Raw genomic sequence first — 114,518 nt, 5'->3', positions numbered from 1 at the left:
GACAATCTCAACCACTTCATCACCTCGCCGAAGAAGTTCGTGAAGGGCACGGCGATGGGCTTCGCCGGCCTGCCGAAGGATGAGGACCGCGCCAACGTCATCGCCTATCTGCGCACGCTGTCGGACAATCCGAAGCCACTGCCGGCCCCCGGCGCCTCGGCCGAGAACGCGCCCGCCAAGCCGGCCGAAGGTGCAGCCCCTGCCAAGCCGGCAGAAGGCGCCGCTCCGGCCGCTCCGGCCGCACCCGCAAAATAACAAAACTGTAATGACATCATCCTTGAAAAAGCCGGGTTCAGCCCGGCTTTTTTCATGGTCGATTGGCGCCGGAAGCGCTCTAAGGCGTTGAATTCCTTGACCCGGAGTTTTCGACCTCATCCGAGATCAGCCAGTTAGGGACCGATCACTACACCGCTCAAATTCCTGTTTTGTTCTTCTGTGTAATGATGTATGTTGACTCTCGAACTCGGAAGACACCTGAACGGAGCCAGAGCGAAGCCCTTAAACGGCCAATCGCGAGGGCCAACCTCAGTCGGACAAGTTTGAAGAGCAATCCGGCCCGACCCCGTTAGCGTCGTTCGGTTGAGTGGTCCGCAACCACTCCCCGCCATCAAACGCGGGTGAGGAAGAGAGATACACCGCATCAAGGCGGTTGAAGTAAGCACCGCATCAGAAAGCGGAAGGAATTTCACTGCAGATCGATCTGCGTCCCGGTTTAATAGCTGGTGCGCGCCCGGCTCTCATATGGAGCCACCCATGGACGTCATTGTCCTATACGGGAAGGGGATCAGAATTCGGGTCAGTGCCCGGTTCGTCCTTACGGTCGTCACTCTCTTGATGGCCTCGCTGTAACGTCGAAGGCCGCTCTAAAAAGCGGCCTTCTTCGCGTTTGCAGGAGGCCCGTAGGCGTGTGCGAGCTCGCGGCCAGAGTATCGGGTCCGGATACCCATTCTGCACACGCCATGACGATAATCCGGGACGAAATGTGACCTTGATTCTGGCACTACCGTGGGTGACGAACCGTCGCCTCTGAAATGATGGCTTCGATATTCTTTCGTTGAAATGATTCCTCATACGGGATGGTTGAGATGACAATCCGACCGCTGTTTCCCAGATATAAGTCGTCCAGATTTGCCTTTGTGATCTCGCCTGCCGACCTCCTGTCGAAATGCGAAATCAGGCCATCAAAGTAAAAGCGGAAAAATGGCACACTGTGCTCTGGATGTTCACTGCCCGCGTCCGGAATTAATTTCTCGCCGGGGAAGGGCGTCTGGTTGTGAATGAGCCCCAGGGTCGAAAGCTGGGTTAGGGAGATCGGATAGAATTCGAGCGGCGTGGGATCGCCCGTGACAATCATCTTCCGCAACTGCTCCAGATGATCAGGTGGTAGGGATATTTCCTTGAACTCTCGCCGGTCGGATGCGCCAGCGCGCCAAAGCAGGCTGAGAAAGAATAAACGGAGCAGAAGCCAATCGGTGTCATGTAAGGGCCGAACTCCCCACTGAGTTCCTGGGATTAGATCGAAGCCGCTGAGCTTCGTCATTGGCCCCCACCCGCTCCATACCAACTTGTGGAGCCGCAGCTTCTTAATTGCCCAATCATCGAGCTTTCCAAGTATGTCCTCGCCCGATTGGGTGACGAGGCGATTGTCGTACCAACTGCTATGCCGGCGCATGGCTCGCGACCCGCTACCTGCCTCCAAAAATGAAAGGCCGGGTGCTTCAGGTTTGGTGAGAGCTTTAGGAATCAAATGCGAGTCGACAAACGCACCGTACGCGCCGGTCAGCTTGCACACTCCCTTAGCCATGGTCCGCCCCCCAGTGTTCTTAACTAGGAGAGTTACCCAATTCCGATTTACAAGCCAGTGCCTCCCTCGCGCGCGGGCGAGCCCCCTGGTACGAACGTGGCGCTATGTTTCGATCGCCGCGCCTATGGCCTTGGCGAACCCTGCCGTAGCTTCGGCCGTTGCTCTGGCGTCCTTAATGGCGCGGCCTTCCGCTTCGACATCGCGCATTTTCAACGTTTTCGATCGGCTGGTACCGTCTGATACCGAGCAATATAGCTTTGAACCGTGCTCTAGGGGAAGAGGCATAAAGCTGAATTGTCTAGTCAATTGAAGCACTTAGCTTACGCAAAGCGAGCCGAACCGATGCAAACCGCTGGATAACGACGAGTACCGCCGGACATACTTTCGTCGGGTTCAGCCCGGCTTTTTCGTTAGGAAAAATGCATATGCGACGACAAAGCCGCCCCGTTGCGGTTTTCAGCGCCGCCAAATGATCTAGATTGGGCCCAGACGCTATGGTGACGGCGCTATATCGCGAAGAGGAGAACGCATGACGGTTGGCCGAGCGCGGACGCTTCTGAAATCAGTGCTGATGCTGGCTGCTTTTGCCGGCGGCCTGCAGGCGGCCTTCGCGGACGAATGGCGCACGACATCGTCGCTGATCGGCGAATCCAAATATGGCGACAATTTCCAGCACTACGATTACGTCAATCCGGATGCACCGAAGGGCGGCACGGTGAATTCCGTGGTGCTTGGCACGTTCGACAGCTTCAATCCCTACATCGTGCAGGGTTCGCCGGCCGCCGGCTTCGCGCAGTTCGGCGGCGGCCTGCTTTACGACACGCTGATGGAGCAGGCGACCGACGAAGGCAGCACCAGCCATCCGCTGATCGCCGACGCCTACAAATATCCGGCCGACTATTCCTCGGCGACCTACCGGCTCGACCCGCGGGCCAAGTGGCATGACGGCCAGCCGATCACCACCGACGACGTGATCTGGTCGTTTCAGGTGCTGAAGGCCAACAGTCCGCAATACAGCCGCTATTTCGAAAACGTCACCGACGCGGTCGCCATCTCCGACCGCGAGGTCGAGTTCCATTTCAATCAGAAGGGCAACCGGGAGCTACCGAAGATCATCGGCGATCTCGTCGTGCTGCCCAAGCACTGGTGGGAAGGCACGGACGCCAGCGGCAAGAAGCGCGACGTCACCAAACCGACGCAGGAGCCGCCGCTCGGCTCGGCCGCCTACAAGATCGCCAGCTTCAAGCCGGGGTCCGAAATCATCTGGCAGCGCGTGCCCGATTACTGGGCGGCCAAGCTGCCCGTGAAAATCGGCCGCGAGAATTTCGACAGGCAGCGTTTCACCTATTTTCTCGACGACAATGCCGCCTGGCAGGCCTTCACCAAGGGCGGGCTGGACGACATCAAGCCGGAGAACAGTTCGAGACGCTGGAACACGGCCTATAATTTCCCGGCTGTCCAGGCCGGCGACGTCATCAAGAAGGAATTCAAGACCGCGTCGCCGGAACCGATGCAGGCCTTCATGCTCAACACCAGGCGCCCGCTGTTCCAAGATCGCCTGGTGCGCGCCGCGCTGATGTACCCGTTCGACTTCGAGACAATGAACCGGACCCTGTTCTTCGGTTCCAACACCCGCACCAGCAGCTATTTCCAGGGCACGGAACTGGCGTCGAGCGGCCTGCCGCAAGGCAAGGAACTGGAGATCCTGGAGCAGTACCGCGACAAGCTGCCGCCCGAAGTCTTCACCAAGGAATTCAAGCTGCCGGTCTACGACACCCCGCAGGCGGAGCGCAAATACCTGAAGGCCGCGGTCGATCTGTTCGCCAAGGCAGGCTGGGTGATCAAGGGCGGCAAGATGGTCAACGCCAAGACCGGCGAACCGTTCAAATTCGAGATCCTCGGCTGGAACGACACCGACCAGGTCATCGCCAGCCCGTATATCGCCAATCTGCGCAAAATCGGCGTCGACGCCACGCTGCGCCTGATCGACCAGACCCAGTATATCAACCGCGTCACCCATTTCGACTTTGACGTGGTCACCTCGATACTCGGCCAGTCGGACTCTCCCGGCAATGAACAGCGCGATTTCTGGAGCTCCAAGGCCGCCGATTCGCCGGGATCGCGCAATTACGCCGGCATCAAGAATCCGGTCGTCGATGCGCTGGTCGACCGGATCATATATGCCACCGACCGCGACGATCTCGTTGCCGCCACCCATGCGCTCGACCGGGTGCTGTTGTGGAATTTCTACGTCGTGCCGCAATATTACCGCGCCGTGGTCTGGCTCGCCTACTGGAACAAGTTCGGTATGCCGGAAAAGCAGCCCGCCTATAGCGGCGTCGACCAGAATTCCTGGTGGATCGACCCGGCCAAGGAAAAGGCGCTGGCGGCCAAATACAAGAGCGGCAATTGATGGCGGCGCTGCCCCGTCGCGACTTCCTCGCCTTGGGCGGTGCCGCCGCGGCCGCAGCGCTGCTGCCCGGCCGGGCTTTCGCGGCCATTCCAACCGGCGTAAAACTGCACGGGTTGTCGGCTTTTGGCGATCTCAAATACGGGCCGGATTTCACGCATTTCGACTATGTCAATCCGGACGCTCCCAAGGGCGGCCGGATGAATTTCGCCCCGCCGAACTCCACCCTCAATCAGAGCTTCCTGACCTTCAACACGCTGAACTCACTGGTGTTGAAGGGGGATTCGCCGCCGCGCACCGAGCTCTGCTTCGATTCGCTGATGGCAAGGGCAGTCGACGAACCGGATGCGGTCTACGGCCTGCTTGCCGAATCCGTTACCTTGTCGCAGGATCGCAATGGCTACCGCTTCAGCCTGCGGCCACAAGCGCGCTTCCATGACGGGTCGCCGCTGACCGCCGACGACATTGCTTTCGCCTTGAACCTCTACAAAGACCGGGGACATCCGAACCTTTCCCAAGCGCTGCGGCATATGATGGAAGCGGTCGCAATCGATCCGCTTACAGCCAACCTCACCTTCAACGGCCAACAGTCCGCGCAGAATATCCTCGCCATCGTCGTAATGCCGATCGTGTCGAAAGCTTTCTACACCGCCAATGATTTCGACGCCTCGACGATGACCCCACCGCTCAGCTCCGGACCATACAGGGTTGGACGGGTGGTGGCCGGGCAGACTGTCGAATATGAACGCGTCGCCGACTATTGGGGCCGCGATCTGGCCGTGAACCGCGGCAGCTATAATTTCGACCGCATCCGTATCGATTTCTACCTTGATCGCCAGGCAGCCTTTGAAGCGTTCAAGAAAGGGGATACGCATTTTCGCGAGGAGTTCACCTCGCGGGTATGGGCGACCGGCTACGACTTTCCAGCGCTGAAGGACGGCAGGGTCGTCAAACGCGAATTTCCCGGCGAGAAAACGCCATCCATGCAGGCTGTCGCGCTGAACCAGCGCCGTCCGCAGTTCCGCGACATTCGCGTGAGACGGGCAATCGCCTATTGCTTCGACTTCGAATGGACCAGGCGGGTTCTGTTTTTCGACTCCTACGAGCGTTCGCAATCGAACTTCGAGCGATCGGATTACAAGGCCAAGGGCCTGCCCTCACCCAAGGAGTTGGCCCTGCTGGAGCCGTTTCGAGCCGAGTTGCCGCCGGAGACCTTCGGCGAACCGGTGATGCAACCCGTCTCCGACGGTTCCGGGCACGACCGTAAGCTGCTGCGCGAGGCTTCGAGGCTGCTTGCCGAAGGCGGCTGGAAGCGAGCGGGCAATTTCGTCCTCAACGACAAAGGCGAGCGCCTGCGCGTGGAAATGCTTGCCGAGGACGAGGGTCTCGTTCGTATTTTCGCGCCATGGTCCGAGAATATGAAGGCGATCGGCATCGACGCTTCGATCCGGCAGGTCGACTCGACGCAATTTGAAGCGCGGCAGAGCAATTTCGACTTCGACTTCAACATGCTCGCATGGTCGATCGGAGCGACGCCCACCGCCGACGGTTTGGAGATACTCTATGCTTCCCGGATGGCGAAAACGCCGGGGATGCGCAACTATCCGGGTACGGAAAGCAAAGCCATCGACGCGCTGATCGAGGCAGCCGGCAAGGCGCAGAGCCGGATCGAACTCGTCACCGCGCTCAACGCGCTCGATCGGGTCTTGCGCGCGCGGCTAGACTGGATTCCAACATATCATCTGGCGAATCACCGAGCAGCCTTCTGGGACATGTTCGGCTTTCCCGCTCAAAAGCCGGATTACGACTTTCCGGTCGAGACGTCGTGGTGGTTCGACAAAGACAAGGCGGCAAAGATTGGCAAAGGCTGAGATTTTTGCACAAGCGAGGCAGGGAACCTGATGGGCGCCTATATACTGCGCCGCATCCTGTTGATGATCCCGACCCTGTTCGGCATCATGGCGGTATCCTTCGCCGTCATCCAGTTCGCGCCGGGCGGGCCGGTCGAGCAGGTCATTGCCAGGCTGACCAACCAGGGCGGCAGCGATCGCCTCGGCGGTGGCGGCGGTGATGCCGGCGGCGCCAATTTCGATGTCGCCGGCGACGTCGGCTCGAAATACCGCGGCGCGCAGGGGCTCGACCCGGAATTCATCAAGAAGCTGGAGAAGCAGTTCGGTTTCGACAAGCCGCCGCTCGAGCGCTTCGGCATGATGCTGTGGAACTATCTCCGCTTCGATTTCGGCGACAGCTATTTCCGCGACATCTCGGTGCTCGACCTGATCCTGGAAAAGATGCCGGTGTCGATCTCGATCGGACTGTGGATCACACTCTTGTCCTATCTGATCTCGATCCCGCTCGGCATCCGCAAGGCAGTCAAGGACGGCTCCACCTTCGACGTCTGGACCAGCGGCGTCGTCATTGTCGGTTACGCCATTCCGGGCTTTCTGTTCGGCATATTGCTGATGGTGCTGTTTGCCGGCGGCTCGTTCTGGGACTGGTTTCCGCTGCGCGGCCTCACCTCCGATAATTGGGACCAGCTGTCCTGGCCGCAGCGGATCGTCGACTATTTCTGGCACATGACCCTGCCGCTGACGGCGCTGGTGCTGTCGGCCTTCGCCACGACGACGTTGCTCACCAAGAATTCCTTCCTCGAGGAAATCCGCAAGCAATATGTGGTCACAGCCCGCGCCAAGGGCCTGTCGGAGCGGCAGGTGCTTTATGGCCACGTCTTCCGCAACGCCATGCTGATCGTCATCGCCGGTTTCCCCGGTGCCTTCATCTCGGCATTCTTCACCGGGTCGCTGCTGATCGAGAACATCTTTTCGCTCGACGGCCTCGGCCTGCTTGGTTTCAACTCGGTGGTGCAACGCGACTATCCGGTGGTCTTCGCCAATCTCTACATCTTCTCGCTGCTTGGCCTGTTCGTCGGGCTGCTGTCCGACCTGATCTATACCTGGGTCGATCCGCGCATCGACTTCGAGCGGAGAGACGTCTGATGGCGCAGGCGACAGCCGAAACGGCGCCGCCTCGGATCGCGCGGCCCTTTCTGTCGCCGCTCAACCAGCGGCGCCTGCAGAACTTCAAGTCCAACCGGCGCGGCTACTGGTCGTTGTGGATTTTCCTGTTCCTGTTCGTGCTGTCGCTGGTTTCCGAACTGATCGCCAACGACAAGCCGATCATCGCCTCCTACAAGGGCGAGATCCTGTTTCCGGTCCTGGTCGCCTATCCCGAGGAGAAGTTCGGCGGCTTCTATGCGGTCACCGACTACCGCGACCCGGTCATCCAGGACGAGATCAATGCCAATGGCTGGATGGTCTGGCCGCCGGTGCGCTACTCCTACCAGACCGTCAACAACGCCATTCCCGAAGCAGCACCGACCAAGCCGTCCTGGCTCTACGACAAGAAGACGCGCTGCAACCAGTATCCGAAAGGCGAAGCGGACCCCAATTGCAACGTCGGCAACTGGAACTGGCTGGGCACCGACGACCAGGCCCGCGACGTGCTGGCGCGCGTCATCTACGGCTTCAGGATATCGGTGCTGTTCGGCCTGATCCTGACCGCCGGCTCGGCGCTGATCGGCGTGGCGGCCGGCGCCTTGCAGGGCTATTTCGGCGGCTGGACCGACCTTCTTTTCCAGCGCTTCATCGAGATCTGGTCGGCGATCCCGGTGCTGTATCTGCTCTTGATCGTCGCCGCCATCCTGCCGCCCGGTTTCTTCATCCTGCTCGGATTGATGCTGCTGTTCTCCTGGGTTGCGCTGGTCGGCGTGGTGCGGGCCGAGTTCCTGCGCGCCCGCAACTTCGAATATGTCAATGCGGCGCGCGCGCTCGGCGTGCCCAACATCACCATCATGTTCCGGCATCTGCTGCCCAATGCCATGGTGGCGACGCTGACCTTCCTGCCCTTCCTGCTCAGCGGCTCGATCTCGACGCTGACCTCGCTCGACTATCTCGGCTTCGGCCTGCCGCCCGGCTCCGCCTCACTGGGCGAGTTGTTGAAGCAGGCGCAGCGCAACCTCAATGCCCCCTGGCTCGGCATTTCCGGCTTCGTCGTCATCTCGCTGATGCTGTCGCTGCTGGTCTTCGTCGGCGAGGCCACCCGCGACGCCTTCGATCCGCGCAAGACGTTCAGATGAGGGCGATGCAGGCTGGCATTCGGCATGTTATATTCCGGAAATGGCAATCCGGACAAAAGCGGACGTACCCTCAAGTGACCGGCGGCTTTGATCGGTGAAACACCAGTGGCAGCCATCGCTCGATCACTGGAGAGCAAATTGGCCGATATGAGCGAACCCGGAGCCATGACGGTGTGTTGGCGTCCGTGCAGTCCGTCAATCCGCACGTTGGGGAAGGAAGGGTTATGAATAGGATCATCCTTGAACACTACCCGGCATCGAAGCTCCCGGATGAACTGCGAAAAGGCATAGCGCCGAGCGCCTCGGTCAGAGTGACAGTGGAGGAGGAGGCCAACAGGCCCCTTGGCCGCGAACAATTGCTTGAACTCATGCGGGATGCTCAGGCCAACGCGCCGGGAACAAGCCTCGACGAGGCTGTCGCGCGTGTTCGTGCCCTCCGCGATGAGTGGGAGGATTGATGGCTGCAGTCCGGCTTTATGTCGACACCAACATTTTCATCTATGCCTTTGAAAACAATGATGCGCTTGCAAACAAACTGCTTCAGCTCATTTCACTGAACGAGGGCAGAAAGCAGCCTTTCCTGGCGACGAGTGAGATCGTGCTCGCGGAGTTGATGGTCGATCCCTTGAGAAAGAACAATGAGCGACTGATCGAGCTCTACGACAATATTTCAATCGGCAATGCCTTCATCTCAATTGGGACGATAACTCGCGACGTTCTCTGGCACGCAGCACAGTTACGTTCGGAATTCCTTTCGTTGAGATTACCAGACGCGATCCATCTTTCCACAGCGATGCACTTCGGCTGCACCCAATTTCTGACCGCGGACACGAGGTTGAAAGAGACCTATTCTATCGCACCAAATCGTCTCGTCCCCCCTCAAATGGCAGCCAAAATTTCGATCATACGACCGGAAATTTCCGCCTTGGACAGGGTTGTCGCGGAAGTTGAGCTATGACCCCCCCTCTCCTCTCGGTCCAGGATCTCAGCGTCGCCTTCACGCAAGGCGGCAGCCAGTCGGTCGCCGTCGACCATATCTCCTTCGACCTCGCCAAGGGCGAGACGGTGGCGCTGGTCGGCGAATCCGGCTCCGGCAAGTCGGTCACCGCGCTGTCGGTGCTGAAGCTGCTGCCCTATCCGACCGCCAGCCACCCGTCGGGAAAGATCCTGTTCCTCGGCGCCGACCTGCTTGCCGCGGACGAGAGAGACTTGCGCCGCGTGCGCGGCAACAAGATCACCATGATCTTCCAGGAGCCGATGACCTCGCTCAACCCGCTGCACACGATCGAGCAGCAGATCGTCGAGGTGCTGAAGCTGCACCAGGGCCTGGGCGATCGCAACGCCAAGGCGCGCACGCTGGAACTTCTGCACGAGGTCGGCATCCGCGAACCGGAAAAACGGCTCGACGCCTATCCGCACCAGCTTTCCGGCGGCCAGCGCCAGCGCGTCATGATCGCCATGGCGCTCGCCAACGAGCCTGAACTGTTGATCGCCGACGAGCCGACGACCGCGCTCGACGTCACCGTCCAGGCGCAGATCCTCGAATTGCTGGCCGGCCTGAAAAGCCGCAAGAACATGTCGATGCTGTTCATCACCCACGATCTCGGCATCGTCAGGAAGATCGCCGACCGGGTCTGCGTGATGACCAAGGGCAAGATCGTCGAGACCGGCCCGACCAAGGAGATATTCGCCAATCCGCAGCACGCCTACACGCGGCATCTGCTTGCCGCCGAGCCGAAAGGCAAGCCGCCGGCGGCCAACCAGGCCGCCAAGCCGGTGATGGTCGGCAAGGACGTCAAGGTCTGGTTTCCGATCAAGAAGGGCTTCTTCCGGCGCACCGTCGACAATGTGAAGGCGGTCGACGGCATCGACGTCACCGTGCGGGCCGGCCAGACGCTTGGCGTCGTCGGCGAATCCGGCTCAGGCAAGACGACGCTCGGCCTGGCGCTGGCCAGGATGATCTCGTCGACGGGGACCATCCAGTTCAACGGACGCGGCATCGATCAGCTGTCCTTCAGCGAAATGCGGCCGTTGCGACGCGAGTTGCAGATCGTCTTCCAGGATCCGTTCGGTTCGCTCAGTCCGCGCATGTCGGTCGCCGAGATCATCGAGGAAGGGTTGAAGATCCACGAGCCGAAACTGTCTCCCGATGCGCGCGACGAGCGTGTCGTCGACGTCCTGAAGGAAGTCGGCCTCGATCCGGCGACGCGCAACCGCTATCCGCACGAATTCTCCGGCGGCCAGCGCCAGCGCGTCGCCATCGCGCGCGCCATGGTGCTCAACCCGCGTTTCGTCATGCTGGACGAGCCGACCTCGGCGCTCGACATGAGCGTGCAGGCGCAGGTCGTCGACCTCTTGCGCAGCCTGCAGGCCAAGCACGATCTCGCCTACCTCTTCATCAGCCACGATCTGAGGGTCATCCGCGCGCTCGCCAACGAAGTCATCGTCATGCGTAATGGCAGGATCGTCGAGGCCGGTCCTTCCGAACAGATTTTCGGCAACCCGCGGACCGACTATACAAAGGCGTTGATCTCGGCCGCCTTCAAGATCGAAACGGCGCCGGTCGGTATCGTCAGCGAGTAGATTTTCGCCAGAGATCATGCACTAAATCAAAACGCTGCCGCGCCCCTGCGAGTCCGGACGCGAACGCTGTTGGTAAAAGGGAAAAACAATCCGCAATGGAAAAAGGCCGCATCCTGCTTGCCCTCACCGGTATTCATCCGCTGCGCTGGCGCGAACTGCTGTCGGCGGAGCGCGAAGTGGTGCTCGAGCCGAATGGCGCCGGCGATCCCTCGATCACCTATGCGGTGGTGTGGAAACAGCGGCCGAACCTGTTGTCGTCGCTGCCCAATCTGCGGGCTATCTTCTCGATCGGCGCCGGCGTCGACCACATTTTCGCCGATCCCACCTTGCCCGACGTACCGGTCGTCAAGGTGGTCGCCGACAACCTTACCCAGTACATGACCGAATACGTCGTCTGGCGGGTGCTCGACCACCATCGCCAGGGCATGCTATACCGCGCCCAGCAGCAGAAGAAGATCTGGCACGAGCCGCAGCAGCGGCCGGCCGGCGACATCTCGGTCGGCATTATGGGGCTCGGCACGCTTGGCCGCGCGGCGGCATCGGTACTGTTGTCGCTCGGCTTTCCCGTTAATGGCTGGTCGCGCAGCGATCGGCCGATGCAAGGTGTCTCGACTTACGCGGGCGAGGCCGGCCTGATCCCGTTCCTCAACGCCACCGATATCCTGGTGGTGCTGTTGCCGCTGACGCCACAGACGCACGGCATCATCAACCACGGCGTGCTGAAGGAGCTGCGCAAGCGCAATGGCTTCGGCGGCGCGGTGCTGATCAATGCCGGGCGCGGAAGGCTGCAGAAGGACGCCGACATTTTGCGCCAGCTGGACGACGGCACGCTGAAGGAAGCCAGCCTCGACGTGTTCGAGGTCGAGCCGCTGCCGAAGACCAGCCCGCTATGGAGCCACCCGAAAGTGTTCGTGACGCCGCACGCGGCGGCAACTTCCGATCCGGTCCACCTGGCGCCGATCATGCTGCGTCAGATGGACGCCTTCGAGCGCGGCGAAGCGCTGGAAAATGTGGTGGATCGCGACGCGGGGTATTGATTTTTTTAGAGCGTCGCTTTCCAGTCTCAGCCCCAGCCGAGCGGCACGTAGTCGATCTCCATAAACGCCTCGACCTCCGGGATCCAGCGGTCGCGGACGAAGGCGACGTGGTCGGGATGGTCGTTGTAGCCGGAGTAAGCCCGCTGATCGGCGAACTCCATCGAGAAGCCGAAGCGGTAGTCGTTCTTGGGGCTGACCTGCCGCAACTGCTCGAAATGCGTGACGCCCTTTATCGCCGTGAGGATCGTTTTGGCGTCGGCGAGGAACCTTTTTTCCTCAAGCGAATGCGGCGGGTGCTTTAGCGTGAACACGACGGTGTGACGGATCATTTTTTGCTCCTGCGATGTCTTCGTATCACGCGCTGTCGGCCCAGGCGCGGATAAGGTTATAGGCGATCGCCCCCTTCGGCGGTGTCACCAGGCCGCCCGGATGCTCGCGGGCCAGCATCGAGAGCACCTCGTCGCGAAAGAACCAGCGGCAATCTTCCAGCTCGTTGAAGTCGGGGTGGATATCGTCGTTGAGCGGTTCGCCGAAGCAGCCGATCATCAGCGAATAGGGAAACGGCCAGGGCTGGCTGGCGTGGTAGACGACGCGGCCTAGCCGAATGCCGGCTTCCTCCAGCGTTTCGCGGCGCACCGCCGCCTCGATCGTCTCGCCCGGCTCGATGAAACCGGCGAGCGCCGAATACATGCCGGGCCCGAAATGCCGGCCGCGGCCGAGCAGGCATTTTTCGCGTGTTGCCGTCAGCATGATCGCCACCGGGTCGGTGCGCGGAAAGTGCTCCGTCCCGCAGGCCGGGCAATGCCGCTTGTAACCGCCTGCCCGCATCTCGGCTTCGGTGCCGCATTTGCTGCAGAAGCGATGGCTGGCATGCCAGGCAAGCAGCGCCGCCCCTTGCGCCAGCGCGCCGGCGGCCGCTTCGTCGATCAGCCCCTGCATATAGACCGAGCGATAGTCGATGGCCTTGATCGTCTCGGGAAGCTGCTCGGGCTCGACTCCGGCCGGCACCGCCAGCACCGGGCCGCTTTCGGAAAAACCGAGCAGCACGCCGTTTTCGAGCGATGCTTCGAGCGGCCGGCATTCGGCCACGCCGAACCAGGGGTCGAATGCGCCTTGCGCAAGCTTCAGATAGAGCCGGCCGCCACGCATCAGCAAAAGCCGCGCCGAAGGATCGGCGAGCGCCTTTTCGACGGAATCGTCGGCGCGGTTTTCGGACTGCCGGTCGATAATGTTGCCGGCGAAGCCGACGAACTGGCTCGGCTCGCGCAAGGGCGCGTCAAACAGGCGAAAGCTCATGCAGACTCGGGAAGGTTCAAGATGGACACGGGGGAGGCTTATAGCGCTGCCTTGATCTTTTCCGCAAACTTGCGAAGGTCGGAGCGCTGATAGGGCTCGCGCAGGCCGTGCCCCCACACCGGGCCGGGCCAGCCGGGATCGCCTTCCGAGCGCGCAATAACGTGTACATGCAACTGGCGCACGATGTTTCCGAGTGCACCGGTATTGATCTTGGTGCAGCCGGTCACCCGCTTCAGCGCCAGCGCCACCATATTGGTCTCGAAGGTCAGCATCGCCTGGTCGAGCGGCGTCATATCGTGGATTTCCTCGATGCCCGGCCGCTGCGGCACCAGCAGCAGCCATGGCCAGCGGCGGTCGTTCATGACGCGCAATTCGCACAGGCCGAGCCACATCAGCTGTTCGCTGTCGGCTTCCAGCTGGGCGTCAAGCGTGAATCCGGCCTTGAGGCCCGGCAGCATCGGCGTTTCCCTCACTTTTGGACGTTTTTTGAACTCTATCGACGCTAGAGCGGCTTCCGAAGGGCCGCAAGGGGCAGCAAGCAACATTGGCCGTCGCGGCGCTGATTGTGCGCGAAGAAGTGAAGGCCCGGGCAAATTGCATCAGGTTGGCGCTGCCCCGCCGAGATCGACGATTTTGATCGTGGCCACATTTTGTTCTTGCTTTGTGCCGGCAGCTATGCTACTAATCCCGCTATGGTGATTATTCGCACCAACGACCCGCCCGCCGAGGCGGGTTTTTGGTTTCAGCTTTCGCCGTCGCTCAAGGCCCCCTATCATCCGCACTTGCATTTCATCGCCGGATTGCCGATATGGAGGCTGGGAGGTTGGTGGTGGACGGTCCACTCGCCAACCGGGTCAGGTCCGGAAGGAAGCAGCCCTAACGAGCCCGGAACGGGTCATTGTTCCAGCCTCCCGCCTCTTCGCCTTTTGCCCCGACATTGACGGCGCCAAGCCGTGCGGGCGAAACTATGCGCAGGAATCGGCCGCCTCCAGTGGCAGCCCTTGGAGCTTAACGGGCGAATGAGCGAAGCCGGAAACGAGGCCGGGAAATTGGACAAGCCTGCCGCCTACCGCGTGCTGGCGCGCAAATACCGACCGTCGAATTTCTCCGAGCTGATCGGCCAGGAGCCGATGGTCCGCACCTTGACCAATGCCTTTGCCACCGGCCGCATCGCCCAGGCCTGGATGCTGACCGGCGTGCGCGGCGTCGGCAAGACCACGACCGCGCGCATACTCGCCCGGGCCCTGAACTACAAAACACCGACGGTCGACCAGCCTTCCGTCGACCTTGCCGTGCTCGGCGAGCATTGCCAGGCGATCATGGAAGGCCGGCATGTCGACGTCATCGAGATGGACGCCGCCTCGCATACCGGCATCGACGACATCAGGGACATCATCGAGCGTGTGCGCTACGCCCCGGTATCGGCGCGCTACAAGGTCTACATCATCGACGAAGTGCACATGCTTTCCAACCAGGCCTTTAACGGCCTGCTGAAGACGCTGGAAGAGCCGCCGCCGCACGTCAAATTCATCTTCGCCACCACCGAAATCCGCAAGGTGCCGATCACCGTCCTGTCGCGCTGCCAGCGTTTCGACCTCAGGCGCATCGATGCGGCAATGATCAAGGCCGACCTTGCCAGGATAGCCGGTCTGGAGGGCATCGAAGTTGAAGACGATGCGCTGGCGATGATCGCCCGCGCGGCCGAAGGCTCGATGCGCGATGCGCAGTCGATCCTCGACCAGGCGATCGCCCATGGCGGCGGCGCGGTCAGCGCCGAAGCGGTTCGCGCCATGCTCGGCCTTGCCGACCGCGCCCGCATCGTCGACCTGTTCGAGCATGTCATGAAGGGCGACGTCGCCGCCGCCCTTGCCGAATTCCGTGCCCAGTACGATACCGGCGCCGATCCTGCCGCGGTGCTGACCGACCTTGCCGAGTTCAACCATCTGGTCACCCGTCTGCGTTTCGTGCCGGCTGCCATCGACGACGCCTCGCTGTCCGAGGACGAGCGCCGGCGCGGCGCCGATTTCGCCAGCACGCTGTCGGTCAAGGTGCTGTCGCGGACATGGCAGATGCTCTTGAAAGGCATTCCCGAGGTGCAGACCTCCAACCGCCCGGTCAGCGCCGCCGAGATGGTGCTGATCCGGCTGGCGCATGCCGCCGACCTGCCGACGCTGGACGAGGCGCTGAAATCGCTGGAGAACGGCGTTTCGCCGCCGGGCGCCGCGCCGCGCGTGAATGGCGCGCCGGCAAGCCCCGGCCCCGCAAACCATGCGCCTGCAAGCGGTGGTGCCGGTGCCGTGGCGCAGACGCGGATGCCGACGGCCAATGGCGGCGCGCAGACGATGCGCCTGGTCGAGGCCGAGCCCGTGCCGACGAACTTCGTTGCTCCGCCGGAGCCGGTGGCCGAGGCGCCGCCGGTGCCGGTGAAATCGCTGGCCGATATTGTCGCCCTTGCCGACGCCCAGCGCGACATGGCCTTCAAGGTGCTGGTGAAGCGTTGCGTGCGCCTGGTGCGCATCGAGCCCGGCCGTATCGACGTCAGCCTGACCGACGATGCGCCGAAGATGCTGCTCAACGATTTGACCGCCAAGCTGCGCGCCTGGACGGGCCGCAGCTGGCTGGTGTCGCTGTCGAAGGAGGAGGGCGGCCAGACGCTGGCCGAGATGGAATCGACGAAGCGCGAAAACGCCTTCCTCGATGCCAAGAGCGACCCGACGGTCGCCGCCATCCTGGCGCGCTTTCCCGGCGCCAAGATCATCGACGTGCGCATTCCCGACGCGCCGGAAGCCGATGCGGCAGAGGCCGAAGTGCCGGTCGAGCCGCCGGCCGACGACGACGAAACCTGAACAACCAGCACCAACTGCAAAGGACCGTGCGATGAAAGATCTTCTCGGCCTGATGGGCAAGGCAAAGGAAATGCAGGCCAAGTTCCAGGCCATGCAGGATGAGATTGCCACGCTGGAAGCCACCGGACAGGCCGGCGGCGGCCTGGTCAGCGTGACGCTGACCGGCAAATTCGAGATGAAGTCGCTGAAGATCGACCCGGCGCTGTTCAAGGAGGACGAGGTCGAGATTCTCGAGGACCTGCTCCTCGCTGCCCACAACGACGCCAGGACCAAGGTCGAGCAGATCATGCAGGAGAAGACCAAGGCGCTGACCGCGGGACTGCCGATCCCGCCGGGAATGAAGCTGCCGTTCTAAGGTGTGTTGATACTCAGGTGATGCCGGCCTGCAAACGGCGGCTTCCTGCGCTCACGTACGAAACGTACGCTCCGCTCCGGTTCCCGGAAGCCGCCATTTTCGGCTCGGCCTGACCTGAATCTCAGTACACCTCGAGCTGTGTTTACAGTTACCGCGTCGACTCAACCAATCTCTCCAGGCTTGGGCAAGCCCTCTTGCGGAGATTGCGGCGCTCCAAGGTCACGGCATGAATCCTTGGAACCATGCCGGCACCTGACCGAAGAGGGCAGCGATCCAACGCTCTTCGCCCGCCAGCTGTGTCTATTGGGCAACGCCCCAAACTTAATAACGCTTTAGCCATCTTTTTGCCTGAAAGTGTCTCATTCTTGCCGCAACCAGGGGCGGGCTGGCAGCAGAATGAGGGGACACCTGTTGATCTCTACCCGATGGAAGACGCCGTTGCGGCTCGGCGTCGTTGTCTCGCCGCTGTTTTTGGCCGCTTGCAGTCAGACCGCCTCGCACGGCATGTCCAGCCTGACCGATGCCATTACGCCGGGTTTCCTGAGCTCGCGCTCCTACAATTCCACGCCGAAGGAGAAGGAATGCCTGGAGCGGGCGATGTTCTTCGAGTCCAACCGGTCGAGCCGTGACGGCATGATTGCGGTCGGCACGGTGGTGATGAACCGGTTGCGGTCCGGCAAGCACGGCAGCACCATCTGCGAAGTGGTTGGCGAGCGCGGGCAGTTCGCGCCGGGCGTCATGACACGGCCGATGAATTCGAAGGCGATGCCCGACGTCGAGGAGGCCGCCGAGGCGGTGCTCAAGGGCGAGCGCAAAGCCAAGCTGAAGAACACCATGTATTTCCACACCGCCGGGCTGCGCTTCCCCTACAAGAACATGCACTACACCATGGTCGCCGGCGGCAATGCCTTTTATGAAAAGCGCGGCCGCAACTGGCAGCCGCTGCCGGACGAACCGGTGGTCGCCATGGCCCAGGCCAAGCCGCAAGCGCCTGCCGCTCAGGCCATACTTGTCGCCTCGGCGGAGCCGGCTCGAGAGGTCAAGCCGACATTTGCCAAGGCAACCTATGTTACCGCCGCCGCATCGCAGCCAGCAAGGCAGACAAGGGTGACTGCAGGAATGGCGACCGCGGCGAGGGCGGCACCGGAGAAGCCAATCCTTGTGGCGCTGCAGGAGCCAATGCAGGAACCGGACGCGGCCCGTTTCGGTGGAACCGTGAACCCCCGGCCGGTCACATCATTCCAGGCGGCGCCGGCAGAGCCGACAATGTCGTTCGAGACGACGCCCGAGAACACCGACGCCATCGGCGCGATGATCGCCGGCCAGACCCGGCCACTGGAGGAAAACTGAGGCGGCCGGCGTCGGCGCGTTGTACGGGGAGAAATGCCCGGCAGGGCAATGAGGGGCGGCGCAACGCCGGGCGATTGCCTCTTTGCGGGCTGAACAGCGCGCCTCAGCGCTGTTCCAAAACCCGTTGAAAAATCCTAAACCGGAGCGATGTCGAAGCGAATCGCCGGTCCCGAGATCGAACGCCTGATCCAGCTGCTGGCCAAGGTGCCGGGGCTCGGCCCGCGTTCGGCGCGCCGCGCCGCGCTCCACCTCATCAAGAAGAAGGAGCAGCTGCTGGCGCCGCTCGCCGCCGCCATGGGCGAGGCGGTCGACAAGGTGCGCATCTGCTCGACCTGCGGCAATGTCGACACCTCCGATCCATGCATGATCTGCACCGACCCGCGCCGCGACCCCACCACGCTCATCGTTGTCGAGGACGTGGCGGACCTTTGGGCGCTGGAGCGGGCGACCGCCATGAACGTGCGTTATCATGTGCTCGGCGGTACGCTGTCGCCGCTCGACGGCATTGGTCCCGATGAGCTCAACATCCGTTCGCTGGTCGATCGCGTCGCCGGCGGCGAGGTCAAGGAAGTGATCCTCGCCGTCAACGCTACGGTCGAGGGCCAGACTACCGCGCACTACCTCACCGACCAGCTTTCCGGCTTCAACGTCAAGGTGACGCGCCTGGCGCACGGTGTTCCGGTCGGCGGCGAACTCGATTATCTCGACGAAGGCACGCTGGCCGCCGCACTGCGCTCGCGGACGGTGTTTTGAGGCGAGTTGCGGGGAGAGTGCTTCCGAGATGATTGCGTTCCGTCGCGCCCCCCTCTGTCCTGCCGGACATCTCCCCCTCCAGGGGGGAGATCGGCAGCCTCGACATCCCCGCCAAGCTTGCGACGTTGAAGATTGGCGAAAACAGACGCGACAGCCAATCTCCCCCCTTGAGGGGGAGATGTCCGGCAGGACAGAGGGGGGCGCGACAGGACGCCGACTTCGCAGGCTGGCCGTCGCGTTTTTTCTCGCCTTCCTCCTCGCCACCCCCGCCTCGGCGGCAAAGATCGACGACCAGTTCCGCGCCTGGCTTGGCAACGACCTCTGGCCCGAAGCCAAGGCCAAAGGCATCTCCAAGAAAACCTTCGATGCCGCCTTCGGGGGCGTCAAGCCGAACCTGAAGCTGCCCGACCTGGTGAAGCCGGGCGAGAAGGCGACGACGCCGCAGAAGCAGCATCAGGCCGAGTTCGGTTCGGCGGGCGCCTATTTCGCTGAAAAGATAGTCCGAGCGGTGACCGCCGGCGGCCGCACCCGCGAGGCGACCAACGCTAGGACGCTTGCCGCGATCGAGAAACGCTACGGCGTGCCTGGCGAAGTGCTGCTGGCGATCTGGGGCCGCGAGAGCGGCTTCGGCGCGGCGAAGATGCCTTATGACGCCTTCGAGGTGCTGGGCACCAAGGCGTTCATGTCGACCAAGAAGGAATTCTTCCGCACCGAGCTCTTGGCTGCGCTCGAGATCGTCGAGCGCGGGCTTGCCCCGGTCGGCGCGATGAAATCGTCTTGGGCAGGCGCGCTTGGCCAGCCGCAGTTCATGCCGACATCGTTCCTCAAGCATGCCGTCGATTTCGACGGCGACGGCCGCACCGACATCTGGAATTCGACGCCCGATATACTGGCATCGATCGCCAATTATCTCGTCCATTATGGCTGGGTCAGGGGCCGCGGCTGGGGCTTCGAGGTGACTGTGCCGGACAGCGTCTCGTGCTCGCTCGAAGGTCCGGACCAGGGCAAGAAGATTTCCCAATGGACTGATATGGGCATCAGGCGTGTGTCGGGTAAACCGTTCCCGGCGAGCGAACTGAAAGCCGAGGGCTTTCTTTTGATGCCGGCCGGGCGTAGCGGCCCGGCCTTCATCGTCACCCCCAATTTCTATGTGCTGAAGCAGTATAACACCAGCGATCTCTATGCCCTGTTCATCGGCCATGGCGCCGATCGCATCGCCCATGGCGACAGCAATTTCTCGGGCAATTGGGGCGCGGTCGGCGGGCTCTACCGCTCCGACATCGCCGCCCTGCAGCGGGCGCTGGAAGCTAAGGGCTACGATGTCGGCAGCGCCGACGGCCTGCCTGGCTTCAAGACGCGCCGCTCGATCGGCAAATGGCAGGCCAGCAACGGCCGTTCCGCTACCTGCTTTCCCGACGCCGACCTGGTTACCGCGCTGAAATAGCCGGATTTTCGCACCGCCGGTCTGGCCCAATCGACCGTTCTGCAAATGCTCGTTGCCGCGCTCGAAACCGCCGGATATGGTGAACCGGAACCGCACAAAAAATTGCCAAGACAACGGTCCGGGGATCACCGTTCGACGCGGCAAGAAATGCCACAACCCTGAGCCGGGAACTCAGGTCAACAACAACAGGGAACAGTTAAAATGATGATGGAAAAGTTTGCTCTACGCTCCCGCTTCTTGCTCGCGGGCGCGGCCATGTCCGCGCTGCTTCTGGCCGGTGCGCCTGCCTTCGCGGTCACGCCCGCCGACACGCTGGTCGAGGGTTTCGCCATCGACGACATCATCACCATGGATCCGGGCGAAGCATTCGAATTGTCGACCGCAGAGGTCACCGGCAACACCTATGATCTTCTGGTACGCCTCGACCTCAGCGACACATCCAAGGTCAAGGGCGATCTCGCCGAAAGCTGGAGCGTCTCCGACGACGGCCTGACCTACACGTTCAAGCTCAAGCCCGGCCTCAAATTCGCCTCCGGCAATCCGATCACAGCGGCGGACGTCGCCTATTCGTTCGAGCGCGCCATCAAGCTCGACAAGAGCCCGGCCTTTATTATCGGCCAGTTCGGTATCGATGGCGGCAACGTCACCGAGAAGGCCAAGGCCGTTGATGACACGACGTTCCAGTTCACCGTCGACAAGGCCTATGCGCCGAGCTTCGTGCTGAACTGCCTGTCGGCGACGGTCGCCTCGGTCGTCGACGCCAAGCTGGTCAAGGAGCATGTCGCCGCGGTCACGCCGAGCGCCGACTACAAATGGGACAATGATTTCGGCAACGCCTGGCTGAAGACCGGCTATGCCGGCTCCGGTGCCTTTAAAATGCGCGAATGGCGGGCCAACGAGGCCGTCGTCCTTGAGCGCAACGACAATTACTACGGCGAAAAAGCCAAGCTTGCCCGCGTCATCTATCGCAATATGAAGGAAAGCTCGGGCCAGCGCCTGGCGCTGGAAGCCGGCGACATCGACGTCGCCCGCAATCTCGAGCCGAACGACCTCGATGCCATCGCCAAGAATGCCGATCTCACCACCACCTCGGCGCCGAAGGGCACGGTCTTTTATATCAGCCTCAACCAGAAGAACCCGAACCTCGCCAAGCCCGAGGTTCGCCAGGCGTTCAAATATCTCGTCGACTACGACGCGTTGGGCTCGACCATCCTCAAGGGCATCGGCGAGATCCATCAGACCTTCCTGCCCAAGGGCGTGCTCGGCGAACTGGACGAGAACCCGTTCAAGTTCGACGTCGCCAAGGCCAAGGAACTGCTCGCCAAGGCCGGCCTCGCCGACGGCTTCAGCGTCACCATGGACGTGCGTACCGGGCAGCCGACGACGGGCATGGCGGAATCGATCCAGCAGACGCTGGGACAGGCCGGCATCAAGCTGGAGATCATCCCCGGCGACGGCAAGCAGACGCTGACCAAATACCGCGCCCGCAACCATGACATCTATATCGGCCAGTGGGGCCAGGATTATTTCGATCCGAACTCCAACGCCCAGACCTTCGCCAGCAACCCCGACAATTCGGATGAAGGCAAGACCAAGACGCTGGCCTGGCGCAACGCCTGGGACATCCCGGACTTGACCAAGCAGACCGAAGCCGCCCTGCTCGAGAAGGACGCGGCCAAGCGCGCCGCAATGTACCAGGATCTCGAGAAGAAGATCCTCGATACCAGCCCCTTCGTCATCATCCACCAGCAGCTGGAAGTGGCCGGCCTGCGCAAGAACCTCAAGGGTTTTGCGCTCGGCCCGAGCTTCGACACCAACTTCGTCGGCCCCGTCTCGAAAGAGTGATGCCGGGGAGTGACGCCGGCGGACGCGCCGTATGAGTGTGGCTGAAAGCGAGGTGACGGCAGGGCGCGGCGGCGCCCGCGCCGTTGCCGTGGCCTCATCTATCGCCCGGTTCCTGGTCATCGCGATAACGACCTATCTCGGTCTGCTCGCGGTAACCTTCTTCATCGGCCGCGTGATCCCGATCGACCCGGTGCTGGCGGTGCTCGGCGACCGGGCGCCGGCCAACGTCGTCGAACGAACGCGCCGCGAGATGGGCCTCGACCTGCCGCTGGTCGAGCAGTTCTACATCTATGTCAAACATGCCCTGAACGGTGATTTCGGCACCTCGGTGCTGACCACCAATCCGGTGATGACCGATATCCGCCGCGCCTTTCCGGCGACGCTCGAACTGGCGACGTTGGGAACATTGATCGGTTCGGTGATCGGCGTGCCGCTTGGCGTGCTGGCTGCCGTGCGGCGCGGCAGCGTCATCGACCAGATCGTGCGCATCATCGGCCTTGTCGGCTATTCCGTGCCGATCTTCTGGCTGGGGCTGCTGGCGCTGGTGCTGTTCTACGCCAAGCTGCAATGGGTCGCCTTTCCCGGCCGGCTCGACGTCGTCTACGAATACACCTTCACGCCGATTACCGGCTTTTACCTGCTGGATGCGCTCTGGCAGCGGCAGTGGGACGTATTTGCCGATGCCTTCCGCCACATCATCCTGCCGGCCTCGCTGCTCGGCTATTTCTCGCTCGCCTATATCAGCCGCATGACACGCTCGTTCATGCTGAACGAACTCACCCAGGAATATATCGTCGCCGCACGCGCCAAGGGCCTGTCGGAAACGCGCATCATCTGGGGTCACGCGCTGCGCAACGCCGCGGTGCCGATGGTCACGGTGATCGCTCTGTCCTATGCCGGGCTGCTCGAAGGCTCGGTGCTGACCGAGACAGTGTTTTCGTGGCCGGGCATCGGCCTCTACATCACCAACTCGCTGCAGAACGCCGACATGAATGCCGTGCTTGGCGGCACGATCATCATCGGCTCGGTCTTCATCGCCATCAATCTATTCTCCGACCTGCTCTACCGGCTGCTCGATCCAAGGACCAAGGCAGGATGAGGACCAAGGCAGGATGAGCACGGAAGCGATTCAAACCCGCCGCGACTGGCTGCTCAGCGAGCGGCCGGCGTCGCGCGTGCAGGCGAGGCTCGGCCGCGCCTATGTGGCGTGGCGGCGCTTTTCCGCCAACCGGCTGGCGTTTGCCGGCCTGCTCATCATCGTCGCCCTGCTGGTGGTCGCGGCATTCGCCGATGTGCTGGCGCCCTATTCGCCGACATTCGGCGACCTCAAGGGCTCGCGGCTGCTGGCGCCGAGTGCGGCGCACTGGTTCGGCACCGACGATCTCGGCCGCGATATCTATTCGCGCATCATCTTCGGCTCGCGCTGGACACTCTACGTCGTCATTCTGGTTGCCATTATCGCCGCGCCCATCGGCTTGCTGGTCGGCACCGTCGCCGGCTATGCCGGCGGCTGGACCGATGCGATCCTGATGCGCATCACCGACATCTTTCTCGCCTTTCCGAAGCTGATCCTGGCGCTGGCCTTTGTCGCGGCGCTCGGCCCCGGCATCGAAAATGCCGTGCTTGCCATCGCCATCACCTCGTGGCCGCCCTATGCCCGCATTGCCCGCGCCGAAACGCTGACGGTGCGCAATTCCGATTATATCAAGGCGGTGCAATTGATGGGCGCCTCGCCGTTTCGCATCGTGCTTCGCCACATCATGCCGCTCTGCATCTCCTCGCTGATCATCAGGGTGACGCTCGACATGGCCGGCATCATCCTGACCGCGGCCGGCCTCGGCTTCCTCGGCCTCGGCGCGCAACCGCCGCTGCCCGAATGGGGCGCGATGATCGCGTCGGGCCGCCGCTTCGTGCTCGACCAGTGGTGGGTGGCGGGTGCTCCGGGCTTTGCCATCCTCATCGTCAGCCTCGGCTTCAACCTGCTCGGCGACGGACTGCGCGACGCGCTCGATCCCCGAAGTGGCGACCAATGAGTGGCGACCAATGAGCACGCTTCTCGAAGTCGACGACCTGCGCGTTACCTTCCCGACTCGCACCGGCCTGATCGAGGCGGTGCGCGGCTTTTCCTTCTCGCTCGGCCGCGAGCGGCTCGGCATCGTCGGCGAGAGCGGTTCGGGCAAGTCGCAGACCGGCCGCGCCATCATGGGCGTCACCCCGCCGCAGGCCGAGGTGACCGCGAAGACGCTCGCTTTTGACGGCATCGACCTGCTGGCCGCCTCGCCGCGCGAGCGCCGCGCACTGCGCGGCAAGCGTATCGCCATGATCCTGCAGGATCCGAAATATTCGCTCGACCCGGTGATGAGCATCGGCCGCCAGATCGTCGAGACACTGCGCACGCATGAGACAGTCTCCAAGGCCGAAGCCCGCGACCGCGCGCTTGCCATGCTGGAGGCTGTGCAGATCCGCGATCCGGCCCGTGTCTTCGACCTGCATCCGCACGAGGTTTCCGGCGGCATGGGCCAGCGCGCCATGATCGCCATGATGCTGATCGCCGGGCCGGAGATGATGATCGCCGATGAGCCGACCTCGGCACTCGACGTCACCGTGCAGCTCGACGTGCTCGGCATCCTCGACCGGCTGGTCAGCGAGCGCGGCATGGGGCTGATCTTCATCTCGCACGACCTGCGCTTGGTCTCATCTTTCTGCGATCGTGTCATCGTCATGTATGCCGGCAAGGTGGTCGAACAGCTCAAAGCCTCGGAGCTCGGCCGTGCCCAGCATCCCTATACGCGCGGCCTGCTCAACTGCATGCCCAAGATCGGCGCCGACCGTCACCCGCTGCCGGTGCTCGACCGCAAGCCGGAGTGGGCGGCATGACGGCAGCCCTTTCCGTCGACCGGCTGGAGGTGGTCTTCGACCGTTTTCGCGCGCTGAAGGGCGTCAGCCTTGAAGTCGAGTCCGGTGAATCCTTCGGCCTGGTCGGCGAGTCCGGCTCCGGCAAGTCGACGTTACTCAGGGCAATCGCCGGCCTGGCGCCGGCCGCTTCGGGCACCATCGCCGTCAACGGCAAACAGCTCGGCGCGCGCCGCGACAAGGCGTTCTACCGCGAGGTGCAGATGGTCTTCCAGGACCCGTACGGCTCGCTGCACCCGCGCCAGACCGTCGACCGCTTGCTGCAGGAGCCGCTCGCCATTCACGGCTTTGCTGACGGCGAAAAGCGCATCCAGCGGGCGTTGGACGAGGTCGGCCTGGGCACCGGCTTCCGTTTTCGCTATTCGCATCAATTGTCCGGCGGCCAGCGCCAGCGCGTGGCAATCGCCCGTGCCCTGATCCTCGAACCGTCGATCCTGCTGCTCGATGAGCCGACCTCGGCGCTCGACGCTTCGGTGCAGGCGGAGGTGCTGAACCTGCTGGAGGAGATCCGGCGGCGGCGCAAGCTGACCTTCCTGATGGTCAGCCACGACCTCGCCATCATCACCCATATGTGCGAGCGGCTGATGGTGATGCAGAACGGCGAGGCGGTCGAGCACCTCAGCGCCGGCGACCTCGTCGAGCGCCGCGTCGCCAAGGACTACACGCGCAATCTGCTGAGGGCGAGCGAGGGGTTTGTCAGGACGGCATGAGCGACGGGCCTTCGGTTGCCGACATCGGCATCGACAGGCCCAATCGCCGGGCGACGGTGCCAACTTGAGGAAAACCTGAAACAAGCCCAAAAGAGTCTCAACAGCCATCAAACGAGAGCGGGCGCCGGTCCGGTGAGGGATACGATGACAAATTCAGCCATTTCCGAACGCAAGAACCAGTCGATTTCGCGCGGCGTCGGCATGACCACTCAGATCTATGCCGATCGCGCCGAAAACTCGGAAATCTGGGACGTCGAAGGCCGCCGCTATATCGATTTTTCGTCCGGTATCGCTGTCGTCAACACTGGCCACCGTCACCCCAGGGTGATCGAAGCGGTCAAGGCGCAGCTCGACCGCTTCACCCATACCTGCTACCAGGTCGTGCCCTACGAGAGCTATATCCGGCTGGCCGAACGGCTGAACGGCATGCTGCCCGGCAAGTTCGACAAGAAGACGATTTTTGTCACCACCGGCGCCGAGGCGGTCGAGAACGCTATCAAGATTGCCCGTAACGCCACCGGCCGGCCGGCGGTCATCGCTTTTTCCGGCGGCTTTCACGGCCGCACCTTCATGGGCATGGCACTGACCGGTAAGGTCGTGCCCTATAAGGTCGGGTTCGGCGCCATGCCGGCGGATGTCTTCCATGCGCCGTTCCCGGTTGCGCTGCACGGCGTGTCGGTCGCCGATTCGTTGGCGGCGCTCGACCGGCTGTTCAAGGCCGACGTCGATCCGGCCCGCGTCGCCGCCATCATCGTCGAGCCGGTGCAGGGCGAGGGCGGCTTCTACGAGGCGCCGCGCGACTTCATGACCGCATTGCGCAAGATCTGCGACCAGCATGGCATGCTGCTGATCGCCGACGAGGTGCAGACCGGCTTTGCCCGCACCGGCAAGATGTTCGCCATGGACCACCACGAGGTGGCGGCCGACATCACCACCATGGCCAAGAGCCTGGCCGGCGGCTTTCCGCTGGCGGCGGTCACCGGCCGTGCCGAGATCATGGATGCGCCGAACCCCGGCGGGCTCGGCGGCACCTATGGCGGCAGCCCGATCGGCGTCGCCGCGGCGCATGCCGTGCTCGACGTCATCGACGAAGAGAAGCTCTGCGACCGCGCCAACACGCTGGGCAACCGGCTGAAGCAGCGCCTGCAATCGATCCGTGACGAAGCGCCGGAGATCGTCGATATCAGGGGCCCCGGCTTTATGAACGCGGTCGAGTTCAACGATGTGACGAAGGGCCTGCCGTCGCCGGAACTCGCCAATGCGGTACGGCTGAAGGCGCTCGACAAGGGTCTGATCCTGCTGACCTGCGGCGTCTACGGCAACGTCATCCGCTTCCTCGCGCCGATCACCATCCAGGACGGCGTCATGAACGAGGCGCTCGACATCCTGGAAAGTTCGATCCGCGACGCCCGCGCTGCCTGAGCGGCGAGGATATCGCCTGGGATTCAACTGCGGCGAAGGCCGAGACAGGCGGCAAGCCGCCGTTCAACGCCCTATGCGAGCACGAAATTCGGCAGTCGAATTGGTGCGTGGAAACGGTTCAGAAGGCAACTGTACACCGAGAAAGGCACAAAGCGGCTCCCACCCTTCGGAGGCCTGACAAGTAAGAAGGCGTTCAGGTGGCAGCGTTGATTTCACGGAAGCGTTATGTGCTTCATAGACAGCGATTGCGTGATCACGGTTATCAAATCGACCGCCAAAGACAGTGTTTCCAATCATCGCCACACCAAAGGACTGTGGATCATTGGTAGCAGCATCCATCGTGAGCCCTATTGTTTGCGCCATGCTGTCATACCAGGCTTCGGGGTCACGAACTGTCAGGATAACCTTCGCATCAGGGTAGTGGTCACTCACTTCGCGCCAAAAATGCGCCGTTGGCCAATCGACCGCGGAAAGTAGCCGGCATATGCCGCATCCCAGGTCGGGAGTTGTCCCTGGCCGGCTGCGCGCCACAGCGTCTTCTGCTCGGGATTGGCGTGGACATCTGCCATGTGATGACACGGCCCGAACCCAAGATGCTCCAACGCGAGCTTCAGCGAATATGTGCCAGTGCGACCCATGCCTGCGCCAATGACATATAGAGCCATGAGCACCCCCCGACGATTTCAATTGGTCAAAATACCGCTGTTTCCTTTACTTCGCTATATGTTTGAAGGTCAGCTCCCGGTCGAACTAGACTAGGTCATTCAGGGTGATTGGGTTTGATCTTATCCCGCAGCGCGGACAGGCTCTTCTTCCTGGAAGGCGGCGAGCGCCGCCTTCAGCCCGTCGGGCCCAGTCGCGACAATCTGCGGCGACGGCGAAAAGCCGGCGCCGAGCATCTTGCGGCCAAGCATGTGGTCGCCGGGCCGGTTGACCGATTCGATGCCGAGCAGCCGGCTTCCGGCATAGTGGTAGATAGAGAATTTGTTCTCGGCCACGTCGCCCAGCACGAGATGGCTGTCGCCGCCCGCAATCAGGCCGACCATCTGCAGCTTCATGTCGCCGATATCGGACCAGAACCACGGCACCGCCGAGTAATTGTCGGTGTGGCCGGCGATGGTGCGTGCGGCGAGCCGCGCCTGGTCAGTGGCGTTCTGCACCGATTCCAACCGCACGTCGCCGCCTGTGAACCAGTGCCGGTAGGACGCCGCGTCGCCGATGGCGAGGATTTCCGGCACCGACGTGCGCATCTGCTGGTCGACGCGGATGCCGTTGGCGATGGCAATGCCGGCGGCTTCGGCCAATTCGACATTCGGCACGACGCCAATGCCGATGACGACCATCTGCGCCGGCAATCTTTCGCCAGATGAGGTGATTGCAGCCGAAACACGGCCGTTCTCGCCCTCCAGCCGTTCGATGGTGGTGCCGGTAAGGATGCGCACACCGGTCGCCTCCAGCCGCTGGCGCACATGGCCGGCGATGACCGGCGCGACGGCGCGCCCGAGCAGCCGGTCGACCGCCTCGACCACCGTGACCTTGCGGCCGGCGGCGGTGAGCGTTGCGGCAATCTCAAGGCCGATGAAGCCGCCGCCGAGGATGACGACCTCCTCGCTTTGCGCGCTCAATTCGCGGATCAGGCGGGCATCACTGAGCGAGCGCAGCGACACAACGCCAGAAAGCTCCGACCCCGGCAGCGGCAGCAGGCGCGGACGCGCGCCGGTGGCGAGGATCAGCCGGTCGAACGGCAGCACGCCGCCTGATATCTCCAGCCGGCGGCCGGCGACGTCGATCCGCTCGACCCGCAGGCCTGGCCGGTAGTCGATGGCGCTGCCGGTATAAAAAGCCTCGCCGCGCAACGGTTGCGGCTTTGCTTGCTGATCCTTGATGAAGGTCTTCGACAGCGGCGGCTTGTGGTAGGGCAATTCGTCTTCGTCGCCGATCAGGATTACCGGCCCGTCATAGCCTTCTTCGCGCAGACTGGCGGCCGCTTGCACGCCCGCATGACCCGCACCGACAATGACGACCCCGATCTTCATAACAGCCCGATTCCTCACCCAAATCTAGGACGTCACGCCAGGTGGCGATTGTCTGGTCCCGCCGCAAGAGCGCCGATCCGGGTCGCACCCGGAACGGCCGCCTGTCAACCGCGTCATGCGCCGGCATTCCTATACATCGGTGTTAAAGTTGACAGTTCTAGTTTAGAATAATTATAAACTATTGTTTCAATTGAATTTTTTCTACGCCACCAGTTGACATCCGGTGTCTTCGCCGTTTTATGGAAGCTCGCGCGTCAGCGCATCCCTTTGATGTCTGGGCCTTGAACCCTTTCGATTGGAGGCATTTCGGTGTCTTTCTTCCGCGAACCGCGCGATGGCGCGACCCTTCTTTGCCCGCTGGCAGCTGCCCGCCGCGGCGCCGGCATTTCATTGATTCCCGAGGAGAGACAGTCATGAGAACGATGATCAGGGCACGGTATGGCGGCAGGCTTGCGGCGATCGGGGCCACCGCGATGCTCACGGCGGCTGTGTTCGTGCTGCCGGCCAAGGCGCAAACCGATGCCAAGGCGGTCATCAAGACCTATTCCGACATCGCGCTCGCCAAATACGAGGATTCGCTGATCACGGCCGAGGCGCTCGACAAGGCTGTCGATGCGCTGCTCGCCAAGCCATCGGCCGAGACGCTGAACGCCGCCCGCGAGGCCTGGAAGGCATCGCGCGTTCCCTATCAGCAGACCGAGGTCTATCGCTTCGGCAATGCCATCGTCGACGACTGGGAAGGCAAGGTGAACTCCTGGCCGCTCGACGAGGGCTTGATCGACTATGTCGCCAAGGGCTACGGCACCGAGTCGGATGCCAACGCTTTATACACCGCCAATGTGATCGCCAACAAGTCGATCGAGATCAACGGCAAGAAGGTCGACGCCACCAATCTGACGCCGGAGTTCCTCTCCGGCACCCTGCAGGAGGCCGGCGGTATCGAGGCCAATGTGGCGACCGGCTATCACGCCATCGAATTCCTGCTTTGGGGTCAGGACCTGCACGGAACCGGTCCGGGCGCCGGCGAGCGGCCCTACACCGATTACGACCTCGCCAATTGCACCGGCGGCAATTGCGACCGTCGGGCGCGATACCTGAAATCGGCGAGCGACCTTCTGGTTTCCGATCTAAAGGATATGGTCGACTACTGGAAGGAAGGCGGCGCCGCCCGCAAGAACCTTGTCGATGGCGAGCCGAACGCCGCCATTTCGACCATCTTCACCGGGATGGGCTCGCTGTCCTATGGCGAACTCGCCGGCGAGCGGATGAAGCTCGGCCTTTTGCTGCACGATCCGGAAGAGGAGCATGATTGCTTCTCCGACAACACCTACAACTCCCATCTCTACGATGCGATCGGCATCCGTGCCGCCTATCACGGCAGCTACACGCGGCTTGACGGCACTGTCGTCGAGGGGCCGTCGGTGGCCGACATGGTCAAGGCGGCCGATCCGGCGATCGACAAGGAATTGTCGGCTAAACTGGATATCACCATCGCCAAGATGGAGGCCATCAAGGCGCGGGCGCTTGCCGGCGAGGCCTATGACCAGCAGATCGCCGAGGGTAACGCTGACGGCAACGCCACCGTGCAGGCGGCGATCGACGCGCTGGTCGATCAGACCAAGTCGATCGAACGCGCCGTCGGCACCCTGAAGCTCAATGCCATCGCCTTCGAGGGCTCGGACAGCCTCGATTCACCGGACAAGGTGTTCCAGTAAACTTCGAAACCAACAGCCACGCGGCGCAATGAGCGCCGTTAGCCAGAGCGACAAATGCTGATCTGCCATTGCAACATCATCACCGAAAAGGAGATAGAGCAGACGATCGTCGGACTGCTGGATGAGGACCCCTGGCAGCTGATCGTGCCGGCGAAGGTCTACCATGCCATGCACAAGCGCGGTCGCTGTTGCGGCTGCTTCCCAAATGTGGTCGAAACGATCATTCGGGTCACCGAAAATTATCACGCCCGCTCGGCGGCGAGCGGCGTGGACATCGTTTCACACCTGGATCGCGTCAGAGGCCTGCGCGTCCAATACGGGAGCAGAATCCATGAAAGGCGAACAGCAGATCATAGAGCGGCTTAACGAGGCTCTGTTTCTGGAACTTGGAGCGGTCAATCAATATTGGGTGCATTTCCGGCTGCTGGAAGACTGGGGATACGCCAAGCTGGCGAAGAAGGAACGCGCTGAATCGATCGAAGAAATGCACCATGCCGACCGGCTCGTGGCGCGCATCATCTTCCTTGAGGGCCATCCGAACCTGCAGTCCGTGGCGCCGCTGCGTATCGGGCAGAATGTCAAGGAAGTGCTCGAATCCGATCTTGCCGGCGAATATGACGCGCGCACCGCCTACAAGCGTTCGCGCGAGGTTTGCAACGAAGCAGGCGACTACGTGACGATGAAGCTGTTCGAGGAATTGCTGGCTGACGAGGAAGGTCACATCGACTTCCTCGAGACGCAACTCGACCTGCTCGCCTCCATCGGCGAGGAAAAGTACGGCCAACTCAACGCAGCGTCGGCCGACGAGGCGGAATAAGGACATGCCGGAATGCGGCGCCCCCTAGATTTCTTGCGCCGCTTGCCGGCCGAAGATTGCGGCCTGCCGCCTCAGAAGAAGCCGCGGTACGGGATCCTTCGCGGCCCTTTTCTTGCCGTGGTGGCGACGCTCACAGCCTCGGCGCTGGCCGGAGCGCCGCAACCGGCGGGGCTTGCCACCAGCCGCACCGATCTGACGCCGAAGGATCTGGCGCGCGTCATCGCGATCACCAGGCCGACCAGCGATTTCTCCAAGCCCGAGCAATTCGAATTGATGCAGGGCGGCGCCGGCACCTCGAAGAAGGACGTCAACAAGGATGCCTTCTCGCAATCCTCCGCCAACATCGGCTTCGAGGAAGAGGGTACCTTCAAGCTCGGCAATGCCATTTTCCGCAAGAACTGGGTGTCGTCGCCATCCTCGACACAAGCCTCGGATGGGCTCGGTCCGCTGTTCAACGAGCGCGCCTGCCAAAACTGTCATCTGAAGGACGGCCGCGGCCATCCGCCCGAAGGCGACAGCGGCACCACCTCGATGTTCCTGCGCCTGGCAAGGGAAGCCAGTACCGAGGAGGAGAAAGCCGCGCTCGCCGATCACAAGGTGCTCAACTTTCCCGACCCGGTCTATGGCACACAACTTCAGGAGCTAGCCGTTCCCGGCCTGCAGGGCGAAGGCAGGATGCATGTCGATTATCAGGAGCAAAAAGTAAAACTGGCGGACGGCAGCGTCGTGTCGCTGCGCAAGCCGAGCTATTCGGTCGAGGGTCTCGCCTACGGGCCGCTCGATCCGCACACCACGCTGTCGCCGCGCATGACACCGCCGATGATCGGCCTTGGCCTGGTCGAGCAGATCGCTCCTGCCGACATCCTTGCGCATGCCGATGCGACCGACCGCGATGGTGACGGGATTTCCGGCAGGCCCAACATAATACGCGACGGCAGCAGCGGTGAACTGACGCTCGGCCGTTTCGGCTGGAAGGCGCAGGCGGCTTCGATCCGTCAGCAATCGGCGGACGCTTTTGCCGGCGATATCGGCATTTCGACGCCTGAGGTGCCGAGGCACTGGGGCGATTGCAGCGCCGCAGAAAAGACCTGCCTTGCCCTACCCAACGGTGTGCAGGAGCGCCTCGGTCCGGTCGAAGCGCCGCCGCCGGTCATGGACCTCGTGACCTTCTATTCGCAAAACCTTGCCGTGCCGGCTCGGCGCGATCTCGACAGACCGGACGTGCTCGCCGGCAAAAAACTGTTCTACGATATGGGCTGCATCTCCTGCCATACGCCGAAATTCGTCACCCGTCGCGGCACCCCGAACAAAGCGCAGGCCTTCCAGCTGATCTGGCCTTATTCCGATTTCCTGCTGCATGACATGGGACCCGGCCTTGCCGACGGACAGGCGGTGGGCGAGGCCAGGGGAAGCGAATGGCGCACGCCGCCGCTGTGGGGCATCGGGCTCACCCAGACCGTCAGCGGCAACACCTTCTTCCTGCATGACGGGCGCGCACGCAGCCTGGCAGAGGCAATCCTGTGGCATGGCGGCGAGGGCCAGAAAGCGCGTGACCGCTTTGCCGCTGCCAATGCGGCCGAACGCGCCGCGCTGATCAAGTTTCTGGAGTCGCTCTGATGCGGAAGCGTCTTGCACTCGCGCTGATGCTGGTCCTCGCCGATGCGCTGTCGGCATCCGCCGCAGTGAAGGCTTCGGATGTGATCCAGCGGGCGATCGACGGCTTCGTCCGCCCGGCCTATGCCAGGCTGCATGACCATGCGGACAGCTTGGCCAAGACCATGCACGCGCTTTGCCAGGCGCCTTCGCAAGATACTCTCGATGCGGCACGCGCCGAATTCTCAGGCGTCGTGGATGCCTGGTCGGTGGTGGAAATCATCCGTTTCGGGCCGATCGCCGAAAACAACCGGCTTGAGCGCATGCTGTTTTGGCCGGACCGCAAGAGCATCGGCCTGAAGCAGGTGCAGGCAGCACTGGCCGGCAACGATCCGGCGGCCGCCGATCCGGCCCAACTGGCGACAAAGAGTGTCGCCATGCAAGGGCTCGGCGCATTGGAGTTCGTGCTCTACGGCGATGGGGCCGGTCAATTGGCCGGCAAGGGCGACGCCTATCGCTGCGCCTATGGTGCAGCCATTGCCGGCAATGTCGAGACGATTGCCGGCGAGGTCGGCGAGGCCTGGAACAAGCCCGACGGCTTTGCCGCGCTCTGGGCCAATCCCGGTCCGCAGAACGCGCTCTATCACGACGGCACTGAAGCGGTGACCGAACTGGTCGGCGTCTTCATCAACGAGTTGGAAATGGTTCGCAACGTGCGCCTGAAAGGCTTCCTGGGCGCCAAGCCGGAGGCCGACAAACCGAAACAGGCGATTTATTGGCGCTCGCAGAACACCGCACGCTCGCTGACCGGCAATCTGGCGGGCATGGATGCGCTGTTCCAGGCCTCCCACCTTGGCGATGCGCTGCCGCCTGATGCACGCTGGATGGCGGAATCGGTCCACATCCAATTCACCAACGGGAACGAGGCCGCCAAGGCGATCAGGGGTCCGATCGACAAGGCACTAGCCGATCCGACGTTGCGCCAGAAGCTCGACTACTTCGCACTGGTGACATCCAGCCTGACGGCCCTGATCGGCACCAGGCTGACCGCCGAATTCGGCCTGACCGCCGGGTTCTCGTCACTGGATGGCGACTGATCATGAAGACGCCGCTGATCGATCGGCGCGATTTCCTGAGGGCCGCGGGCGCTGGTTTCGTGGCGGCGATGGCGCCGTCGGCCTGGGCAAATACACTCGACGCCGACGCGGTCTTCGCCACGGCTTTCGTCAAGCGCGACGGCAGCTATGGCGCGGCCGTCCTGTCCGAGGCCGGCAAGTTGTTGCACACGATCGATCTGCCCGATCGGGGCCACGACGTTACCTTCGACCCGGTGTCTAAGCGTTCGGTGGTGTTTGCCAGGCAGCCGGGCACCTTTGCTGTCGTCTTCGACCATACCGGCCGCGATGAACCGCACACCATTGCCAGCGTTGCCGGCCGGCATTTCTTCGGCCATGGCGTGTTTTCGGCCGATGGCACGCTGCTCTACGCAACCGAGAACGATTTCGACAATGCCGCCGGCGTCGTCGGCGTCTATGACGCGCATGCGAAATTCAAGCGTATCGGCGAGTTCCCGACCTACGGCATGGGGCCGCACGAACTTCTGCTTCTCTCCGACGGCAGGACAATCGCTGTCGCCAATGGCGGCATCGAGACGCATCCGGATTATGGCCGCGCCGAGCTCAATATCGCAACGATGAAGCCTTCCTATGTTCTGGTCGACCGCCTTACCGGCGATCTCACCGAAAAGCACGAATTGCCGCCGGCGCTACACCAACTGTCGATCCGCCATATGGATGCCGACCGGTCCGGCACCGTCTGGTTCGGCTGTCAGTACAGGGGGCCGGGTAACAATCGTCCCCCACTGCTCGGCCGCGCGCCGCGCGGCAAGGAGTTGCAATTGCTCGATATGCCGCAGGACGTGCTCTCCGGCTTCAGGAACTATATCGGCTCGGTCGCCGCCAACCCTGCCGCCGGCACCGTCGCCGTGTCTTCGCCTGAGGGGAATTCGCTTGCCGTGATCGACACGGCCAGCGGCCGCATCGTCGCCACCAAAGTGCTGGTCGAGGTTTGCGGCGTTGCGCCCGATGGGGAAAGCTTCATGGCGACGACCGGCGCCGGCGATATCGTCGAGTCCGGTGGCTCGATACGTTCCGAGCCGGACTATGTCTGGGACAATCACGTGCTGCGTATCGAGCAGGTCGGCTAGTCCCGATACCCATTGTGGCGATTGCGTGCGTTGGAACTTACATTCTTGGACGCGCGCCGAAGCCAAGTCGCCTGACGATTTATCCATTATTCCCTTGCAGGGATCAGCCCTGGCGGGCAGAGGGAAGCTGTTTTCAAACCTGTCTCAACCGGCCGCTTCATGAAATTGCTTGCCATCGACTGTGCCGCCAATCTCTGCGCCGCCTGCGTCTACGACGCGGCGGCCGGGAAAGAACTCGGCCGTTCGGTGCTCGATCTCGGTAAGGGTCATGCCGAGCATCTGATGGGTGTCATCGAAAAGGCGTTGGGGACCAGCAGAACCGACTATTCCGGCCTCGGCGCCATTGCCGTTTCGACGGGTCCGGGCTCCTTCACTGGTCTGCGAGTCGGCGTCTCGGCGGCGCGCGGCCTGGCGCTGGCGCTGAAAATCCCGGCGATCGGCGTGACGACTCTGGAGGCACTGGCGGCAGAGACCGCAGCGATATTTCCCCGCCGCGCCGTGCTCGCAGCGCTCGATGCAGGCCGCGAGGAGATCCATGCGGCACTTTACGATGAGAGGTCGGTTCTGATCTATGGTCCGGCTGTGGCCACGCTCTCGCAAGCCGCAGCCATGGCGATCGACATCTCTCCGGTTCTGGCGGGCACGGCGGCAACCCAAATTGCCGCGGCGGCCGGACGCAGCTTCGATCTCGGCGAGACGGCGGCCACCGCCGACATCGGCGTCTATGCCCGGCTGGCCGCGGCCCAAGGTGCCGGTAAACACGGCGAGGGCGAAAAGCCGAAACCGCTCTATCTGCGGGGTGCCGACGCCAAGCCGCAGGCCGGCTTTGTTTTGTCGAGGCAAAAAAACTGATGCGCATTCCCTTCCTCCAGCCGCGTCGCAGGGACTATGCGCTCGAGCCGCTGACGGTTGCCGACAGCGCGGCCATGTCGGTGCTGCATCGCGAGGATTTCGCGCGGCCGTGGACCGACGACGAATTCGCCGCGCTGCTCGAGCAGGATACGGTGTTCGGCTATGCCGCGCGCGAGACCGGACAGGGTGCCAAGCCGCCGGTCGGCTTCGTGCTGGCGCGGCTGGCCGCCGGCGAGGGGGAGGTCCTGACGGTCGCGGTGGCACGCTCGCACCGGCGCCGGGGGCTCGGCTGGCAGTTGATGGATGCGGTGCTGCGTGAACTGCACGCACAGCGCGCCGAGGCGCTTTTCCTTGAGGTCGACGAGACCAACGTCGCCGCGATCGCGCTCTACCGGCGGCTCGGCTTCCGCGAGGTCGGCAAGCGCGCCAACTATTACAAGTCGCCGGAGCACGGCCCGACCGGCGCGCTTGTCATGCGCCGCGATCTTCGCTAGCCAAACGCCGGGGTGGTGCGGATGATAGGAAAAATCAGGATTTTCCTGGCGCTGGGGCTGGTTGTCGTCGGCTCATTGGTGCTTGTGCCGCTGCAGGTCTTGTCGATGAAGACCGGGCTCTGGCGCGAGACCTTCATCCTGAAGATCTGGCACAGGATGATCATCAGGGCGCTCGGGCTGCGCATCCATGTCAAAGGCGCGCTATCCGGCCAACGCCCATTGCTGATTGCTGCCAACCACATCTCCTGGACCGACATCATGGTGCTGGGATCGATGGTCGACGTGACGTTCATCGCCAGGGCCGATATGGCCGGCTGGCCGCTGATCGGCATGCTCTCGAAACTGCAACGCACCGTCTTCATCGAACGTGAGCGCAAACGTTCGTCGGGCGACCAGGCGAGCGAGATCGCCCGCCGGATGGCCAAGGGGGACGCCATGGTGCTGTTCGCCGAAGGCTCAACCGGCGACGGCAACATGATCCTGCCGTTCAAGAGCACACTGTTCGGCGCCGCTACGATGGCGATTGCTGAAGGGGCGGCCGAACAGGTCTTCATCCAGCCGGTGGCGATCGTTTATACGCGCCTGCATGGCGTGCCACTCGGCCGCCGGCATCGGCCGGTTGCCGCCTGGATCGGCGATGAGGAACTGATGCCGCACCTCAGGGTGCTGATGGCCGAGGGCGCTCTCGACGTCGAGGTGCATTTTGGCGAAGCGATTGCTTTCTCCAAGGGCTCCAGCCGCAAGGAGACGGCAAAGCAGATGGAACGCCAGGTGCGCGAGATGGTGCAGGCGGCGCTCGCCGAACCGCGCCCGAGCCGGTAGTCTGCGCGGTACCGGCCAGATTCGTCTGTTTTTTGTCAGGGAAAGGCGCTAGAAGCCGCGAAATGGAATTGAACACGATAGAACGCGACGACATCGGCGCTGCCGCCGAAGACCTGGTCGTTCCGCCTGCCGCGACCAGGAAGGTCTTCGTCAAGACCTATGGCTGCCAGATGAACGTCTACGATTCGCAGCGCATGACCGATGCTCTGGCGACCGACGGCTATGCCGCGACAGACGCCATTGGCGAGGCCGATCTGGTGCTGCTCAACACCTGCCACATCCGTGAGAAAGCGGCGGAAAAGGTCTATTCCGAACTTGGGCGCATCCGGGAGTTGAAGGCGGAACGTGCCAAGGCCGGGCGCGAAATGCTGGTCGGCGTCGCCGGCTGCGTGGCGCAGGCCGAGGGTGCCGAGATCATCCGTCGCTCGCCGGCGGTCGATCTGGTCATCGGCCCGCAGACCTACCACCGGCTGCCCGCTGTGCTGGCGAAGGCGCGGAGCGGAGAAAAGATCGTCGAGACCGACTATGCCGTCGAGGACAAGTTCGAACATCTGCCGCAGCCCAAGCGCGCCGAACTGATCAGGCGCGGCGTGACGGCGTTCTTGACCGTTCAGGAAGGCTGCGACAAATTCTGCACCTTCTGTGTCGTGCCCTATACGCGCGGCTCGGAAGTCTCGCGGCCGGTGGCACAGATCGTCGCCGAGGCCGAGCGCCTGGCGGATGCCGGCGTGCGCGAGGTGACGCTGCTCGGCCAGAACGTCAACGCCTGGCATGGAAGAGGCGAAGACAGCGAGGAATGGGGCCTTGGCCGGCTGCTGTTCAGGCTCGCAGAGATTCCAGGTCTGGCGCGGCTGCGCTACACGACCAGCCATCCGCGCGACATGGACGATGAATTGATCGCCGCCCATCGTGATTTGCCTGCGCTGATGCCCTATCTACATTTACCGGTGCAATCCGGCTCCGACCGCATACTCAAGGCGATGAACCGCAGGCATATGGCCAAGGACTACCTGACGTTGATCGACCGCATCCGTGCCGCGCGGAACGACATCGCACTGTCCGGCGATTTTATCGTCGGCTTTCCCGGTGAGACGGAAGCGGATTTCGAGGCGACGATGCAGTTGGTGGAAGACGTCAACTATGCCTCGGCCTTCTCGTTCAAATACTCTCCGCGGCCCGGCACGCCGGGCGCCGAAATGAACGATCAGGTGCCGGAGGCCGTCAAGGACGAGCGCCTGCAGCGATTGCAAGCGCTGCTTCTGAAACAGCAGCAGCATTTCGGCGCAAGCCTGGTCGGCAAGACCATCGACACGCTGATCGAAAAGCCGGGCCGCCAAGCCGGCCAGAAGGTTGGCCGCTCGCCGTGGCTGCAGCCGGTTATTGTTGATGAAAAGGCTGGCGAAATCGGTGACATTATCCGGGTACGAATCACGAAGACAGGCTACAACAGCCTGTTCGCCGAATTGGCCTGAAGGCCTCGGCAGATGAGGAGAGACGGTTGAGCGCTGCTGAAGTCAAGAACCTGCCCCAGAATCTACCCTCCGGGGCCTCGGATATGGCGCACATCGTACTGACTTTCGACAATAACAAGCTTGCCAGCGCCCTTTACGGCCAGTTCGACGAGAATCTGGCCAGGCTCGAGCAGAAGCTCGGCGTCGACATCCGCTCGCGTGGCAACCAATTGACCATCAAGGGCTCTTCCTCGGCCGCCGAGCAGGCACGCCGCGCCTTGGACAATCTTTACGGCATTCTGCAGAAAGGCACTGATATCGGCCAGTCCGATGTCGACGGTGCGGTGCGCATGGCGATCGCCACCGACGACCAGCTGACGCTGCCGACGCTGGAGCGCAAGGGCAAGGTGTCCGCCGCCCAGATATCGACACGCAAGAAGACCATCTATGCCCGCTCGCTGAACCAGGACGCCTATATGCGCGCGCTGGAGCGGTCGGAACTCGTCTTCGGCATCGGCCCGGCCGGCACCGGAAAGACCTACCTGGCGGTGGCGCACGCGGCAATGCTGCTCGAACGCGGCATGGTCGAACGCATTGTGCTGTCGCGCCCCGCGGTCGAGGCCGGCGAACGGCTTGGCTTTCTGCCGGGCGACATGAAGGAGAAGGTCGATCCCTATCTGCGGCCGCTCTATGACGCGCTCTACGACATGATGCCGGCCGACAAGGTCGAGCGGGCGATTGCCGCCGAGGTCATCGAGATCGCGCCGCTGGCGTTCATGCGCGGCCGTACGCTGGCGCATGCCGCCGTCATCCTCGACGAGGCGCAGAACACCACGCCGATGCAGATGAAGATGTTCCTGACCCGGCTCGGCGAGAACTCGCGCATGATCGTCACCGGTGATCCGACCCAGATCGATCTGCCGCCGAACACCAAGTCCGGCCTGGTCGAGGCGCTGAGAATTCTCGACGGCGTTACCGGCATGGTGACGGTCCGCTTCAATGAAGGCGACGTCGTCAGACATCCGCTGGTCGCCGAGATCGTCAAGGCCTACGACCGTGACGGCAAGCTGGCCAGGGGCTTAGGTGTCGAAAGCTGATATGATTATGCGGCCGCATGGCTGAGGAGCAAAAGGCGGGAGGGCCGCTTCCCGTCGAGATCGATATCGCCATAGAGGCGGGCGACTGGCCCGACGAGACGACGCTGACGCGGCTGGTCGACCACGCCGTATCGGCCGCCTTTGTCGAAACCGGTGCGGACGGCCGTTCCGAGCTCAGCATCGTCTTCTCCGACGATGCCCATATCCGTACGCTCAATGCCGGCTGGCGCGGCAAGGACAAGCCGACCAACGTCCTGTCTTTTCCGGCTTTTCCCTTTACCAGGGGCGGGCCTCTGCCGCCGATGCTCGGCGACATCGTGCTGGCCGCCGAGACTGTCGCGCGCGAGGCGGCACTGGAAGACAAGCCCGTCGAGGACCATATCTCCCATCTCGTCATCCATGGCCTGCTGCATTTGCTGGGCTATGATCACGAAACGGATGCCGAAGCGGATCTGATGGAAGCGACAGAGCGCGCAGCACTTGCGAGGCTTGCCATTCCCGATCCCTACACGTAATTACAAAAGACCAATTGACCGGACGATGATGAACGACAAACCAGAGACTGCCGCCCGCTCCGACGCCGGCAGTGTGATCAAGCCTTCCGAAACGACGGAAGAGGGCTCGAGTCCGAGTACCACGACCGGCAGCTTCGCCACCGAGGCATCGCCTGCCGGTCCTTCCCTGTTCGATCGCGTGCTCGGGCTTTTCAGGCATCGCAACGGCACCAGCCTGCGCGAGGAAATTGCCGGTGCGCTTGCCGAAACGGCGAGCGATGCAGAATCCTTCTCGCCCGGCGAACGCGCCATGCTCAATAACATCCTGCGCCTGCGCGAAGTGCGGGTCGAGGACGTCATGGTGCCGCGCGCCGACATCGAGGCGGTCGAGATCACGACGAAGCTCGGCGATCTTCTGGGGCTGTTCGAACAGTCCGGCCACTCCCGCATGCCGGTTTATTCGGAGACGCTCGACGACCCGCGCGGCATGGTTCATATCCGCGACGTGCTGGCGCATATCACCAAGGTCGCCCGCGTCAGAAAGGGCAGGACGACCAGGAAAACCCCGGTCGCGACGGTTCTCGATCTCGCCCAGGTCGATCTGGCGCGCACCATCGGCGATCTCAACCTGATCCGACCGGTGCTGTTCGTGCCGCCGTCGATGCTCGCCTCTGACCTGATGGGACGGATGCAGACGACGCGCACCCAGATGGCGCTGGTCATCGACGAATATGGCGGCACCGACGGTCTCGTCTCGCTCGAGGATATCGTCGAGATGGTGGTCGGCGACATCGAGGACGAGCACGACGAGGACGAGCCGATGATTACACAGGCCGGCGAAGGCGTCTTCATCGTCGACGGCAAGGCCGAGATCGACGACGTCGCCAAGATGATCGGCGAGGATTTCGCCGCCGGCGAGCACGGCGAATATGTCGACACGATCGGCGGCATGATCTTCAATACGCTTGGCCGGGTGCCGGCGCGCGGCGAAGTGGTGCAGGCCATACCCGGCTTCGAGTTCCATGTGCTCGACGCCGATCCGCGCCGCGTCAAGCGCGTACGCATCGTCGAGACCTTGAAGGGCGAGCGGCGGCGCCGCGCCGTCCGCACCGAGCAGGCTTAGGGTTTGTTTGGAGCCAAGCCCGCGGCCTGATAAATCTTGCTTCCTGATTCGCACGACTCGGAAGCATTGATGGAGCGCCAGGCCGGCCGGATAATTCTGCTTTGGGGCTGGCGGCGCGCGCTGGTGGCGTTTCTTGCCGGGGCGCTGGCGGTTCTTGCCCAGGCGCCTTACGATTTCTTCGCCGTCTGCTTCGTTTCGTTCCCACTGCTGGTGTGGCTTCTCGATGGCGCGACCGGCGAAGCCTCGGACGGTTTTCTGCGGCGCTTGCGGCCGGCTTTCGCCGTCGGCTGGTGGTTCGGTTTCGGCTACTTTCTTGCCGGTCTCTGGTGGGTCGGCTCGGCGCTTCTGGTCGAGGCCGACAGCTTTGCCTGGGCCTTGCCGTTCGCGGTGGTCGGCATCCCCCTCGCGCTGGCCTTCTTTTACGGTTTCGCTGCCGTGGTTGCCCGGCTGTTGTGGAGCAACGACATCGGCCGCATCGCCGCGCTCGCCCTCGGCTTTGCGCTGGCGGAATGGCTGCGCGGCTTCCTGTTCACCGGCTTTCCGTGGAATGCCGTCGGCTATGCGGCGATGCCGGTGCCTTTGCTGATGCAGAGCGTCTCGGTGACCGGCATGGTCGGCATGAACGCGCTGGCGGTCTTCGTCTTCGCGCTGCCGGCGCTGCTTGCGGCGCGCCAGCATCTTCGCCTCGGCGCGGCGTTGCTTGTCGTTCTCGTCGCCGCCCATGCCGGCTTCGGCTATATCCGGCTCGCCGCCCCCGAAAAACCGGTGGCCCATAGCCTCGACGTCCGTATCGTGCAACCTGCCGTCGATCTCACGGAAAAATGGGATGCCTCGGTGCGTGACCGCATCTTCGCCACCATGATGGGGCTTTCGGCCAAGGCACCGGAACCCGGCCATTACAGGCCGCAATTGATCCTGTGGCCGGAGACCTCGGTGCCGTTTCTGTTCACCGAACGTCCGGATGCCTTGCCTGCCATCGGAGAGATGCTTGGCGATGGCCAGATGCTGGTTGCCGGCGTCGTTCGCGAGGAAGGCGGCTCGGCGGCCGGCAGCCGTTACTACAACTCTGTGGTGGCGATCGACGAAAGGGGCGAAATCGTCGATGCCGTCGACAAGGTCCACCTGGTACCCTTCGGCGAATACCTGCCTTTCGCCGATCTGCTCGGCCGCTTCGGGCTTGAGCAGCTTGTTGCCGGTCCGATGACCTTCGCGGCGGGCAATGAGCGGCACCCGATCACGCTGCCCGGCGGTATCCGAGCGCTGCCATTTATTTGCTATGAGGTCATCTTCTCCGATCTCGTCGCGGTTGACGCAACGTCAGCCGAGCTTATTGTGAACGTCACCAATGACGCCTGGTTCGGCGACACGCCGGGGCCGTACCAGCACTTCAGGCAGGCGCAGATCCGGGCGGTGGAGAATGGGGTGCCCCTGTTACGCGCGGCTAATAACGGCATTTCGGCCGTTGTCGACCCGCGCGGCCGCATCGTCGACGCGCTGGCAATCGATGCACGCGGCGCCATCGATGTGCGTGTGCCGATCTCCAACCAAGCCATCGTTTCCTCCAGCCAACGACGCATTAACGGAATGCTGATCATGTTTTTGCTCGCCGTAGCGGCATGCATTTTGAACGTAAGGCAAAGGCTACGGGCGAATTGACAGCCGACACATTAGAAACTCATACTGTAAGCGCCTGAAAATTTTCGAAGTCGATAAGGTCGTTCTGTTGGGGCACGGGCCGCGGCGTCGTTTGGGCAGCAAAGTAGAAAAAGCCGGAAAAATTCGGCGAGGACAAAATGACAGAAGAAAACAAGAAAAAGCCGAATCCGATCGACATCCACGTCGGAAGCCGCATCCGGCTTCGCCGCAATATGCTGGGAATGAGCCAGGAAAAACTGGGCGAAAACCTCGGCATAACGTTCCAGCAGATCCAAAAGTACGAAAAGGGCACCAATCGCGTTGGCGCCAGCCGTTTGCAGGCAATCGCCTCCATACTCGGCGTGCCCGTCGCCTTCTTTTTCGAGGATGCGCCCGGTCAGGAGCCCGTGGGCAACCGTGGATTTGCCGAGGATGCGTCGATGACCTCCGCCGTCGAATTCTGCGGCAGCCCGGAAGGGCTCCAGCTGAATCGCGCCTTCGTCAAGATCGCCGACGTGAAAGTGCGCCGTAAGATCATTGAGCTTGTGAAGTCGCTCTCCACCGACGAGGTCGATTGACTGGCTCGCGAAGAGTTCAAAGAGGTAGAGTTCGTCGTGGCTGGGCAGGCAATTTCTCCCGCTTGCCCGCATCGAGGGATGTGCATTCCGCAGATGCGCCAAAGCGCGGATCGATTTTGCTCGACACGCTTCCTCGAAGCCGTTTTCCCTCAGTCTGTTGGCGCAAGGGCTGATCGCAGTGCGCCCTGCCGCCGTCTCGGGATGCAAAGATAAATAACGTCAAAATTCATGCCAGAACGGCTGCATGGCTTGACGACCGGCGCCCGGCACCGTTAACAACTGGCGCGCCAAAATCGGCGGCCTGCCGATATTTTTTCAAGAGGGGACACCCGTGACGCGGCACAATTACTTCTTCACCTCGGAATCCGTTGCCGAGGGCCATCCCGACAAGGTCTGCGACCGCATCTCCGACGAGATTGTCGATCTCGTCTATCGCGAAGCCAGAAAGACCGGCATGGACCCGTGGAAGGTCCGCGTTGCCTGCGAGACGCTTGCGACAACCAATCGCGTTGTCATCGCCGGCGAGGTGCGCGTCCCCGAAACGCTGCTCAAGAAGGACAAGGAGGGCAACGTCCTGAAGGATGCGGCCGGCCATCCGATTGTCAACCCGGCCAAGTTCAAGTCGGTCGCCCGCAAGGCAATCCGCGAAATCGGCTACGAGCAGGCCGGCTTCCACTGGAAGACGGCCAAGATCGAGGTCCTGCTGCACGGCCAGTCGCCGGATATCGGCCAAGGCGTCGACAACGCCTCGGACCGGCAAGGTGAGGAGGGAGCCGGCGACCAGGGCATCATGTTTGGCTATGCCTGCCGCGAAACCCCGGACCTGATGCCTGCGCCGATCTATTACAGCCACAAGATCCTCGAACTGCTGGCCGCTGCGCGCCATGAAGGCAGCGGTGATGCAGGCAGGCTCGGGCCGGATGCCAAGAGCCAGGTCACCGTCCGCTATGTCGACGGCAAAGCGGCGGAAGTGACGCAGATCGTGCTGTCGACCCAGCATCTCGATGAGACATGGGATTCGAAGAAGGTGCGCAACGTCGTCGAGCCCTATATTCGCGAAGCACTGGGCGACCTGAAGATCGCCGACAATTGCAACTGGTACATCAACCCGACCGGCAAGTTCGTCATCGGCGGGCCCGACGGCGACGCCGGGCTGACCGGCCGCAAGATCATCGTCGACACCTACGGTGGGGCTGCGCCCCATGGCGGCGGCGCTTTCTCCGGCAAGGACACCACCAAGGTCGACCGCTCGGCCGCCTATGCGGCGCGCTATCTGGCCAAGAACGTGGTTGCCGCGAAGCTCGCCGATCGCTGCACTATCCAGCTTTCCTATGCGATCGGTGTCGCCCAGCCGCTGTCGATCTACGTCGACCTCCACGGCACCGGCAAGGTCGACGAGGCAAAGCTCGAGCGTGCACTGCGCACCGTGATGGACCTGTCGCCGTCCGGCATCCGCCGCCACCTCGATCTCAACAAGCCGATCTATGCCAAGACGTCGTCCTACGGCCATTTTGGCCGCAAGGCCGGCCGCGATGGATCCTTCTCCTGGGAGAAGACCGATCTCGCCAAGGCCCTCAAGGACGCTCTCGCCGAACCGGTCGCCGAAGCAGTCGCCGCCTAACCGCGGCGCCTATGGACCCGAAGGAGCGGCCAAGCCGTGCGACCGAGGCCTTTTTCGGTCGCCGGCGCGGCAAGACCATTCGACCGCAGCAGGCGGCGGCGCTGGAGAGCGGCTTCGCCGCCTACAGGCTCGATCTGACGGTTGAACCGCCGGCCGATCTGCGCAGCCTTTTCGAAGCCGGAGTTTCCGCTGTCCAGCTCGAAATCGGTTTTGGCGGCGGCGAACATCTTCTGCACCGTGCTACGGCCAGCCAGGCGACCGGCTTTATCGGCGTCGAGCCTTTCGTCAACGGCATGGCCAAGATGATGATGGCGGTCCGGGAGCGGCCGCTTGCCAATCTGCGCGTCTATGATGACGACGCCACACGCCTGCTGGACTGGCTGCCGCAGGCTTCGCTTGACGGCATTGACCTTCTCTATCCGGATCCGTGGCCGAAGAAGAAGCACTGGAAGCGGCGCTTCGTCAGCCCGGTCAATCTCGACCGCTTCGCGCGCGTCCTGAAGCACGGCGGAAAGTTCCACTTTGCGTCCGACATCGACAGCTATGTGAACTGGACGCTGCTGCATTGCCGGGCGCACGGCGCCTTCACGTGGCAGGCAAACGAAGCAGCCGACTGGCATCGGCCCTATGATGGCTGGCCGGGGACGCGCTATGAGGCCAAGGCCATTCGCGAAGGCCGACGGCCCGCCTATCTGACCTTCGTGCGGAAATAAGCGGGAAATTAGAGCTGAGCAAAGGCGAGCGGCCGAAGGCTCTCGGCGCTCACTTGGCTCAGAAGCGACGGATCTTGTCGAAGGCTGCCGGCTCCATGCCGAGATTGCGCAGATCATGCGCACGCGGCTTGCGACCGTTTTCCACAGCCCGCGACGCGGCTACGGCGCTGCCGAACACGCTAAAGACATCGCCTATGGCTGAAAAAAATCCACGATTGTTCATGATCGTACCCTTTCGAGCGCAGTGAGCGCTCCAATTGTGCAATGCAATATAGATAGTCGTGCGTGGCCGGTGCTCAAAGGGGGATCACTGCATGGGCGCCATGCATTTGGCGCAGCGCTGCGGACTCGGAGCCTTGCCGTCATGCACGACGGGCTTGAAACGAGGACCACGATCGTCTATATCAGCTTCAAATTCTTGGTCGGTATGACGAAGAGTGGGTCCACCCGGTCCCGCTCTTTTTTATTACCTGCCGACCAACAGGGATCGAGCGACAGGACCGAATGACAGTGACGGCGAGCGAAGGCGACGACCGCATCATCCGCGAAAGCGGCATCGATGCGCGCATCGCGCTGATCGTTCAGCCGGTACTGCGCGCCATTGGCTTCCGCTTGGTACGTGTGCACCTGTCGGGCCAGAACGGGCTGACGCTGCAGATCATGGCCGAGCGCGAGGACGGCACCATGACGGTCGAGGATTGTGAAGAGGTCAGCCGGGCGGTGTCGCCGGCGCTCGATGTCGATGATCCGATCGAGAAGGCTTATCATCTCGAAGTGTCGTCGCCGGGCATCGACCGGCCGCTGGTCCGCAAATCGGACTTTGCAGCCTGGGCCGGCCATCTGGTGAAGATGGAGACGTCTGTCCTCGTCGCCGACCGCAAGCGCTTCAAGGGCAAGATCGCCGAAAGCGACGCGGACGGTGTGGTGATCGAGCGCGACAAGGCCGCTTACGGCGAGGAGCCGACGGTGCGTGTTCCCTACGATGCGATTGCCGAAGCGCGGCTGGTTCTGACCGACGATCTTATCCGCGATGCACTGTCGAAGGACAACCGGGCGCGCAAGGAAGCCAGGAAACGCCGCGGCGAACCCGAAGACGCACCAGCGGGTGCGGAAGACGAAACCGAACAGGAAATGTGATTGGGCTGCCGGCGGTAAGGTCGGCGACAAGCTCGGGAGAAAGAAGATGGTTGTAAGCGCCAACAGGCTTGAACTGCTGCAGATCGCCGATGCGGTCGCGCGTGAAAAGTCGATCGACAAGTCGATCGTCATCGCCGCCATGGCCGATGCGATCCAGAAGGCCGCGCGCTCGCGCTACGGCCAGGAAACCAATATCCGGGCGGATATCAATCCGAATACCGGCGAGATGAAGCTGCAGCGGCTGATGGAAGTGGTCGAGAAGGTCGACGACTACGCGACCCAGATTGCCATTTCCTCGGCGCGCGAGCGAAATCCGGACGCCCAGCTCGGCGATTTCATCGCCGAACAGCTGCCGCCGATGGATTTCGGCCGTATCGCCGCCCAGTCGGCCAAGCAGGTCATCGTGCAGAAGGTGCGCGAGGCCGAGCGCGACCGGCAATATGACGAATACAAGGACCGTATCGGCGAGATCGTCAACGGCACCGTCAAGCGCGTCGAATACGGCAACGTCATCGTCGATCTCGGCCGCGGCGAGGCGATCATCCGCCGCGACGAGCTGATTCCGCGCGAAAACTACAAGTATGGCGATCGCGTCCGCGCCTATGTCTATGACGTGCGCCGCGAACAGCGCGGCCCGCAGATCTTCCTGTCGCGCACCCATCCGCAGTTCATGGCGAAGCTGTTCACCATGGAGGTGCCGGAAATCTACGACGGCATCATCGAGATCAAGTCGGTCGCCCGCGATCCGGGTTCGCGCGCCAAGATCGCTGTCATCTCGCGCGACAGCTCCATCGATCCGGTCGGTGCCTGCGTCGGTATGCGCGGCAGCCGCGTCCAGGCGGTCGTCGGTGAATTGCAGGGCGAGAAGATCGACATCATTCCGTGGTCGCCTTCGGCGGCGTCCTTCATTGTCAATGCGTTGCAGCCGGCGGAAGTCGCCAAGGTCGTGCTCGACGAGGATGCCGAGCGCATCGAGGTCGTCGTTCCCGATGATCAGCTGTCGCTGGCCATTGGCCGTCGCGGCCAGAACGTCCGTCTTGCCTCGCAGCTCACCGGCTGGGATATCGACATCCTGACCGAGCAGGAAGAAAGCGAACGCCGCCAGAAGGAATTCGTCGAACGATCGTCGCTGTTCATGGAAGCCCTCGACGTCGACGAGATGGTCGGCCAGGTGCTCGCTTCCGAAGGCTTCACCAGCGTCGAGGAAGTCGCGTATGTCGATTCCGGCGAAATCGCGTCGATCGACGGCTTCGACGAGGACACTGCTTCGGAAATCCAGACCCGCGCCCGCGAATATCTGGAGAAGATCGAAGCCGAGCACGACGAGAAGCGCAAGGCCCTCGGCGTCAAGGATGAATTGCGCGAGATTCCCGGCATCACCACCGCCATGATGGTGACGCTCGGCGAGGACGGCGTGAAGACGATCGAGGATTTCGCCGGCTACGCCGCCGACGACCTGACCGGTTGGAAAGAACGCAAGGACGGCGAGACGAAGGTATTCCCGGGTGTGCTCGCCAACCATGGCGTATCACGCGCCGATGCCGAGCAGATGGTCCTGGCGGCTCGCCTGAAGGCTGGCTGGATCACCGAAGACGAGCTTGCCGCCGAGGGCGCGCCGGCTGACGAAACCGTCGGTGCGTGAGGTGAAACCGCATCGCACCGAACCCGCCCTTGGACGAGATGAACGATCGCACCTGCATCGTCACCCGCAGGCAAGCCGAACCGGATGAACTGATCCGTTTCGTCGTCGGCCCGGATTCGGCCGTCGTTCCGGACATCAAGAGAAACCTGCCCGGCCGCGGTTGCTGGGTGACGGCCGACCGCCTACATATAGACAAGGCAGCGGCGAAAAACCTGTTTGCCCGTGCTTTTAAGGCGCAGGTGAGCGTGCCAGCCGATCTTGGCGGTATGGTCGACGCGCTGCTTTCCAGGTCCGCTCTGGGCATGCTTGGCTTGGCCCGCAAGGCGGGCGCCATAGCGCTTGGAGCGATCAAGGTCGAGAGTGCCGTGCGCGGCGGACTTGCACTTTTCGTGCTCCACGCGACCGAGGCTTCCGACGATGGCGTCCGCAAGATAAGCCAGGCGCGACGGGCAACCGTCCACCTCGGCGGGCCTGCGATCCGCGCTTACAAACTTTTCTCCGAGGCCGAGTTGAGCTTGGCATTGGGGGGTACAAATGTGATACATGCTGCCGTTCTCGCGGGAGACGCGGGCAGGGCGGTCCAGAAGCGCATGGTTGCGCTCGACCGATATCGGGGCGGTTCCCCGGACGATCTGGCAATGCTTGCGGCCGTTGCTGACGAAGATGATGCCGCAGAGGATATGGAATGAGCGATACGAAATCGGGCGACGACAAGACGCTGAGTGTTACGCCGAAGAAGACCTTGACGCTGAAGCGCCCCGGTATGGAGCAGGGCACGGTGCGCCAGAACTTCTCGCACGGCCGCACCAAGTCCGTGGTCGTCGAGACCAAGAAGCGCAAGTTCTCGCTGCCTGGCGACAAGCCGGAGCCGGCGGCAGCGCCTGTGTCCGTTTTCACGCCGAAGCCGGTCGCGGCAGCGCCTGCCGTGCAGGAAGCTCCCAAGGCGCCGCCGCCTATGCCGTCGGTCGAGCGCGGCGGCATGGTGCTGAACGAGTTGTCGCGCCAGGAAATGGAAGCACGCCGCCGGGCTCTCGAGGGCTCGAAGGTTCGCGACGTCGAGGATCGCCAGCGCGCCATCGAGGAAGCCAAGCGCCGCAGCGAGGACGAAGAGCGCCGCCGCCGCGAGCGCGAGGAATCGGCTCGCCGTCAGGCCGAGGAAGAGGCACGGCTGCAAGCCGAGGCTGAATCCCGCCGCCGTGCCGAGGAAGAGGCGCGCCGCCGTGCGCCGCTCGCCGCCGAACTGGCGACGGTCGATGACGAGGAAGAGGTCAAGCCGAAGCGGGCCGGTGCCGGTGCACCGGTGCGCCGTCTGGTCACGCCCGAAGTGGCACGTCCTGCCAAGCCGACCAAGGGCGAGGAAGACCGCCGCCGCGGCAAGCTGACGCTGAATTCGGCTCTTTCCGACGAGGATGCGCGCGCCCGCTCGCTCTCGTCGATGCGCCGCCGTCAGGAGAAATTCAAGCGCGCGTTGCATAACGAGCCACGCGAGAAAGTCATGCGTGAAGTGATCCTGCCCGAAACCATCACCATCCAGGAGCTGGCGCAGCGCATGTCCGAGCGCGCCGTCGACGTGGTCAAGTTCTTCATGAAGCAGGGCCAGATCCTGAAGCCTGGAGACGTTATCGACGCCGACACGGCCGAACTGGTCGCCACCGAATTTGGCCACACGGTCCGCCGCGTCGCCGAGTCCGACATCGAAGAGGGCTTGTTCAACATCGCCGATCGTCCCGAGGACCTGCAGCCGCGTCCGCCGGTGGTAACGATCATGGGCCATGTCGATCACGGCAAGACCTCGTTGCTCGATGCCATCCGCAATGCCAACGTCGTCTCCGGCGAAGCCGGCGGCATTACCCAGCATATCGGCGCTTATCAGGTCGAGAAGAACGGTCACAAGATCACCTTCATCGACACGCCCGGCCACGCCGCCTTCACGGCGATGCGTGCCCGCGGTGCCCAGGCGACCGATATCGCCATCCTCGTGGTGGCAGCTGACGACAGCGTCATGCCGCAGACGATCGAATCGATCAATCACGCCAAGGCGGCCGGCGTTCCGATCATTGTGGCGATCAACAAAATCGACAAGCATGACGCCGACCCGCAGAAGGTGCGTTCGGAACTGCTGCGCCATGAGGTGTTCGTCGAATCCATGGGCGGCGAGGTGCTGGATGTCGAGGTGTCGGCTACCAAGGGCATCAATCTCGACAAGTTGCTCGAAGCGATCCTGCTGCAGGCCGAAATCCTCGACCTGAAGGCCAATCCGGATCGCACCGCCGAAGGCGTGGTCATCGAAGCCCAGCTCGACAAGGGCCGCGGCCCGGTCGCTACCGTGCTGGTGCAGACCGGCACGTTGATGCCGGGCGACATTCTCGTCGCCGGCAACGAATGGGGCCGGGTACGCGCGCTCGTCAATGATCGCGGCGAGCAGGTCAAGGAAGCGCCGCCGGCAATGCCGGTGGAAGTCCTCGGTCTGCAAGGTACGCCGCTGGCCGGCGACCGCTTCGCCGTTGTCAACAACGAGGCCCGAGCCCGCGAGATCACCGAATATCGCCAGCGTCTGGCGCGCGAGAAGGCGGTGGCCAGACATGCCGGCCAGCGCGGCTCGCTTGAACAGATGATGTCGCAATTGCAGACAAGCGGATTGAAGGAATTCCCGCTGGTCATCAAGGGCGACGTGCAGGGCTCGATCGAGGCGATCAATGCGGCGCTCGACAATCTCGGCACCGACGAGGTGCGCGCCCGCATCGTCCATGCCGGGGCCGGCGGCATCACCGAAAGCGACGTGTCGCTGGCGGAAACGTCCGGGGCTGCGATCATCGGCTTCAACGTTCGCGCCAACGCGCAGGCCCGCGCAGCCGCGGCTGCGGCAGGCATCGAGATCCGCTACTATTCGATCATCTACAATCTGGTCGATGATGTGAAAGCGGCTCTTTCCGGCCTGCTCTCGCCGGAGCGTCGCGAGACCTTCATCGGCAATGCCGAGATCCTCGAGATCTTCGACATCACCAAGGTCGGCAAGATCGCCGGCTGCCGTGTCACCGAAGGCAAGGTCGAGCGTGGTGCGGGCGTGCGCCTGATCCGCGACAATGTCGTCATCCACGAAGGCACGCTGAAGACCCTGAAGCGCTTCAAGGACGAAGTTTCGGAAGTTCCGGCCGGCCAGGAATGCGGCATGGCCTTCCAGAACTACGAGGACATGCGCGCCGGCGACGTCATCGAGTGCTTCCGCGTCGAGATGGTGACCAGGACGCTGTAAAGCGCTTGGCACCGATATGGGCCAGGACGCTTCAAATCTGGAAGGTATGTTCCCTCTATGGGAATATACCTTCCAAACAAATGATACGCAGCTTAAACGTGCTGCGCGTTCGTTTTCCGACCTGCGGTATGGTCGATCCAGGCGTTGGATTCTCACAGGTCTTGCTTGGCTGATTTTGATAGCCGCAGTTCTTTTGATTGTCTGGACATCTGCGTTGGCCGTCGCTCTGCTGGAGTACCTCTCAAAAGGTGTGGTCTCCAGTGAGACAATTTACGTTCTCGCTCAAATTGCGATGGGGACCATATATCTTATAGTAGCTCGTAGTTTTTTTGGTTTTTTAAAAAGGGAGAATAATAATAAGAAAATTGGCGATACCACCGAATCTGTAAAAATCTTCGATGGGCATATTATTCAGTTTTTTGACGGGAGCTCGACAAAGAATCGAAAGATAGAACGGGTGCAATTGAGCAACGATTACCTGTTTTTCCTCGTAGATAAGGGTACCCGTTTCGTTTTTATCCCAAGGGATGTCGTTCCCGCCGATGCGCTCGAGAAAGTAGAAATCTGGGCAACTCAGGCTCGGTCATAGAACGAAAGCCTATTAAGGTCAGTTGCCCAGGGTAGCCAAACCTGCCCAACGGCGTTAAGTCAGCGGTTTGAGGCGGTTCGAACCCGCGCGAAGGAAGAATTTTCATGCCAAGACCACCATCGGCTGGCCCATCCCAGCGCATGCTGCGCGTCGGCGAGCAGGTGCGCCATGCGCTGTCCGAGACCTTGCAGCGCGGCGAGATCCTCGATCCGCTGATCGAGAATGCCGTGGTCTCGGTCTCCGAAGTGCGCATGTCGCCCGATCTGAAGATCGCCACCGCCTTCGTCTCGCCGCTTGGCGCCAAGGATGCCGGTGCGGTGGTCGAAGCGCTCAACAAGCATGCGAAGTTCGTCCGCGGCCGCGTCTCCGGCGCGCTGCGTCAGATGAAGTACATGCCGGAATTCCGCTTCCGGCTCGACACCAGCTACGACAATTTCCAGAAGATCAACGAATTGCTGCACTCGCCCGAAGTGGCGCGCGATCTCAGCGCCGACGACAAAGACAAAGACGACCGGAAGGACAGCGAATAGTGGCGCGCCGCGGCAAGAAGAAGGGCCGGCCGATCTCGGGCTGGCTGATACTGGACAAGCCGGTCGGCATGGGCTCGACCGAAGCCGTCTCCAAGATCAAGTGGCTGTTCCAGGCGGAGAAGGCCGGCCATGCCGGCACGCTCGACCCGCTCGCGTCCGGCATGCTGCCGATCGCACTTGGTGAAGCGACCAAGACGGTGCCTTACGTCCAGGACGGCGCCAAGGTCTACCGCTTCACGGTTGCCTGGGGCGAGGAGCGTTCGACCGACGACCTCGAAGGCCCGGCGACCAAAAGCTCGGACCGCCGTCCGGCGGAAGCCGACGTACGGGCGCTGCTTTCGAAATATACCGGCGTCATCATGCAGACACCGCCGCAATTTTCGGCGATCAAGATCGCCGGCGAGCGCGCCTACGACCTTGCCCGCGATGGCGAGACGATCGACATTCCGGCACGTGAGGTCGAGATCGGCCGGCTCGACCTGGTCGACCACATGGCCGATCGCACCATCTTCGAGGTCGAATGCGGCAAGGGCACCTATGTCCGCTCGCTGGCCCGCGACATGGGCCGCGACCTCGGCTGCTTCGGCCACATTGCCGAGCTGCGGCGGGTCGAGGTCGAGCCATTCACGCAGGAAGATTTCGTCACCCTGGCCGAGCTGGAAGCCGCCCGCTTCGGCGAGCAGGGCGAGCCGCAGGCAGCGGACGCCCCGATCGACTTCGGTGCCATCGATGCACTTCTGGTTGACACCGCCGCCGCGCTCGAATGCCTGCCGCAGGTCGCGATCAGCGATGATGCGGCAACCAAAATCCGCCTCGGCAATCCGGTCATCATTCGCGGCCGTGACGCGCCGGTAGAAGCGGAGGAGGCTTGCGCCACCGCGCGCGGCAAGTTGGTCGCCATCGGCGCTATCGAGCAAGGCATGTTCAAGCCAAAGCGGGTCTTTATCGGGTAACAGCTGTCGCCCGGCGCATGATCTCCAAACCGGATTCTATTTTGGGAAACGATCATGCGTTAAATCCAACGGGGCTACGGTGCCGTTTGCCGTCCGAAAGGATGCGCTGCGCTGTAGTGCCGTTCGACGCTGCACTTGAGGGGGCACATGGCAAAGGCTGACACGGTCAACAAGCGGGCGGCGCTCAAAACACGGAGGCCGCCGGTCGGGGCTTCGCCGGGCACGCTGATCGCCGACCCGGCGGCGCGCCGCTCCGAGCTCAGGCTGACGTTGATCTCGCCTGAAAAGTTCAAGACGATCGACAATGCCAGCATCGACGACGTCAACACCCATTGCCACAATTGGCCGGTCATCTGGCTCGACTGCACAGGCCTCGCCAATATCCAGCTGATCGAGGAGATCGGCCGGATTTTCAACCTGCATCCGCTGGCGCTGGAAGATGTCGTCAATACAGGCCAGCGGCCGAAGGTGGATTTCTTCGAGGACCACGCCTTTGTCGTCGTCAGGATGATCGACGACGTCACCGCGCACCGTTATGAACAGATCACCGTCTTCTTCGGCAAGAATTTCGTCGTCACCTTCCAGGAGCGCGAAGGCGACCCGTTCGATCCCGTGCGCAAGCGGATCGCAAGCTCGGTGCCCAACCGCTTGCGCTCGCGCGGCGCCGACTATCTCGCCTATGCTTTGATCGACGCCATCGTCGACAGCTATTTCCCGCCGATCGAGGCTGCTGGCGAATTGGTCGACAGCATCGAGGACCAGATGCTGCACCAGGCGCACAAGCACCAGATGCGGCAGCTTCACGAATTGCGGCGCGATGCCAATGTGCTGAAGGGCGTGCTTTGGCCGATGCGCGATGCGCTGGCGACCATGATCCGCAACGACGTGCCCTATGTGAAGGCCGAAACCAAGATATTCCTGAACGACACGCTCGATCATTCGCTGCGATTGATCGAACTGGTCGAAACCCAGCGCGACATGCTGACCGGCCTGATCGAGATGCACTTGTCGCTCAGCCAGGCGCGCACCAACGACGTCATCAGCTATCTGACGATCGTCTCGGTGATCTTCATGCCGCTTACCTTTCTCGTCGGCGTATGGGGCATGAATTTCGACCCCGACACCTCGCCCTGGAATATGCCGGAGCTGAAGGCCTATTACGGCTATCCCCTGTCGCTCGCCTTCATGGCGCTTGTTGCGGTCGGGCTCTTTGCGTACTTCAAATGGAAGAAATGGCTCTGACTAGGCAGAAGTGCCCGTTTATGCAGCGAAAAGCCGGCTTGTGAATTAGGCTGGCCTTTTTGTCGGAATTGCACTATATGCGCCGCAGCTTCGCGCTTTGACGCGTTGCTTGCACCGGCCCCTGCTGGACGACATCCCGGCTGAGGGCGTCCCGTTTCCTCAAACAGACAAGGAAAAACACGATGTCGATTACTGCCGAACGCAAGAAGGAATTGATGGGCGAATTCGCAACCGCCAAGGGCGATACCGGGTCTCCGGAAGTTCAGGTGGCCATCCTTTCCGAGCGCATCAAGAACCTGACCGATCATTTCAAGGACCACAAGAAGGATAACCATTCCCGCCGTGGTCTGCTCGCTCTCGTTTCCCAGCGCCGCAGCCTGCTTGATTATCTCAAGCGCAAGGACGACGCGCGCTATCAGACGCTGATCGAGAAGCTCGGTCTGCGCCGTTGACGAATTGACCGGCGGGTTCTTTCGAGAGCCCGCCGGTCGCGCATTGGAGCATCGGATCATCCAAGGCTCCAATGAAGAAAGCAGAGCGCCGCGCACCGGTTTGGCTGCGCAAAGGACGCTCTGAAGTTTTAGATTTGCGCAGGATACTTTCCGAAAACCTGGTTTTCGGGTTCACGCGCAAGGCCAGTCGGATCGATTGGCCAACCCGGTTTCGAAACAGCAGAGGGCCATTCGAAACCGCCCATGGACGGTCATGGGGCAGGATTGCAGGACGCTCGTGCGGCACCGCGCCGAATAGCCGAGCTTCCCGTTGTCTTGCCCGTGGCTGCCCGAGAAAGGAAGCCAAGGGAAAGGGCATCCGCGCACGCTGAAACGGCGCGGCCCTTTCCGCATACGAAGGACAAGACATGTTCAATTACCACAAAGTGGAAATCGAATGGGGCGGCCGCCCGCTCATTCTCGAAACCGGCAAGATCGCGCGTCAGGCTGATGGCGCGGTGCTGGCTACCTACGGCGAAACCAAGGTTCTCGCCACCGTCGTCTCGATGAAGGAGCCGAAACCCGGCCTCGATTTCTTCCCGCTGACGGTCAACTACCAGGAAAAGACTTACGCCGCCGGCAAGATCCCGGGTGGCTATTTCAAGCGGGAAGGCCGTCCGAGCGAGAAGGAAACGCTGGTTTCCCGCCTGATCGACCGCCCGATCCGCCCGCTCTTCGCCGAAGGCTACAAGAACGACACCCAGATCGTCGTCACTGTCGTCCAGCACGATCTCGAAAATGATCCGGACATCCTGTCGATCGTCGCCACCTCCGCCGCCCTGACCTTGTCCGGCGTGCCGTTCATGGGTCCGGTCGGCGCCGCCCGCGTCGGGTACATCAACGGCGAATATGTGCTCAACCCGCACGTCGACGAGATGCAAGAATCGAAGCTCGACCTGGTCGTCGCCGGCACCGCCGACGCCGTGCTGATGGTCGAGTCCGAAGCCAAGGAACTCGGCGAGGACCTTATGCTGGGCGCCGTCATGTTCGGCCACAGGGGATTCCAGCCGGTGATCGACGCGATCATCAAGCTGGCTGAAGTCGCGGCCAAGGACCCGCGCGACTTCACCGCCCCAGACTATTCCGCACTTGAAGCCGAGATGCTCAAGATCGTCGAAGGCGAGCTTCGCGACGCCTACAAGATCACCGACAAGCAGAAGCGCTATGCCGCCGTCGACGCCGTCAAGGCGAAGGTCAAGGCCGCGTTCGCGCCGGCAGAAGGCGAAGAGGCCAAGTACACGTCCGAACAGATCGGCACCGTGTTCAAGGAACTCCAGGCCAAGGTCGTGCGCTGGAACATCCTCGACACCGGCTCGCGCATCGACGGCCGCGACCTGAAGACGGTCCGCAAGATCGTCTCGGAAGTCGGCGTCCTGCCGCGCACGCACGGCTCGGCGCTGTTCACCCGTGGCGAGACCCAGGCGCTGGTCGTCGCCACGCTCGGCACCGGCGAGGACGAGCAGTATGTCGATTCGCTGACCGGCATGTACAAGGAGAAGTTCCTCCTGCACTACAACTTCCCTCCCTATTCGGTCGGTGAGACCGGCCGCATGGGTTCGCCGGGCCGCCGCGAAATCGGTCATGGCAAGCTCGCCTGGCGCGCCATCCGGCCGATGCTGCCGACCGCCGACCAGTTCCCCTATACGTTGCGCGTCGTTTCGGAGATCACCGAGTCCAACGGTTCGTCATCGATGGCTACCGTCTGCGGCACCTCGCTGGCGCTGATGGATGCCGGCGTGCCACTGGCCAAGCCGGTCGCCGGTATTGCAATGGGCCTGATCAAGGAAGGCGAGCGCTTCGCCGTGCTCTCCGACATTCTTGGCGACGAGGACCACCTCGGCGACATGGACTTCAAGGTTGCCGGCACCGCCTACGGCATCACCTCGCTGCAGATGGACATCAAGATCGAGGGCATCACCGAGGAGATCATGAAGATCGCGCTTGACCAGGCCAAGGAGGGCCGTCAGCACATTCTCGGCGAAATGGCCCACGCGCTGTCCGGCGCGCGTGCCGAACTCGGCGAGTTCGCACCGCGCATCGAGGTCATGCACATTCCGACCGACAAGATCCGCGATGTGATCGGCTCGGGCGGCAAGGTCATCCGCGAAATCGTCGAAAAGACCGGTGCCAAGATCAACATCGAGGATGACGGCACGGTCAAGATCGCTTCGGCCAACGCCAAGGAGATCGAGGCGGCGAAGAAGTGGATACACACCATCGTCGCTGAGCCGGAAGTCGGGGAGATCTACGAAGGCACGGTCGTCAAGACCGCCGACTTCGGCGCTTTCGTCAACTTCTTCGGCCCGCGTGACGGTCTCGTCCACATCTCGCAGCTCGCCAATGATCGTGTCGCCAAGACCTCCGATGTCGTCAAGGAAGGCGACAAGGTCTGGGTCAAGCTGATGGGCTTCGACGAGCGCGGCAAGGTCCGCCTGTCGATGAAGGTCGTCGACCAGGCCACCGGCAAGGAAATCGCTCGCGACAAAAAGAGCGAAGGCGAAGAAAACGCCGCCTAAGCTGATCTAACTATGCAATCGAAGCGGGCGCGCCGGAAGGTCGCGCCCGTTTGCATTCAACAACAGCCTTGCAGTTCAAGAGTGGTGAATGTCCGCCGAGCCGCTGAAGACGCTTTTCCATCCATTCGAGGCGGGGGCTGTGTCCCTGCCACGAAAGGATGAATGCATTCTCTTTCTCGGTGCCGAGCCCGGCTTTCGCTTACCCGAAGGCTTTGATGCCAAGCTTCATCTCGTCCAAGGCTTCAGGCCGCATTTTCGTGCCTTGCAGGCATCCGGCTTCACTGTCACGCCGCAGGTCGAAGGCGAGGCTTTCGACGCGGCATTTGTGCTCGCCGGCCGCCATCGCGGCCAAAACGAGTTGCGCGTCGCCGAAGCGGTCGAACGCGTGGCACCAGGGGGGTTGATCGTCGTCGCCGGCGGCAAGGACGATGGCGTCGCCAGCCTGCGCAAGCATGTCGGCGCCCTTGTGCCGCTCGAAGGCCACCTGCCGAAGCATCACGGCATTGCCTTCTGGTTTCGCCGGCCGGCCGATACCGTTGCCGCGGCAACGCTTCGAGCCGCCAATCCGGATTTGGTGGTCGAGGACCGCTTCCGCACGGCCCCAGGCATGTTTTCCTTCGACAAGATCGATGCGGGATCGAAGCTGCTGGTCGAAAATCTGCCCAACGATCTGCGTGGCAGTGTTGCGGATTTCTGTGCCGGTTGGGGCTATGTCGCTGCCGAGGTCGCCGCCCGCTCACCCGGCATATCGGCGCTTGACCTTTACGAAGCGGATTTCGAGGCGCTGGAGGCGGCCAAAACCAATGTCGGCAGCACAGGCGTGGAACCACGTTTCTTCTGGACAGATCTTTTGAGCGAACCGGTCGAGCGCCGCTACGATGTGGTCGTCATGAACCCGCCCTTTCACCGCAGCCGGGCGACTGAGCCGGAAATCGGTGCCGGTATGATCCGCGCGGCAGGCAAAGCGCTGAAGCCGGGCGGCCGGTTGTTCATGGTGGCAAACCGTCAGCTTCCCTACGAACCGGTGCTGGCGGCCGCCTTCTCCAGCCATGGGGAGCTCGCCCGCGACGGCATGTTCACGGTCTTCTCGGCGCGACGCTGAAACGCTGCGGGGCAAGCCGGCGACGTGTCGCTCGCGCTATTCCCGTCCGGCGTCGGTCTGCTTCAACTCGTCAAGCGTCGGCATGGACACGATGTGATAGCCGGAATCGACATAGTGGATTTCGCCGGTGACGCCGGACGACAGGTCGGACAGCAAATAGAGCGCGGAGCCGCCGACTTCGTCGATCGTCACCGTACGGCGTAGCGGCGAGTTGCGCTGCTGGTAGGAGAACATGTGGCGTGCGTCGGAAATCCCGGCGCCCGCAAGCGTCCGTACCGGTCCCGCCGATATGCCGTTCACCCTGATGCCTCGCGGGCCGTAGTCGTTGGCTAGATAGCGGACGCTGGCCTCCAGCCCGGCCTTGGCAACACCCATGACGTTGTAGTTCGGCATGACGCGAACCGAACCCGCATAAGTCAGCGTGATCATCGAGCCGCCGTCCTTCATCAACGTGGCGGCGTGGCGGGCAACCTCGGTGAAGGAATAGCAGGAGATCACCATGGTGCGGATGAAATTGTCGCGGCTGGTATCGGCGTAGAGGCCTTTCAGCTCGTTCTTGTCGGAAAAACCGATGGCGTGGACAATGAAGTCCAGCCCACCCCATGCCTTGCCCAAGGTCTCGAAAGTTGCGGCGACCGATGCGCTGTCCTCGACGTCGCAAGGCACCACCAGCGATGCGCCCAGCTTCTCGGCGAGCGGCTTGACCCGGCGTCCGAAGGCCTCGCCCTGATAGGTGAAGGCGAGTTCCGCGCCATGTTCGGACAGTTTGCGGGCGATACCCCAGGCAATGGAATGATCGTTGGCGACACCCATGACAAGCCCGCGCTTGCCCTTCATCAATCCGTCCATGGTCGGCAAATCCTTATGCGGAATAGCGCTGGAAAATCAGCGTAGCGTTGGTGCCACCGAAACCGAACGAATTGGACAAAACAGTGTCGATCCTTGCGTCGTCGATGCGCTTGCGCACGATCGGCATGCCTTCGAATTCCGGATCGAGGTTCTCGATATGGGCGCTCTCGCCGATGAAGCCGCCTTGCATCATCAGGATCGAGTAGATCGATTCCTGCACGCCGGCCGCACCTAGCGAATGGCCGGTCAGCGATTTCGTCGATGTGATGAAAGGCACTTCCTCTCCGAACACCTCGCGGATGGCGCCCATTTCCTTGGAGTCGCCGACCGGCGTCGAGGTGCCGTGCGTATTGATGTAGTCGACTGGTGAAGTGACGGTCGCCATTGCCTGTCGCATGCAGCGTGCCGCGCCTTCGCCCGATGGCGCCACCATGTCGTAGCCGTCCGAGGTGGCGCCATAGCCGACGATCTCGGCATAGATCTTGGCGCCGCGCGCTTTTGCGTGCTCGAGCTCTTCAAGAATCAGCACGCCGGCGCCGCCGGCAATGACGAATCCGTCGCGATCGACGTCGTAGGCGCGGGAGGCGACCGATGCCCTGTCGTTGAACTTGGACGACATGGCGCCCATGGCATCGAAGAGATCCGACATCGTCCAGTCGAGATCCTCATGGCCGCCGGCGAAGACGATGTCCTGCTTGCCCCACTGGATCAGCTCGTAGCCATTGCCGATGCAATGCGCAGACGTCGAGCAGGCCGATGAGATGGAATAGTTGACGCCGTGGATCTTGAACCAGGTGGCAAGCGTCGCCGACGCGGTCGACGACATCGCTTTTGGCACCGCGAACGGGCCGATCCGCTTGGGGCTGCCGTTTTTGATCGTGGTCTCGGCCGCCTCGACGATTGCACGGGTCGACGGTCCGCCGGAGCCCATCACGATGCCGGTGCGCTCGTTGGTGATGTCGGTCTCGTCGAGGCCGGCATCTGCGATCGCCTGGTCCATTGCGACGTGGTTCCAGGCAGCACCCTGCGACAGGAAGCGCATGGCGCGACGGTCGATCATGCCCGACGGATCCAGTGTCGGCGCACCCCACACCCGGCAACGGAAGCCATGCTCGGCGAAAGAGTCGGAGAAGCTGATGCCGGATCTGGCATCGTGCAGCGAGGTCTGCACCTCGTTGGCATTATTGCCTATCGACGACACGATGCCGAGACCTGTGACTACGACCCGTCTCATTCGCAACTCCTTCCAGCGCGGACCTCCGAAACCTGAAATCGATTTGCGGAACGGAACCATGCGCAAAATTAAAGTGCTACAGCGTCCTTTGGACGTCCAAGACGTGGCACTGTAGGGTCTTCGTTCAGACGGCGGCCGATTGCTTGGAAAGACCGACCTTCAGATCCGTTGCCGCATATATGGGCTCGCCATCTGCCTTCAGCCAGCCATCGGCGATACCAAGCACAAGCCGACCGCGCATCACCCGCTTGAAGTCGACGCCATACTCCACCTTCTTGACCGTTGGCGTGACCATGCCTTTGAACCTCACCTCCCCGGTCGACAGAGCCATTCCCTTGCCGGGTTCACCGAGCCATCCGAGATAGAACCCCGTCAACTGCCACATGGCGTCCAGGCCCAGGCATCCCGGCATGATCGGATTGCCAATGAAATGGCAGGCGAAAAACCACAAATCCGGCTTGATATCGAATTCCGCGCGGATGAAACCCTTGTCGAACGCACCGCCAGTTTCGCTGATCTCGGTGATGCGGTCGAACATCAGCATCGGCGGATAGGGCAGCTGCGCATTTCCCGGTCCGAACAGCTCGCCGCGGGCGCAGGCAAGCAATTCCTCGTAACCGTAGCTGGATTTCGAACCCGCCATCAATCTCGTCCCCGTGATCGTCCCGGGCGATAGGCGCCCTTGTCGGTGGTTTCCTAACACAATCTGTTTCAGGCCGGAAACCGGCGTTTGCGCTTAACCTGCCCGTCTGCCCGGGTCAATGCGCGCTATTGATCGCATTCGGTCGACAGAATATATGTCACGACACGTTCAGTTTCGGCAGATGCTCTATTTCTGCCATTTTGGGCGTGTCTGAGGCGGAACTGTGAGCGCGACGGGTAGATGGATCTGGGTTGCCGGAAGGATAATGTCGCTGTGGACAAGCGGGTTCGCGAGGCCGGTCTGAGGCCGACACGCCAGCGCATCGCGCTGGCCGATCTGCTTTTCGCCAAGGGCGACCGCCATCTTTCGGCCGAGGAACTGCACGAGGAGGCGCTTGCCGCCGGCGTGCCGGTGTCTCTGGCCACCGTCTACAATGCTCTGCACCAGTTTACCCAGGCCGGTCTTCTGCGCATCCTTGCCGTCGAGGGATCGAAGACTTATTTCGACACCAACACCTCCGATCACCATCATTTCTATATCGAGGGCGAAAACAGGATCTTCGATATCGACAGCGGCCCGGTGACGGTTTCCAACTTGCCGGAACCGCCGGAAGGCATGGAGATCGCCAATGTCGATATCGTGGTGAGACTGCGTCCGAAACGCTGCGACTGACCGGCGCCTTATGAAATTCCTGGATTTGACGCTCCGGCTCGAATGGGTCGCAGTCGCGGTGGCGGCTTTTGTCTTCTATGCGATCGCTGGTGTTCCTGGTGGTTGTTTGGGATATGGCTTGAAGCTGTCGAGCAGTTTCCAGGATACCCATCTCGGCCGCATCGGCCGCTAAACCATCCCCGAACCGAAGATCAGCGAAACAAGTGCCGGATCCGGTGCTTGCCGTGCTGGCCCGACCTGCGGTCCAGAAACGTCAGTTCTTGACCTTTTCGCCGGGATAGGCACCCCAGACGAGCGACTGCGCGAGCCAGCCGGTATGACCGTCGAAGGTCATTTCGCACCACTGGCCATCGCAGGACTTGATCGTGCCCATCACCCCCGGTTCGAGGATCGCGATGACGCCAGCATCTTTTGCCGGATCGTCCAGGAGGTTGACGCGAGCGTCCTTGCCGCGCTGCCAGGGGGCGACGATCGCCGTACGGCGGCCCGAAAGCAGCGACTGATTGATCCAGCCTTCCGAGCCGTCGGCATCGCGCACACGGCGCCACGTATCGAACTCCTGGATGATCTCCATCGGCAGGCCTGGCTTCATATACATCCAGTCGACGGAATAATTGACGCCCGGCCCAACGCGCGAGTTGACGCGGCCGGATTTCAGGCTGACGAAGCGCGGCAGCGGCAAGCCGCTTGGTCCGAGCGTGACGCTCTGGGCGGGTGCCGCGGCACTTTGCGCCATCACCAGTGGGCTATGGATGAGAGCGCCGAGGAATGCTGCACTGAGGGTCAGGCGGAGCGACGCGAAACCAGACACTTTCGTTCCTTTCGGCGCCGGCCCATCGGCCTTCGCCCCTTTTTCTTTGTCTTCGGCGGAACCGCTTGTTACATGAATGACCGGTACCGCGATCGGCTCTCAGTTTCGCCGTTCTTGGTTAAAGAGGTCTCAACGAGATCGGGTTCGAGGAAACAATGGCAGGCAAAAAGAAGCCCCTCGTCATCATCACGCGCAAATTGCCCGACCCGGTCGAGACCCGCATGCGCGAGTTGTTCGACACCCGCTTGAATGTCGAGGACAGGCCGATGACGCAGCCGGAATTGGTGGCGGCGGTCAAGGAGGCCGACGTGCTGGTGCCGACCGTGACCGACAATATCGATGCGGCGCTGATTGCCCAGGCTGGCGACAACCTCAAGCTGATCGCCAATTTTGGCAATGGCGTCGACAAGATCGATGTTGCGGCAGCGGCCAAGAAAGGCATCACCGTCACCAACACGCCGAACGTGTTGACCGAAGATACGGCCGACATGACCATGGCGCTAATGCTGGCCGTGCCGCGGCGGCTGGCCGAAGGCGCCAACGTGCTGACCGGCGACAAGAAATGGGCGGGCTGGTCGCCGACTTGGATGCTCGGCCGGCGCATCTGGGGCAAACGGCTCGGCATTGTCGGCATGGGTCGCATCGGCACCGCCGTGGCCAGGCGCGCCAAGGCCTTTGGCCTCTCGATCCACTACCACAACCGCCACCGCGTGCTTCCGGCAATCGAGGACGAGTTGGAAGCGACATATTGGGAAAGCCTCGACCAGATGCTCGCCCGCATGGACATTATCTCCGTCAATTGCCCATCGACACCGGCAACCTTCCACCTGCTTTCGGCGCGGCGGCTGGCGCTTCTGCAACCGTCAGCTTACATAGTCAACACCGCGCGCGGCGATATCATCGATGAGGAATCGCTGGTCAAGCTCATCCATGACGGCAAGATCGCCGGCGCCGGCCTCGACGTCTACGAGCACGAGCCGGCGCTGAACAGCAAGCTGCTGAAACTTGCCCACAAAGGCAAGGTCGTGCTGTTGCCGCATATGGGCTCGGCGACCCTCGAAGGCCGTATCGACATGGGCGAGAAGGTAATCATCAACATCCGCGCCTTCTTCGACGGTCATCGCCCGCCCGACCGCGTGCTGCCATTGAGGGCGTGACCTGCCGTCACACCGGCACCGGTCTTGCCGCGGCAACCGCGTGTTCGTCGTTGGATAGCGTTGGCTTACCAAAGGGCCTTGCGCATGGTGATTGAGGTCGGTCGGTCGTAGCCCTTGTGCGCTGTCCGTTCGGTTTCACGAAAACCGAGGCGGGCAAAGGCTGCGTGATTTCCGGTCAGCTCGATCCGGGTCTGGAGCTCGATGGCGGTCCTGTTATGGCCGCGGGCGAGATCTTCGACGGCCTGCAGCAGCTGTTTTCCAATGCCTTGTCCCTGAAGAACCGGCTCGACCGCGAGCTTTCCAATATAGAGGTCGTCTGCGCGCTTCAGGACGAAGACGCAACCGACGATCTCGTTTTCCTTCAGGGCCAGGAATGCTGTCTCCTCCAGCGCTCTAGCCCTGAGATTTTCAACGGTAAGTCGATGCGCCGAGGACGGCGGGTCAATGACGCCGTCCATGAAGGCGAAGGCGCGCAGGACAAGGGCCAAGAGCTCGGCCCAACGGTCGAAATCGGCCGCAAGCTGCACAATGGAGACCTCGGCAGGCTGGCTCACGGGCTGGTTCGCTTGTAGCGGATCGTATCGAAGCGTGCGGCCAGCGCATCGTAGAGCAGCAGTCGCCCGACCAGCGGCTCGCCAATCCCGGTGATCAGCTTGATCGCTTCCATTGCTTGCAGCGTGCCGATGACCCCGGTCAGCGCGCCGACAATGCCGGCCACCGCGCAGGACGGCACCAGTCCCGGCGGCGGCGCCTCGGGAAAGAGATCGCGGTAGCTTGGGTTCAACGTGCCGTCCGGGCCGGTTTCGAACGGCTTCAGCACGGTGACCGAGCCGTCGAAGCGGCCAACGGCGGCATGCACGAGCGGCCGGCTTTCGGCGGCGCAGGCGTCGGCCACTGCGTAGCGTGTTTCGAAATTGTCGGAGCCGTCAACGACGATGTCATAACGGGCGATGAGGGCAGGGGCGGTGTCTGCGGTCAGCCTGAAATTGTGCTCTTCCACCACGACGTTTGGATTGATGCGGCTGATCGCAGCCTTGGCACTGTCGGTCTTTGCCATGCCGACCATGTCCGTGCCGTGGATCACTTGTCGTTGCAAGTTGGAAAGGGAGACACTGTCGTCATCGACGATACCGAGCGTGCCAACGCCCGCAGCGGCGAGATATTCGAGCACCGGCGCACCCAATCCGCCGGCGCCGATGACCAGCACCCGCGCCCGCTTTAGCCGCTGCTGGCCGGCGCCGCCGATTTCGGGCAGCACTATGTGGCGGGCGTAGCGTTCGAGCTCTTCGTCGGTAAGGGCGGCTGCGATCATCCCCGGACCTTATAACGGAGGAAAAAACTTGTCAGGCATCAATACGTGCCACTCAGCAATGCGCCATGGCCGAAGGTCAAATGGTCGGCCTGACCTTACCGTGATCTACGGTCAGGAACTGCGCTCGTCCCTTGAGGCTGTCAAACAACGCGGCATCGGTCCCGGTCATGAAGGCCTGGCAGTTCAGTTCCTCCAGGATCGAGAACAAGGCCGCCCGTCGACCGCCGTCGAGATGGGCGGCAATCTCGTCGAGCAGCAGGATCGGCGTCATGCCCGATATTTCGCCGGTTAGCCGCGCATGCGATAAGACGATGCCGACCAGCAGCGCCTTCTGCTCGCCGGTCGAACAGAGCTCGGCTGGCATCGCTTTGGGCCGGTGGCGCACCACGAGGTCGGTACGGTGCGGGCCGTCGAGCGTGCGCCCGGCGGTGCGGTCGCGGTCGCGCCCCTGGGCAAGGGCGTGACGGAACCGTTCCTCGACGTCGACGGCCGGTAAAATACCGATTTCGCCTTCCAGTTCGCCCGAGATGCCGATGTCGGCTTGCGGAAACGGTCCGTCGCCGGGCAGCCGGTCGATCATGGCGGCGAGCAGGCGCACCAGTTCGGCACGCGCCGCGGCAATTGCCACGCCGGTCTCGGCCATTTGCATCTCGATCGCATCGAACCACGCACTGTCGCGCGAACCGTCGGCAAGCAGCCTGTTGCGGCCGCGCATTGCCTTTTCGTAGTCAAGCGCGCGCTGCCCGTGGCCGGGATCGATCGCAAGCACCAGCCGGTCGAGGAAGCGCCGACGATCGGCCCCCGGCCCGGGGAACAGGCCGTCCATAGCCGGTGTCAACCAGACCACGCGCAGCCATTCCAGCATGTCTTCGGCTGAGCGTGCCGCCGCGCCGTTGATCCGCACTCGCCGGCCGCCTTCGCCGTCGCTGCCCGCTATTCCGGTACCGATCTCGACCTGGCCTTCCGGCCCGTCAAGCCGGGCATGCAGAGCAAAGCCACCGTCGCCGCCTTCGCGCGCCACCTCGACATAGGGTGCGCGGCGCAAGCCGCGGCCAGGCGTGAGCAGCGAGATCGCTTCAAGCAGATTGGTTTTTCCGGCGCCATTGTCGCCGGAGAAAACCACGGCGCCGGGATCAAGGTCGATTGCCAACGCCGCATAGTTGCGGAAATTCGTAAGTGTGAGCTTACTTATGTAGGTCTGCTGCGGTTTTGCAGATTTGGTCACGGCAGCAAGATGGCCCGTTCGGGCCCTACACCCGCATCGGCATCAGCACGTAGAGCGCGGTCTCGTCGGCCATATCGTGGATCAGCGTCGGGGAACCGGCATCCGCCAGCATGAACTTCGCCTCCGTGCCGGTCAGTTGCGCGGCAACGTCGAGCAGGTATTTGGCGTTGAAGCCGATCTCGATCGGATCAGACGAATAGTCGGCCGCCAGTTCCTCGGTGGCACTGCCCGAATCCGGGTTGTTGACCGCAAGCGTGACCTGTCCTTCGGCGATCGAAAGCTTCACCGCCCGGCCGCGTTCGGACGAAATGGTCGAAACGCGATCGACGGCAGCGGCGAAACTCTGGCGATCGATAATCAGCTTCTTGTCGTTGCCGGTCGGAATGACGCGCTGGTAGTCCGGGAAAGTGCCGTCGATCAGCTTGGAGGTCAAGATAACGCTGCCGATGGTGAAACGAATCTTGGTGTCGGACAACTCGGTGGTGACTGCAACATCGGGATCGTCGACCAGCTTTTGCAACTCGCTGACCGTCTTTCGCGGGATGATGACGCCAGGCATGCCCTCAGAGCCTGCCGGCGCATCGATCTCGGCGCGCGCCAGCCGGTGGCCGTCGGTCGCGACAGAGCGCAGTTTCAGCTTGCCGCCGGCCTCGTGCGTGTGCAGATAAATGCCGTTCAGATAATAGCGCGTCTCCTCGGTCGAGATGGCGAACTGGGTCTTTTCGATGAGGCCCTTTAGTCCGACGGAATCGAGCCGGAAAATATGCGAGAACGACCCGGCTGAAAGTTCGGGAAAGTCGGACTGCGGCAGGCACTGCAGGCGGAAGCTCGAGCGCCCCGACGTCACCGTCATGGCGTTGCCGTCTTCGTCGGTCTTCAGCGCCACCTCCGCGCCGTCGGCAAGCTTGCGCACGATGTCGTAGAGCAGATGCGCCGGGACCGTTGTCGCCCCGCCGCGCTCGACCTTTGCCGGCGTCGCTTCGGTCACCTCCAGGTCGAGGTCGGTCGCCTTCATTTCAAGGCTGGCCCCCTCGGCGCTGAGCAGCACGTTCGACAGGATCGGAATGGTGTTGCGCCGCTCGACCACGCGGTGGACATGGTTGAGAGACTTCAGGAGATTTGACCGTTCCAGGATAACACGCATGACGAAACAGGCTCGCTTGAATGAATGAACGGGTCTCCGGCAAGCGGTGCCCCGCGAAAGGTCTGAACAGGCTCAGAATCTGCGTAAACTGACAGGAAAAACCCGGCAAACGCAAGCCCGCGCCACCGGTTCGGACCGGCTGCGCGGGCTTTCTAGGCATAAAAAGGCCGAAGTTCGCGAGCCGGCGTTTCTCGGGCCATCAGGCCTGGTCGTTGATCAGCCTTCTCAGCAATTCGAGCTCCTGCGCCAGTGTGTTGTCGGCACCGGAAAGATCCTCGATCTTGCGCACCGCATGCAGCACGGTCGTATGGTCGCGGCCGCCGAACCGCCGCCCGATCTCCGGCAGCGAGCGCGGCGTCAAAACCTTCGACAGATACATAGCGACCTGCCGCGGCTTGACGATGGTGCGTGTGCGCCGGTTGGACAGCAGTTCGGTCTTCGACACGTTGTAGTGGCGCGCGACGATGCGCTGGATGTCCTCGATACGCACCCGCTTCGGTTCACCCGAACGATAGATGTGGCCGAGGATCTCATCGATGCGGTCGATGGTGATCTGCGGTTCGAAGGATTGGCGAAACAAAAGCTGGTTGAAGGCACCTTCGAGCTCGCGCCCGCTGCCGGTCACCGTGCGGGCGACGTGGTTGAGTATCTCTTCGGAAATATCCAGCGACGCATCGTCGAGCTTGGCGGTGGCAAGCCTGAGCTTGAGCATACCGATACGCATTGCGAAATCCGGGGCCGACATTTCCAGCGCGACGCCGCCGTTGAGGCGCGAGCGGACGCGTGGCTCCAGCGACTCCAATTCGGACGGCGGCCGGTCGGCAGCGACCACCACCTGCTTGGCGCTGTCGAGCAGCATGTTGATCAAATGGCAGAATTCGTGCTGGATCGACTTGCCCTGCAGGAACTGCATGTCGTCGATGATGAGGAGGTCGATGTCGCGCAGCTGTTCTTTCAGCGTCAGTGCGTTGTTGTCGCGGATCGCGGTGGCGAACCGCCACATGAAATACTCAGCCGTAAGATAGACGACCCGCGATTTCGGATTCTGCTTCAGCGATTCTGCGGCGATCGCCTGCAACAGATGCGTTTTGCCCAGCCCGACCGTCGCGTGAAGAAAGAGCGGATTGAAACGCACCGCGCTCGACTGCGATTCCGCGACCGCCTTGGCGGCGGCAAAAGCCACTCGGTTCGATGGTCCTTCGATGAAGGAGGTGAAAGTGTAGCGTGGATCGAGCGGCGAACCGAGAACATTGTGCCGGAACTCGGTTTCTGCCGGCATCCCCGGGCGGGTTGCCGGGACCCGTTCGACCCTGCTGGGGCTCGCCGTGCCCGCAGAGAGCGCGGTTTGCGTCTGCCTGGTCATCTTGCGCGCCGGCGCCACTTCTGGCTCGACGCTGTTGCGGCCCTGCCGTGTGGCGGTGCGAACCACGATCTCGATCTTGAGGATCTCCGGATCCTCGTGCTTCCACAACTCGGTGATGAGATCGAGATAGTGGCCGTTGATCCATGAACGCAGGAATGCGGTTGGCACTGAGATGCGGACAATGCCCTTAGAGGATTCAGCGACCTTCATGCGCCCGAACCAGCTCGAATAGACCTCGGTTCCCAGACGCGCCTTCAACTGGGCCTTGACCCGATCGAACTTCTGTTCAGCTTCATTGGAAGCCGCCATGTCGTTCCTTCCGACTAACGTTCCAGGAAATGGGAGGTCGCCTGTAAGCTCCCTTTCGATGCCGCCGCTCTGCATGATCGAGTTCCTTGTCTCTTGTACCTGTTTTCCGCCGGGGATGCGCCTCCTGCATCCATGTTTCCGGCGACCGTGTCTTCGCTGCGACACCATCGCCGCCGCCGGCTGATGAATCGCCTCGTTGTCGGTCCGGCGCCGAAGCGCCGATCCGCTTTGGTCATGTCAGGGCAACAAAATGCCGTCCGGCGAAAAACCGCCGGCGCACCGTCGACCTGCCATGTACAATTACGCCAGTCCCCTACCGTATCGAAAGACAAACCAACCCCGTCCGCGGAGTTGAATCCGCGCTGTAAACTCTGCCAATTTGAGCTGGCCGGTTTCAGGCTGGTCAAGGGCCAAGGGCCCATCCCTTCGATGGACAGACATTACCGAAATCGCTGTGGATAGGGCAAGGCCACCCCTAACGGATTTTTAAGGAATCTGACTAGCAAGGGACGTTTCGAACGCCATGCTGCAATAGTTGATTTTGACAAAGCCATTGTGATTCAAACCCTTTTCCGGCGAATATGAAAAAGGCCACACAACGCGAAATTTTCTGAAATAATTCACTTGACAGCCAATTGTCGCCTATCGGCCGCAGCTGATGTGAACAAGCTGTGGATCACCATCGGTAAGCTTCTGAAAGGAAACGGTAATCCGTGACGCTCGGAAATTTTCGTATTGGCGGTTTCGGAGGCTCCGAATATGAGCGGGCATGTATATGCCGGCAAAGCATTTCGGAGTTTGAAATGCTCGCGGAGCGCCATTTTGCGGGCTTTCTTTTAAGTACTTGCCGGCAAACGAAAAAACCCGGCGCGATTGGCCGGGTTTGAAGTAGCGCAGTTCAGGAATGGATATATCAGGCTGACAGCACCTTGACCCGTTGGGCCAACCGCGACACCTTGCGCGATGCCGTGTTCTTGTGCACCACGCCCTTGGTCGCGGCGCGCATCAGTTCCGGCTCGGCCACCTTGAAGGCAGCCTGTGCGGCCGCCTTGTCGCCAGCCGCGAGCGCCTCTTCGACCTGGCGGATGTAGGTTCGGACGCGGGAGCGGCGGTTCTTGTTGATCGCTGCGCGACGGGCGATCTTGCGCGTTGCCTTTTTGGCCGAGGAGGTATTGGCCATGGTGCCTCTCTTCTGATCTGGTGGGCGCTTGCGGGATACCGCGGGGCGCAAAAAACAAACGGGCAGCCACAGGGCCGCCTCGGTTGTTGCGGCTTATAGTTCAGCTTTTCCGGCACGTCAACGCTGCAGTGTTTTCTTTTTGACCGGTGCCTCGTCATCTCATCGGTTCGTGAAATTCGGCTTCCGCTTGCCGGTGAAGGCCGCCATGCCTTCCTTCTGGTCATCCAGCGCAAACAGCGAATGAAACAGCCGGCGCTCGAACCGCAGACCCTCGGTGAGCGTCGTCTCATAGGCGCGGTTGACGGCCTCCTTCGCCATCATCACCGACGGCAAGGAAAAATCGGCGATCTTCGCTGCTGCCTTAAGTGCTTCCTCGATCAACTCGCCGGCTGGCACGACGCGCGAGACAAGACCGGAACGCTCGGCCTCGGCTGCGTCCATCATTCGTCCCGTCAGGCACATATCCATTGCCTTCGACTTGCCGACAAAGCGGGTCAGGCGCTGCGATCCGCCCATGCCGGGCATGACGCCCAGCGTGATCTCGGGTTGGCCAAACTTGGCGGTGTCGGCGGCGATGATGAAGTCGCACATCATCGCCAGTTCGCAGCCGCCCCCCAGCGCATAGCCCGCCACCGCCGCGATGATCGGCTTTCGTGCCCGCGTAAATTCTTCCCAGCCGACGAAGAAATCCTGCACATAAGCATCCACGTAGGAGATCGACTGCATTTCCTTGATATCGGCACCTGCCGCGAAAGCCTTCTCCGAACCAGTGATGACCATGGCGCCAATGTCGGCATTGGCGCCCATGCTGTTCACCGAGGCGACCAGTTCCGCCAGCACTTGTGAATTCAGCGCGTTGAGCGCCTGCGGCCGGTTCAGCGTAATCAGCCCGACCTTGCCGCGGGTTTCGACGATGATGGTTTCATAGCCCATGCTTTGCTCCTCCTCGCTTCTGGTTTAAGCCTGACAGGCCCGGCAGTGGAAAGTCGAACGACCGCTTTGCACGATACGCTCGATGTGGCCGCCACAACCAGGCTTGGAGCAGGCTTCGCCCTCGCGATCGTAAACCGCGAAGGAATGCTGGAAGTAGCCCAGCGATCCATCGGTCTGCATATAGTCGCGCAACGACGAGCCGCCGGCGGCGATCGCATCGGCGACGACCGAGCGGATAGCTTCGGCCAGGCGTTCGCTCTGCTCTTTGGCTTTCTTGCCGGCTCTCGCGAGGGTGCCCGCTTCGCGCAGCGGCGACAGGCCGGCCCGCCAAAGCGCTTCCGAGACGTAGATATTGCCTAGCCCGGCAATTAGCCTCTGGTCCAGAAGTGCCGCTTTCAGCGGTGACTTGCGACCTTTCAGCAACGAAGCGAGCAGCGTGCCGTCGAGTGCGTTGCCTGTAGGCTCGACGCCTAATCCCGCCAGCATCGGATGCATGTCGGGCTCGCCTTCCGAAAACAGCATGAACCCGAAGCGGCGCGGGTCGTTGAAGATCACGCGAGAGCGGACGCCGGCAGGGGATGCGATGTCGAAGACGACGTGATCGTGAGCAGTGTTTTTCGAACGTTCGTGGTGGAACGCGCCGGGCGTTGCGCTCTCGTCGGCCGTTTCGATGCGAAACGAACCCGACATGCCGAGATGGCAGATCAGAACCGGGCCGTTGTCCATGTGCATTGTCAGATATTTGGCACGGCGGCCGAGCGCAGCAATCGTCTTGCCGGTCAGCCGCTCCGAAAATCTCTCAGGGAACGGAAACCGCAAATCCGGCCGGCGTGCCTCGACGTCGACAATGCGGGCACCTTCAAGGGCCGGCTGCAGACCGCGCCTGACTGTCTCGACCTCCGGCAGCTCAGGCATGGCCACCTATCGTGGCATGGAAGGAGGTGCCGTGACGGCCGCGCGCCAGTCCGAGATGTTCGGCCACGGTTTCGCCGATGTCGGCAAATGTCATCCTCAGTCCGATGTCTGCGCCTTTGAAACCCGGCCGTGTCCCGATAACCGGAATCCGCTCGCGCGTGTGGTCGGTGCCGCGCCACGTCGGATCGTTGCCGTGATCGGCGGTCAAAATGAGCAGATCGCCTGACCTCAGCCGTGCGAATGCCTCGGGCAGGCGCCGGTCGAAAGCTTCAAGTGCGGCGGCATACCCCGCAACGTCGCGCCGATGCCCGAACTCGGTGTCGAAATCGACAAAGTTCGCGAAGACGAGGTCGCCGTCGCGGGCCTCTTCCATGGCGCCAAGCGCTTTGTCGAACATCGCCATGTTGCCGGCAGCCTTGCGGACTTCCGAGATGCCCCGGTGGGCGAAAATGTCGCCGATCTTGCCGACCGCGATAACCCGGCTGCCGCGCGCCGTCAGCCGGTCGAGCAGCGTCGGTTCCGGCGGCGGTACGGCATAGTCGCGACGATTATGCGTTCGCTCGAACGTGGCGGCGGTTTCACCGATGAACGGCCGTGCTATGACGCGGCCGATATTCAGCGGATCGACGAGCCTGCGCACCACCTTGCAGAACTCGTAAAGCCGTTCCAGGCCGAAATGAACCTCGTGCGCGGCGATCTGCAGGACGGAGTCGATCGAGGTGTAGCAGATCGGCTTGCCGGTCCGGATATGGTCTTCGCCGAACCGTTCGATGATTTCGGTGCCCGGAGCATGGCAATCGCCGAGGATGCCGGGCACCTTCCCTTCACGCACAATTGCTTCGGTCAACTCGGCCGGAAAGGCCGGAATCGTGTCCGGGAAGTAACCCCAATCGAAACGGACCGGCAGGCCGGCTATTTCCCAATGGCCCGATGGCGTGTCCTTGCCGCTCGAAACCTCTTGGGCCGCGCCGTGAAAGGCGGCGGCAAGCGGCGCACTGCCGGCATTCTCGAATCCGAAACCCGTCGCCGTTGCCGCGGCCTGGCCGAGGCCGAGCGAAAGCATGTTTGGTACAAGAAGGGGCCCGTCACGCAGGCCTTCGCGATCGGCGCGGCCTTCCGCGCAGGCCCGCGCGATGTGTGCGAACGTATTGGAGCCGGTGTCGCCATAGCGTTCGGCATCGGCGGCGCCGCCGATGCCGAACGAGTCGAGGACAAAAAGGAAGGCGCGTGCCATCGAAAGGTTCATCATTCCTGTGTGTTGGCTCAGACATAGGGTTCCGCGCCGCCATTGGCAATTCGGAAACCCAAACAGCACGGTTGGCATGCTGGTCCCGGAGAGACGAATCGCGGCATGGTCGATCTGCGGATGGAAATGTGCGGCGCGGAGCTCGCATGAGGCTTGCCCTGACAGCATTCGCCGCCGTACTGGCTTTGCTGCTGGATGCGTCTTGCGCAAACCCGGCGCGCGCCGATTGGCGCAATGTTATCGGAACGTTCCGTATCGGTATCGTCGCCGAACCGTTGCCGGTCCGAGGGACTATGTGCTGGCTGCAGCCATCGTGCGTCTAGTCTCGGCCCGCGGTCGCAAGCAATAGCAACAGACCGGTTAGCGGGCTTCAGGCGTCAGCAATCGCTGCACGGAATGGTCGGGCTCCTGCGCGGCCGCAGATAATAAGTTTCCGCCATCGATATCGAATTGAAGACCGAGCTCAACCCGAACCGGCTTTGGCCGTCCGCCGACCAGGTGATGATTGGCTTGTAGGCGAGATCGCTCTCGACCCGAATGAGGAAAGTGCCTTTGATCTTGAGAGCGCTCGGGACCGTTGTGGTGGAATCCTTGACCGCGTCGAGGCTAGAGACGCCATCCACCAGTTTGCGCGACCACACGACCAGGACTTTCGGCGTCGTCTCGTTCGTCACCTGTATCGCCGTGATGATGATCTTCGGTTTCGAGCGGTTGTAGGGCTGGAGCGTGGAACTGCCGATCGCCATGATGGCATCGACATCGGCCGCCTTGATGGTCTGCTGCTGTGTGACGAGGTCCGCTACCATGCTGCCGATGCGGCTGACCTTCTTGCTGGTCTCGATGGCTTGCGAGGCCTCCATTGTCATAAAGTACATGATCAACAGGACAGGCACGATGAGGGCAAACTCGACGGCCGCAATACCGCGGCGGTCCGAGCAAAGCCGGACTGCTCTTGTACAAATCCCTGCGATGCCCAACTGTGCCCCCGCACGAATCATGGCTTTGCCCTTTTCAAGCGACTAGGTGGCTCAGTTGTCGAACGGCTCGTTCTGCCAAGTGATCGAGGCAAAATGCAGCGTTTTGCCGTCCTTCAGATTGGCCATCGATTTGGCCATGAAGTCGGTCATCACCGGCCATTTGTAAAAAACCCGCAGCATGTTTCTCGACTCCGCCAGGCCAGGTGCGACGGTGAAGGTCTGTGTGCTCGTGCCCTTGGTCAGCACGACGTCGCCATCCTGGATCTTGAAACCGGCCAGCGCCGCATCGGCGAAGGTCGGATATTCGCGCAAGTCCACCAGCAGTCCGGGACAGGTCTTGGCGACCATGATCTCCAATTTGGTGCAGATCAAATCCCGCAGCTTGGTGCCGGACACATCGGCCGGTCTTAGCTGGCCGGTACGCAACTGGCGCGCGATGTCGTCTGTGGCGTTTGCCATCACTTCCTGTGCGGCAAAAGAAATGCAGCTCTCCAGGATGGCGAAGACAAGAAGCGCGAAAGGAATTGCAAGCATGGCGAATTCTATTGCCGCGCTTCCGCGGCGGTCGCCCAAAAACCGTCTTGGAGAACCTGCTCGTCCTGCCTTGCTCATGTCCTCTGCCCGCCGATGCCGCTTCTGTATCGGTCCCACCCTTAGTCGGAACCGATTGAAGTCCGGTTGGAATGACCGTTAAATTCAACGGGAAGGCCTTAACCCGGCCATAACCGAAGCACGTTCTCGCCAAAGACGGAGACGTCGGCCAGCTAATGCCCGGCGCTCATCTCGGCTTCAGAGGTCTTCTCGGCATCGCTCTTATACGAGCTTTCGCAATATGGCGCGCAGGACATCGTCTGCACTTCGGCGCGTCGATAGATGCGCACCGACGCCGCCGCCTGGCGCACGACGGTTATTTGCTCATCGACGATCGGGTTACCCTCGTGATCGAGGACGACAAGATTGGTGACGCCAAATCCCTTGCCGGTCAGTACGATCGTCGATGCGTCCTGCACGGAGGCGTCGGCGATCGCCGGATTGCCGACGACAATCGTATCGGCGGCGCGCGACAATTTGATGATCTTTGCCTGGTTCATCGTCACCTCGATGCCGGCGCCGGCCTTGGCTGGAAAGGCGAAAGCCGCTGCGGCACAAAGCACGGCAACTGGAAATGATGATCTCGGCCCGGCCATTAAGGCGCCCCCTGGCAAACTGTTCAACGGAACATGAACGAGATTGGTGAACCAACCGTTAAGCGGCTGGAGTTCAGGATCAAGCCGGAACCGGCATTGGGCCTAGCCGGCACGGCTGGAACGTCTTTGCCGAATTGCGCCTTTTGTGTCGGCCCGGGGTCCTAGCTGCGGGTATTTTAGTTCTGGGTTAACCACGCAATGCCATCTAAGCGGGAAAGGAATCGGTAAGCCTGTTTATTAAGCCGATTGAAACAGCTTCTCCTTAGATTCGCAGTATCCGATCAGCCACCAAGAGAAGTTGACGGAAGTGCTGTAACAATTGGAGTAGGAGCTCAAATGTCTAACCTCATCGCACGTTTTGTGAAGGACGAATCCGGCGCGACCGCTATCGAATACGGTCTGATCGCCGCTCTCATCGCGCTCGCCATCATGGTCGGCGCCACCTCGCTCGGCACCGCGCTGAACGCCAAGTTTGACAAGATTGCCACCAAGGTCAACGCTTCGTAAGCAACAACATTCCGTTGCTTCCCAATAAGGGCCGCCGCACTGGCGGCCCTTATTTAGCCCTACGCATGATTTTGAACTTTAGACCTCATCAATCGTTAATCGAACATACCTAGGCTGGGACCAGGTACAGTTTCACCACAGGCGCCACGCCCATGCTTGAAGCCGTGATCTTCGTCGTCTTTCCATTCTGCATGCTTTTTGCCGCAATCTCCGACATGCTGTCGATGACGATCGCCAATCGCGTGCCTGTGCTGCTCGTCGTTGTCTTTGCCTTGGTTGCGCCCTTGACCGGCATGGACTGGGCCACTTATGGCGGGCACTTCGCCGCCGGCGGCCTGGTTCTTGTAGTGACATTCGGCCTGTTCGCGCTTGGCGGCATGGGCGGCGGCGACGCCAAGCTCTTGGCCGCCACTGCCGTATGGATGGGACTGAACATCCATCTCGTCGAGTATCTCGTCACCTCGACGTTCATCGGCGGTCTGCTGACCCTTGCCATCATCGCCTATCGAAAATCGCTGCTTGCCGCCGTCACAAGCCACAATCGGTTCCTGCGCCATTTCGCCGATGAGGCGACCGGCGTTCCGTACGGCATTGCGCTTGGCATTGGCGGTCTGCTCACCTATTCCGACTCACCGTTGATGGCCTGGGCGCTTACCAGGCTGGCGGGCTGAATTCGCTTTACGCCGTTGGCGCCGAGCAGGCGAATTGGCCACGTTTTCCTTCGGGCCAGAGTTGTCGCTCTAATTTATGTAAACCTTAAATTAATCACGATCGTAAGTATAACATTAACCTTGTTTTGACGATTGCCGCTGCAAAGTCCGGCTTGGCTAGTGGTTTGCCAAGGGCGAGGTTCGGACAGATGCCAGCATCCCGATTAATTATTCTAGGCGTGGCGATAGCCGCGGCCGGTGGTGCAGGCTATGTCGCGAAGAACATGGTTGTGGCTCCGCCGCCTCCGGTTGTCGATTCCGGTCCTCAGGCGCCGGCGATCGCGCTGCAGGATGTGCTTGTTCTTTCCGGCGACGTTCCGATGGGCAGTCCGCTTGAAAACAACATTTCCTGGGAGTCATGGCCGTCCGCCGGCATCAACGCAAATTTCATCACCCGCGCTGCCGAGCCTGAAGCGCTGGACAACCTGAAGGGCGCCGTCGCCCGCGTGGCGCTCTATGCCGGCGAGCCGCTGCGCCGCTCGAAGTTGATCGGTGAAGGGCAAAGCTTCATGTCGTCGATCCTGCCCTCCGGCATGCGGGCTGTCGCCACAAGCATTTCGGCCGACACCTCGGCCGGTGGCTTCATTCTTCCGAACGATTTCGTCGACGTCATCATGACCCGCAGATCCGATGCCGCCAATGGCGGTGGTCCGGGCTTCACGACCGAAACTATCCTCAAGAACATTCGTGTCCTGGCGATCGATCAGACCATTCAGGAAGATGAGGAAGGCAAGAAGACCAGAGTCGGCCAGACCGCCACCCTGGAGCTGACGCCGCAGCAGTCCGAGATCATCACCGTCGCACAGCAGATGGCGGATCGCCTGACACTGGCGCTGCGCTCGATCAAGGACAGCCAGGACAAGAATGTGGGCGAGGCCGACTACCTGGTTTCCGGCAACGGTCGGCGCGGCACCGTGCGGTTGATCAAGTCGGGCGAAGTTTCCGAGGTGGGGGCAAGGAAATGAGGCTAAAAACCAAACTGCCGCTCACCCTGGCTGCGGCGATCGGCCTGTTTCTCCTTGGAACGAATGCATATGGCATCCTCGATGCCAGTGCGGCGGGCAATGCCAGGGTCACGGCTTCGACCGCCACCCAGCGGGTCAAACTCGGACTCAATAAATCGGTGGTCATCGACCTGCCGAGCGATGCCTATGATATCCTCGTCGCCAACCCCGCTGTAGCCGACGCGGTGACCCGCACCGCCCGCCGCATCTATCTGTTCGGAAAGGCGGTCGGCGAGACCAACATCTTCGTCTTTGGCCCGAATGGCGAGCAGATCGTCAGCCTTGACCTGGCGGTCGAACGCGATGTTGCCGGGCTGGAGGACTATATCAAGCGCTTCATCCCGTCGTCGGAGGTCAAGATCGAGTTGCTGAACGACAACGTCGTTCTGACGGGAACCGTGGACACTCCTCTGGACGCCAAGCGCGCGGCCGATCTGGCAAACATCTTCGTGTCCGGCGGCGAGGCGACCACGGGCCAATATTCGCAGACCGCTGCCGGCGGTTCGGCCGAAGCCGGCGTCGCCATCGACAACCCGGATGCCGAGCGCCGCGTCAGCAAGATCGTCAACCTGCTGCAGATTATCGGCGACGACCAGGTGACGCTGAAGGTGACGGTTGCCGAGGTCAGCCGCACGGTGATGAAGCAGCTCGGCGTCAACATGGTCGGCAACGGCAGCAGCAACGGCATCAGTTGGAGCGCTCTCACCACGCCCGCATACGGATTGGGAAAGCCACTGTCGCAATATTCGGGGGCGGCGATCGGCAGCTCAACTCTTCAAGCGTACATAAACGCCATGGAGCAAAGCGGTGTCATGAAGACGCTGGCCGAGCCGACTCTCACCGCCGTTTCCGGCGAGAAGGCGACCTTCAAGGTCGGCGGCGAATTCAATATCATCACCGGCCGAACAAGCAACGTTTCAAACGACAATCAAACTGGCCAGATTACCTACGAGCACGAACGCCTTGAATATGGAATTGGGCTCGAATTCCAGCCGGTCGTGCTCTCGGCGGGCCGCATCAGCCTGAAAGTGAGGACGTCGGTTTCGGAACCTACGACCGAAGGCGCCGCAGTCCTGGAAGGTGCCGGCGACTTACCCGGCACCACTTTGCTGTCGATCCGCAAACGCCTGGCCGACACCACGGTGGAATTGCCCTCCGGCGGTTCCATGATGATCGCCGGCCTTGTCCGCGACGACATCAGGCAGGCGGTTGCCGGGCTGCCCGGCCTGACCAAAATACCGGTGCTAGGCACGCTGTTCCGCAGCAGGGATTTCGTCCGCAACGAGACCGAACTCGTCATCATCATCACGCCCTATCTGGTGAAGCCGGTGGCGCGCAACGATCTTGCCAAGCCGGATGACAATTTCAACGCAGCCAGCGATGGCGCCGGCATGTTCCTTGGCCGCGTCAACCGCGTCTACGGCACCATGCAGACCGACAAGCCCAACGGCCGCTATCACGGCGTTGTCGGCTTTATCTACAAGTAAGCGGGGAAGTCGACATGTCTCAGGCAGTATCGAAGGCAAGGGCGGTCACCGCGATACAGTCCGTTCATTCGCGGATCTGGCGGCCGGCCGTTCCGATCATAGCGATCGCGGTAGCGGCATCACTGGCCGGCTGCGCCAATCGCGACAGCGTCACGGTCGGTGCCATACCGGACGACTATCGCACCACGCATCCTATCGTCATCGCCGAGAAGGTCCAGAAGATCGACCTTCCGGTCGGCGCCGGCGACCGTGGCATGACCAGATCCCAGCGTGACACGCTCCTGGGCTTTCTCAACGGATACGACAGGAGCGCGGCTCCGGTGCTGACGATCGAGATTCCGAGCGGCTCAGCTAACGAAATCGCAGCGGCCGCGGCCGGCCGCGATTTCGCCAGGCTCGCCATAGCCAGCGGCATCAGCCGGAAGCGGATCGCCATGCGGTCCTATCAGTCTGTTTCAGCCGAAGCGTCCGCACCGGTCCGCGTTGCCTACGTCTCGGTGAAGGCTCAGACGGATAAATGCGGGCGCTGGCCCGAAGACCTGCTGCAGACTTCGGAAAACAAGCACTATGCCGATTTCGGCTGTTCGTATCAGAACAACCTGGCTGCCCAGATGGCCAATCCGTCCGATCTGATCGGGCCACGCAAACCGTCGCCGATCGACGCGGAAAATCGCGGCGCGGTGATCGACGTCTATCGTGACAGGGGTATTTCGGACGAATTCCTCGGCAATTCGGAAGTCGATTATTAACGAGTGTTGAGGCTCAACAAACTCTAAGCCGCGCAAGTCACGGAAAGTGATGACAATGAGCAATCTTGCCTATGACACAGAGGTACCGGGCGGCGAAACCTCGGAGCAGGATATTGCCGCGATGCAGGCGTTGCGGCCGATCCCGCGCATTTCGATCCAGGCATTTTGCGAGACCGAAGGCGTAGCCAATCCGGTCGAGCGCGCCGGCGAGGATCGCCGCATGGCCAAGGCCCATCTGAAGGTGCATATGGGGGGCATCCCCACCGCTATCGAATTCTATCAGTCGGCGCCGACACCGAACCTGATCCTGCTTGAATCCCGCAGCGAGCCGAAGCTGTTGCTTGAACAACTCGCCCAGCTCTCCGAGCATTGTGACCCGACCTCCAAGGTGGTGGTTGTCGGCCACTACAACGATGTCGGCCTGTATCGCGAACTCATTCGTTCGGGCATCTCCGAATATGTCATCGCGCCCGTATCGATGGCCGACATCGTCAGCGTGGTGTCTTCGATCTTCGTTGATCCGGAAGCTGAGCCGATCGGCCGCTCGATTGCGTTCATCGGCGCCAAGGGCGGCGTCGGCTCCTCGACCATAGCCCATAATGTGGCCTGGGCCATGTCGTCCCTTTTCAAATCCGAAGTGGTTGTCGCCGATCTCGACCTCGCCTTCGGAACGGCCAATATCAACTTCGACCAGGACCCGGCCCAAGGCATTGCCGAGGCGGTCTTCTCGCCGGAACGTGTCGACGAGGTCTATCTCGACCGACTGCTCGCCCAATGCGCCGAGCACCTGTCGCTGCTTGCGGCCCCTTCGACCCTGGAGCGGGTCTACGATTTCGATCCCGACGCTTTCACCCAGCTTATCGACATAGCCCAGCGTAGCGCGCCGCTCCTCGTGCTCGATGTTCCCCACTTGTGGGCGGGCTGGACCAAGAACACGCTGGTCAAGGCCGATGAGATCGTCATCACGGCGACGCCCGAACTGGCCAATCTGCGCAACACGAAGAACCTGGTCGACATGCTGAAGCGGCTTCGTCCGAACGATCCTGCGCCAAAGCTTGTGATCAACCAGGCCGGTGTGCCGAAGCGTCCCGAGATTACGCCGTCCGACTTCTCCGAATCCCTCGGCCTTTCGCCGATGTCAGTCATCCCGTTCGAGCCGCTTTTGTTCGGAAATGCTGCCAATAACGGACGTATGCTTGGTGAAATGGATGCCAAGAGTCCGGTCGTCGCCACGATCAACGAGATCGCCCATGTGCTGACAGGGCGCAGCGAAATCAAGGTGAAGAAAAAGGCTGGCCTCGGCAACCTGATAGGCAAGCTTTCGCGCAACAAGAAGTGATGCCTCAGCGGTGGAATTGGTAAGCGATCATGTTTGGTAAAAGAGGCAGCGATGACGGCAACCGGACCATCCCGGAATTCCGTCAGCCCGCACCCGCAGCTGCTGCGCCGGCTGCCGCGAACCCCATGGAAGCGGCTATAGCTGCCAGACCCGCGACGCTGCCGCCGTCCGGCGCGCCTGCAGCGCAGGTTCGCCGTGCAGTCGAGCCGCCGCCATTGGCGCCGGAGCCGAAAACTATCCAGCGCCAAAAGAGCGAAACCTACTACGACACCAAAAGCCAGGTCTTCGCCGCACTGATCGACACGATCGACCTGTCGCAGCTGGCCAAGCTCGATCCCGAAAGCGCGCGCGAGGAAATCCGCGACATCGTCAACGACATCATCGCGATCAAGAATTTCGCGATGTCCATCGCCGAGCAGGAAGAGCTTCTCGAGGACATCTGCAACGACGTTTTGGGCTACGGGCCGCTGGAGCCACTGCTTGCGCGCGACGATATTGCCGACATCATGGTCAACGGCTCCAAGAACGTCTACATCGAAGTCAACGGCAAGGTCGAGCAGACCGGCATCCGGTTCCGTGATAACCAGCAGCTCCTCAACATCTGCCAGCGTATCGTCAGCCAGGTCGGCCGCCGCGTCGATGAATCAAGCCCGATCTGCGATGCGCGTCTTCCTGATGGCTCGCGTGTCAACGTCATCGCACCGCCCTTGGCTATTGACGGCACCGCACTTACCATCCGCAAGTTCAAGAAGGACAAGCTGACGCTCGATCAGTTGGTCAAGTTCGGCTCGATTTCGCCGCAAGGGGCCGAGATTCTCAAGATCATCGGCCGTGTCCGTTGCAACATCGTCATCTCGGGCGGAACCGGCTCGGGCAAAACGACGCTGCTCAATTGCCTGACCAACTATATCGACCGGGAGGAACGCGTCATCACCTGCGAGGACTCGGCTGAGCTGCAATTGCAGCAGCCGCATGTGGTGCGTCTCGAAACCCGCCCGCCCAACCTCGAAGGCGAGGGCGAAGTGACCATGCGCGACCTGGTCAAGAACTGTCTGCGCATGCGGCCCGAACGCATTATCGTCGGCGAAGTGCGCGGACCCGAAGTGTTCGACCTGCTGCAGGCGATGAACACTGGCCATGACGGCTCGATGGGAACGATCCACTCGAACAGCCCGCGCGAATGCCTCAACCGTATAGAGTCGATGATCGCCATGGGCGGCTACACGCTGCCGCAAAAAACCGTGCGCGAAATCATCGTCGGCTCCGTCGACGTGATCATACAGGCTGCACGCCTGCGCGACGGATCGCGGCGCATCACCCACATCACCGAGGTGATCGGCATGGAGGGCGACGTCATCATCACCCAGGACATCGTTCTTTATAACATCAAGGGCGAGGACGCGAACGGCAGGCTGCTGGGCGAGCACGTGTCGACCGGCATCGGCCGTCCGCATTTCTGGGAGCGCGCCCGCTACTACGGTGAGGAGCAGCGCCTCGCCGTTGCGCTCGAGGCAATGGAGAAGCGCGCTGACTGATCCGTCCGGAAACGTGGGGGCCAGGATCGATGTTCGGAATTGACGGCACCGTATTGGCATTCGTCGTGCTCGCCGGCTTCAGCGCCGGCGCTGTGGCCTATGCTTTCCTGTTCAACCGGATCAGCACCGAGAAGCAGGTCGGCAAGCGGCTTGAATCGATCAAGACCGCCGAGACGGATCGTTCCGTCGTCAAGGCTTCGCGCGATCGCGTCGCGGAAGCGGCCAAGCGTCGCAAGTCCGTCCAGGATTCGCTGAAGGATCTCGATCAAAAGCAAAAGTCCAATCAGAGCCTGGTCAAAAAACCACCGCTGAAGATCCAAATCCGTCAGGCCGGCATGAAGATCTCGCTCGAGCGCTTTTATGTCTACTCGGCGGTCTGCGGCGTCGTCTTGACGGCTCTTATCTATTTCATCGGCGCACCGCTGCTGGTCTGGCCGGCTGCACTGCTGGTCGGCGTCTTGGGTCTGCCACGCTGGTTCGTCTCGTTTCGCCGCGGGCGCCGCGTCAAGGCGTTCCTCAACGAATTTCCGAACGCGCTCGATATCATTGTGCGTGCGGTAAAATCCGGCCTGCCGCTGAACGATGCCGTGCGCTTGATCGCCAACGAATCCCCCGAGCCGGTCAAGACCGAGTTCCGTCGCATCGTCGATTCGCAGCAAATGGGTTTGTCGATCCCCGACGCGGCCATGCGCATGCCAGAAACGATGCCGTGCACCGAGGCGAGCTTCTTCGGCATCGTCATCCAGATCCAGTCTCAGGCCGGCGGCAATCTTTCCGAAGCGCTGGGCAATCTTTCGCGCGTGCTTCGCGATCGCAAGAAAATGAAAGCCAAGGTCCAGGCGTTGTCCATGGAAGCCAAGGCATCCGCCGTGATCATCGGCGCGTTGCCTTTCGTCGTCGCCTGTCTCGTCTATTTGACGAGCCCGAACTACATCATGCCCCTCTTCACCACCAGCACCGGCCATCTGATCCTCGGTTGTTCCGGCATCTGGATGTCGATGGGCATCCTGGTAATGCGCAAGATGATGAATTTCGAAGTTTAGGACTCGCGTATGACCGATCACGTCGTCAGAACTCTCACCGATCCGTCCCTGCTGATCGCACTGCTGGTCGGCATAGCGGTGTTTGCGACCGTCTTCACACTGCTGCCCGCCTTTGGCGGGAACCAGCTCAAGGCGCGCATGAAATCCGTGGCGCTGGAGCGCGATGAGCTGCGCGCCAAGCAGCGGGCGCGGCTGGCAATCGAAGCCGACCGCCGCCGCAAGGGCCTGCGCGAAGAACAGTCGGTCGGCATGCGCAATATTGTCGATCGCCTGGATCTCAGGCGTGCGCTGGCGGATGAAGGTACCTTGCAAAAATTGAAAGTGGCGGGTTTTCGCGGGCAAAATCCGCTGACGCGCTTCCTTTTCTTCCGTCTCGTCCTGCCCTTCATCGGCTTTGCATTGGCGGCGATGTATCTGTTCGTGCTCGGCGGATTGCCCGAGCAGCCGTTTTTCGTGAAGCTGTTCGTGTGCGTCGTGGTTGCCTATGCGGGGTTCTACGCGCCGGTGCTCTACGTCAACAACCGCGCTACCAAGCGCAAGCAGTCGATTCAGATGGCGTGGCCGGACGCGCTCGACCTGATGCTGATATGTGTCGAGTCCGGTATGTCGGTGGAAGCGGCGCTTCGCAAAGTCGCCGATGAGATCGGCGCGCAATCGGTGGCATTGGCGGAAGAATTCATCCTGACCAACGCCGAGCTTTCCTATCTGCAGGAGCGCAAGCAGGCCTACGAGAACCTTGCAAGCCGAACTGGCCTGGAATCCGTCAGGTCGGTGTCCCAGGCGCTGGTTCAGGCCGAGCGCTACGGCACGCCCGTGGCGCATGCGTTGCGGGTGCTTGCCAGTGAGAGCCGCGACATGCGCATGAATGCCGCCGAGAAGAAGGCGGCCGCGCTGCCGCCGAAGCTCACCGTGCCGATGATCCTGTTCTTCCTGCCGGTACTGTTCGCCATCATTCTTGGTCCCGCCGGCATCCAGGTGAGCCAGCGCGGCATCTTCGGCGACCAGCCGAAATCCAGCAGCGAGTAGCACCAGCGGCCTTGCCAGAAACGCTGATACGATTCAGCCACGCTGCCGGTGCAGCGCGGCTCTTTGCGTTGGACATGTTGCGGAATTCGTGCGCCGGTTCGGCGCCCGAGCCGGTCAGTTGGTGGCGGGCTTTGCCTTGTCCTGGTCCTTGAGCTGGCTCCAGGCATTCTGCTGCGCCAGCATCTGGCGAAGGTAGGCGACGTTAGCCTGCGCCTGATCCGGCGACAGCTCTTGCGAGGCGATCTTCTCAGCCTCGTCGAAACGGCCTTGCAGACCGACGACCAGCGCCAGGTTCTGGCGAACGCGGCTATCTGCATTCGGCTGCTGGGCGGCCGAGCGCATATAGGTTTCGGCCGTGCGCAAATCACCTTCCAGCACGTACGACATGCCGAGATTGGAAAGGATCGACGGTTCGTTCGGCCTGAGGTCAAGCGCCTTGCGATAGCCTTGGCGCGCCTCGTCCTTTTGGCCCAGCTGGTCGAGAATGGCAGCTTCCGCCGACACCAGTTTCCAATCAGGATATTCAGGGGTCTGCGCGCGGCGCACGGCATCGAGAGCCGGTTCGAACTGTCCGTTGGCGGCAAGCGCCTTGCCATAGGCGGCGAGCACGTCGCGGTCCTTCGGCAAGGCGATAGCCAGCTTGCGCATCACCGCAAGCGATTGGTCTGCGTCGCCGTCCATCTGCAGCGCCGCGGCATAATTTGTCGCGATGCGCTTGTCGCCGGGGTTTTTCGAATAGGACTGGCCGAGCGCCATCGTAGCGTTGTGCAGTTCGCCCGCCGACATTGTTTCCAGCGGCCTGCCGCTTGGACGAGAAATCGAACCAGTCGTCAATTTGCTGGTTCCGCAGCCAGCGACGCCTGCGGCAAGCGCCATCATCAACGCCGTGCTGATCAGCCTGTTTGCGCTGGCGTTCATCCTGCGGTTGGTCAGCATCGGCACCAAGGCTCCGTTCATCGCGTGACCATTTGCGTGGTCATCTTCCCTCCCGCAGAAATATTCTGTTAACCCTAACGGAGAGTTAAGAAACGCCGACTCGGAAAACCCGGAGACCAGCGAATGCCTGTCGAACTCGTCGAGAAAGAATTGAGCAATGCGCTGCCGGTCCATCTGGTGGCGAAGGATGCTCTGGCGGCAGCGGGCCTTGCGCCATCCTCGGTCGCCTGGGCCAAGGCCAACGGCTTCTCCGGCGAAGCTGGCAGGACGCTGATCGTGCCTGGCGACAACGGCGCGATTGCCGGAGCCCTGTTCGGCACCGGTGATGACGAGGGCGCACTGGCCGTCGGCGCACTGGCGAGAGCCTTGCCCGCGGGCGACTGGCGTTTTGCGTCGGCACCCGCCAAGCCGGAGCTTACGGCACTCGCCGTGGCGCTCGGCGGCTATGTCTTCACCCGCTACGGCAAGAAGCCAGGCAAGAGCCTTCGCTTCGCGCTGCCGGCAGGCACCGACGCTGCCCGCATCCGCCGCATCGCCAATGGCATTTTCCTGGCGCGCGATCTGGTCAACACGCCGACCAGCGATATGGGCCCCGGCCAGCTGGAAAAAGCCGCCCGGACCTTGGCCGCGACGCACAAGGCCGAAATATCGGTGACCAAAGGCGACGATCTTCTTACCGCCAACTTTCCGATGATCCACGCCGTCGGTCGGGCATCTGCCGACGCGCCGCGCCTGATCGACATGATTTGGGGGCCGAACAATGCCCCCAGGATAACGCTGGTCGGCAAGGGCGTCTGCTTCGATACAGGCGGTCTCGACATCAAGCCGTCCTCGGGCATGCTTTTGATGAAGAAGGACATGGGCGGCGCTGCCAACGTGCTGGGCCTCGCTTCCATGATTATGGCCACCGGGCTGAAGGTCCGGCTACGCGTGCTCATCCCGGCTGTCGAGAATTCGATAGCCGGCAACGCCTTCCGGCCAGGCGACGTGCTGGTGAGCCGCAAGGGCATCACCGTCGAAATCGGCAACACCGACGCCGAAGGACGGCTGGTACTCGCCGATGCCTTGGCCTTGGCCGATGACGAAGAGCCGCAGATGCTGGTCGATATGGCGACGCTGACAGGCGCTGCCCGTGTTGCGCTCGGTCCCGACCTGCCGCCGTTCTACACCGGTGACGAGGCGCTTGCATCCGAGCTGGCGGACGCCTCCGTTGCGGTCGAGGATCCGTTATGGCGCATGCCGTTGTGGAAGCCCTATGACGCCAAGCTGGCGTCGAAGGTGGCCGACATCAACAATGTCACGTCAGACGGTTTCGCCGGCTCGATCACCGCGGCGCTTTTCCTGAAGCGCTTCGTGGAAAAGACCGCCGGCTGGGCGCATGTCGACATCTACGCCTGGAACCCGTCCGACCGCCCGCACGGTCTTGCCGGTGGCGAAGCGCAAGGCATCCGGGCGCTGGAGCAGGCCATTTCGAACCGCTACGGTTGATTCTCGGGCATAGCCGACGAAGGTATTGACTGAAACGGAACCGAAACAATTTTCAGTCATGCTGGACGGATGTCGATTATCATGCGTCCAAGCCAGGCCTTGCGACTATGGCAACAGGTGGTGTTATCCGAGGTGCGTGACGACGCGCCCGATCTCACCATGCGCCAGACGGCGATCCTGTTCACCATCTATCTCGATCCACCGCCACACACGGTGCGGGGGTTAGCCGCCCGCCTCAACGTCACCAAGCCGGTGATCACCCGTGCGCTCGATACGATGGGGGCGCTGAAACTGGTGTCGCGCCACCGCGACGAGCTCGACAAGCGCAACGTGCTGGTCAGGCGCACAGTAGAAGGCGCGCTCTTTGTCGAGCGCTTTGGCGATGTTATCATTGCCAGAGCCCAAGAGTTGCCCATTTGAACGAGTTGCCGATTTGACCGCCAGGGATGCCCGCCTCCATGCCTTCCGCTCCGATCTCGCCGACGCCAGGCTGAAAGGCGAGGTTTCCGCCGACCGTTTCGTCGCCGGCCGGCCGGCTCGCATATCAGCCTCCGTCGCTGACATCCGCAGGGCGCCGCGGCCGGACGCCGGCGTCGATACCCAGCTTCTGTTCGGCGAAGACGTCCTCGTCTTCGAGGACGTTGGGGGCTGGGCCTGGATACAGGCCGAGCGCGACGGCTACGTCGGCTATGTCGCCGACACTGTGCTGGGCGGTCGGGATCATGCGGCCACGCATGTTGTCTCGGTGCCGCGCACTTTCCTGTATCCGGGACCGGATTTGCGGTTCCCGGTGAGCGGGGAGCTCTCGATGGGGTCATTGGTGGCGGTGACGGGCTCAGCGGAAACGCGCGGCACGCATTATGCTCTGCTGCCGTCCGGCCAGGCGGTCATCTCGGGTCATCTCAGGCCTGTCGCCGAGTTTGCCCCCGACTACGTCGCGGTCGCCGAGTCGTTTCTCGGCACGCCCTACCTGTGGGGTGGCGTCTCCGGATTCGGCATCGATTGTTCCGGTCTCGTGCAACTTGCAATGCACATGGCTGGCAGGCAAGTGCTGCGCGACACCGACATGCAGGCGGCGACCGTCGGCGAACCGCTCGATCCCGGGCCGGATTTTGCCGGGTTGCGGCGCGGCGACCTGGTCTTCTGGAAAGGCCACGTCGCGATCATGACGGATCCGGAGACCATGATCCACGCCAACGGCCACACCATGCTGGTGTCGCGCGAAGGAATGAGGGAGGCGGTCGCCCGTATCGGTTATCTCTATGGCGGCCCGACCGGGTTTCGCCGGCCATAACGCGAATCGATCACCTTTTGTTCTGATTCTGCTTGGCGATTGCGCGTCGCCGCGCTACCTCTGGCACGTGACAGAGCAGCCGCGCCTTGCCCAACAGAATGCCGCCGTCGTCCTGCCCGAGCCATTCGTCAAATGGTTTGCGGAAAAGGGCTGGTCGCCGCGCGCTCACCAGATCGATTTGCTGGCCAAAGCCCAGGACGGGCAGTCGGTATTGCTGATCGCCCCGACCGGCGCCGGCAAGACGCTGGCCGGGTTCTTGCCATCGCTGACCGAACTGGCCGGCCGACCGAGGATAAGGCCGGGGCAGGCGCATCGAGGCATCCATACACTCTACATCTCGCCGCTGAAGGCGCTGGCCGTCGACATCGAGCGCAATCTCGGCAAACCCGTCGCAGAAATCGGGCTGCCGGTCACCGTCGAGACGCGCACCGGTGACACGCCCGCACACAAGCGCCAGCGGCAGAAGCTGGCGCCGCCCGACATTCTCCTGACCACGCCCGAGCAATTGGCCCTGCTGATTGCCGCGCCCGATGCCAGGCGCTTCTTCGAGGACCTGCGCTATGTCGTGCTCGACGAATTGCATTCGCTGGTGACCTCGAAGCGCGGGCATCTCCTGTCGCTCGGGCTGGCCCGGCTGCGCTCGTTTGTGCCGGCCCTCCAGACGATAGGCCTGTCGGCGACGGTCGCCGAGCCCGACGAATTGCGGCGGTGGCTGGTCAGCCAGAATCCACCAGGGCCGATGGCCGACCTGATCGTCGTCACCGGCGGCGCCAAGCCCGACATCTCCATTCTCGATTCGGAGGAGCGCGTGCCGTGGGCGGGACATTCGGCCCGCTATGCAACGCCGGAGATCTACAACGAGATCAAGCGCCACAAGACAACCCTGCTGTTCGTCAACACACGCAGCCAGGCGGAGCTGCTGTTCCAGGAGTTGTGGCGGGTCAACGAGGACACCTTGCCGATCGCGCTGCATCACGGTTCGCTCGATGTCGCCCAGCGCCGGCGCGTCGAAAAGGCGATGGGCGAGAATGCCTTGCGTGCGATCGTCGCCACCTCGACGCTCGACCTCGGCATCGACTGGGGCGATGTCGACCTGGTCGTCCATGTCGGCGCGCCGAAAGGTGCCAGCCGGCTGGCGCAGCGCATCGGCCGCGCCAACCACCGTATGGACGAGCCGTCCAAGGCGATCCTGATTCCGGCCAACCGCTTCGAGGTGCTGGAATGCAGGGCGGCGCTCGATGCCAATTATCTCGGTGCCCAGGATACGCCGCCGCTGGTCAATGGCGGGCTCGACGTGCTGGCGCAGCACGTGCTGGGCTGTGCCTGCGGTGCGCCGTTCCATGCCGATGCGCTGTTTGGGGAAGTGCGGACGGCAGCACCCTACGCCAATCTCGATCGGCCGACATTCGATCGCGTCATCGATTTCGTCGCCACTGGCGGCTATGCGCTGAAGAACTACGAGCGCTATGCCCGCATCCGGTTGAACAAGGACGGGCTGTGGCGGGTCTCAAATCCTCGCGTCGCCCAGCAATACCGGCTCAATGTCGGCACCATCATCGAAGTGCCGGCGCTCAACGTCCGCTACGTCCAGGCCGGCAGCAGAGGCGCGGCTTCGCGTGGCGGCCGGGTTCTGGGCAAGATCGAGGAGGCGTTCCTCGAAACGCTGACGCATGGCGACACCTTCATGTTCGCCGGCAAGGTGCTGCGCTTCGAAGGTATCCGCGAGAATGAGTGCTTTGTCTCGAATGCACCCGGCAGCGACGCCAAGGTCCCGTATTACGGCGGTGGCAAATTCCCGCTTTCGACGTACCTGGCCGAACAGGTCCGCGCCATGCTGGACGATCCGCAGCGCTGGAAGAAGCTGCCGGAGCAGGTCGCCGACTGGCTTCGTTTCCAGGCCGACAAGTCGGTGCTGCCGAAACGCGACGATCTGCTGATCGAGACTTTTCCGCGCGGCAACCGCTACTATCTGGTGGCCTATCCGTTCGAGGGCAGGCTGGCGCACCAGACGCTCGGCATGCTGCTCACCCGCCGCCTCGACAGGGCGGGAGCCAAGCCGCTCGGCTTCGTCGCCACAGACTATGCGCTTGCCATATGGTCGCTTGCCGATATGGGCCGGATGTTCAGGGCGAAGAAACCGTCGCTGGCAGCGCTCTTCGATGAGGACATGCTGGGCGACGACCTCGAAGCTTGGCTCGCCGGCAGTTGGTTGTTGAAGCGCACCTTTCGCAATTGCGCGCTGATCTCGGGATTAATCGAGAAACGCCACCCGGGCCAAGAGAAGAGCGGCCGCCAGGTGACCGTGTCGACGGATCTCATCTACGACGTGCTGCGCAGCCATGAGCCTGACCATATCCTGCTGCAGGCGACGCGTGCCGACGCCGCGACCGGTCTGCTGGATGTCAGCAGACTTGCCGAGATGCTCTCGCGCGTCCAGGGCCGAATCATGCATAAGAACCTCGAGCAGATATCGCCGCTCGCCGTGCCGATCATGCTCGAGATCGGCAAAATGCCTGTGCACGGCGAGGCCGATGACACGCTGCTGATGGATGCAGCCACGCTGGTCGAGGAGGCCATGGGGACGAAATGACTGTCGCGCTGGCCATGGCTGCACCTCTGGCGGAGGTGGGTTCTGTCGATATCGCCGGCGAACGCGCGGTCTGCGACCGCCGCGGCGTGCTCTACTTTCCCGAATTCCGGCTTCTGGCCGTGTCCGACCTGCATCTGGAAAAAGGCTCCTCGCTGGCCAGGCGCGGCACGCTGGTTCCCCCTTACGACACCGGAGCCACGTTACTCCGCTTGCAAGCGGTAATCGCCGACTACCAACCTTCGATCGTCATCAGCCTGGGCGACAGTTTTCACGATGGCGGCGGCGCTGCGCGCATGCACGCAAGCTTTCGCGAAAGGCTGGAAGGCCTGATGGTTGGGCGCGACTGGTTCTGGGTCACCGGCAATCATGATCCTGAAGCACCGGCCGACCTGCCCGGCGAGACCGTGCGCGAATTGGCCATCGGCTCTCTGCTCTTCCGGCACGAGCCTTCGGCGGTAAGGGTGGAGGGCGAGATATCAGGCCATCTGCATCCTTGCGCCCGCATCGTGCAGCAAGGCCGCTCGGTGCGGCGGCGCTGCTTTGCCGGCGATGGCGGCCGCATGATCATGCCGGCCTTCGGCGCCTATACCGGCTCGCTCAATCTGCTTGATCGCGCCTATGCCGGGCTGTTCCGCCGTGAAACGCTGATGGCCTACATGCTTGGCACCGAACGCATCTTCGCGATTTCCCACGCGATGCTCAGGCCGGGCTGAACCTACCTGCCGTAGTACAAAGTGACGGTGTGCTTGGCCTCGGCGAAGAACAGCCAGCGCTCGACCAGCATGCCGGCGAGTTGGGCGATCGCGGCGAGCATCGACGAAACCGCCGCATAGGGCCACGGCAGGGCGAACGCCGCCACCAACAGCAACGCAGGCAAAGCAAAGGCCAGCACCTGCGTGATCTGGCGTAGCCGCACGCTGTGCTTGCGCGCGATGCGGAAGCCCATCTCCTTGAGCAAGTAGTTTTCCTCGGTATGCGGCCATTCCATCGACCGCACCGTGCCGCCGGCCAGACCCGTCGCCGTGTTGGCTGTGGTCGGGATTTCCAGCCGGTCGTTGTACCGCCAGGTCGCCAGCTTCCAGCCCCAGCCGAGCACGGTCAGCAATAGGGCAGCCGCGAGAAGCGTATTCGAGCCGACGGCAAAACCCTGCAGCAGCGCATTGAGCAGCACGCAGCCGGTCATTGCCGAAAAGATCAGATAGCCGGGCAGGGTGAAGCGGCTGTGCCATTGGGCGATAGGCTTCAACGACGCGTAGATCATGCCGGTGGTGCAGACGGTTGCGACCGCGCCGATGGCAGCGAGCAGCCCGGCGACAGCCACCCAGCCGCTCGTACGGCCGAGGACCACCCAGCCAATACCGAACAGTCCCGCCGGCATGAAGGTCGCAACCGACGCAACGCCTTCGCGTGACAGCCAGGAGCTTCGCCATTGCGAGAAGGCACGCCAGGCGCGTTCGGGACGGCCGAGATGGCCGGCCGACGACAGCAGGCCTGCCGAGATCAGGCCAAGCGCCAGCCCCATGCCGGTGAGGCCAAGCCAGAAATCGGGCGGGATAAAGCCCTGTCCGGCGAGCACGCCAAGTAGTGCGAGCAGGCCGTAACCGGCGCCCGTGGCGGTGGTGAAAAAGACGACGGAGAATGCTGGATGCATGAGACGCGGGTTAGTTCGAAAGCATGCGGTCGACCCAGCCGAGGAAGCCGCCTTCGGCCCGCACCGCTTCAAGCGCCGGCGCCGGCACCGATGCGGCGCGGGTGGTGTGGGCACGTGGCGGCAGATATTTGTTGGTCGGCTTATAGCCCATTTCCGGCATCAGATCGACACCGCCGCGCTCGGCCACCAGTTGCGAGATAGCCGATGCCGGATCGCCCAGATCGCCGAAATGCCGCGCGCTGGTCGGGCAAGCAGCGACGCAGGCCGGAACGCGATCTTCTTCCGCCAGATTGTTGTTGTAGATACGGTCGACGCACAGCGTGCATTTCTTCATCACGCCGACATCGGTGTCGAACTCGCGCGCGCCATAGGGGCAGGCCCAGCTGCACAATTTGCAGCCAATGCACTTGTCCTCGTCGACCAGCACAATGCCGTCCGAGGCCCGTTTGTAGGAGGCGCCGGTCGGACATACGGTGACACAGGCCGGTGTCTCGCAATGCAGACAGGAGCGCGGGAAATTGACCGTGCGCCCACCCATCTCAGTCATGTGCTCATAGCTGTGCACGCGGTTGAACCAGACCCCGTCGGCGTCGCCGCCATACGGATCGATGTCGGTCAGCGGCGCCATGTGGCCGCCGGTGTTCCATTCCTTGCAGGCGGTGACGCAGGCCTGACAGCCGACACAGGTGTCGAGATCGATGACCAGGCCGAGCTTCTTGTCGGTTTGGGCGGGAAGGCAGGTCATGGTCTGGCAGCTTCTCTTTCCCGGCGGAACTCTGCGCCGAAAGTGAGCTTGTCAGGCGAGGGTTCGAAATGCGGCGGCTGCCGGAACCGCTCGAACTGCGGCTCGGTGAAGCCGCCTTCCTCGGCCGCGCATTTGACGATGCGCACGCGCAGGTCGAACCACGCCGCCTGGCCGGTCACCGGATCGGAATTCGAATAGCGTTTGCCGCTGGCATCGGCGGAGGTCTGGTCGCCGATGATGTGGTTGAGCAGGAAGCCGCGATTGGATTCGGCCGCGCCATCCTTGAGCCCCCAGCTGCCGCGACGCTTGCCGATCGCATTCCACGTCCACACCGTATCGGCGTTGACGCCGTCGACCAGCTTGATCTGTCCTTTGACCTTGCCGTTGATGCTCTCGATCCACACCCAGTCGTTATCGACAAGCCCGAGGCTGGCGGCGGTCCGGTGATGCACGAACAGCCGGTTCTGGCTGGTGATCTGCCTTAGCCAGGCATTCTGCGAGCCCCAGGAATGATACATGTGCATTGGCCGCTGCGTCAGCGCGTGCAGCGGATAGGCTTGGCTGTCAACCGCAGTCTCTTCGAAGGGCGCATACCAGAACGGCAGCGGATCCATATAGGTCTCGATGCGGCTACGCTCGGCTTCCGGCGGCAGCACCCGGCCATGGCCGCGCGCCGCCAGGCGGAAGCGCTGCATCGGCTCGGAATAGAGTTGGAACACGATCGGCTCGGCTTTCGGGATGAAGCCCATGCTCTCGGCGAAGTCGAGATAGGAGCGGTTTGCCATCTTGTAGTAGCGCTGATCGGCGGCGAAATCCTGGTGCCAGAAGCCGCCATTGTCGATGTAGCGCTGCAACTGGTCGGGATTGACGTCGCCCTTGCCGACCAGGGTCCCGTCCTTGCCGCGCCAGCCGGCGAGTGGACCGACACCTGGCGTACGCTCGTGATTGACGATGTAGTCGGCATAGTCGCGGTATTTGGCGGAGCCGTCGTCATCGACGAAACCGGGCAGACCGAGCCGCGCGCCGAGTTCGATCAGCACCGTCTGGAACGGCCTGACGTCGCGGTCCGGCTCGACGACGGGATGGCGGATGGCGTCGCCCGGACCGTCGGCGTGGCTGATCGGCCGGTCGAGCAGACTGATACAGTCATGACGCTCGAGATAGGTCGTGTCCGGCAGCACCAGATCGGCAAAGGGCACGGTCTCGGAATAATAAGCGTCGGAATAGATGATGAACGGGATCTTGTACTCGCCCGCCGCATCGATATCGGTCAGCATCGCCATCGTCTCGACCGTATTCATCGACGAGTTCCAGGCCATGTTGGACATGTACATGAACAGAGTGTCGATCTTGTAGGGATCGCCTGCCCAGGCGTTACGGATGACCGTGTGCATGAGCCCATGAGCGGCCAGCGGCGCGTCCCAGGAGTATGCCTTGTCGATACGAACAGGCCTGCTGCCTTCATCGATCAGCAGGTCCTCAGGTCCGCAGACGAAGCCGAGCGGCATGCCTTCGAGCGGTGTCATCGGCTTCACATTCTTGCCGGCGGGCTTTGGACCCGGCGGCGCGGACCGCGGATAAGGCGGTTTGAAGCGGAAGCCGCCCGGCACGTCCACCGTGCCGAGAAGCACCTGAAGCAGATGAATGGCGCGGCAAGTGTGAAACCCGTTCGAATGGGCCGAGATGCCGCGCATCGCATGCATCGACATCGGCCGACCCTTGATGGTCTTGTGCCGGCGGCCGGCCCAGTCCGTCCAGGCCACCGGCAGTTCGATTTGCTGTTCGAAGGCGACATGAGCGAGTTCTGCAGCAATGCGTCGGATCGTGTCGGCGGAGATGCCGCACCGGTCAGCGACGGCGTCGGGTGAATAGCACTCGTCCAGATAGCGGTCGGCGACGAGTTGGAAGACCGGCACGCAGCGGCGGCTGTCGACGAGAACGCTGCCGGTCAGTGCGGGCTTTGCGTCGGTATCGCCGGCGTCGACAGGCGTCTTCGCCACCCTGTCCCAAGCCAGCGGATTGCCGTCGCCGTCGCGCATGAACAGCCCGTCATCGGCGGCTCCAGGCTCCTGAATGACCAGGATGTGGGCGTTGGTGTAGCGCAAGAGGTAGTCGAGATCGACGCGCCCTGCCTTCAGCAATTCGTGGATGAGGGCGAACACAAACAGGCCGTCGGTGCCGGGCCGGATGCCGATCCAGTCGTCGGCAATCGCGTTGTAGCCGGTGCGGCAGGGATTGATTGAAACCACCTTGGCGCCGCGCGCCTTGAGCTTGCCGAGGCCGATCTTGATCGGATTGGAATCATGGTCTTCGGCAACCCCGAACAGCATGAAATACTTGGTGTTGTCCCAGTCGGGCTCGCCGAACTCCCAGAACGAGCCGCCAATCGTGTAGAGGCCGCCGGCTGCCATGTTCACCGAGCAGAAACCGCCATGGGCCGCGAAGTTCGGCGTGCCGAACTGGCTCGCCCACCAACCGGTCAGCGATTGCGACTGGTCGCGGCCGGTGAAGAAGGCGAGTTTCTTCGGATCGGTCTGGCGGATGTTCGAAAGCCGCTCTGTCGCGAGCGACAAAGCTTCCTCCCACTCGATCTCGCGGAACTCGCCCGAGCCGCGCAGTCCGGTGCGCAGCAATGGTTTCGTCAGCCGGGCCGGGCTGTAATGCTGCATGATGCCGGCGCTGCCTTTGCCGCACAGCACGCCGCGATTGACCGGATGATCCTTGTTGCCGTTGATGTAGCGGACCTTGCCATCTTTGATATGGACGTCGATGCCGCAGCGGCAGGCGCACATATAGCAGGTGGTCTTGGCGATGCTGTCGGAGACATCAGGCGAAGTATCGACGCCGTCGCGTTCAGCGGGCGCTCGCGTATCGGCAAGCGGCCGTTGTGATGGTGCCGAATTAGCTCCGCGCAGCAGGTTGTTGGTCATGATCCGGTGATGCTCTTGCGCCCCGCGAACTTGGCTCTCGTCTTCGGGCCTGGGCCGCGCATGTAATGCTCTTCCGGGCGATAGCGTTCACCCAAGAGCCGCCGCCGCAGGCTGCGGGTCCAGTGCGCAAACACGGATTTGAACCGCCCCACCAATTTTACCCTCGACTGCTCTGGCGCGACTTTTTTCCAATTTCGAGCCAAAATTTAGAACAAAGCGACCGATCCGTCTAACAACTTGCTCTTGTAATTCCAATCGGATTTGCTTCTTAGTGTCGGAATGACCCTGGACCAGTTGCGGATCTTCGTCGCCGTCGCCGAACGGGCGCACATGACCAAAGCGGCCGAGTTGCTGGGCATCTCACAGTCGGCCGCATCCGCCGCGATCCGCTCGCTCGAACAGCAGCATGGCGTCCAGTTGTTCAACCGCGTCGGCCGCAACATCGAGCTCGCCGAAACCGGACGCCGATTCTTGCCCGAGGCCAAGGCGGTCCTCGAGCGGGCTGCGGCCGCCCACAACGTGCTGGAGCATGTCTCGCAAACGATCACCGGCAGTCTCTCGATCGCTGCCAGCCAGACCATTGCCAGCTATTGGCTGCCGCGCCGGCTCGCCTCTTTCCACGAAGCCTATCCTGCCGTCAGGCTGAGCGTGAGCATTGGCAACACCAGGCAGGTCGAGACCAATGTACTTGATGGCGCAGCCGATTTTGGCCTGGTCGAGGGGCGCACCGAATCCGACATTTTGCGGCGTGCCAAGGTCGATATCGATCGCATGATGCTGGTCGTGGCGCGCTCGCACCCTGAGATCGCGGAAGTTTCGCCTGGACATCCCGATCTTGGCGGGCTTCGCTGGATCATTCGCGAAGGCGGTTCGGGCACGCGCGAGGCGCTGGAGGACCTTGCCCGACGCGACGGGATTTCGTTCGCGGACCTGCAGATATTCCTGGTATTGCCGAGTAATGAGGCTATTCGCCAGGCGGTCGAGGCCGGCGCCGGCGCCAGCATCATCTCGGAACTCGTCGCCGCCCGCGCGGTCGCCGAAGGTAGCCTGCGTTCTGTGCCGGTCGATCTGCCGAAGCGCGAATTTGCCATGATCACGCATCGCGACCGGCAGCCGAGCCTGGCCCAGATGGCGCTCAAGGCGCATCTTGGCGGCAAAGCTGAGAGACTCGCGCCGCTTTAAGCCGATCAGCCGAACTTCCGCTGCGCGTCGAGCGCCAGCCCAAGCCCGACCGAGCCGAACACATCGCCTTGGATTACCGACGCCTGCGGCACCAGCGCCAGGATCCGCTGCCTGGCCAGCGGGATCGCGGTCGATCCGCCGGTCAAGAACAACGCGGTGATGTCCGAGGCCTTCACCTGTGCGTCGCGGATGGTCTGCTCGACTGTAGCCGCAACACGCTCAATGTCTCTGGCTATGGTGGCTTCGAGACCCTTGCGCGTGATTTCTGCCGTGAACCTCACCTCTGGCAGCGCGACCTCGACATCGGCCGACGAACGGTCCGTCAGCTCGATCTTGGCCTTTTCGACCAGCGCCGCCAGCGCGTGGCCGTAACGATGCTCGACGATGTGGATGAAGCGGTCGACCAGGTCTGCGCGCTCCGCCTCATAGCGGATCTGGCGCAGATGCGTCATCGCCCTCGCGGTATAGACCAGGTTGATGCGCTGCCACGTCGCCAGGTCGATGAAGTAGCTCGCCGGCAGATTACGTTTGCCATCCTTGGTCAGTGAGAGATAGCCGAGCTGCGGCATCACATGGGCGATGCTCAACAGCCGGTCGAAGTCGGTGCCGCCGATGTGGATGCCGCGGCTGGCCAGGATGTCGTCTTTGCGGTCAAGCGAGCGGGCGCGCTCGGGCGAGACGCGCACGATTGAGAAGTCGGACGTGCCGCCGCCCATGTCGACGATCAGCGCTAGTTCCTCGCGCGTCACCTTTTGTTCGTAGTCGAGTGCCGCGGCAATCGGTTCGAACTGGAAGGCGATGTGCTTGAAGCCGTGGGCACGAGCGGCATTTTCGAGTTCGTGCTCCGCCTTCGCGTCAGCCTCGGCATCGTCGTCGACGAACTGCACGGGCCGTCCCAGCACGACGCTGTCGACCGCGTCATGGGCCTCTTCTTCCAGCTTCTTTTTCAGATGGCCGACGAACAGGCCGACAATCTCCATGAAGCCGATCGAACGCGCCTTGATGCGCGTCTTTTCGTGGGCGAGCGAGCTGCCGAGCACACTCTTCAACGAGCGCATCAGGCGGCCTTCGATACTGTCCGTATAGTTGGCAAGGGCGCGTCGCCCGAAATAGGTGCGGTTGTCCTCGAAATTGAAAAACACCGCACTGGGCAGCGTGACCTGGCCGTCTTCCAACGCCACCAGCCGCGGCTGCCCGTTCCTGACCACGCTGACAGTGGAATTCGAAGTGCCGAAGTCGATCCCGGCGAATGCTGGTCGCATCGTGCGTTCCTGTATTTCTGATTTGGGGAGCAGCAGCTCGTGTCCGGTCGGGCCGGGGGTCGCGGTCTAACCCATACCCTCGGAAAGGGAAACCACTTTTACGAGAGTTCAGTCTTTCCTGAAGACCAGTCTTCCGAGCCAGCCTGTCAGCATGGCCAACGATACGGCAAAGACACCGTAGAGGAACGAGTAGTCGTGGGCGACGCGGAAGATCGACTGTTCGAAACCGGACTTGCGGATTTCGAGCTGGGCGGAGCTTTCCTTGATGAACAGGCCGCTCTTGAACAGGAAGGCGCGGGCCTTATGGGTGCCGACCGGAACGTTTGGGGCGAGCCTGACGGTGGCGCGGAACAGGTTCTGCGACAGGAACTGCACACCGCCGACATTCTCGCTGTAGAGGCCGGTCGCCGACTTGCGTTCGCGCAGCGCGGCGGTGAACTCCTCGATTGTCGCCGGGCTGTCGCCGGCGTCGGCTGGCTGCAAATAGAGGTTCGAGGCGCCAAGCGACAGCTGCTTGTAGCTGTTCGGATCGGTGACGTCCTGCAGCGGCCGGGTCGTCGCCACCGAATAGGAGACAGGTACGTTTTTGAAGGTCTCCGACTCCAGATTGACCCAGACGCCGAGCACCCGGTCCTTGCGGCGCACGACGACCGGTCGGGCCGGGCCTTCCAGCACGACGATCACGTCGTAGCGCCCTTGCCGCGCGACAAGCGGATCCGCATTTTCCAACGAGCCGAAGATGGTCAGGTCGGCGCCGGAAAAGCCGGCGGTAATCGAGACATTGTCGGTCGAAAGGCCGATCTGGATATTTTCGGTCAGAGGCGCCTGCGCCTTCGCTGGTGGCGCAGCCGGCAGCAGCGACAGCAAGGCGGCGGCCGCGAGCGTCCTTAAGCCAGCCATCAGCTCAGGCCCACGCCGGACAGCGAATAGAGGTTGGGTGGCGTGACGAAGAGATCGATGGCAAGCCGGATGGCGACCGCCAGCACCAGCAGCGCCAGCAGCGCCCTGAGTTGCTCGCCTCGCAGCCGCTGACCGGCCTTGGCGCCATATTGCGCGCCGGCTACGCCGCCTGCCATCAACAGGAAAGCGAGCATGACGTCGACGGTCTGGTTGGTGGTGGCGTGGACCAGCGTGGTGTAGGCCGAGGTGAAGATGATCTGGAACAGCGAGGTGCCGATGACCACGTTGGTAGGCACCTTCAAAAGGTAGATCAGGGCCGGCACCATGATGAAGCCGCCGCCGACGCCCATGATCGACGACAGGAAGCCAATCGCCGCGCCCAGCCCAAGCACCGGAATGACGCTGACGAAGAGCTTTGAGGCCCTGAACCGCATCTTCAGCGGCAGGCGGTGGATCCAATTGTGCTGGCCGGATTTCTTCAACACCGGTGCGGCGCCGCTGCGAGTGGCGCGCAATGCATTGACACTCTCGACGAGCATCAGTCCGCCGACAGTGCCGAGCAGCAGGACGTAGAGCAGCGAGATAAACAGGTCGAGCTGGCCGAGCCGGCGCAGGAGCGCAAAGACATAGATACCACCGGTCGAGCCGACGATACCGCCGGCTAAAAGCACGCCGCCAAGCTTGAAGTCGAGCGTGCCGCGCTTCATGTGCGACAGGGCGCCGGAGAAGGAGGAGGCGATGACCTGGTTGGCGCCGGTGGCGACCGCGATTGCCGGCGGTATGTTGTAGAAGATCAGCAGCGGCGTAATGAGAAAGCCGCCGCCCACGCCGAACATGCCCGACAGGAAACCCACCGCCGCACCCATGGCCAGCAGCACGAAGATGTTGACGGAAATTTCCGCGATCGGGAGATAGATGCCCACCCGTCAGTCTCGATCAGTTTGCCTCCTGGCGAATGCAACCGTTGCGGGCATTTTGCGCCAAAAGGCTATTTCGTTCTTGCGCCGGCCGGGCGGTGAAGTCAAACTTCGCCGCGCCGCCGAAACAAAAAACAACTCAATCAGTTAACAGGCAAATCTGTGGCAAGGGCGTCGCGGAAACGACGCATCCGCCGTTATTTACGCGCGAGCAGCGCCTTGACCAGCTTTTCGTCGATCGCGCCGGTTGCCCTCATATCGTTGTCGGCCTGGAAGGCCATGATTGCGTTCTTGGTTTTCAGGCCCATCATGCCGTCGGGATTGCCGGCCTCGTAGCCGTTCTTGTTGAGAATGCGCTGGATGTTCTGGACCGCTTTCTTCATATCGATGCCGGCGGTCGTCTGCGGTGTGCCGTCCTGCCACGATTCAGGAATGTCGGCCGAATTGGCGGCTGGATCGAGCGGCTTGGCTTTCCACAGTTCAGCCGCGGCCCGCGCACGCTCCAACTGCTCGGGCCTCAGCGCCTTGGCGATCTCGTCGCGCTTGGCCGCTGCATCCTTGTCGCCGGTCTTGGCGACGAGCGCGAACCATTTATAGCTCTCCTCGAGATTCTGCTTCATGCCGACACCCTTCGCCGCGAGGATGCCGAGGTTGAACTGGCTGTCCTTGACGCCGAGATCCGCCGCCGCCTGGAACCAGCGTGCTGCCGATTCGTTGTCGGTCACGCCGTCCGCCGCCATCGCAAACAGCACGGCAAGATTGTGCATTGCGCTGGCATTGCCCTGCTCTGCGGCAAGCTGGTACCAGGTCTTCGCTTTCTTGATGTCGCGTGCGACGCCGATGCCCTTCTCGTAGAAGTTGCCGATGCGGTATTCTGCCGGTGCGAAACCGAGTTCGGCAGCTTTCTCATACCATTTGGCCGCCGCCGTCATGTCTTCCTTAACGCCGCGCGACTCGGCGTAACGCGAGCCGATCTCGAACAGCGCCTTGGCGTCGCCGCCGGCCGCTGCATCGCGCAGGGCGGCCGGCCCGGCATCGGCCGGAACGTCGATCTTGGCAACGCCTGCCGGGGCAGCATCCGCCGGCGGCACAGTGCCGGTCGTGTCCTGCGTGGCAGCGGGGGCAATAGCAGGCGCGGCAGCCTTTGGCTCGGCGGTCGCCGCTGCCGGCGCGGGCACTGCGGCCGTGGTGTCTGGCGCCGCCAGGTCAGCGGACGCTCCGGAAGGCGAGGGCGCCGTCGATGCCTCGGCTGCCGGTGTGGCGGGGCCGGTTTGCGCCGCAGTGTCGTCCTTGGTCATCGATGCGGATGGCTCGGCCTGCCTGACGGTGGGCGACGGCTCGCTCTCCTGTGTTGTTGTCTGCGCGTCCGCCTTCGGCTCGCTGGCAACGCTGGCTGAGGCGGTTTCCACCGGCTGAACGGCCACGGCCGGCGCCGCCTCATTGTCGGCGACTTCGACCGGCTCGGAGAAGAAGGCTTTGCCCAGTTGCAGGCCGGCAAGCGCCAGCATGATGGCGATTGCCCCCATCAGGATCGGCTTGCGCCGCGCCTTGAGCAGGTCGCCGATCCTGAGTGCCTTGACCGGGCCTTTCATCGTCGACTGGCGCTTGAGGGCGTCCGCCTCGGCGGCCGCCGCTTGCGCGGCCCTTCTGGCTGCCGCGATGAAGTCCGATTTCGCCGCCTCGGCGCTGCCTTCCCTGGCCGGCTGCCCGCGCTCGTCGCGCACGCGCTTCATGATGGCACTGAGGTCGGGTGCGCCGGAGCCGGGTTCCAGTGGCCGGTTGGCGAGCTTGGGGTCGAGGGGCTCGTCGAGATCGACGCTCGGTATCTCGGCGCTCGGCGCCGAGCCTGCAAGCGGCGGCGTCTCAGCCTCCTTCTTGCCCTTCAAGGCGCGCGCCAGCCCGCCTAACATCGATTTCCTGCCGCCGCCTTGTTCGTTCTTTTCACGTGTCGTGTCTGAACCGAGAGCAGCCAGTGCTGCTGCGGCGGCGGCCTCGGCCGGCGTTCGCGGACCTGGCTCTCCGCGCACGAGCGCCGCGGCGCGGCCGTCGAGATCGGCCATGTTGCCCGTCAACGGCAGCGACTGGTCGATGTCCATCGACGGTGCGTCCTGCACCGATATCTTGGATGCCCGGCCGGAGCGTTTGCTCAACTCGGCGCTTGCCGGTTCGCCGGTCTCCAGTGAACCAAGCCTGTCAACGATCTTGAGCAGCGTATCGTGGATAGCCTCGAACGTTCTCGAATTGCGCTCGTCCGAACGGCGCGTCAGCGCCTCGAGCGTCTTCAGGTCCTGGGCGAGGCCGGTAACGGCCGCTGTGTTGGCGCTTGATCCGGCCAGCGAGCGGACGGCACTCTCGGCCGCCTCGCGCGCCGCGCCGAGGATGGAATCGCGGGTTCCGGCCAGCGATTTCTCGATTTCGTTGAGACGCGGGCTGATGTCGTCGAATTCCGGCAGCGGCGTGCCGGGCTTGGAAAGATGCGCCGTCAGGCCGGCCACCTGCGCTTCGAGGCTGCGGATCAAAGCCGGGTCGATGCTGGCGACTTGTGCGGCGGACGAATCCAGCCGGCTTGAGATGTCTTCGAGCCGGCTCTCCAGGCCGCGGATCGCCGCCTCGTTGGCGGGATCTGGAACGCGTGTCTCCATCCGCTTGGCCAGTGCGGTGAAGCGGGCGTCGATGGCATCCATGATGTCGGCGTTGTCGACCTGCGGCATGCGCTGGTCCAGCCTGTCGGCGACCTCGTCCAACCGGCGCTCGAGGTCGCGAAACAGCATGTTGCCTTGTTCGATGGCGTCGCCCTGGCGACGTTCCATCATGCTGGACAGCACGTCGAAGCGCTGTTCGAGCCCCTGGAAGATGTAATCGGCGTCGGGCATGGCCGGTGCGTGGTCGATCTTGTCGGAGATAAGCGCGATTTGCCTGGCAAGGCGTTCCATCGCCTGTTCCGGCAGATTGGCTCGGCCGGCCAGTTCATCCATGCGGCTCGACAATGTGTTGAGACGGTCGATGACCTCCCGGCCCGGACGGTCCTGCGACACTTCTTCGATTTGCTGGGCCAGTGAATCGATCCGCTTCTCGATGCGTTCGAAGGGCTCGGGGTCGAACGAATTGGCTTGCGCGGCAACCGTCGAGGCGACGATCGCGCGGGAAATCTCGTCGAGCCGCTCGTCGATCTGGCTGAATGTGTCGCTGCCGCGATTGTCCTGCTGGCGGGCGAAATGGTCGACCGCTCCGGCAAGCGTGCGGACCTTTTCTTCGAGCGAGCGCAGCGACAGCGATTCCGGGAGATTGCTGACGGCATTGCTGATCTGTTCGAGCCGCTCCGTCAGCGCCGACAGGCCGGGCGCGTCGGAGCGCTTGCGCTGATCGGCGTCGACGCGGTCCTCGAAGGCATTCCAGCGGCGGTCGAATTCGTCCCAGCGGCGGCCGACCGCCTGCACGCTCTCCTCGCGCGCTAGCGTATCGAGCGCGGCCTTGACCTGCTCAAGCTCGAGCCGCAGCATATTGACGCTTCTGTCGTCGCTTTTTTCGGCCAGTGTCTGGATGGCGCCGGAAAGCCGCTCGAATTCGACGCTGAGTTCGGCGCTGCCTTTGCCGCCGCCATTTGACTGGAAGGCTCGCCCAATATTCTTGCGCAGTACCTCGAACTCGCGTTGCAGGCCGGAGGTCATCTGCTGGCGCAAGTCTTCGCGCAGGCCGCGCAATTCCCCGGCGATCTTGCCGGCTAGGGCGACGCTGTCCTCCTGGCCGCGTACCCGGTCGATATCGTGGGCGATCGCCTGATAATTCTGGTCGAAAGCCGCTGCTGGACCTTTCGGCCGCTGCGCGCGTGGGTCTTCATACCGGCGCTGCTGGCCATAGGGTTGAGCGCTGGGATAGCGCGGTTCTGCCGCTGGTCGGCGCGGATCGGGGTGGCTTGTCGTCTCCTCGCGCGTTCGCTCCAGCCGCTGCTCCAGAGTTTCCAGGGAGCGGTTGAGCTCTTCAAGCGTCGTGTGCGGCCGGCGTTGCCTGCCGGCGTTGAGTGTATCGAGGTAGGACCGCTTGCTGTTCATCAATGCGCCCGTTTCAGAATTGCTGGCTTTCACCAGGTTCCCAAAGTCCTGCCGGGACGAAGGCGACTGCTTGGCTTGTTGCAGTGGAAGACGAGCTTCCCGGGTCTCATCCGCGCTCCGAAAACCGTGAAAAATTCAATACAGGATAGACACGGGTAACCGACATGCGCACATTTCGCCCCAACGTGGTAAACAACGCGTTAACCAAGCTTAAGAAGTTGCAACTTTGTCGGCTGGCTGCGGACGGTGCCGGGTGTCTTCTATTGGACGCACAAAAGACGCCGTGGAAGTTTGATCAGCCGCATGATCGCTCCCGAAATCGCAACGACTTTTTAGGTTATCCGCCGGCACTGTGGCATAAAGTTCCAAGCCTAGAACGCTCTTGCGTGGTAAGGCGGCTATCGATATAGAATTGACGTAAACGTAAATGAGCGGATTACGCCGTTTGCGATTTGTTTGTTGAAACCACGAGTGGAAGCACGCCCCCGCTTTCACTCAGGCGACGCAAGGTCCGCGACCGCGACGCCACCAGACGGGGAAAGCCAGTGACCATGAAACTTATTTCGCCCGGTCAAGCCGCGGCCAACACCAACGATATGTCGAGCGAAACCGGTGAAGAGCTTGTCCGTATCGGCGAAATGGCCAAGAAATACGGAGTGACGCTGCGTACGCTGCGTTTCTATGAGGACAAGGGTCTACTCAACCCGCAGCGCGACGGCTCGACCCGCCTCTATACGCGCCGCGACAGGGCCCGGCTGAAGCTGATCCTGCTTGGCCGCAAGGTCGGATTCTCGCTGCGTGACGTCAAGCAGATGATGGACCTCTACGATCCGAACGGCTCCAACACAAAGCAATTGCGGCTGGCGCTCGACAAGTCGGAGAAGCAGCTTGCCCGTCTGCAGAAGCAGCGGGCGCTGATCGACGATGCCATCAGCGAACTGAGTGCTTCGATGTTGACCGTCCGGCAAATGCTGATCGAGCGCTCGACGCCGCAGGCCAGCGTGGCGAGCTAAACTAAGCTTTCGATTTCCGACGGATAAGAGCCGCGCGGCCTTCGCTGCGGGGTTCTTCGTCGTTTGCCGTCCTTCGCCGTTTGCGGTCTTGGCGCGCGGGAGAAAATTCGTCGCACCGCAGAATTGACGTTTACGCAAACGTCAACATTTGCTATCTCCGACCCGTCATACTGGCCCGCCTGCTATCCTCATACACTGGTACACTGGGGCTGATTTCGGGGCCAAGACCGCATGGTGGAGGAAAACGCATGCCGATCTACAAGGCGCCGATCCGCGACACGCTGTTCGTGCTGAACGAAGTGCTGGGGTATCAGCGCTATTCCAATCTTCCCGGATTTTCCGACGCCACGCCGGATGTGCTCGAGGCCATCCTTGCCGAAGGGGCGAAACTCGCTGAAAACGTGATGCAGCCGCTGAACCGTGTCGGCGACACGGAAGGTTGCGTGCGCCATGACGACGGTTCGGTAACGACGCCGAAAGGCTTCAAGGAGGCCTTCGACCAGTATCGCGAAGGCGGCTGGATGGGGCTCGCCGCACCTGTCGAGTTTGGCGGGCAAGGCTTGCCCTACGCGGTGCACACCGCGGTTGCCGAATACATGGTGTCGGCCAATATGTCGCTGATGATGTATGCGGGCCTGACGCAAGGCGCGATCGCTGCGATCATCACCCATGGCACCAAAGAGCAGAAGGCAACATGGTTGCCGAAGCTGGTCGAGGGCGCCTGGACCGGCACCATGAATCTGACCGAGCCGCACTGCGGAACCGATCTTGGCCTGCTGCGCACCAAGGCCGTCCCAAATGGCGACGGCACCTACAGGATATCCGGCCAGAAGATCTTCATCTCGGCCGGCGAGCATGACATGTCGGACAATATCGTCCACCTGGTGCTGGCCCGTATCGAGGGCGCGCCGGATGGCGTGAAGGGCATCTCCCTGTTCATCGTGCCGAAGTTCAAGCTCGATGCCTCAGGCAATCCGGGCGAGAAGAACACCGTCTCCTGTGGCTCGATCGAGGAGAAGATGGGTATCCATGGCAACTCGACCTGCGTCATGAATTACGACCACGCTGAAGGCACGCTGCTCGGCGAGGCCAATGGCGGGCTGAAAGCAATGTTCACCATGATGAATGAGGCGCGGCTTGGCGTCGGCCTGCAGGGGCTCTCGCTATCGGAGGTCGCCTATCAGAATGCGGCTTCCTACGCCAAGGACCGTCTGCAGGGGCGCTCGCTGTCAGGACCGAAGGCGCCGGACAGGAAGGCCGATCCGATCATCGTTCATCCGGACATCCGCCGCAGCCTGATGACCATGAAGGCATTCAACGAGGCCGGCCGCGCGCTGGCGCTGTGGACGGCGATCAAGTCCGACATCGCTCACCGCTCCGGTGACGACAAAGATCGCCAGGTCGCAGACGACTATACCGGCCTGATGACGCCGGTGGTCAAAGGCGTGCTCACCGACAAGGGTTTCGATCACGCGGTAATGGCGCAGCAGGTGTTCGGCGGCCACGGCTATATAGAAGAACACGGCATGAGCCAGTTCGTCCGCGATGCCCGCATCGCCATGATCTATGAGGGTGCCAACGGCATCCAGGCGCTCGACCTCGTCGGCCGCAAGCTGGCCTTGAATGGCGGCCGCGCGGTCCAGGTCTTCTTTAGGGAAGTCGGAGAGTTCTGCGAGGAGAACCGCACCGACGAGAAGATGGCGCCCTTCACCAAGGCGCTTAAAAAGGGCCTCGACGATCTGCAGGCGGCGACGATGTGGCTGGTGCAGAACGGCATAGCCAAGCCCGACAATGCGGGTGCCGCCTCGACCGACTACATGCATCTCTTCGGCCTGGTGGCGCTGGGCTATATGTGGGCCCGGATGGCCAAGGTGGCCGCAGCGAAATTGGCTGATGGCCCCGACGGCGCTTCGTCTTTCTACGACAACAAGCTGGTGACGGCGCGCTTCTTCGTAGAGCGGATCATGCCGGAGACGTCGGCGCATCTTGCCCGCATCTCCAGCGGTGCCGACACATTGATGGCACTGCCGGCGGAAGCGTTCTAGCTTCGGCGTTCCCCTGCCCCTCGAGGGAGGGTGGCCCGAAGGGCCGGGAGGGGTTCTGCGTGCAGTGCGCCGACCTCCATTCTGGTGCATGCCTTGGAGGAAAATGATCGCAATGCCGTGGCACATGGCGCAGATTGTAAAAGATAAGGTCGAGCAAGTCATCGGCGACCCCACCCGGCCGCTTCGCGGCCACCCTCGTCTCGAGGAGGAGGGGGACGTCGGCGCGAGGGAGAAACCATGACCAACCCCGCCGAAATCCTGGGCCTTCCCAAGCCCGCCTGGGCGGCGGACGAGGTCGGCATGCTTTACGACATGGCGCACCGCTTTATGTCGGAAGAGATCGCGCCGCGTTACGACGAGTTCGAGAAGAACGAGATGGTCGACCGCGAAAGCTGGCAGAAGGCGGGTGCTGCCGGACTGCTGTGCGCCTCGATGCCGGAGGAATATGGCGGATCGGGCGGCACCTTCGCGCATGAGAGCGCCATCATCGAGGCGATCGGCCATGTCGGCGTCGACGGGTTCGGCATTGGCCTGCACAATTCGATCGTTGCCCCCTATATCCTCCACTACGGCTCGGAGGAGCAGAAGAAGAAGTGGCTGCCGAGGCTGGCGACCGGCGAGCTGATCGGCGCCATCGCCATGACTGAGCCGGGTGCGGGCTCAGACCTGCAGGGCATCAAGATGCGCGCCGAAAAGGACGGCAACCGGTACAAGCTCAACGGCTCGAAGACTTTTATCACCAACGGCCAGCTCGCCAATTTCATCATCGTCGTTGCCAAGACCGATCCTGAGAAGGGCGCCAAGGGCATCTCGCTGATCGTCGTCGAGACTGACGAGGTGGAGGGTTTCGAGCGCGGCCGTAACCTCGACAAGATCGGCCTCAAAGCCAACGACACGTCGGAACTGTTCTTCAACGACGTGCGTGTGCCGACCTCGAACCTGCTCGGCAATGACGAAGGCCAGGGCTTCGTCCAGTTGATGCAACAATTGCCGCAGGAGCGGCTGCAGATCGGCACCACTGCTATTGCCATGGTCGAGCGGGCTCTGGCGCTTACCATCGACTACGTCAAGGAGCGTAAGGCGTTCGGCGAGGCCATCATCGAATTCCAGAACACCCAGTTCAAGCTTGCCGAATTGAAGACCGAGGCGACCATCGGCCGCGTCTTCTATAATGACTGCGTTGCCCGCCATATTAACGGTGGCCTCGACCCGGTGACGGCTTCGATGGCCAAATACTGGCTGTCAGACCTGCAAGGAAAAGTCGTCGACGAATGCCTTCAATTGCATGGCGGCTATGGCTACATGAATGAATATCCGATCGCCCGCATGTTCCGCGATGCCCGCGTCCAGCGCATCTACGGCGGCACCAACGAGATCATGAAATTGCTGATCGGGCGGAGCCTTTAGGAGGTCGCATGTCGAAGCATTTTGCTGGGCTTCGCTGGAAGTCGGGGGCACGGGAGGATTTCCTTTCCGGCCGCTATTCCCGGGTCCATGAACTTCATTTTGATGGTGGCGCGGTCATCTCCGCTTCCGCATCGCCGTCGATTGTGCCGGCACCTTTTAGCGATGCAACGATCGTCGATCCGGAAGAACTGTTCGTCGCGTCGCTTTCTTCTTGCCACATGCTCTGGTTCTTGGATCTGGCAAAACGCGCTAAGCTCAATGTCCGATCTTATCACGACGAAGCCGAAGGCCTGATGGCCAAGAATGCTGAAGGGCGCACAGCCATCACACATGTCACCCTTCGGCCGCTCGTCGAATGCGACGCAGATGCGGCTATGATCGAGAGCATTCATCACAAGGCGCACGACGCCTGTTTCATCGCCAATTCGGTGCGGACCGAAGTGGTGGTCGAGCCCCGATTTTAGATCACAGGAGATCACCAATGGCCGAAGCTTACGTCTATGATGCCGTGCGCACGCCGCGCGGCAGGGGCAAGAAGGATGGCTCGCTGCACGAGGTGCCGGCGGTGCGGCTTGGCGCCAAGGTGCTCGAGGCCATCCGCGACCGCAATGGGCTGGACACTAGCACCGTCGACGACATCATCTTCGGCTGCGTCGATCCGGTTGGCGAGGCGGGTGCGGTCATTCCACGCGCCGCCGCTTTCGAAGCCGGCTACGACACCAAGGCGCCCGGCATGCAGATATCGCGCTTCTGCGCCTCGGGCCTGGACGCGGTCAATTTCGGGGCCGCCAAGATCGCGCAAGGCGCCGACGAGATCGTCATTGCCGGTGGCGTCGAATCAATGTCGCGCGTCGGCATGGGCGCCTCCGGCGGCGCCTGGTTCATGGATCCCTCGGTCGGCCTGCCCGGCTGGTTCGTGCCGCAAGGCATATCGGCCGACCTGATCGCCACCAAATACGGATTTTCGCGCGACGATGTCGATGCCTACGCGGTCGAAAGCCAGAAGCGTGCCGCCAAGGCGTGGGGCGAGGGCCGCTTCAAGAATTCGGTGATCTCGGTCAAGGACCAGAACGGCCTGACCATCCTCGACCACGACGAGCACATGCGGCCTTCGACCGACATGCAGTCGCTGGCCGCGCTCAACCCGTCCTTCGTCATGCCCGGCGAAATGGGCGGCTTCGACGCCGTCGCCGTGCAGAAGCATCCCGAGGTGGAAGAGGTCAATCACGTCCACCATGCCGGCAATTCCTCCGGCATTGTCGACGGGGCGGCGGCCGTGCTGCTCGGCTCGAAAAAGGCGGGAAAGACGCTCGGCCTCAAGCCGCGCGCGCGCATCCGTGCGTTCGCCAATATCGGCTCCGAACCGGTGCTGATGCTGACCGGCCCGGTCGACGTCACCGAGAAGCTGTTGAAGCGGGCGAAGATGAAGCTGCAGGACATCGATTTGTTCGAACTCAACGAGGCCTTCGCTTCGGTGGTGCTGCGCTACATGCAGGCTTTCGACATTCCGCATGACCGGATCAACGTCAATGGTGGGGCCATCGCCATGGGCCATCCGCTCGGCGCCACCGGTGCGATGATCTTCGGTACGGTGCTGGACGAATTGGAACGCCGCGACCTCAACACCGCGCTGGTGACGCTTTGCATCGGCGCCGGCATGGGCACTGCAACGATCATCGAACGCGTCTGACGGAGAGAGACGATGAGCTACACCAATTTCACCCTCGACATCGACGCCGACGGCATTGCGCTGGTCACCTGGAACATGCCGGACCGTTCGATGAACGTCTTCACCGAGGAGGTGATGCGCGAACTGAACGCCATCGTCGACAAAGTGGCAAGCGATGCAGTGATAAAGGGCGCGGTGATCACCTCCGGCAAGGATACGTTCTCGGGCGGCGCCGACATCACCATGCTGCAGAAGATGCTGGCGACCTTCGCCGCCGACAAAGCGAAGGACCCGGAGAAGGCGACCAAGGCGCTGTTCGACAAGGCGGGCGCTATGAATGGCCTGTTCCGTAAACTGGAAACCTCGGGCAAGGCGTGGGTTTCGGCGATCAACGGCACCTGCATGGGCGGCGCGTTCGAATTGTCGCTCGCCTGCCATGGCCGTGTCGCGGCCGATTCCGACCAGGTGAGGATGGCGCTTCCGGAAGTGAAGATCGGCATTTTTCCAGGCGCCGGCGGCACCCAGCGCGTGCCGCGGCTGACCGACCAGCAGCAGGCGCTGCAAATGCTGACGTCCGGCCAGACGCTGTCGCCGCAGAAGGCCAAGTCAATGGGCTTGATCCATGAGATTGCCGAGGCGGACAAGCTGGTCGAAACTGCCAAGGCGATGATCAAGAACGGCTTGAAACCGGTGGCGCCATGGGATGAAAAGGGCTTCAAGCTGCCCGGCGCTCCGATCTATTCGGTGGCAGGTGCCAATCTGTGGCCGCCGGCTATCGCCATTCTGCGCCGCGAGACCTATGGCAATTATCCCGCTGCCGCCGCCATCCTGAAATGCGTCTACGAGGGCCTGCTGGTGCCGTTCGATACCGCCTTGCGGATCGAGCAACGCTACTTCACCGGGGTCATGCAGACCAGGGAAGCGGCGGCGATGATCCGCTCATTGTTCGTGTCGCTGCAAGAACTGAACAAGGGCGCTCGCCGCCCAGCTGGTGTGCCGGAAACGACGTTCAAGAAAATCGGCGTGCTCGGCGCCGGCTTCATGGGCGCCGGGATCGCCTATGTAACGGCCAAGGCTGGCATTCCGGTGGTGCTGCTCGACCGCGACATGGAGTCCGCCGCCAAGGGCAAGGCGCATTCCGAAACCCTGATCTCGGATCAGGTGAAGAAGGGCCGTGCCAAGCCGCAGGACAAGGATCGGTTGCTGTCGCTGATCACACCAACGGCCGATTACGCTGATCTTGCCGGCTGCGATCTTGTGGTCGAGGCGGTGTTCGAGGACTCGGCCGTCAAGAAGGATGCCACCGAACAGGCCGAGGCTGTACTCAAGCCGTCGGCGATCTTCGCCTCGAATACGTCGACCATACCGATTACATCGCTGGCCAGGAATTCGGCGCGGCCGAAGAATTTCATCGGCATCCACTTCTTCTCGCCGGTCGACAAGATGATGTTGGTCGAGATCATCCTCGGCAAGAAAACCGGCGACAAGGCGCTGGCCACCGCGATCGACTTTGTCCGCGCCATCAAGAAGACGCCGATCGTCGTCAACGATACGCGCGGTTTTTACGTCAATCGCTGCGTACTGCGCTACATGTCGGAAGCCTACAAGATGCTGATCGAAGGTGTTCCGGCGCCGATGATCGAGAATGCGGCGAAAGCCGCTGGCATGCCGGTCGGTCCTCTGGCGTTGACCGACGAGACGGCGATCGACCTTGCCCAGAAGATCATGAAGCAGACCATGCGCGACCTCGGCGACAAGGCGGTCGATCCGAAGCAGATGGCGCTGATCAACACGATGGTCGACACGCATGGTCGCTTGGGCCGTAAGAACAGCAAGGGCTTCTATGACTATCCGGCAAAACCGGCGAAGAAGAAGCTGTGGCCAGGCCTCAGGGACCTCTACCCGCAGCTGTCGCCGGAGCAGGTCGACTATGAGGAACTGAAGCAGCGGCTGCTGGTCACCATCGCGCTTGAGGCGGTACGGGCGATGGAAGAGGGCATCGTTACCGACCCACGCGAGGCCGATGTCGGCTCGATCCTGGCCTTCGGCTTCGCACCCTATACAGGCGGTGCACTGTCCTACATCGACGGCATCGGCGCGAAGAAATTCGTCAAACTCGCCAAGCGCCTGCAGAAGAAATACGGCGCCGAGTTCAAGGCGCCGAAGCTGCTGCTCGACATGGCCGAGAAGGGCGAGACCTTCTACGAGCACTTCGATCCCTATACCAGGAACGAGGCCAAGGAGGCGGCCTGACGCCGTCTCCGGCGGTGGACAAGAT

The 114,518-nt window shown here is 62.3% G+C and carries 102 protein-coding genes, 1 other RNA gene and 2 pseudogenes (1 of these 105 cut by a window edge); 74 read left to right on the top strand and 31 right to left on the bottom strand.

Features of this window, described 5'->3' with window-relative positions:
- Positions 1 to 255: the end of a c-type cytochrome gene (locus NKJ12_RS09565; protein ID WP_352476004.1), read on the top strand. Its footprint begins 399 nt before the window's first position; only the last 255 of its 654 coding nucleotides appear in the window; its start codon lies beyond the left edge, outside the window; its stop codon occupies positions 253 to 255.
- A gap of 745 nt (positions 256 to 1,000) precedes the next feature.
- Here NKJ12_RS09565 and NKJ12_RS09560 read toward each other — a convergent pair.
- Entirely contained in the window at positions 1,001 to 1,804 is an 804-nt protein-coding gene (locus NKJ12_RS09560) for a hypothetical protein (protein ID WP_352702372.1), read from the bottom strand.
- 529 nt (positions 1,805 to 2,333) lie between these two features.
- Here NKJ12_RS09560 and NKJ12_RS09555 point away from each other — a divergent pair.
- The 8 genes from NKJ12_RS09555 to NKJ12_RS09520 all read left to right on the top strand — a co-directional run bounded on the left by NKJ12_RS09555 (position 2,334) and on the right by NKJ12_RS09520 (position 11,969).
- Complete coding sequence (locus NKJ12_RS09555) at positions 2,334 to 4,217, top strand: extracellular solute-binding protein (RefSeq protein WP_352702370.1); 1,884 nt, start codon at positions 2,334 to 2,336, stop codon at positions 4,215 to 4,217.
- The gene (locus NKJ12_RS09550; RefSeq protein ID WP_352702368.1) at positions 4,217 to 6,085 is read left to right on the top strand and encodes an extracellular solute-binding protein; all 1,869 of its coding nucleotides are present in this window, start codon (positions 4,217 to 4,219) and stop codon (positions 6,083 to 6,085) included. Before NKJ12_RS09555 ends, NKJ12_RS09550 begins: the two co-directional genes overlap by 1 nt.
- A 30-nt stretch (positions 6,086 to 6,115) precedes the next feature.
- Positions 6,116 to 7,210: a microcin C ABC transporter permease YejB gene (locus tag NKJ12_RS09545; protein WP_254816205.1), complete on the top strand. Its 1,095-nt coding sequence runs from the start codon at positions 6,116 to 6,118 to the stop codon at positions 7,208 to 7,210.
- Entirely contained in the window at positions 7,210 to 8,349 is a 1,140-nt protein-coding gene (locus tag NKJ12_RS09540) for an ABC transporter permease (RefSeq protein ID WP_254816204.1), read from the top strand. Before NKJ12_RS09545 ends, NKJ12_RS09540 begins: the two co-directional genes overlap by 1 nt.
- 224 nt (positions 8,350 to 8,573) lie before the next feature.
- On the top strand, positions 8,574 to 8,807 hold the full coding sequence (locus NKJ12_RS09535) for a hypothetical protein (protein ID WP_352506116.1): 234 nt from the start codon (positions 8,574 to 8,576) through the stop codon (positions 8,805 to 8,807).
- Positions 8,807 to 9,307 carry a type II toxin-antitoxin system VapC family toxin gene (locus NKJ12_RS09530; RefSeq protein WP_352506117.1) on the top strand — a complete coding sequence of 167 codons (501 nt, stop codon included), beginning with the start codon at positions 8,807 to 8,809 and terminating at the stop codon, positions 9,305 to 9,307. The genes NKJ12_RS09535 and NKJ12_RS09530 overlap by 1 nt, the downstream gene beginning before the upstream one ends.
- Positions 9,304 to 10,932, top strand: a complete 1,629-nt coding sequence (locus NKJ12_RS09525; RefSeq protein WP_352506118.1) for an ABC transporter ATP-binding protein — start codon at positions 9,304 to 9,306, stop codon at positions 10,930 to 10,932. Before NKJ12_RS09530 ends, NKJ12_RS09525 begins: the two co-directional genes overlap by 4 nt.
- A gap of 95 nt (positions 10,933 to 11,027) precedes the next feature.
- A complete protein-coding gene (locus tag NKJ12_RS09520; protein WP_352702366.1) occupies positions 11,028 to 11,969 on the top strand; it encodes a 2-hydroxyacid dehydrogenase in 942 nt (313 codons plus the stop codon).
- 26 nt (positions 11,970 to 11,995) lie between these two features.
- On the opposite strand, the gene NKJ12_RS09515 is transcribed toward NKJ12_RS09520, so the two are convergent.
- From NKJ12_RS09515 to NKJ12_RS09505, 3 genes are read right to left on the bottom strand one after another with little or no spacing between them, the layout of a single operon-like run.
- On the bottom strand, positions 11,996 to 12,298 hold the full coding sequence (locus NKJ12_RS09515; protein WP_254816201.1) for a Dabb family protein: 303 nt from the start codon (positions 12,296 to 12,298) through the stop codon (positions 11,996 to 11,998).
- A 25-nt stretch (positions 12,299 to 12,323) separates the two neighbouring features.
- Entirely contained in the window at positions 12,324 to 13,265 is a 942-nt protein-coding gene (nudC, locus tag NKJ12_RS09510; RefSeq protein ID WP_352506120.1) for an NAD(+) diphosphatase, read from the bottom strand.
- Between the two features lie 38 nt (positions 13,266 to 13,303).
- Positions 13,304 to 13,723 carry an HIT family protein gene (locus NKJ12_RS09505; protein WP_023676868.1) on the bottom strand — a complete coding sequence of 140 codons (420 nt, stop codon included), beginning with the start codon at positions 13,721 to 13,723 and terminating at the stop codon, positions 13,304 to 13,306.
- A gap of 360 nt (positions 13,724 to 14,083) precedes the next feature.
- Here NKJ12_RS09505 and ffs point away from each other — a divergent pair.
- The 12 genes from ffs (at position 14,084) to NKJ12_RS09445 (ending at position 26,903) form a co-directional block, all read left to right on the top strand.
- Positions 14,084 to 14,180: signal recognition particle sRNA small type (gene ffs / locus NKJ12_RS09500), an RNA gene on the top strand.
- A 104-nt stretch (positions 14,181 to 14,284) separates the two neighbouring features.
- Positions 14,285 to 16,111 carry a DNA polymerase III subunit gamma/tau gene (locus NKJ12_RS09495; protein WP_352702363.1) on the top strand — a complete coding sequence of 609 codons (1,827 nt, stop codon included), beginning with the start codon at positions 14,285 to 14,287 and terminating at the stop codon, positions 16,109 to 16,111.
- A gap of 31 nt (positions 16,112 to 16,142) precedes the next feature.
- On the top strand, positions 16,143 to 16,466 hold the full coding sequence (locus NKJ12_RS09490) for a YbaB/EbfC family nucleoid-associated protein (RefSeq protein WP_254816197.1): 324 nt from the start codon (positions 16,143 to 16,145) through the stop codon (positions 16,464 to 16,466).
- A gap of 411 nt (positions 16,467 to 16,877) precedes the next feature.
- Positions 16,878 to 17,816 (top strand): cell wall hydrolase, encoded by a 939-nt coding sequence (locus NKJ12_RS09485; protein ID WP_352702361.1) that lies wholly within the window; start codon positions 16,878 to 16,880, stop codon positions 17,814 to 17,816.
- Between the two features lie 147 nt (positions 17,817 to 17,963).
- Positions 17,964 to 18,569 (top strand): recombination mediator RecR, encoded by a 606-nt coding sequence (gene recR, locus NKJ12_RS09480; RefSeq protein WP_352686846.1) that lies wholly within the window; start codon positions 17,964 to 17,966, stop codon positions 18,567 to 18,569.
- Positions 18,570 to 18,747: 178 nt separating this feature from the next.
- Positions 18,748 to 20,013 (top strand): lytic murein transglycosylase, encoded by a 1,266-nt coding sequence (locus NKJ12_RS09475; protein WP_352702359.1) that lies wholly within the window; start codon positions 18,748 to 18,750, stop codon positions 20,011 to 20,013.
- A 201-nt stretch (positions 20,014 to 20,214) separates the two neighbouring features.
- Positions 20,215 to 21,858 (top strand): ABC transporter substrate-binding protein, encoded by a 1,644-nt coding sequence (locus NKJ12_RS09470; protein WP_352702357.1) that lies wholly within the window; start codon positions 20,215 to 20,217, stop codon positions 21,856 to 21,858.
- 31 nt (positions 21,859 to 21,889) lie between these two features.
- Positions 21,890 to 22,957 (top strand): ABC transporter permease, encoded by a 1,068-nt coding sequence (locus NKJ12_RS09465; RefSeq protein WP_023676874.1) that lies wholly within the window; start codon positions 21,890 to 21,892, stop codon positions 22,955 to 22,957.
- Positions 22,958 to 22,970: 13 nt separating this feature from the next.
- Entirely contained in the window at positions 22,971 to 23,891 is a 921-nt protein-coding gene (nikC, locus tag NKJ12_RS09460) for a nickel transporter permease (protein ID WP_352448584.1), read from the top strand.
- 10 nt (positions 23,892 to 23,901) lie between these two features.
- Positions 23,902 to 24,735, top strand: coding sequence for an ABC transporter ATP-binding protein (locus NKJ12_RS09455; protein ID WP_352702355.1), 834 nt, complete (start codon positions 23,902 to 23,904; stop codon positions 24,733 to 24,735).
- A complete protein-coding gene (locus NKJ12_RS09450; protein ID WP_352702353.1) occupies positions 24,732 to 25,481 on the top strand; it encodes an ABC transporter ATP-binding protein in 750 nt (249 codons plus the stop codon). The genes NKJ12_RS09455 and NKJ12_RS09450 overlap by 4 nt, the downstream gene beginning before the upstream one ends.
- 144 nt (positions 25,482 to 25,625) lie before the next feature.
- Positions 25,626 to 26,903, top strand: a complete 1,278-nt coding sequence (locus NKJ12_RS09445; RefSeq protein WP_352475991.1) for a 4-aminobutyrate--2-oxoglutarate transaminase — start codon at positions 25,626 to 25,628, stop codon at positions 26,901 to 26,903.
- A gap of 63 nt (positions 26,904 to 26,966) precedes the next feature.
- On the opposite strand, the pseudogene NKJ12_RS09440 reads toward NKJ12_RS09445, so the two are convergent.
- Positions 26,967 to 27,541: pseudogene (locus NKJ12_RS09440) on the bottom strand (sulfotransferase family protein).
- Between the two features lie 147 nt (positions 27,542 to 27,688).
- Positions 27,689 to 28,939 carry an NAD(P)/FAD-dependent oxidoreductase gene (locus NKJ12_RS09435; protein WP_352506129.1) on the bottom strand — a complete coding sequence of 417 codons (1,251 nt, stop codon included), beginning with the start codon at positions 28,937 to 28,939 and terminating at the stop codon, positions 27,689 to 27,691.
- Between the two features lie 422 nt (positions 28,940 to 29,361).
- Between NKJ12_RS09435 and NKJ12_RS09430 the strand changes: the two genes are divergently transcribed.
- The 17 genes from NKJ12_RS09430 (at position 29,362) to trmB (ending at position 46,150) form a co-directional block, all read left to right on the top strand.
- Complete coding sequence (locus NKJ12_RS09430) at positions 29,362 to 30,654, top strand: imelysin family protein (protein WP_352506229.1); 1,293 nt, start codon at positions 29,362 to 29,364, stop codon at positions 30,652 to 30,654.
- Between the two features lie 54 nt (positions 30,655 to 30,708).
- Positions 30,709 to 31,020 (top strand): (2Fe-2S)-binding protein, encoded by a 312-nt coding sequence (locus NKJ12_RS09425; protein ID WP_352506130.1) that lies wholly within the window; start codon positions 30,709 to 30,711, stop codon positions 31,018 to 31,020.
- Positions 30,986 to 31,471 (top strand): bacterioferritin, encoded by a 486-nt coding sequence (gene bfr, locus NKJ12_RS09420; RefSeq protein ID WP_023676883.1) that lies wholly within the window; start codon positions 30,986 to 30,988, stop codon positions 31,469 to 31,471. The genes NKJ12_RS09425 and bfr overlap by 35 nt, the downstream gene beginning before the upstream one ends.
- Positions 31,472 to 31,483: 12 nt before the next feature.
- The gene (locus tag NKJ12_RS09415; RefSeq protein ID WP_352702351.1) at positions 31,484 to 33,088 is read left to right on the top strand and encodes a di-heme oxidoreductase family protein; all 1,605 of its coding nucleotides are present in this window, start codon (positions 31,484 to 31,486) and stop codon (positions 33,086 to 33,088) included.
- A complete protein-coding gene (locus NKJ12_RS09410) occupies positions 33,088 to 34,161 on the top strand; it encodes an imelysin family protein (RefSeq protein WP_352702350.1) in 1,074 nt (357 codons plus the stop codon). Before NKJ12_RS09415 ends, NKJ12_RS09410 begins: the two co-directional genes overlap by 1 nt.
- A gap of 2 nt (positions 34,162 to 34,163) precedes the next feature.
- Complete coding sequence (locus tag NKJ12_RS09405) at positions 34,164 to 35,270, top strand: DUF1513 domain-containing protein (RefSeq protein WP_352702349.1); 1,107 nt, start codon at positions 34,164 to 34,166, stop codon at positions 35,268 to 35,270.
- A 159-nt stretch (positions 35,271 to 35,429) separates the two neighbouring features.
- Positions 35,430 to 36,122, top strand: a complete 693-nt coding sequence (gene tsaB, locus NKJ12_RS09400; protein WP_352702347.1) for a tRNA (adenosine(37)-N6)-threonylcarbamoyltransferase complex dimerization subunit type 1 TsaB — start codon at positions 35,430 to 35,432, stop codon at positions 36,120 to 36,122.
- Positions 36,122 to 36,616 (top strand): ribosomal protein S18-alanine N-acetyltransferase, encoded by a 495-nt coding sequence (gene rimI, locus NKJ12_RS09395; protein WP_352702345.1) that lies wholly within the window; start codon positions 36,122 to 36,124, stop codon positions 36,614 to 36,616. The genes tsaB and rimI overlap by 1 nt, the downstream gene beginning before the upstream one ends.
- Positions 36,617 to 36,637: 21 nt before the next feature.
- Positions 36,638 to 37,438 (top strand): lyso-ornithine lipid O-acyltransferase, encoded by an 801-nt coding sequence (gene olsA / locus NKJ12_RS09390; RefSeq protein WP_352702343.1) that lies wholly within the window; start codon positions 36,638 to 36,640, stop codon positions 37,436 to 37,438.
- A 62-nt stretch (positions 37,439 to 37,500) separates the two neighbouring features.
- On the top strand, positions 37,501 to 38,910 hold the full coding sequence (gene miaB, locus NKJ12_RS09385; RefSeq protein WP_352702341.1) for a tRNA (N6-isopentenyl adenosine(37)-C2)-methylthiotransferase MiaB: 1,410 nt from the start codon (positions 37,501 to 37,503) through the stop codon (positions 38,908 to 38,910).
- 83 nt (positions 38,911 to 38,993) lie between these two features.
- Positions 38,994 to 39,986: a PhoH family protein gene (locus NKJ12_RS09380; protein ID WP_352464821.1), complete on the top strand. Its 993-nt coding sequence runs from the start codon at positions 38,994 to 38,996 to the stop codon at positions 39,984 to 39,986.
- Positions 39,987 to 40,003: 17 nt separating this feature from the next.
- Entirely contained in the window at positions 40,004 to 40,501 is a 498-nt protein-coding gene (gene ybeY, locus NKJ12_RS09375) for an rRNA maturation RNase YbeY (RefSeq protein WP_352506137.1), read from the top strand.
- Positions 40,502 to 40,529: 28 nt separating this feature from the next.
- A complete protein-coding gene (locus tag NKJ12_RS09370) occupies positions 40,530 to 41,603 on the top strand; it encodes a hemolysin family protein (protein WP_352702339.1) in 1,074 nt (357 codons plus the stop codon).
- Positions 41,604 to 41,672: 69 nt separating this feature from the next.
- Entirely contained in the window at positions 41,673 to 43,259 is a 1,587-nt protein-coding gene (lnt, locus tag NKJ12_RS09365) for an apolipoprotein N-acyltransferase (protein ID WP_352702337.1), read from the top strand.
- 137 nt (positions 43,260 to 43,396) lie between these two features.
- Positions 43,397 to 43,816 (top strand): helix-turn-helix domain-containing protein, encoded by a 420-nt coding sequence (locus NKJ12_RS09360; RefSeq protein WP_023676895.1) that lies wholly within the window; start codon positions 43,397 to 43,399, stop codon positions 43,814 to 43,816.
- 331 nt (positions 43,817 to 44,147) lie between these two features.
- On the top strand, positions 44,148 to 45,437 hold the full coding sequence (gene metK, locus NKJ12_RS09355; protein WP_023719567.1) for a methionine adenosyltransferase: 1,290 nt from the start codon (positions 44,148 to 44,150) through the stop codon (positions 45,435 to 45,437).
- A gap of 11 nt (positions 45,438 to 45,448) precedes the next feature.
- A complete protein-coding gene (gene trmB, locus NKJ12_RS09350) occupies positions 45,449 to 46,150 on the top strand; it encodes a tRNA (guanine(46)-N(7))-methyltransferase TrmB (RefSeq protein WP_352702334.1) in 702 nt (233 codons plus the stop codon).
- A 58-nt stretch (positions 46,151 to 46,208) separates the two neighbouring features.
- On the opposite strand, the gene NKJ12_RS09345 is transcribed toward trmB, so the two are convergent.
- Positions 46,209 to 46,373: a hypothetical protein gene (locus NKJ12_RS09345; protein ID WP_254816264.1), complete on the bottom strand. Its 165-nt coding sequence runs from the start codon at positions 46,371 to 46,373 to the stop codon at positions 46,209 to 46,211.
- Positions 46,374 to 46,654: 281 nt separating this feature from the next.
- On the opposite strand from NKJ12_RS09345, the gene rimP reads away from it, so the two are divergent.
- From rimP to NKJ12_RS09290, 11 genes are all read left to right on the top strand, one after another.
- Positions 46,655 to 47,287, top strand: coding sequence for a ribosome maturation factor RimP (gene rimP / locus NKJ12_RS09340; protein WP_254816265.1), 633 nt, complete (start codon positions 46,655 to 46,657; stop codon positions 47,285 to 47,287).
- Between the two features lie 46 nt (positions 47,288 to 47,333).
- Complete coding sequence (gene nusA / locus NKJ12_RS09335) at positions 47,334 to 48,929, top strand: transcription termination factor NusA (RefSeq protein ID WP_352686820.1); 1,596 nt, start codon at positions 47,334 to 47,336, stop codon at positions 48,927 to 48,929.
- Positions 48,930 to 48,967: 38 nt separating this feature from the next.
- Positions 48,968 to 49,618, top strand: coding sequence for an RNA-binding protein (locus NKJ12_RS09330; RefSeq protein ID WP_352702333.1), 651 nt, complete (start codon positions 48,968 to 48,970; stop codon positions 49,616 to 49,618).
- Complete coding sequence (infB, locus tag NKJ12_RS09325) at positions 49,615 to 52,182, top strand: translation initiation factor IF-2 (RefSeq protein WP_352702331.1); 2,568 nt, start codon at positions 49,615 to 49,617, stop codon at positions 52,180 to 52,182. The genes NKJ12_RS09330 and infB overlap by 4 nt, the downstream gene beginning before the upstream one ends.
- 16 nt (positions 52,183 to 52,198) lie before the next feature.
- A complete protein-coding gene (locus NKJ12_RS09320) occupies positions 52,199 to 52,771 on the top strand; it encodes a hypothetical protein (RefSeq protein WP_352702329.1) in 573 nt (190 codons plus the stop codon).
- 104 nt (positions 52,772 to 52,875) lie between these two features.
- Complete coding sequence (rbfA, locus tag NKJ12_RS09315; RefSeq protein WP_254816270.1) at positions 52,876 to 53,301, top strand: 30S ribosome-binding factor RbfA; 426 nt, start codon at positions 52,876 to 52,878, stop codon at positions 53,299 to 53,301.
- On the top strand, positions 53,301 to 54,254 hold the full coding sequence (truB, locus tag NKJ12_RS09310; RefSeq protein ID WP_352702327.1) for a tRNA pseudouridine(55) synthase TruB: 954 nt from the start codon (positions 53,301 to 53,303) through the stop codon (positions 54,252 to 54,254). The genes rbfA and truB overlap by 1 nt, the downstream gene beginning before the upstream one ends.
- Before the next feature lie 147 nt (positions 54,255 to 54,401).
- Positions 54,402 to 55,496 carry a magnesium/cobalt transporter CorA gene (corA, locus tag NKJ12_RS09305; protein ID WP_352644398.1) on the top strand — a complete coding sequence of 365 codons (1,095 nt, stop codon included), beginning with the start codon at positions 54,402 to 54,404 and terminating at the stop codon, positions 55,494 to 55,496.
- Positions 55,497 to 55,636: 140 nt separating this feature from the next.
- Positions 55,637 to 55,948 (top strand): 30S ribosomal protein S15, encoded by a 312-nt coding sequence (gene rpsO, locus NKJ12_RS09300; protein WP_280940423.1) that lies wholly within the window; start codon positions 55,637 to 55,639, stop codon positions 55,946 to 55,948.
- 407 nt (positions 55,949 to 56,355) lie between these two features.
- Positions 56,356 to 58,503, top strand: coding sequence for a polyribonucleotide nucleotidyltransferase (gene pnp / locus NKJ12_RS09295; protein ID WP_352702325.1), 2,148 nt, complete (start codon positions 56,356 to 56,358; stop codon positions 58,501 to 58,503).
- An 88-nt stretch (positions 58,504 to 58,591) separates the two neighbouring features.
- Positions 58,592 to 59,605, top strand: coding sequence for a class I SAM-dependent methyltransferase (locus NKJ12_RS09290; RefSeq protein WP_352506145.1), 1,014 nt, complete (start codon positions 58,592 to 58,594; stop codon positions 59,603 to 59,605).
- Positions 59,606 to 59,641: 36 nt separating this feature from the next.
- Here the strand turns inward: NKJ12_RS09290 and fabI are convergent, their stop codons facing one another.
- The 3 genes from fabI to fabA form a co-directional block, all read right to left on the bottom strand.
- A complete protein-coding gene (fabI, locus tag NKJ12_RS09285; RefSeq protein ID WP_352506146.1) occupies positions 59,642 to 60,454 on the bottom strand; it encodes an enoyl-ACP reductase FabI in 813 nt (270 codons plus the stop codon).
- A gap of 13 nt (positions 60,455 to 60,467) precedes the next feature.
- Positions 60,468 to 61,688, bottom strand: a complete 1,221-nt coding sequence (fabB, locus tag NKJ12_RS09280) for a beta-ketoacyl-ACP synthase I (RefSeq protein WP_352506148.1) — start codon at positions 61,686 to 61,688, stop codon at positions 60,468 to 60,470.
- 124 nt (positions 61,689 to 61,812) lie between these two features.
- On the bottom strand, positions 61,813 to 62,331 hold the full coding sequence (gene fabA, locus NKJ12_RS09275) for a 3-hydroxyacyl-[acyl-carrier-protein] dehydratase FabA (protein ID WP_352506149.1): 519 nt from the start codon (positions 62,329 to 62,331) through the stop codon (positions 61,813 to 61,815).
- Between the two features lie 240 nt (positions 62,332 to 62,571).
- Between fabA and irrA the strand changes: the two genes are divergently transcribed.
- Positions 62,572 to 63,003, top strand: coding sequence for an iron response transcriptional regulator IrrA (gene irrA, locus NKJ12_RS09270; protein ID WP_023676913.1), 432 nt, complete (start codon positions 62,572 to 62,574; stop codon positions 63,001 to 63,003).
- 10 nt (positions 63,004 to 63,013) lie between these two features.
- Positions 63,014 to 63,175, top strand: a complete 162-nt coding sequence (locus NKJ12_RS09265) for a hypothetical protein (protein ID WP_352644393.1) — start codon at positions 63,014 to 63,016, stop codon at positions 63,173 to 63,175.
- 81 nt (positions 63,176 to 63,256) lie between these two features.
- Here the strand turns inward: NKJ12_RS09265 and NKJ12_RS09260 are convergent, their stop codons facing one another.
- The gene (locus tag NKJ12_RS09260; protein WP_023676915.1) at positions 63,257 to 63,814 is read right to left on the bottom strand and encodes an SH3 domain-containing protein; all 558 of its coding nucleotides are present in this window, start codon (positions 63,812 to 63,814) and stop codon (positions 63,257 to 63,259) included.
- 155 nt (positions 63,815 to 63,969) lie between these two features.
- Here NKJ12_RS09260 and NKJ12_RS09255 point away from each other — a divergent pair, with 155 nt between their 5' ends.
- A complete protein-coding gene (locus tag NKJ12_RS09255; RefSeq protein WP_352702321.1) occupies positions 63,970 to 64,971 on the top strand; it encodes a 2-hydroxyacid dehydrogenase in 1,002 nt (333 codons plus the stop codon).
- Positions 64,972 to 65,036: 65 nt separating this feature from the next.
- Here NKJ12_RS09255 and NKJ12_RS09250 read toward each other — a convergent pair whose 3' ends face one another.
- The 9 genes from NKJ12_RS09250 to NKJ12_RS09210 form a co-directional block, all read right to left on the bottom strand.
- Complete coding sequence (locus tag NKJ12_RS09250; protein WP_352644389.1) at positions 65,037 to 65,525, bottom strand: GNAT family N-acetyltransferase; 489 nt, start codon at positions 65,523 to 65,525, stop codon at positions 65,037 to 65,039.
- Positions 65,522 to 66,283 carry a molybdopterin-synthase adenylyltransferase MoeB gene (locus tag NKJ12_RS09245; RefSeq protein ID WP_352644387.1) on the bottom strand — a complete coding sequence of 254 codons (762 nt, stop codon included), beginning with the start codon at positions 66,281 to 66,283 and terminating at the stop codon, positions 65,522 to 65,524. The genes NKJ12_RS09250 and NKJ12_RS09245 overlap by 4 nt, the downstream gene beginning before the upstream one ends.
- 76 nt (positions 66,284 to 66,359) lie before the next feature.
- Positions 66,360 to 67,508 (bottom strand): DNA replication/repair protein RecF, encoded by a 1,149-nt coding sequence (gene recF, locus NKJ12_RS09240; protein WP_352702319.1) that lies wholly within the window; start codon positions 67,506 to 67,508, stop codon positions 66,360 to 66,362.
- 25 nt (positions 67,509 to 67,533) lie between these two features.
- The gene (dnaN, locus tag NKJ12_RS09235; RefSeq protein ID WP_023676920.1) at positions 67,534 to 68,652 is read right to left on the bottom strand and encodes a DNA polymerase III subunit beta; all 1,119 of its coding nucleotides are present in this window, start codon (positions 68,650 to 68,652) and stop codon (positions 67,534 to 67,536) included.
- A 199-nt stretch (positions 68,653 to 68,851) separates the two neighbouring features.
- Positions 68,852 to 70,324, bottom strand: coding sequence for a chromosomal replication initiator protein DnaA (dnaA, locus tag NKJ12_RS09230; protein WP_352702317.1), 1,473 nt, complete (start codon positions 70,322 to 70,324; stop codon positions 68,852 to 68,854).
- Positions 70,325 to 71,237: 913 nt separating this feature from the next.
- Positions 71,238 to 71,504 (bottom strand): 30S ribosomal protein S20, encoded by a 267-nt coding sequence (gene rpsT, locus NKJ12_RS09225; protein WP_023676922.1) that lies wholly within the window; start codon positions 71,502 to 71,504, stop codon positions 71,238 to 71,240.
- A 159-nt stretch (positions 71,505 to 71,663) separates the two neighbouring features.
- Complete coding sequence (locus tag NKJ12_RS09220; RefSeq protein ID WP_254816283.1) at positions 71,664 to 72,437, bottom strand: enoyl-CoA hydratase; 774 nt, start codon at positions 72,435 to 72,437, stop codon at positions 71,664 to 71,666.
- A gap of 24 nt (positions 72,438 to 72,461) precedes the next feature.
- A complete protein-coding gene (mutM, locus tag NKJ12_RS09215) occupies positions 72,462 to 73,352 on the bottom strand; it encodes a bifunctional DNA-formamidopyrimidine glycosylase/DNA-(apurinic or apyrimidinic site) lyase (protein ID WP_254816284.1) in 891 nt (296 codons plus the stop codon).
- Positions 73,345 to 74,586 (bottom strand): phosphopentomutase, encoded by a 1,242-nt coding sequence (locus NKJ12_RS09210; protein WP_352702315.1) that lies wholly within the window; start codon positions 74,584 to 74,586, stop codon positions 73,345 to 73,347. The genes mutM and NKJ12_RS09210 overlap by 8 nt, the downstream gene beginning before the upstream one ends.
- A 158-nt stretch (positions 74,587 to 74,744) precedes the next feature.
- Here NKJ12_RS09210 and NKJ12_RS32255 point away from each other — a divergent pair.
- Positions 74,745 to 74,873: pseudogene (locus NKJ12_RS32255) on the top strand (phosphate/phosphite/phosphonate ABC transporter substrate-binding protein); the annotation flags it as partial.
- A gap of 102 nt (positions 74,874 to 74,975) precedes the next feature.
- Here the strand turns inward: NKJ12_RS32255 and NKJ12_RS09205 are convergent.
- From NKJ12_RS09205 to NKJ12_RS09195, 3 genes are all read right to left on the bottom strand, one after another.
- Positions 74,976 to 75,596 carry a TadE/TadG family type IV pilus assembly protein gene (locus tag NKJ12_RS09205; protein ID WP_254816287.1) on the bottom strand — a complete coding sequence of 207 codons (621 nt, stop codon included), beginning with the start codon at positions 75,594 to 75,596 and terminating at the stop codon, positions 74,976 to 74,978.
- A 30-nt stretch (positions 75,597 to 75,626) separates the two neighbouring features.
- A complete protein-coding gene (locus NKJ12_RS09200) occupies positions 75,627 to 76,187 on the bottom strand; it encodes a TadE/TadG family type IV pilus assembly protein (RefSeq protein ID WP_352702312.1) in 561 nt (186 codons plus the stop codon).
- Positions 76,188 to 76,339: 152 nt separating this feature from the next.
- The gene (locus NKJ12_RS09195) at positions 76,340 to 76,762 is read right to left on the bottom strand and encodes a pilus assembly protein N-terminal domain-containing protein (protein WP_352702310.1); all 423 of its coding nucleotides are present in this window, start codon (positions 76,760 to 76,762) and stop codon (positions 76,340 to 76,342) included.
- A gap of 336 nt (positions 76,763 to 77,098) precedes the next feature.
- Here NKJ12_RS09195 and NKJ12_RS09190 point away from each other — a divergent pair, with 336 nt between their 5' ends.
- The 9 genes from NKJ12_RS09190 (at position 77,099) to NKJ12_RS09150 (ending at position 86,162) form a co-directional block, all read left to right on the top strand.
- On the top strand, positions 77,099 to 77,269 hold the full coding sequence (locus NKJ12_RS09190) for a Flp family type IVb pilin (protein WP_254816290.1): 171 nt from the start codon (positions 77,099 to 77,101) through the stop codon (positions 77,267 to 77,269).
- A 152-nt stretch (positions 77,270 to 77,421) separates the two neighbouring features.
- Positions 77,422 to 77,940, top strand: coding sequence for an A24 family peptidase (locus NKJ12_RS09185; protein WP_254816291.1), 519 nt, complete (start codon positions 77,422 to 77,424; stop codon positions 77,938 to 77,940).
- Positions 77,941 to 78,128: 188 nt separating this feature from the next.
- Entirely contained in the window at positions 78,129 to 78,944 is an 816-nt protein-coding gene (gene cpaB, locus NKJ12_RS09180; RefSeq protein ID WP_352702308.1) for a Flp pilus assembly protein CpaB, read from the top strand.
- Entirely contained in the window at positions 78,941 to 80,470 is a 1,530-nt protein-coding gene (locus tag NKJ12_RS09175) for a type II and III secretion system protein family protein (RefSeq protein ID WP_352702306.1), read from the top strand. The genes cpaB and NKJ12_RS09175 overlap by 4 nt, the downstream gene beginning before the upstream one ends.
- A gap of 14 nt (positions 80,471 to 80,484) precedes the next feature.
- Entirely contained in the window at positions 80,485 to 81,219 is a 735-nt protein-coding gene (locus tag NKJ12_RS09170) for a CpaD family pilus assembly protein (protein ID WP_352506158.1), read from the top strand.
- Between the two features lie 55 nt (positions 81,220 to 81,274).
- On the top strand, positions 81,275 to 82,558 hold the full coding sequence (locus NKJ12_RS09165) for a CpaE/TadZ family protein (protein WP_254816295.1): 1,284 nt from the start codon (positions 81,275 to 81,277) through the stop codon (positions 82,556 to 82,558).
- Between the two features lie 29 nt (positions 82,559 to 82,587).
- The gene (locus tag NKJ12_RS09160; protein ID WP_352475953.1) at positions 82,588 to 84,093 is read left to right on the top strand and encodes a TadA family conjugal transfer-associated ATPase; all 1,506 of its coding nucleotides are present in this window, start codon (positions 82,588 to 82,590) and stop codon (positions 84,091 to 84,093) included.
- 29 nt (positions 84,094 to 84,122) lie between these two features.
- Positions 84,123 to 85,136: a type II secretion system F family protein gene (locus NKJ12_RS09155; protein WP_352702304.1), complete on the top strand. Its 1,014-nt coding sequence runs from the start codon at positions 84,123 to 84,125 to the stop codon at positions 85,134 to 85,136.
- A 9-nt stretch (positions 85,137 to 85,145) separates the two neighbouring features.
- Positions 85,146 to 86,162: a type II secretion system F family protein gene (locus NKJ12_RS09150; protein WP_352702302.1), complete on the top strand. Its 1,017-nt coding sequence runs from the start codon at positions 85,146 to 85,148 to the stop codon at positions 86,160 to 86,162.
- 114 nt (positions 86,163 to 86,276) lie between these two features.
- On the opposite strand, the gene NKJ12_RS09145 is transcribed toward NKJ12_RS09150, so the two are convergent.
- Complete coding sequence (locus NKJ12_RS09145) at positions 86,277 to 87,098, bottom strand: tetratricopeptide repeat protein (RefSeq protein WP_352702543.1); 822 nt, start codon at positions 87,096 to 87,098, stop codon at positions 86,277 to 86,279.
- A 123-nt stretch (positions 87,099 to 87,221) separates the two neighbouring features.
- On the opposite strand from NKJ12_RS09145, the gene NKJ12_RS09140 reads away from it, so the two are divergent.
- The 5 genes from NKJ12_RS09140 (at position 87,222) to pdeM (ending at position 93,183) form a co-directional block, all read left to right on the top strand.
- On the top strand, positions 87,222 to 88,586 hold the full coding sequence (locus NKJ12_RS09140; protein WP_352506160.1) for a leucyl aminopeptidase family protein: 1,365 nt from the start codon (positions 87,222 to 87,224) through the stop codon (positions 88,584 to 88,586).
- Between the two features lie 69 nt (positions 88,587 to 88,655).
- Positions 88,656 to 89,006: a MarR family winged helix-turn-helix transcriptional regulator gene (locus tag NKJ12_RS09135; protein WP_023676939.1), complete on the top strand. Its 351-nt coding sequence runs from the start codon at positions 88,656 to 88,658 to the stop codon at positions 89,004 to 89,006.
- Entirely contained in the window at positions 88,969 to 89,880 is a 912-nt protein-coding gene (locus tag NKJ12_RS09130) for a C40 family peptidase (protein WP_502896125.1), read from the top strand. The genes NKJ12_RS09135 and NKJ12_RS09130 overlap by 38 nt, the downstream gene beginning before the upstream one ends.
- Positions 89,881 to 89,947: 67 nt before the next feature.
- A complete protein-coding gene (locus NKJ12_RS09125) occupies positions 89,948 to 92,470 on the top strand; it encodes a ligase-associated DNA damage response DEXH box helicase (protein WP_352702300.1) in 2,523 nt (840 codons plus the stop codon).
- Positions 92,467 to 93,183: a ligase-associated DNA damage response endonuclease PdeM gene (pdeM, locus tag NKJ12_RS09120; protein WP_352506163.1), complete on the top strand. Its 717-nt coding sequence runs from the start codon at positions 92,467 to 92,469 to the stop codon at positions 93,181 to 93,183. The genes NKJ12_RS09125 and pdeM overlap by 4 nt, the downstream gene beginning before the upstream one ends.
- A 2-nt stretch (positions 93,184 to 93,185) precedes the next feature.
- On the opposite strand, the gene NKJ12_RS09115 is transcribed toward pdeM, so the two are convergent.
- The 3 genes from NKJ12_RS09115 to NKJ12_RS09105 are packed head-to-tail and all read right to left on the bottom strand — an operon-like array spanning position 93,186 to position 97,796.
- Positions 93,186 to 94,121: a dimethyl sulfoxide reductase anchor subunit family protein gene (locus NKJ12_RS09115; protein WP_352506165.1), complete on the bottom strand. Its 936-nt coding sequence runs from the start codon at positions 94,119 to 94,121 to the stop codon at positions 93,186 to 93,188.
- Positions 94,122 to 94,131: 10 nt separating this feature from the next.
- The gene (locus NKJ12_RS09110; protein ID WP_352506166.1) at positions 94,132 to 94,866 is read right to left on the bottom strand and encodes a 4Fe-4S dicluster domain-containing protein; all 735 of its coding nucleotides are present in this window, start codon (positions 94,864 to 94,866) and stop codon (positions 94,132 to 94,134) included.
- Positions 94,863 to 97,796 carry a molybdopterin oxidoreductase family protein gene (locus NKJ12_RS09105; protein ID WP_352506167.1) on the bottom strand — a complete coding sequence of 978 codons (2,934 nt, stop codon included), beginning with the start codon at positions 97,794 to 97,796 and terminating at the stop codon, positions 94,863 to 94,865. Before NKJ12_RS09105 ends, NKJ12_RS09110 begins: the two co-directional genes overlap by 4 nt.
- 279 nt (positions 97,797 to 98,075) lie before the next feature.
- On the opposite strand from NKJ12_RS09105, the gene NKJ12_RS09100 reads away from it, so the two are divergent.
- Positions 98,076 to 98,978 (top strand): LysR substrate-binding domain-containing protein, encoded by a 903-nt coding sequence (locus NKJ12_RS09100; RefSeq protein ID WP_352506168.1) that lies wholly within the window; start codon positions 98,076 to 98,078, stop codon positions 98,976 to 98,978.
- Positions 98,979 to 98,983: 5 nt separating this feature from the next.
- Here the strand turns inward: NKJ12_RS09100 and NKJ12_RS09095 are convergent, their stop codons facing one another.
- The 4 genes from NKJ12_RS09095 to NKJ12_RS09080 form a co-directional block, all read right to left on the bottom strand.
- On the bottom strand, positions 98,984 to 100,240 hold the full coding sequence (locus tag NKJ12_RS09095; protein ID WP_352506169.1) for an Hsp70 family protein: 1,257 nt from the start codon (positions 100,238 to 100,240) through the stop codon (positions 98,984 to 98,986).
- A 108-nt stretch (positions 100,241 to 100,348) separates the two neighbouring features.
- A complete protein-coding gene (locus tag NKJ12_RS09090) occupies positions 100,349 to 101,140 on the bottom strand; it encodes a TIGR02186 family protein (protein ID WP_254816308.1) in 792 nt (263 codons plus the stop codon).
- On the bottom strand, positions 101,140 to 102,063 hold the full coding sequence (locus NKJ12_RS09085; RefSeq protein WP_352506170.1) for a sulfite exporter TauE/SafE family protein: 924 nt from the start codon (positions 102,061 to 102,063) through the stop codon (positions 101,140 to 101,142). Before NKJ12_RS09085 ends, NKJ12_RS09090 begins: the two co-directional genes overlap by 1 nt.
- Before the next feature lie 191 nt (positions 102,064 to 102,254).
- Entirely contained in the window at positions 102,255 to 106,106 is a 3,852-nt protein-coding gene (locus tag NKJ12_RS09080; RefSeq protein WP_352702296.1) for a peptidoglycan-binding protein, read from the bottom strand.
- Between the two features lie 551 nt (positions 106,107 to 106,657).
- Between NKJ12_RS09080 and NKJ12_RS09075 the strand changes: the two genes are divergently transcribed.
- The 6 genes from NKJ12_RS09075 to NKJ12_RS09050 all read left to right on the top strand — a co-directional run bounded on the left by NKJ12_RS09075 (position 106,658) and on the right by NKJ12_RS09050 (position 114,493).
- Entirely contained in the window at positions 106,658 to 107,119 is a 462-nt protein-coding gene (locus NKJ12_RS09075; protein WP_352506231.1) for a MerR family transcriptional regulator, read from the top strand.
- Positions 107,120 to 107,367: 248 nt separating this feature from the next.
- Entirely contained in the window at positions 107,368 to 109,164 is a 1,797-nt protein-coding gene (locus NKJ12_RS09070; protein WP_352686773.1) for an acyl-CoA dehydrogenase, read from the top strand.
- 237 nt (positions 109,165 to 109,401) lie between these two features.
- Positions 109,402 to 110,571: an acyl-CoA dehydrogenase family protein gene (locus tag NKJ12_RS09065; RefSeq protein WP_352686770.1), complete on the top strand. Its 1,170-nt coding sequence runs from the start codon at positions 109,402 to 109,404 to the stop codon at positions 110,569 to 110,571.
- An 8-nt stretch (positions 110,572 to 110,579) separates the two neighbouring features.
- On the top strand, positions 110,580 to 111,035 hold the full coding sequence (locus NKJ12_RS09060) for an OsmC family protein (RefSeq protein ID WP_254816313.1): 456 nt from the start codon (positions 110,580 to 110,582) through the stop codon (positions 111,033 to 111,035).
- Positions 111,036 to 111,052: 17 nt separating this feature from the next.
- Positions 111,053 to 112,261, top strand: a complete 1,209-nt coding sequence (locus NKJ12_RS09055) for an acetyl-CoA C-acetyltransferase (RefSeq protein ID WP_352686767.1) — start codon at positions 111,053 to 111,055, stop codon at positions 112,259 to 112,261.
- Between the two features lie 12 nt (positions 112,262 to 112,273).
- Complete coding sequence (locus NKJ12_RS09050; RefSeq protein ID WP_352686765.1) at positions 112,274 to 114,493, top strand: 3-hydroxyacyl-CoA dehydrogenase NAD-binding domain-containing protein; 2,220 nt, start codon at positions 112,274 to 112,276, stop codon at positions 114,491 to 114,493.
- Positions 114,494 to 114,518 lie beyond the last annotated feature (25 nt).

The organism is Mesorhizobium sp. M0195, assembly GCF_040322115.1.
Taxonomy (GTDB): Bacteria; Pseudomonadota; Alphaproteobacteria; order Rhizobiales; family Rhizobiaceae; genus Mesorhizobium.
This window is presented reverse-complemented; position numbering and strand designations above follow the sequence as displayed.

Coding starts and splice junctions, on each gene's coding strand:
- NKJ12_RS09560 (WP_352702372.1), bottom strand. CDS start 1,804: ATGGCTAAGGGAGTGTGCAAGCTGACCGGCGCGTACGGTGCGTTTGTC.
- NKJ12_RS09155 (WP_352702304.1), top strand. CDS start 84,123: ATGTTCGGAATTGACGGCACCGTATTGGCATTCGTCGTGCTCGCCGGC.
- fabI (WP_352506146.1), bottom strand. CDS start 60,454: ATGGACGGATTGATGAAGGGCAAGCGCGGGCTTGTCATGGGTGTCGCC.
- NKJ12_RS09540 (WP_254816204.1), top strand. CDS start 7,210: ATGGCGCAGGCGACAGCCGAAACGGCGCCGCCTCGGATCGCGCGGCCC.
- NKJ12_RS09465 (WP_023676874.1), top strand. CDS start 21,890: ATGAGTGTGGCTGAAAGCGAGGTGACGGCAGGGCGCGGCGGCGCCCGC.
- rbfA (WP_254816270.1), top strand. CDS start 52,876: ATGCCAAGACCACCATCGGCTGGCCCATCCCAGCGCATGCTGCGCGTC.
- NKJ12_RS09370 (WP_352702339.1), top strand. CDS start 40,530: ATGAACGACAAACCAGAGACTGCCGCCCGCTCCGACGCCGGCAGTGTG.
- NKJ12_RS09505 (WP_023676868.1), bottom strand. CDS start 13,723: ATGCTGCCGGGCCTCAAGGCCGGATTCACGCTTGACGCCCAGCTGGAA.
- NKJ12_RS09430 (WP_352506229.1), top strand. CDS start 29,362: ATGATCAGGGCACGGTATGGCGGCAGGCTTGCGGCGATCGGGGCCACC.
- NKJ12_RS09410 (WP_352702350.1), top strand. CDS start 33,088: ATGCGGAAGCGTCTTGCACTCGCGCTGATGCTGGTCCTCGCCGATGCG.
- NKJ12_RS09330 (WP_352702333.1), top strand. CDS start 48,968: ATGAACGATCGCACCTGCATCGTCACCCGCAGGCAAGCCGAACCGGAT.
- NKJ12_RS09190 (WP_254816290.1), top strand. CDS start 77,099: ATGTCTAACCTCATCGCACGTTTTGTGAAGGACGAATCCGGCGCGACC.
- rimP (WP_254816265.1), top strand. CDS start 46,655: ATGACAGTGACGGCGAGCGAAGGCGACGACCGCATCATCCGCGAAAGC.
- irrA (WP_023676913.1), top strand. CDS start 62,572: ATGGATCTGGGTTGCCGGAAGGATAATGTCGCTGTGGACAAGCGGGTT.
- NKJ12_RS09080 (WP_352702296.1), bottom strand. CDS start 106,106: ATGAACAGCAAGCGGTCCTACCTCGATACACTCAACGCCGGCAGGCAA.
- NKJ12_RS09210 (WP_352702315.1), bottom strand. CDS start 74,586: ATGGCACGCGCCTTCCTTTTTGTCCTCGACTCGTTCGGCATCGGCGGC.
- NKJ12_RS09405 (WP_352702349.1), top strand. CDS start 34,164: ATGAAGACGCCGCTGATCGATCGGCGCGATTTCCTGAGGGCCGCGGGC.
- NKJ12_RS09075 (WP_352506231.1), top strand. CDS start 106,658: ATGAAACTTATTTCGCCCGGTCAAGCCGCGGCCAACACCAACGATATG.
- NKJ12_RS09435 (WP_352506129.1), bottom strand. CDS start 28,939: ATGAAGATCGGGGTCGTCATTGTCGGTGCGGGTCATGCGGGCGTGCAA.
- lnt (WP_352702337.1), top strand. CDS start 41,673: ATGGAGCGCCAGGCCGGCCGGATAATTCTGCTTTGGGGCTGGCGGCGC.
- NKJ12_RS09220 (WP_254816283.1), bottom strand. CDS start 72,437: ATGGGCTATGAAACCATCATCGTCGAAACCCGCGGCAAGGTCGGGCTG.
- NKJ12_RS09200 (WP_352702312.1), bottom strand. CDS start 76,187: ATGAGCAAGGCAGGACGAGCAGGTTCTCCAAGACGGTTTTTGGGCGAC.
- NKJ12_RS09535 (WP_352506116.1), top strand. CDS start 8,574: ATGAATAGGATCATCCTTGAACACTACCCGGCATCGAAGCTCCCGGAT.
- NKJ12_RS09550 (WP_352702368.1), top strand. CDS start 4,217: ATGGCGGCGCTGCCCCGTCGCGACTTCCTCGCCTTGGGCGGTGCCGCC.
- NKJ12_RS09245 (WP_352644387.1), bottom strand. CDS start 66,283: ATGATCGCAGCCGCCCTTACCGACGAAGAGCTCGAACGCTACGCCCGC.
- NKJ12_RS09065 (WP_352686770.1), top strand. CDS start 109,402: ATGACCAACCCCGCCGAAATCCTGGGCCTTCCCAAGCCCGCCTGGGCG.
- ybeY (WP_352506137.1), top strand. CDS start 40,004: ATGGCTGAGGAGCAAAAGGCGGGAGGGCCGCTTCCCGTCGAGATCGAT.
- corA (WP_352644398.1), top strand. CDS start 54,402: ATGGCAAAGGCTGACACGGTCAACAAGCGGGCGGCGCTCAAAACACGG.
- NKJ12_RS09545 (WP_254816205.1), top strand. CDS start 6,116: ATGGGCGCCTATATACTGCGCCGCATCCTGTTGATGATCCCGACCCTG.
- NKJ12_RS09520 (WP_352702366.1), top strand. CDS start 11,028: ATGGAAAAAGGCCGCATCCTGCTTGCCCTCACCGGTATTCATCCGCTG.
- NKJ12_RS09470 (WP_352702357.1), top strand. CDS start 20,215: ATGATGATGGAAAAGTTTGCTCTACGCTCCCGCTTCTTGCTCGCGGGC.
- NKJ12_RS09345 (WP_254816264.1), bottom strand. CDS start 46,373: ATGAACAATCGTGGATTTTTTTCAGCCATAGGCGATGTCTTTAGCGTG.
- NKJ12_RS09445 (WP_352475991.1), top strand. CDS start 25,626: ATGACAAATTCAGCCATTTCCGAACGCAAGAACCAGTCGATTTCGCGC.
- NKJ12_RS09175 (WP_352702306.1), top strand. CDS start 78,941: ATGAGGCTAAAAACCAAACTGCCGCTCACCCTGGCTGCGGCGATCGGC.
- NKJ12_RS09290 (WP_352506145.1), top strand. CDS start 58,592: ATGTCCGCCGAGCCGCTGAAGACGCTTTTCCATCCATTCGAGGCGGGG.
- NKJ12_RS09100 (WP_352506168.1), top strand. CDS start 98,076: ATGACCCTGGACCAGTTGCGGATCTTCGTCGCCGTCGCCGAACGGGCG.
- NKJ12_RS09160 (WP_352475953.1), top strand. CDS start 82,588: ATGTTTGGTAAAAGAGGCAGCGATGACGGCAACCGGACCATCCCGGAA.
- NKJ12_RS09135 (WP_023676939.1), top strand. CDS start 88,656: ATGTCGATTATCATGCGTCCAAGCCAGGCCTTGCGACTATGGCAACAG.
- nusA (WP_352686820.1), top strand. CDS start 47,334: ATGGTTGTAAGCGCCAACAGGCTTGAACTGCTGCAGATCGCCGATGCG.
- recR (WP_352686846.1), top strand. CDS start 17,964: ATGTCGAAGCGAATCGCCGGTCCCGAGATCGAACGCCTGATCCAGCTG.
- NKJ12_RS09170 (WP_352506158.1), top strand. CDS start 80,485: ATGTCTCAGGCAGTATCGAAGGCAAGGGCGGTCACCGCGATACAGTCC.
- NKJ12_RS09380 (WP_352464821.1), top strand. CDS start 38,994: ATGGCGCACATCGTACTGACTTTCGACAATAACAAGCTTGCCAGCGCC.
- NKJ12_RS09450 (WP_352702353.1), top strand. CDS start 24,732: ATGACGGCAGCCCTTTCCGTCGACCGGCTGGAGGTGGTCTTCGACCGT.
- rpsT (WP_023676922.1), bottom strand. CDS start 71,504: ATGGCCAATACCTCCTCGGCCAAAAAGGCAACGCGCAAGATCGCCCGT.
- NKJ12_RS09110 (WP_352506166.1), bottom strand. CDS start 94,866: ATGACCTGCCTTCCCGCCCAAACCGACAAGAAGCTCGGCCTGGTCATC.
- NKJ12_RS09145 (WP_352702543.1), bottom strand. CDS start 87,098: ATGCTGACCAACCGCAGGATGAACGCCAGCGCAAACAGGCTGATCAGC.
- fabA (WP_352506149.1), bottom strand. CDS start 62,331: ATGGCGGGTTCGAAATCCAGCTACGGTTACGAGGAATTGCTTGCCTGC.
- fabB (WP_352506148.1), bottom strand. CDS start 61,688: ATGAGACGGGTCGTAGTCACAGGTCTCGGCATCGTGTCGTCGATAGGC.
- dnaN (WP_023676920.1), bottom strand. CDS start 68,652: ATGCGTGTTATCCTGGAACGGTCAAATCTCCTGAAGTCTCTCAACCAT.
- NKJ12_RS09415 (WP_352702351.1), top strand. CDS start 31,484: ATGCGGCGCCCCCTAGATTTCTTGCGCCGCTTGCCGGCCGAAGATTGC.
- NKJ12_RS09060 (WP_254816313.1), top strand. CDS start 110,580: ATGTCGAAGCATTTTGCTGGGCTTCGCTGGAAGTCGGGGGCACGGGAG.
- NKJ12_RS09255 (WP_352702321.1), top strand. CDS start 63,970: ATGGCAGGCAAAAAGAAGCCCCTCGTCATCATCACGCGCAAATTGCCC.
- NKJ12_RS09090 (WP_254816308.1), bottom strand. CDS start 101,140: ATGGCTGGCTTAAGGACGCTCGCGGCCGCCGCCTTGCTGTCGCTGCTG.
- NKJ12_RS09050 (WP_352686765.1), top strand. CDS start 112,274: ATGAGCTACACCAATTTCACCCTCGACATCGACGCCGACGGCATTGCG.
- rimI (WP_352702345.1), top strand. CDS start 36,122: ATGCGCATTCCCTTCCTCCAGCCGCGTCGCAGGGACTATGCGCTCGAG.
- NKJ12_RS09360 (WP_023676895.1), top strand. CDS start 43,397: ATGACAGAAGAAAACAAGAAAAAGCCGAATCCGATCGACATCCACGTC.
- NKJ12_RS09475 (WP_352702359.1), top strand. CDS start 18,748: ATGTCCGGCAGGACAGAGGGGGGCGCGACAGGACGCCGACTTCGCAGG.
- mutM (WP_254816284.1), bottom strand. CDS start 73,352: ATGCCTGAGCTGCCGGAGGTCGAGACAGTCAGGCGCGGTCTGCAGCCG.
- olsA (WP_352702343.1), top strand. CDS start 36,638: ATGATAGGAAAAATCAGGATTTTCCTGGCGCTGGGGCTGGTTGTCGTC.
- NKJ12_RS09095 (WP_352506169.1), bottom strand. CDS start 100,240: ATGCGACCAGCATTCGCCGGGATCGACTTCGGCACTTCGAATTCCACT.
- NKJ12_RS09105 (WP_352506167.1), bottom strand. CDS start 97,796: ATGACCAACAACCTGCTGCGCGGAGCTAATTCGGCACCATCACAACGG.
- NKJ12_RS09140 (WP_352506160.1), top strand. CDS start 87,222: ATGCCTGTCGAACTCGTCGAGAAAGAATTGAGCAATGCGCTGCCGGTC.
- pdeM (WP_352506163.1), top strand. CDS start 92,467: ATGACTGTCGCGCTGGCCATGGCTGCACCTCTGGCGGAGGTGGGTTCT.
- NKJ12_RS09205 (WP_254816287.1), bottom strand. CDS start 75,596: ATGATTCGTGCGGGGGCACAGTTGGGCATCGCAGGGATTTGTACAAGA.
- bfr (WP_023676883.1), top strand. CDS start 30,986: ATGAAAGGCGAACAGCAGATCATAGAGCGGCTTAACGAGGCTCTGTTT.
- NKJ12_RS09530 (WP_352506117.1), top strand. CDS start 8,807: ATGGCTGCAGTCCGGCTTTATGTCGACACCAACATTTTCATCTATGCC.
- pnp (WP_352702325.1), top strand. CDS start 56,356: ATGTTCAATTACCACAAAGTGGAAATCGAATGGGGCGGCCGCCCGCTC.
- NKJ12_RS09555 (WP_352702370.1), top strand. CDS start 2,334: ATGACGGTTGGCCGAGCGCGGACGCTTCTGAAATCAGTGCTGATGCTG.
- NKJ12_RS09490 (WP_254816197.1), top strand. CDS start 16,143: ATGAAAGATCTTCTCGGCCTGATGGGCAAGGCAAAGGAAATGCAGGCC.
- trmB (WP_352702334.1), top strand. CDS start 45,449: ATGGACCCGAAGGAGCGGCCAAGCCGTGCGACCGAGGCCTTTTTCGGT.
- NKJ12_RS09425 (WP_352506130.1), top strand. CDS start 30,709: ATGCTGATCTGCCATTGCAACATCATCACCGAAAAGGAGATAGAGCAG.
- NKJ12_RS09525 (WP_352506118.1), top strand. CDS start 9,304: ATGACCCCCCCTCTCCTCTCGGTCCAGGATCTCAGCGTCGCCTTCACG.
- NKJ12_RS09150 (WP_352702302.1), top strand. CDS start 85,146: ATGACCGATCACGTCGTCAGAACTCTCACCGATCCGTCCCTGCTGATC.
- nudC (WP_352506120.1), bottom strand. CDS start 13,265: ATGAGCTTTCGCCTGTTTGACGCGCCCTTGCGCGAGCCGAGCCAGTTC.
- cpaB (WP_352702308.1), top strand. CDS start 78,129: ATGCCAGCATCCCGATTAATTATTCTAGGCGTGGCGATAGCCGCGGCC.
- miaB (WP_352702341.1), top strand. CDS start 37,501: ATGGAATTGAACACGATAGAACGCGACGACATCGGCGCTGCCGCCGAA.
- NKJ12_RS09055 (WP_352686767.1), top strand. CDS start 111,053: ATGGCCGAAGCTTACGTCTATGATGCCGTGCGCACGCCGCGCGGCAGG.
- NKJ12_RS09195 (WP_352702310.1), bottom strand. CDS start 76,762: ATGGCCGGGCCGAGATCATCATTTCCAGTTGCCGTGCTTTGTGCCGCA.
- NKJ12_RS09115 (WP_352506165.1), bottom strand. CDS start 94,121: ATGCATCCAGCATTCTCCGTCGTCTTTTTCACCACCGCCACGGGCGCC.
- NKJ12_RS09265 (WP_352644393.1), top strand. CDS start 63,014: ATGAAATTCCTGGATTTGACGCTCCGGCTCGAATGGGTCGCAGTCGCG.
- NKJ12_RS09320 (WP_352702329.1), top strand. CDS start 52,199: ATGGGCCAGGACGCTTCAAATCTGGAAGGTATGTTCCCTCTATGGGAA.
- NKJ12_RS09070 (WP_352686773.1), top strand. CDS start 107,368: ATGCCGATCTACAAGGCGCCGATCCGCGACACGCTGTTCGTGCTGAAC.
- NKJ12_RS09130 (WP_502896125.1), top strand. CDS start 88,969: ATGTTATCATTGCCAGAGCCCAAGAGTTGCCCATTTGAACGAGTTGCC.
- NKJ12_RS09515 (WP_254816201.1), bottom strand. CDS start 12,298: ATGATCCGTCACACCGTCGTGTTCACGCTAAAGCACCCGCCGCATTCG.
- NKJ12_RS09165 (WP_254816295.1), top strand. CDS start 81,275: ATGAGCAATCTTGCCTATGACACAGAGGTACCGGGCGGCGAAACCTCG.
- infB (WP_352702331.1), top strand. CDS start 49,615: ATGAGCGATACGAAATCGGGCGACGACAAGACGCTGAGTGTTACGCCG.
- dnaA (WP_352702317.1), bottom strand. CDS start 70,324: ATGGCGGCTTCCAATGAAGCTGAACAGAAGTTCGATCGGGTCAAGGCC.
- tsaB (WP_352702347.1), top strand. CDS start 35,430: ATGAAATTGCTTGCCATCGACTGTGCCGCCAATCTCTGCGCCGCCTGC.
- NKJ12_RS09455 (WP_352702355.1), top strand. CDS start 23,902: ATGAGCACGCTTCTCGAAGTCGACGACCTGCGCGTTACCTTCCCGACT.
- NKJ12_RS09185 (WP_254816291.1), top strand. CDS start 77,422: ATGCTTGAAGCCGTGATCTTCGTCGTCTTTCCATTCTGCATGCTTTTT.
- nikC (WP_352448584.1), top strand. CDS start 22,971: ATGAGCACGGAAGCGATTCAAACCCGCCGCGACTGGCTGCTCAGCGAG.
- NKJ12_RS09495 (WP_352702363.1), top strand. CDS start 14,285: ATGAGCGAAGCCGGAAACGAGGCCGGGAAATTGGACAAGCCTGCCGCC.